The organism is Dorea sp. (assembly GCF_977044405.1).
The window spans coordinates 1-83,818 of the sequence record NZ_CDRRQK010000013.1 but is presented as its reverse complement, the minus strand read 5'-3'; the positions used below and the strand labels follow the sequence as shown (position 1 = coordinate 83,818).

At 41.0% G+C, this 83,818-nt stretch carries 70 protein-coding genes, 2 tRNA genes and 1 pseudogene; 66 read left to right on the top strand and 7 right to left on the bottom strand.

The features are described 5' to 3' along the window. Positions 1-792, bottom strand: a 792-nt coding sequence (locus ACWJAF_RS07720; RefSeq protein WP_448863120.1) for a GntR family transcriptional regulator, incomplete at its 3' end; no start/stop codon positions are given. 173 nt (positions 793-965) lie between these two features. Here ACWJAF_RS07720 and ACWJAF_RS07715 point away from each other — a divergent pair. The 19 genes from ACWJAF_RS07715 to ACWJAF_RS07625 all read left to right on the top strand — a co-directional run bounded on the left by ACWJAF_RS07715 (position 966) and on the right by ACWJAF_RS07625 (position 23,386). Further along, positions 966-1,454: a nucleoside transporter C-terminal domain-containing protein gene (locus ACWJAF_RS07715; protein WP_448863119.1), complete on the top strand. Its 489-nt coding sequence runs from the start codon at positions 966-968 to the stop codon at positions 1,452-1,454. A gap of 158 nt (positions 1,455-1,612) precedes the next feature. After that, on the top strand, positions 1,613-2,617 hold the full coding sequence (locus ACWJAF_RS07710) for a phosphopentomutase (protein ID WP_448863118.1): 1,005 nt from the start codon (positions 1,613-1,615) through the stop codon (positions 2,615-2,617). A gap of 165 nt (positions 2,618-2,782) precedes the next feature. Further along, a complete protein-coding gene (gene deoC, locus ACWJAF_RS07705; protein WP_055182102.1) occupies positions 2,783-3,451 on the top strand; it encodes a deoxyribose-phosphate aldolase in 669 nt (222 codons plus the stop codon). Positions 3,452-3,454: 3 nt separating this feature from the next. Beyond that, positions 3,455-3,967: a DUF1097 domain-containing protein gene (locus ACWJAF_RS07700; RefSeq protein ID WP_448863117.1), complete on the top strand. Its 513-nt coding sequence runs from the start codon at positions 3,455-3,457 to the stop codon at positions 3,965-3,967. A 267-nt stretch (positions 3,968-4,234) separates the two neighbouring features. After that, positions 4,235-5,260 (top strand): LacI family DNA-binding transcriptional regulator, encoded by a 1,026-nt coding sequence (locus ACWJAF_RS07695; protein WP_448863116.1) that lies wholly within the window; start codon positions 4,235-4,237, stop codon positions 5,258-5,260. 648 nt (positions 5,261-5,908) lie between these two features. Then, the gene (locus ACWJAF_RS07690; RefSeq protein ID WP_022415958.1) at positions 5,909-6,913 is read left to right on the top strand and encodes a Gfo/Idh/MocA family protein; all 1,005 of its coding nucleotides are present in this window, start codon (positions 5,909-5,911) and stop codon (positions 6,911-6,913) included. A 195-nt stretch (positions 6,914-7,108) separates the two neighbouring features. Further along, positions 7,109-7,942 carry a sugar phosphate isomerase/epimerase family protein gene (locus ACWJAF_RS07685; protein WP_448863115.1) on the top strand — a complete coding sequence of 278 codons (834 nt, stop codon included), beginning with the start codon at positions 7,109-7,111 and terminating at the stop codon, positions 7,940-7,942. 220 nt (positions 7,943-8,162) lie between these two features. Further along, a complete protein-coding gene (iolE, locus tag ACWJAF_RS07680; protein WP_448863114.1) occupies positions 8,163-9,059 on the top strand; it encodes a myo-inosose-2 dehydratase in 897 nt (298 codons plus the stop codon). Positions 9,060-9,082: 23 nt separating this feature from the next. Beyond that, positions 9,083-10,003, top strand: a complete 921-nt coding sequence (locus ACWJAF_RS07675) for a sugar phosphate isomerase/epimerase family protein (protein ID WP_448863113.1) — start codon at positions 9,083-9,085, stop codon at positions 10,001-10,003. Between the two features lie 42 nt (positions 10,004-10,045). Then, positions 10,046-12,112 (top strand): glycoside-pentoside-hexuronide (GPH):cation symporter, encoded by a 2,067-nt coding sequence (locus tag ACWJAF_RS07670; protein WP_448863112.1) that lies wholly within the window; start codon positions 10,046-10,048, stop codon positions 12,110-12,112. A 466-nt stretch (positions 12,113-12,578) separates the two neighbouring features. After that, positions 12,579-13,613, top strand: a complete 1,035-nt coding sequence (gene iolC / locus ACWJAF_RS07665; RefSeq protein WP_296033736.1) for a 5-dehydro-2-deoxygluconokinase — start codon at positions 12,579-12,581, stop codon at positions 13,611-13,613. A gap of 25 nt (positions 13,614-13,638) precedes the next feature. Next, a complete protein-coding gene (iolD, locus tag ACWJAF_RS07660) occupies positions 13,639-15,570 on the top strand; it encodes a 3D-(3,5/4)-trihydroxycyclohexane-1,2-dione acylhydrolase (decyclizing) (protein ID WP_448863111.1) in 1,932 nt (643 codons plus the stop codon). A gap of 120 nt (positions 15,571-15,690) precedes the next feature. Continuing rightward, positions 15,691-16,476 (top strand): 5-deoxy-glucuronate isomerase, encoded by a 786-nt coding sequence (locus ACWJAF_RS07655; RefSeq protein WP_448863110.1) that lies wholly within the window; start codon positions 15,691-15,693, stop codon positions 16,474-16,476. Positions 16,477-16,609: 133 nt separating this feature from the next. After that, positions 16,610-17,761 carry an iron-containing alcohol dehydrogenase gene (locus ACWJAF_RS07650; protein WP_448863109.1) on the top strand — a complete coding sequence of 384 codons (1,152 nt, stop codon included), beginning with the start codon at positions 16,610-16,612 and terminating at the stop codon, positions 17,759-17,761. 85 nt (positions 17,762-17,846) lie between these two features. Continuing rightward, positions 17,847-18,734: a 4-hydroxy-tetrahydrodipicolinate synthase gene (gene dapA, locus ACWJAF_RS07645; protein ID WP_448863108.1), complete on the top strand. Its 888-nt coding sequence runs from the start codon at positions 17,847-17,849 to the stop codon at positions 18,732-18,734. Between the two features lie 12 nt (positions 18,735-18,746). Further along, positions 18,747-20,054, top strand: a complete 1,308-nt coding sequence (locus tag ACWJAF_RS07640; RefSeq protein WP_448863107.1) for an MFS transporter — start codon at positions 18,747-18,749, stop codon at positions 20,052-20,054. Further along, positions 20,008-20,868: a class II fructose-bisphosphate aldolase gene (locus ACWJAF_RS07635; RefSeq protein WP_448863106.1), complete on the top strand. Its 861-nt coding sequence runs from the start codon at positions 20,008-20,010 to the stop codon at positions 20,866-20,868. The genes ACWJAF_RS07640 and ACWJAF_RS07635 overlap by 47 nt, the downstream gene beginning before the upstream one ends. 492 nt (positions 20,869-21,360) lie before the next feature. Continuing rightward, positions 21,361-21,645: a DUF2325 domain-containing protein gene (locus tag ACWJAF_RS07630; RefSeq protein ID WP_006428500.1), complete on the top strand. Its 285-nt coding sequence runs from the start codon at positions 21,361-21,363 to the stop codon at positions 21,643-21,645. Between the two features lie 265 nt (positions 21,646-21,910). Next, complete coding sequence (locus ACWJAF_RS07625) at positions 21,911-23,386, top strand: sodium-dependent transporter (protein WP_448863105.1); 1,476 nt, start codon at positions 21,911-21,913, stop codon at positions 23,384-23,386. Positions 23,387-23,479: 93 nt separating this feature from the next. Here ACWJAF_RS07625 and ACWJAF_RS07620 read toward each other — a convergent pair whose 3' ends face one another. Beyond that, positions 23,480-24,004: an ECF transporter S component gene (locus ACWJAF_RS07620; RefSeq protein ID WP_296093689.1), complete on the bottom strand. Its 525-nt coding sequence runs from the start codon at positions 24,002-24,004 to the stop codon at positions 23,480-23,482. 117 nt (positions 24,005-24,121) lie between these two features. Here ACWJAF_RS07620 and ACWJAF_RS07615 point away from each other — a divergent pair, with 117 nt between their 5' ends. The 3 genes and pseudogenes from ACWJAF_RS07615 (at position 24,122) to ACWJAF_RS07605 (ending at position 26,827) form a co-directional block, all read left to right on the top strand. Continuing rightward, on the top strand, positions 24,122-24,289 hold the full coding sequence (locus ACWJAF_RS07615; RefSeq protein ID WP_448863104.1) for a hypothetical protein: 168 nt from the start codon (positions 24,122-24,124) through the stop codon (positions 24,287-24,289). Between the two features lie 19 nt (positions 24,290-24,308). Then, a pseudogene (locus ACWJAF_RS07610) lies at positions 24,309-25,286 on the top strand (aldose 1-epimerase family protein). A gap of 143 nt (positions 25,287-25,429) precedes the next feature. After that, positions 25,430-26,827: an alanine/glycine:cation symporter family protein gene (locus ACWJAF_RS07605; RefSeq protein WP_448863103.1), complete on the top strand. Its 1,398-nt coding sequence runs from the start codon at positions 25,430-25,432 to the stop codon at positions 26,825-26,827. 58 nt (positions 26,828-26,885) lie between these two features. Here the strand turns inward: ACWJAF_RS07605 and ACWJAF_RS07600 are convergent, their stop codons facing one another. Further along, positions 26,886-27,782 carry an AraC family transcriptional regulator gene (locus ACWJAF_RS07600; protein WP_448863102.1) on the bottom strand — a complete coding sequence of 299 codons (897 nt, stop codon included), beginning with the start codon at positions 27,780-27,782 and terminating at the stop codon, positions 26,886-26,888. A 167-nt stretch (positions 27,783-27,949) separates the two neighbouring features. Between ACWJAF_RS07600 and ACWJAF_RS07595 the strand changes: the two genes are divergently transcribed. From ACWJAF_RS07595 to ACWJAF_RS07505, 19 genes are all read left to right on the top strand, one after another. Next, entirely contained in the window at positions 27,950-29,119 is a 1,170-nt protein-coding gene (locus tag ACWJAF_RS07595) for a galactokinase (RefSeq protein ID WP_296032217.1), read from the top strand. Between the two features lie 150 nt (positions 29,120-29,269). Then, positions 29,270-30,760 carry a UDP-glucose--hexose-1-phosphate uridylyltransferase gene (gene galT / locus ACWJAF_RS07590; RefSeq protein WP_296032219.1) on the top strand — a complete coding sequence of 497 codons (1,491 nt, stop codon included), beginning with the start codon at positions 29,270-29,272 and terminating at the stop codon, positions 30,758-30,760. Between the two features lie 390 nt (positions 30,761-31,150). After that, complete coding sequence (locus tag ACWJAF_RS07585; protein ID WP_296032220.1) at positions 31,151-31,834, top strand: TIGR00266 family protein; 684 nt, start codon at positions 31,151-31,153, stop codon at positions 31,832-31,834. A gap of 21 nt (positions 31,835-31,855) precedes the next feature. Continuing rightward, on the top strand, positions 31,856-34,414 hold the full coding sequence (locus ACWJAF_RS07580) for a glycoside hydrolase family 3 protein (protein ID WP_448863101.1): 2,559 nt from the start codon (positions 31,856-31,858) through the stop codon (positions 34,412-34,414). A gap of 41 nt (positions 34,415-34,455) precedes the next feature. Continuing rightward, positions 34,456-35,367 (top strand): substrate-binding domain-containing protein, encoded by a 912-nt coding sequence (locus ACWJAF_RS07575; protein WP_448863100.1) that lies wholly within the window; start codon positions 34,456-34,458, stop codon positions 35,365-35,367. Then, positions 35,368-36,690, top strand: a complete 1,323-nt coding sequence (locus ACWJAF_RS07570) for a sensor histidine kinase (protein ID WP_448863099.1) — start codon at positions 35,368-35,370, stop codon at positions 36,688-36,690. Continuing rightward, positions 36,683-37,354 carry a response regulator transcription factor gene (locus tag ACWJAF_RS07565; protein WP_296093672.1) on the top strand — a complete coding sequence of 224 codons (672 nt, stop codon included), beginning with the start codon at positions 36,683-36,685 and terminating at the stop codon, positions 37,352-37,354. Before ACWJAF_RS07570 ends, ACWJAF_RS07565 begins: the two co-directional genes overlap by 8 nt. Positions 37,355-37,357: 3 nt before the next feature. After that, positions 37,358-38,671: an ABC transporter substrate-binding protein gene (locus tag ACWJAF_RS07560; protein ID WP_448863098.1), complete on the top strand. Its 1,314-nt coding sequence runs from the start codon at positions 37,358-37,360 to the stop codon at positions 38,669-38,671. Positions 38,672-38,799: 128 nt separating this feature from the next. Then, a complete protein-coding gene (locus ACWJAF_RS07555) occupies positions 38,800-39,786 on the top strand; it encodes a sugar ABC transporter substrate-binding protein (RefSeq protein WP_296093663.1) in 987 nt (328 codons plus the stop codon). A gap of 97 nt (positions 39,787-39,883) precedes the next feature. After that, positions 39,884-41,368, top strand: coding sequence for a sugar ABC transporter ATP-binding protein (locus tag ACWJAF_RS07550; RefSeq protein ID WP_448863097.1), 1,485 nt, complete (start codon positions 39,884-39,886; stop codon positions 41,366-41,368). Positions 41,369-41,396: 28 nt separating this feature from the next. Then, on the top strand, positions 41,397-42,392 hold the full coding sequence (locus ACWJAF_RS07545; protein ID WP_448863096.1) for an ABC transporter permease: 996 nt from the start codon (positions 41,397-41,399) through the stop codon (positions 42,390-42,392). Between the two features lie 31 nt (positions 42,393-42,423). Then, complete coding sequence (locus tag ACWJAF_RS07540) at positions 42,424-43,305, top strand: class II fructose-bisphosphate aldolase (protein ID WP_448863095.1); 882 nt, start codon at positions 42,424-42,426, stop codon at positions 43,303-43,305. Positions 43,306-43,317: 12 nt separating this feature from the next. Next, a complete protein-coding gene (locus ACWJAF_RS07535; RefSeq protein ID WP_296093651.1) occupies positions 43,318-44,001 on the top strand; it encodes a D-lyxose/D-mannose family sugar isomerase in 684 nt (227 codons plus the stop codon). An 11-nt stretch (positions 44,002-44,012) separates the two neighbouring features. Then, positions 44,013-45,011 carry a carbohydrate kinase family protein gene (locus ACWJAF_RS07530; protein ID WP_296093648.1) on the top strand — a complete coding sequence of 333 codons (999 nt, stop codon included), beginning with the start codon at positions 44,013-44,015 and terminating at the stop codon, positions 45,009-45,011. 186 nt (positions 45,012-45,197) lie between these two features. Beyond that, positions 45,198-46,163 carry an ABC transporter ATP-binding protein gene (locus ACWJAF_RS07525; protein WP_448863094.1) on the top strand — a complete coding sequence of 322 codons (966 nt, stop codon included), beginning with the start codon at positions 45,198-45,200 and terminating at the stop codon, positions 46,161-46,163. After that, the gene (locus tag ACWJAF_RS07520) at positions 46,160-47,026 is read left to right on the top strand and encodes an ABC-2 transporter permease (protein ID WP_448863093.1); all 867 of its coding nucleotides are present in this window, start codon (positions 46,160-46,162) and stop codon (positions 47,024-47,026) included. Before ACWJAF_RS07525 ends, ACWJAF_RS07520 begins: the two co-directional genes overlap by 4 nt. 9 nt (positions 47,027-47,035) lie before the next feature. Next, on the top strand, positions 47,036-48,478 hold the full coding sequence (locus ACWJAF_RS07515) for a Gldg family protein (RefSeq protein ID WP_448863092.1): 1,443 nt from the start codon (positions 47,036-47,038) through the stop codon (positions 48,476-48,478). 14 nt (positions 48,479-48,492) lie between these two features. After that, positions 48,493-49,440 carry a DUF4340 domain-containing protein gene (locus ACWJAF_RS07510; protein WP_448863091.1) on the top strand — a complete coding sequence of 316 codons (948 nt, stop codon included), beginning with the start codon at positions 48,493-48,495 and terminating at the stop codon, positions 49,438-49,440. Positions 49,441-49,728: 288 nt separating this feature from the next. After that, on the top strand, positions 49,729-51,411 hold the full coding sequence (locus tag ACWJAF_RS07505) for a phospho-sugar mutase (protein WP_448863090.1): 1,683 nt from the start codon (positions 49,729-49,731) through the stop codon (positions 51,409-51,411). A 240-nt stretch (positions 51,412-51,651) separates the two neighbouring features. Here the strand turns inward: ACWJAF_RS07505 and ACWJAF_RS07500 are convergent, their stop codons facing one another. Beyond that, positions 51,652-52,962, bottom strand: coding sequence for a chloride channel protein (locus ACWJAF_RS07500; RefSeq protein WP_448863089.1), 1,311 nt, complete (start codon positions 52,960-52,962; stop codon positions 51,652-51,654). Positions 52,963-53,266: 304 nt separating this feature from the next. On the opposite strand from ACWJAF_RS07500, the gene ACWJAF_RS07495 reads away from it, so the two are divergent. The 10 genes from ACWJAF_RS07495 (at position 53,267) to htpG (ending at position 67,124) form a co-directional block, all read left to right on the top strand. Then, positions 53,267-53,464 carry a hypothetical protein gene (locus ACWJAF_RS07495; RefSeq protein WP_448863088.1) on the top strand — a complete coding sequence of 66 codons (198 nt, stop codon included), beginning with the start codon at positions 53,267-53,269 and terminating at the stop codon, positions 53,462-53,464. A 20-nt stretch (positions 53,465-53,484) separates the two neighbouring features. After that, a complete protein-coding gene (locus ACWJAF_RS07490) occupies positions 53,485-54,069 on the top strand; it encodes a chorismate mutase (protein WP_448863087.1) in 585 nt (194 codons plus the stop codon). A gap of 493 nt (positions 54,070-54,562) precedes the next feature. Next, positions 54,563-55,897, top strand: a complete 1,335-nt coding sequence (aspS, locus tag ACWJAF_RS07485; RefSeq protein WP_448863086.1) for an aspartate--tRNA(Asn) ligase — start codon at positions 54,563-54,565, stop codon at positions 55,895-55,897. Positions 55,898-55,923: 26 nt separating this feature from the next. Further along, a complete protein-coding gene (gene gatC, locus ACWJAF_RS07480) occupies positions 55,924-56,217 on the top strand; it encodes an Asp-tRNA(Asn)/Glu-tRNA(Gln) amidotransferase subunit GatC (protein WP_296032232.1) in 294 nt (97 codons plus the stop codon). Positions 56,218-56,231: 14 nt separating this feature from the next. After that, complete coding sequence (gene gatA, locus ACWJAF_RS07475) at positions 56,232-57,701, top strand: Asp-tRNA(Asn)/Glu-tRNA(Gln) amidotransferase subunit GatA (protein ID WP_448863085.1); 1,470 nt, start codon at positions 56,232-56,234, stop codon at positions 57,699-57,701. 2 nt (positions 57,702-57,703) lie between these two features. Continuing rightward, on the top strand, positions 57,704-59,137 hold the full coding sequence (gene gatB, locus ACWJAF_RS07470) for an Asp-tRNA(Asn)/Glu-tRNA(Gln) amidotransferase subunit GatB (protein WP_448863084.1): 1,434 nt from the start codon (positions 57,704-57,706) through the stop codon (positions 59,135-59,137). 213 nt (positions 59,138-59,350) lie between these two features. Next, a complete protein-coding gene (locus ACWJAF_RS07465; protein ID WP_448863083.1) occupies positions 59,351-60,469 on the top strand; it encodes a hypothetical protein in 1,119 nt (372 codons plus the stop codon). A 143-nt stretch (positions 60,470-60,612) separates the two neighbouring features. Beyond that, positions 60,613-61,317, top strand: a complete 705-nt coding sequence (locus tag ACWJAF_RS07460) for an ABC transporter ATP-binding protein (protein WP_296032236.1) — start codon at positions 60,613-60,615, stop codon at positions 61,315-61,317. A 21-nt stretch (positions 61,318-61,338) separates the two neighbouring features. Next, entirely contained in the window at positions 61,339-64,782 is a 3,444-nt protein-coding gene (locus tag ACWJAF_RS07455) for an FtsX-like permease family protein (RefSeq protein ID WP_448863082.1), read from the top strand. 293 nt (positions 64,783-65,075) lie between these two features. Then, positions 65,076-67,124 carry a molecular chaperone HtpG gene (htpG, locus tag ACWJAF_RS07450; RefSeq protein ID WP_296032239.1) on the top strand — a complete coding sequence of 683 codons (2,049 nt, stop codon included), beginning with the start codon at positions 65,076-65,078 and terminating at the stop codon, positions 67,122-67,124. 157 nt (positions 67,125-67,281) lie between these two features. On the opposite strand, the gene ACWJAF_RS07445 is transcribed toward htpG, so the two are convergent. Then, entirely contained in the window at positions 67,282-67,761 is a 480-nt protein-coding gene (locus tag ACWJAF_RS07445; protein ID WP_448863081.1) for a DUF5721 family protein, read from the bottom strand. Between the two features lie 140 nt (positions 67,762-67,901). Between ACWJAF_RS07445 and ACWJAF_RS07440 the strand changes: the two genes are divergently transcribed. The 12 genes from ACWJAF_RS07440 (at position 67,902) to ACWJAF_RS07385 (ending at position 81,129) form a co-directional block, all read left to right on the top strand. Further along, positions 67,902-68,723, top strand: a complete 822-nt coding sequence (locus ACWJAF_RS07440) for a GDSL-type esterase/lipase family protein (RefSeq protein ID WP_448863080.1) — start codon at positions 67,902-67,904, stop codon at positions 68,721-68,723. After that, positions 68,723-69,211 carry a DUF4358 domain-containing protein gene (locus ACWJAF_RS07435; RefSeq protein WP_296032242.1) on the top strand — a complete coding sequence of 163 codons (489 nt, stop codon included), beginning with the start codon at positions 68,723-68,725 and terminating at the stop codon, positions 69,209-69,211. The genes ACWJAF_RS07440 and ACWJAF_RS07435 overlap by 1 nt, the downstream gene beginning before the upstream one ends. A gap of 17 nt (positions 69,212-69,228) precedes the next feature. Beyond that, positions 69,229-70,635: an MBOAT family O-acyltransferase gene (locus ACWJAF_RS07430; protein ID WP_448863079.1), complete on the top strand. Its 1,407-nt coding sequence runs from the start codon at positions 69,229-69,231 to the stop codon at positions 70,633-70,635. Positions 70,636-70,733: 98 nt separating this feature from the next. Further along, positions 70,734-71,873, top strand: coding sequence for a DHHW family protein (locus tag ACWJAF_RS07425; protein ID WP_448863078.1), 1,140 nt, complete (start codon positions 70,734-70,736; stop codon positions 71,871-71,873). After that, positions 71,866-72,612 (top strand): pseudouridine synthase, encoded by a 747-nt coding sequence (locus ACWJAF_RS07420; RefSeq protein ID WP_296032247.1) that lies wholly within the window; start codon positions 71,866-71,868, stop codon positions 72,610-72,612. Before ACWJAF_RS07425 ends, ACWJAF_RS07420 begins: the two co-directional genes overlap by 8 nt. Further along, a complete protein-coding gene (gene ligA / locus ACWJAF_RS07415; protein ID WP_448863121.1) occupies positions 72,584-74,527 on the top strand; it encodes an NAD-dependent DNA ligase LigA in 1,944 nt (647 codons plus the stop codon). The genes ACWJAF_RS07420 and ligA overlap by 29 nt, the downstream gene beginning before the upstream one ends. A gap of 53 nt (positions 74,528-74,580) precedes the next feature. Continuing rightward, complete coding sequence (clpX, locus tag ACWJAF_RS07410) at positions 74,581-76,029, top strand: ATP-dependent Clp protease ATP-binding subunit ClpX (RefSeq protein ID WP_296032248.1); 1,449 nt, start codon at positions 74,581-74,583, stop codon at positions 76,027-76,029. A 65-nt stretch (positions 76,030-76,094) separates the two neighbouring features. Beyond that, positions 76,095-77,453, top strand: coding sequence for a sodium:proton antiporter (locus ACWJAF_RS07405; RefSeq protein ID WP_296093761.1), 1,359 nt, complete (start codon positions 76,095-76,097; stop codon positions 77,451-77,453). A 15-nt stretch (positions 77,454-77,468) separates the two neighbouring features. Further along, positions 77,469-78,473, top strand: coding sequence for a cytidylate kinase-like family protein (locus ACWJAF_RS07400; protein WP_448863077.1), 1,005 nt, complete (start codon positions 77,469-77,471; stop codon positions 78,471-78,473). A 120-nt stretch (positions 78,474-78,593) separates the two neighbouring features. Beyond that, a complete protein-coding gene (locus ACWJAF_RS07395; protein WP_448863076.1) occupies positions 78,594-80,294 on the top strand; it encodes a S8 family peptidase in 1,701 nt (566 codons plus the stop codon). Positions 80,295-80,321: 27 nt separating this feature from the next. Then, on the top strand, positions 80,322-80,612 hold the full coding sequence (locus ACWJAF_RS07390) for a hypothetical protein (protein ID WP_296032252.1): 291 nt from the start codon (positions 80,322-80,324) through the stop codon (positions 80,610-80,612). 1 nt (position 80,613) lies between these two features. Beyond that, positions 80,614-81,129: a signal peptidase II gene (locus ACWJAF_RS07385; protein ID WP_296093760.1), complete on the top strand. Its 516-nt coding sequence runs from the start codon at positions 80,614-80,616 to the stop codon at positions 81,127-81,129. A gap of 204 nt (positions 81,130-81,333) precedes the next feature. On the opposite strand, the gene ACWJAF_RS07380 is transcribed toward ACWJAF_RS07385, so the two are convergent. Together ACWJAF_RS07380 and ACWJAF_RS07375 are read right to left on the bottom strand one after the other, a co-directional pair. Then, positions 81,334-81,404, bottom strand: a tRNA-Gly gene (locus ACWJAF_RS07380). Positions 81,405-81,422: 18 nt separating this feature from the next. Beyond that, positions 81,423-81,497, bottom strand: a tRNA-Pro gene (locus ACWJAF_RS07375). 256 nt (positions 81,498-81,753) lie between these two features. Between ACWJAF_RS07375 and ACWJAF_RS07370 the strand changes: the two genes are divergently transcribed. Genes ACWJAF_RS07370 through ACWJAF_RS07360 form a run of 3 tightly spaced genes read left to right on the top strand, consistent with a single transcriptional unit; the run spans position 81,754 to position 83,816 of the window. Further along, a complete protein-coding gene (locus ACWJAF_RS07370) occupies positions 81,754-82,731 on the top strand; it encodes a C39 family peptidase (RefSeq protein WP_296093758.1) in 978 nt (325 codons plus the stop codon). Further along, a complete protein-coding gene (locus ACWJAF_RS07365; RefSeq protein WP_448863075.1) occupies positions 82,710-82,841 on the top strand; it encodes a hypothetical protein in 132 nt (43 codons plus the stop codon). Before ACWJAF_RS07370 ends, ACWJAF_RS07365 begins: the two co-directional genes overlap by 22 nt. A 21-nt stretch (positions 82,842-82,862) precedes the next feature. Further along, positions 82,863-83,816: an AEC family transporter gene (locus tag ACWJAF_RS07360; RefSeq protein WP_448863074.1), complete on the top strand. Its 954-nt coding sequence runs from the start codon at positions 82,863-82,865 to the stop codon at positions 83,814-83,816. Positions 83,817-83,818 lie beyond the last annotated feature (2 nt).

Genomic DNA, 83,818 nt, shown 5'->3' with positions numbered 1-83,818 from the left:
TAATTCGAATAATTCCGCCGGTATATAATGCTTACTAACCACCAAAATCTCATCATCCTCATCACACACATTTTCCTGCGTAAGTAAAAAAGAATCATGACTGGAAAGCTTATAATTCTTCGCAGAAAAATTACCGGCCGTAGAATATGTAATACTACGGCTGCAGTGGTGGCCAGGCTGATAGCACTCATGTTCTAGAAATTCCAATAAAGCATCCGTACTGTTCAGATCAATATGCAGTCGTCCGACTAACTCAATTGGCATAAAACTCAGGGAATATGCAACGGTATGTCCTTCGTGTTTGTACCAGCGGTCTACAATGACAACGGCGGCGGTATAATGCTCGAAGTTGTCTAGAATAGATTTTGATGGAGGCTCGATCCGAAATTCCAATTCTACGCTGTCGAGTTCCTCCTGGCAGTAGTCGTAGATGGGATGCTGTATTGATACATCAGAATCCGATGGTTCACTGACGGCATCTGTATCTGGATTTGCAGAACCTGAAGAAGTCCCGGATTTTGCGGATTTAGGCCCCTTGGTTCTGGCCGGCTTTGGTGTACGTACGAAATGTCCGACACCTTGTACATCTTTGATCAGTCCGTCTTCTCTTAATAAAGTAAGAGCTTTACGCAGTGTCATACGGCTGACATTCATAGTTGTAGAAAGTGTTGTCTCTGATGGAAGCTGGGAACCAGGTTCGTAGGTTCCGTTTTGGATCAATTCATATAATTCATCATATATTTTTACATGTTTCAATTTCTTTACTTTAGACTTGTCTACTTTGTTTTCCATAAATTCATTTACTCCTGTATACTAAAAATATAGAAATAGAAGGGGAATAAGATTAAAATGGCGTATTTACACTATTCTGTTCCGCTTTCGTTATTCGGCGTGTCAATAAGTATAAAGTGCGCGTATAGTTGAATATTCAAAGGAATTCTTAGCATTCATATGATAACGCCAACGTGATCGACGCGATCGCAGAAGGTGTCGGAACAGGTATGCAGATGGTAATCGCTATTGCTGCATCTCTGGTAGGTATCATCGGTATCGTTGCAGTGATCAACATGATTCTTGGATTTGCCGGAATCAGCCTGGAGCAGATTTTCTCCTATGTATTCGCACCGTTTGGTTTCCTGATGGGACTTGATACCAATCAGGTACTGATGGAAGGCGCATTCCTTGGAAACAAACTGATCGTAAATGAGTTCGTTGCTTTCCAGGATCTGGGAAAAATCTTATCAACATTAGACTACAGAACAGGAATTGTATGCTCAATCTCCCTGTGTGGATTCGCAAACCTTTCAAGCCTTGGTATCTGTGTATCCGGTATTGCAGTACTCTGTCCGGAAAAGAAGAGCACTCTTTCAAGACTGGTATTCAGAGCAATGCTTGGTGGTGTATTTGTAAGTATCTTAAGTGCAATGATCGTAGGACTGATCACTCTGTTCTAATATATAAGATATGAGATCAATTATAAGATTAATGTTAAGGCTGAGATTAAGAATAATTGAAAATGTATAATGAAAGCAGATAGAGAATTCTGGAACAGGAATGCAAATACGTTTCTGTTCCAGATATTTGACATACAAGAATTAAGAAGGTGTATAATATGAACGAAAAGAAATATAAAAGAATATTTACCGTAGTCATAGATTCACTCGGCGCCGGCGAAATGCCGGACGCCGCTTCTTATGGTGATGCAGGGACAGATACCCTGGGACATATTGCGGCAAATGTAGATGAACTTAAGATTCCAAACCTGCAGAAGCTTGGAATGGCGAGTCTGAAAAACCTTTCCGGAATTGAACCAGCAGAAAAGCCACTGGCTTATTATGGAAAATTAAGAGAAGCAAGTAACGGAAAAGACACAATGACCGGACACTGGGAGATGATGGGACTTCATATTACCACTCCGTTCAAGACATTTACAGAGACAGGATTTCCAAAGGAATTGATCGATGAACTGTCTGAGAGAACCGGCCGTACGATCATTGGAAATAAGAGTGCCAGCGGAACTGAGATTCTGGACGAACTGGCAGAAGAAGAAATCGCAACCGGCCATATGATCGTCTACACATCGGCAGACTCTGTACTTCAGATCTGTGGAAATGAAGAGACATTTGGTCTGGATGTCATTTCTGTTGGTAAAATCTTCGATATTTTCGATGGAGAGGGAATTACAGAGTCAAATAAATCCAAGAGTTCCGTACACGGAATGGAGCAGACGATCGAGATCGCAAAGAGAGATTTTGAAGGATTCTGCTTTGTCAATCTGGTAGACTTTGATGCTCTGTGGGGACACAGAAGAGATGTCAAAGGATATGCACAGGAGCTTGAAAAGTTTGATGTCAAACTTGGCGAATTATTAGGTGAACTGAAGGAAGACGACCTTCTGATCATTACCGCTGATCATGGAAATGATCCGACACATACCGGAACCGACCACACAAGAGAAAAGGTGCCGATCCTTGCGTATTCTCCGTCTATGAAAGAAGCAGGAGAACTTGAGGAAGCAGACACATTTGCCATTATCGGAGCAACAATCGCAGACAACTTCGGTGTTGGGATGCCGGAAGGAACGATCGGACATTCGATCCTGGACAAGTTGAACTAAAAAAGTTGAACTAAACAAGCTGAATGAAACAAACGGATCAGACAAACTGAAAATTAATAAACCTATCACAACGAATGAATATTTATGATTACAACCATTGCGGAAATGTATTTTCCGATGGCTGTAGTCATAAAGCAATGTATGAAAAAAGAAAGGCAAGAGATTATGAATACAAGTGAAGTTTTAAAAATTGTTGACCACACATTATTAACACAGACAGCTACATGGGAAGACATCAAGACAATTCTTGATGACGGAATCAAATACGAAACAGCTTCTGCATGCATCCCGGCTGCATACGTAAAACAGGCAGCTGAATATGTAGAGGGAAAACTTCCGATCTGTACAGTTATCGGATTCCCGAACGGATACAGCACAACCGCAACAAAAGTATTCGAGACAAAAGATGCAATCGCTAACGGAGCATCTGAGATTGACATGGTAATTAACATCGGATTCTTAAAAGACGGAAGATACGATGAAGTAGAAGAAGAAATTCGCCAGATCCATGAAGCATGCGATGGAAAGATCTTAAAAGTCATCATCGAGACCTGCCTTCTGACAGAAGAAGAGAAGATCAAAATGTGTGAGATCGTAACAAAAGCCGGAGCAGAATTCATTAAGACTTCTACAGGATTCTCCACAGCCGGAGCAACATTCGAAGATGTAAAACTGATGCATGATCATGTTGGAGAAGGTGTGAAGGTAAAAGCGGCAGGCGGAATCAGCTCATTCGACGACGCTGAGAAATTCATGAGCCTTGGAGCAGACAGACTTGGAACAAGCCGTCTGGTAAAGATCATGAAAAATACAGATAACGGTGCAGGATACTAAGATATGAGTTCTTTGTGTGCATTAGGCATTGTAACAGCAGTCCTCTGTGGTATCTGGTCTTATCTTGCAGGAATCGCCGGACTGATCGGCTGGGCCGGATTTGCAGGATGCACTACCTACTTTGCCTGTGGCAAACATGGCATGAGTGGGGTGAAAAAGACCGTTGTTACAAATCTTGCAGGTGTCGTATGTGGGATGACGATCATTACACTGAGTAAGTTTAGTCCGGTGTTCGGCAACCTTGGAATCTGGTGCGGGATCATTACATTTGTGATGTGCATCATTGCAAAATCCGAGTGGTTTGATTTCTGCCCGGGAACATTCATGGGATGTTTTACAACATTCGCAGCGGATGGGAACTGGAGTGTGCTGGCGATATCGCTGGTGATCGGAGCATTCTTAGGACTTGCCTGTGAGTATGGAGGGAACTGGCTGTATCAGGCAGTGACTGAGAAAAAAGAATGTGATACATATATGGGAGAAAATGTATTGCAGGAGAAGAAAGAGATTGAATAATTTTCATATCCTTGGAAAATCTTGAATTACAAGGTTTTTCAGGGATTTTTCTTTTTAGTAGATATAAATAAAGGAGCCGAAAAATGGAACTATAAATAATATTAATAAAAAAGTAAAAGAAGATATAAACAGGACAAAATAAAATACAACAATCCGAGCCGGAATTCAAAATTATTGTTTTTGAATAAAATTACTTGCTTAATATCCGTCAGATGATATAATGAGAAAAAAGCGTGCACGCAAACGCAAAAAGCGGAGGAACAAGTTATGGGAGTGACATTACAGCAAATTGCCGAAGCTGCCGGAGTGTCCAGAGGAACAGTAGACCGGGCACTGAATGACCGTGGAAGGATCAAACCGGAAGTGGCGGAAAAGATAAAAAAGATAGCAGAAGAGATGGGCTACCAGCCGAACCGTGCAGGAAGGGCACTTGCCATGGCAAAGCAGTACGTGCGGATCGGTGTGATATTACAGTCGGCAGATACGCCATTTATGAAGAAAGTGTTGAACGGAATTGAAGATGCCAAAGTAGAAGTTGAACGTATGGGAATCGAAGTCATGGTGAAAAAACTGAACGGGATTGATTCCGTGAAGGTTATGGACACAATGAAAAAAATGCGTGCGTCCGGATGTAAGGGGATTGCAATGGTTCCGGTAGAAGATGAAGAATTGAAGAAGCTCATTCATGAATTTGTAGAAGAAGGAATACCGGTTGTGACCTTCAACTCTGATTTGGAAGATTCCGACAGACTCTGTTTTGTAGGGCAGAATGCGCTGCAGAGTGGTAAGGTGGCAGCAGGATTGATGGCAGAAATCCTTCCTAAGGGAGCGAAAGTGCAGGTAATCTCGGGATATCCGTCTAATCAGTCGCACAGGAACAGGAGCAAGGGATTCATCAGTGAACTTAATGCAGTCCGGAAGGATGTAGAGGTTCTGGATATCCAGTATGCTTATGATGACAGTAAGATTGCCGGAAAAATCACGGAGGAAATGTTAAAGCTGCATTCAGATCTGCGTGGTGTATATCTGGCAGCTTCTGGTACGGAGGGTGTATGCAAGGTATTGAAGAACAAGAGCCTGGTAGGGAAAGTAAAAGTCATCTCCAATGACCTGACAACCCGGAATGAACAGGAATTAAGGCGTGGACTGATCCAGTTCCTGCTTGGACAGAATGCATATGTACAGGGGTATTCTCCGGTGATGATTTTATTTGACAAATTATTTGACGGAAAAGAGCCGGAAGAAGAGTATCAGTATACAGAGATTGTGATTAAGACAAAATACAATTTGTAAATATAATATGAGCGTAAAAGGATGAAACGTTATACTAAAAATCGCCTTTCCGTGATAATAGAGTTGTTCAGGCACTATTGCGGAAAGGCAATTTTATGACAAATAAGAATAACGATTTAGTTCGCACAAAATGGATGTACGAATAACAATCGTATTCACTTCAAAGTATAAACAAAAACTCATTTATAATCAATTACAAGTTTGATATAAGACAATAAAACCAGACCTGATTGGAGAAAATTAACAAAAATAATGTGCAGAGTGCAGAATCAGACGAAAGCCGGAACAGCACTTTGCACATTTTTCTTGTTTAATCTTTATCAATTTGTGATTCTTCATAAAAATTCTGGCTTTAATTTAGCTATTTTGGATATTGCGTTCACGTGCACGCAATGATAAGATACAGGTACAGACAAGGAAATACAGAAAAGCAAAAGAACAAGAAAAACAAAAGCCGGCAGTAAAAAGGTTCAGTAAAAAGTTTAGGATAAAAGAGAACTACTGGACGAAATAAGAAACAAAAAGTAAGAAGCAAACAAAAACTCAAAACTAAAAAACAAACAAGCAAACAAAAACTCAAAATCAAAAACAACGATCTGAAGTAGAAAGTTCAGAATCACGAAATGAAAAGAAAGGTGGAAAAAAATTATGTTAAACGTAGGAGTAATCGGATGTGGCGGAATGGGAAGAGATCATATCAAGAGAATCACAGAGAGAACACAGGGAGCGCAGGTAGTTGCAGTATCTGATGTATTCGAAGAAGGCGCTAAGAAAGCAGCCGAGATCGCAGGCGGCGCAAAAGTATACACAAACGGCAAAGACCTGATCAATGATCCTGAAGTAGATGCAGTACTGATCGTATCACCTGGATTCGCACATGTAGATGACCTGTTAGAGGCAATCAAAGTTGGAAAAAGAGTCTTCTGTGAGAAACCGCTTTGTACAACAGCCGATGACTGCAAGAAAGTTATGGAAGCTGAAGAAGCAGCAGGAAAACATCTGATCCAGCTGGGATTCATGAGACGTTATCACAAAGGATACAACCAGATCAAAGATGCGATTGCAACAGGAGAATACGGAGAACCGTTGATGATGCACTGCACACACCGTAATCCGGAAGTTGGAACCAACTACAACACACCAATGGCAGTACATGACACAGTCATCCATGAGATCGATCTCTGCCACTGGCTGGTAAATGATGATTATGAAAGCGTACAGGTTATCATGCCAAAGGTTACAAAATATTCTCACTCAGAACTGAAGGATCCACAGATCATGCTGATGCGTACAAAGAGTGGTATCTGCATCGACGTAGAATGCTTCGTAAACTGCAAGTTCGGTTATGATATCAACTGTGAAGTTGTATGCGAAGACGGCGCACTTAAGATGGGAACTCCAATGGCACCTTCTATCAGAAAGAACGCACAGTGCTCTACGGAAATTACAACAGACTGCTTCGTATTATTCAAAGATGCATACGACGCAGAGATCCAGAACTGGGTTGACTGTGCAGAAAAAGGTGTGATTGAAGGACCTACAACATGGGACGGATATCTTGCAGCAGTTACAGCAGATGCGCTGGTAAAAGCTCAGGAGACAGGAAATATCGAAAAAGTTGTAACAGTTGAGAAACCTGAATTCTATAAATAAAATTATAAGAAATATATTTTTTTGAAGAATGCGTACACGTGCACATAAAAAGTCAGGAACATAGACAAATTTATTTAGAAGATAGAGAATAGATGACTGACTACAAAAATATAGGAATCAGATAATAGCATGGATTGCAAAAGCGATACCATGAAAAGAAAATGAAAAGTCGTAAGAGACAGGAGGATATAGAAAATGAAAATCGGATTTAACGAAGCAACAGCTCTGGAATGCAAGGGACAGTCACTGATGGCAGACCTGGAAGCATGTGAAAAATATGGATTTGATTATATCGAGATCCGTTTTGACTGCGTAAAAGATTACCTGAAAGAACATACATTAGAAGAACTCGCTGACTGGTTCAAGAACCATCATCTGAAACCATGGGCTTACAATACACTGATCTTCTTCAACCAGAGAGACGAAGCTGGAGTAAAAGAGATCGACGAAGAGACAGATTTTATCATTAAAGTATGTGAAGCAATCGGAATGAAGATGCTGATCACAGTACCAAGCTTTGATGTAAAGGACAAATCTGTATCAGAGATCAAAGAAGAAGCAGTAGAAAGACTCCGTTATCTTTCAGATAAAGTTGGAAAAGACATCAAGATTTCCCTGGAGTTCTGTGGAGCACCAAACTGTTCAATTAACCAGTTCGGAACAGCATACGATGTTGTAAAGGCTGTTGACAGAGACAATGTCGGAATCACAGTAGATACCTTCCATTTCCATGAGATGTGCTCAAAGTTGGAAGACTTAAAAGCAGCAGATGGCAATAAGATCTTTGCTTATCATCTGAATGACTGTGAAGATCTCCCACTTGGATCATGCGGAGATGACAAGAGACTGTGGCCTGGAGAGGGAGTAGTTGACCATGCAGGAATCGCAGGGGCATTAAAAGAGATCGGATTCGACGGCGTATGCACGATCGAAGAATTCCGTCCGGAATATTATGCAATGTCTCACGATGAGAATGTGAAGAAAGCTGCAGAAGTGACAAGAGATTTTGTAGAAAAATATTTTGCATAATAAGCATAAGATTACATAGTTATATTTCCAATTATGCTGCTGTCCACGTGAATGTGGGAACAGTAGAAATACATATTCACCTTACGGCTGCCGCGTTAAAAAGCGGCAGCCATTGTAAAAAACAGACAAATGTTAAAAAGTTATCAGAAAAAAAGAGCCGGTATAGAAATGTTACTGATGGAACAGTAACGAATAAGATGCCGGAAGGAGGATTTAAGATATGTTAAATAAAGAAAAAGTATCTTTAGGAATTGCACCAATCGGCTGGACCAATGATGATATGCCGGATCTTGGAAAAGAGAATACATTTGAACAGACAGTCAGTGAGATGGCACTTGCAGGATTCACAGGATCAGAAGTAGGAAGCCATTATCCAACAGACCCGGAAGTATTGAAAAAAGCACTGGATCTCAGAGGAATGACCATCTGTAACCAGTGGTTCTCCTCATTCCTGATCAGTCGTCCATATGAAGAGACAGAAGCCGCATTTATCGAACAGTGCGATTTTCTGAAAAAAGTCGGAGCAAAATGCATCGGCGTATCCGAGCAGAGCTACAGCATTCAGGGAAAACTCGACCATCCAATCCAGGAAGGCAAATATGTGATGAACGATGAGGAATGGGACAAGCTTGTGACAGGTCTTAATAAACTTGGACAGATCGCAAAAGACAAAGGAATGGTACTGACATTCCACCATCATATGGGAACCGTGGTTCAGACAGAAGAAGAGATCGACCGCTTTATGGAGTCGGTTGATCCGGATCTGGTATACCTGTTATTCGACAGCGGACACCTCTCATTTGCAGGAATTGATCCTGAAAAAGTGCTGAGAAAATATGTAGACCGTGTGCGCCATGTACATTTGAAAGATCTCAGAAAAGATGTCGTGGAGAAATCAAGAAAAGAAAAATGGAGTTTCTTAAAGGGCGTAAGAGAAGGTACATTTACCGTACCAGGTGACGGGGATGTAGATTTCGGACCAATCTTTCAGATCTTAGAAGAAGCAGATTATGAAGGCTGGGTAGTGGTAGAAGCAGAACAGGATCCGGCAAAAGCCAATCCACTCGAATATGCAATGAAGGCAAGAAAATATATTGCAGAAAAGACCGGTTTGTAAGAAAATGAAAGGAGCAAAACATTATGAAAATAGCATTTGATGTAGATGTACTGGCAAAGCAGTCTATGGATATCAACTGGATGGTTCACCAGGTGGCTGACTGGGGTTATAAATATATCGAACAGTCCCCACATCCAAGAATCAATCCATTTTACAAACATCCACTGTTCTCCAAAGAATGTGAGATGGAATACAGAAAAGCATTGAAAGAGACAGGTGTAGAGATATCGTCATTCATCGTTGTATACCGCTGGTCAGGACCGACAGAAGAACAGCGTCAGTTTGCAGTTGCCAACTGGAAACGGATGATCGAGATTGCAGCAGATATGGGGGTATCGGTCATCAATACAGAATTATCCGGAGATCCGAACCAGCAGGAAATCTGTAATGGCATGTGGTTTAAATCCATGGAAGAACTGCTTCCAATCATTGAGAAGAATAAGATCCGTGTAGAGATCCAGTCTCATCCATATGATTTCTGTGAGCTGAATAACGAGACATGCGATATGGTCAAATCTTTCCGTTCGCCATATCTTGGATACGTATATTCTTCACCACACGGATTCTTCTATGATGAAGGAAAAGGGGATGTCCGCTCGATGTTAAAATATGCAGGCGACGAGCTGACACATGTGTTATTTGCAGATACATACAATCAGACACTGGACTGCCGTTACATTGCCAATCCGCCATGGTTAAATGGAAGAGGAAAAGCAGATGTGACCATACACCAGCATCTCGCTATGGGAGAAGGAGATGTGGATTTTGACGGAATCTTCGAGACTTTAAGAGAAATGGATTTTGCTAACAGACAGTTAAAACCGGATGCACCAAAAGCCGGTGGGGATAACATTGCCTGTGTATCGATGTTCGGATTCCCTGAGAAGATGGACAAACAGGCGCCGGAGGCGAGAGAGCGGATCGAAAGAGAATTATTGGAATAGTTAAGGGGAGCTTTAGCTCCCCTGACAGTTGGAGGATACGATATGAAATCGGTAGCGGAAGTATTGAATTATAAGCAGAAGGGAAAGGACATGGATGAATTCATCGTCGTGCCTTTGTCGGAGAAGCTGGCATACTGCTTCGGAGACCCGGCACTTACGTTGATGTATACCATGACCTCAACGCTTCTGATCTATTTTTACACGAACGTAGTTGGAATATCGGCAGGAGCAGTCGGAATGATCATGCTGATTTCCCGTGTATTCGATGGTTTCTCGGACGTACTTATGGGAACCATCATTGACAGGACACATTCCAAATATGGAAAAGCCAGGATCTGGATCTTAAGATTGGCAGTGCCGTATGCACTTGCCGCAATCGTGTTATTTACGATGCCGGGACTTGGTCCTATCGGAAAAGTGGTCTATGCATTTGTCACTTATAATATTATGAATACGGTAGTCTATACGGCAATCAGCCAGCCGTTCCATGCACTTGGATCACTGATGAGCCGTGACAGAAGACAGAGAGATACCATTTGTAACATCCGTATGGTATTGTCCATTACCGCAAGTATGATCATCACAGCATTTACCCTGCCGCTCATCAACATCGTGGCGGGCATGATCGGAAATACACAGGCTGCATGGATCACAGTGACAGCAGTGTACGCAGTCATTTCCGTATTCGTACTTGTAAATACTTATATGACCTGTACGGAACGTGTACAGACCGCACAGAAAAGTAAAGAAGAAGATGTGCCGTTCTGGACAGCATTAAAAGCAACCGTAACCAACCGGTATTTCCTGATTGCGCTGGGACTGATGTTATTCTACACCGTATATCAGATCATCATTGGAACCGATCTGACGTATTATTGTCAGTACGTATTAGGAAATGTCAATCTTGTGACACCATTATCTGCATCAGAAAAGATCGCGACGATCGTAGGAATCGCCATGATTCCAAAACTTCTTCCGAAATACGGAAAGAGAAAACTCATCTGCGCCGGATGTCTTTTGGGAATTGCCGGACAGCTGATCTTCTTATTAAATGCAACAAGCGTATCCCTTGGAATGCTCACCTGTATCATGAGAGGATTTGGAATTGCTCCATTCTATGGAGTACAGTACTCGCTTCCAAGTGATGCCATCGAATATGGCCAGTGGAAGACTGGATACCGTATCGAAGGACTGATGTTCTCTTCTATGAGTATGGGACAGAAAGCCGGATCCGGATTCACATCCGCTATCATGGGTGCCGTTCTTTCATGGGCAGCATTTGACGGATTAAAAGAAGTACAGCCTGCATCTGCAATCCGTGCGATCAGTGTCTTCTATCTGTATGTACCGATCGCAATCTGGGCAGTTATGTTCTTACTGGCAGCATGCTATAAGCTGGATAAGCAGTATGACCAGATGATGAAAGAGCTGATCGCAAGAGAAGGCGGTGAAGCGGAAGCACCTGCAGAAGAGATCCCGAACATGACAGCAATGAGTGAGAACAAGATCAACATTGCCATCGGACGTCTCTACGGAGCAAGCGGAAGAAAGATCGCCGAAGGTCTTGCCGAAGCGCTAAAATGCCGTGTATACGACAGACAGATCATCTGCCTGCTGGCAGAAAAACTAGGCATGGAATCTCAGGATATGGATAAAGTTGTAAAATATCTGGATTCCTATAATGAAAATGAAGCATTCGCATTTTCCCCATATGCATATCCGGCAGCGGGAGTTGCCGAAGATGTGACCGATATGCGGATGTTCGAAGAACAGACCAAGATCATCCAGGCACTGGCCAAACAGGCACCGGGAGTCTTCCTCGGACGCTGTGCTAACTTCGTACTGGGCGGTCAGCCGCACAGCTACTCCTTCTTCGTATATGCAGATGATACGTACCGCGAAAAAGAAGGAAAAGAATACTACAAGGGTCAGACATTAAATGAATTAAAACTGCGCGACATCCAGAGAAATGAATATTATGAACGTTTCACAGGTATGAAACGTGACGATCCGAAGCATTATGACATGGTTGTCAATGTGTCTAAGACCGGCGTGGACGGAGCTGTGAAGATGATCCTGGATTATGTGGAGCAGAAAGAAAACGAATGATCCACGGGGATCCACGGGGACGTGAAAAATGGCTTTTTTAGTGTCCCTTATGGCTCTTTTGAAAGATATAATTCAAAGAAGTGTTACATTAATTACATTCCTGATAAACAGGATGAGTAATTAATGTAACACTTTTTATATACAAATAAAATCCTTCTGGGACACTAAAAAAGCCACTTTTTCACGTCCCCATGGCACTCCCCCATGGCACTCCCCCAAAACTCCCTTCTGAATTCAAATAATGCGTGCTAAAATGCGTGCAATACAAACTGCGATTGTGCAAAAATAACAATAACACACTACGCAAATTGTGAACAATGTGGGAAATAAAAAATAATCTAAAATCATATTGCACATCCAAAAAGTGTGTGCTAATATACAGTCAACAAATGAAACACGCAAGAAAGCACACAAATAAAACAATAAAGCACGCAAGAGCAAAAAGAAAACCAGGAGGATGTAAATTATGAAATATGTAGAATTTGACCAGACAAGACCAATGGACCTGATACTTCTCGGAAGAGTCGCAATCGACTTCAACCCGGCTTACAACGATCAGGTAAAAGAAGAATTCAAACCATTAAAGGATGTACACACATTTGAAAAATTCGTTGGAGGATCTCCGGCGAACATCGCAGTAGGTGTTACGAGACACGGATTAAAAGCAGGATTCCTCGGAAAAGTATCCGATGATCAGTTCGGTGATTATGTAACAGAATATTTTGACAAACAGGGAATTGACACATCACACATCACAAGATGTACAAACGGCGAGAAGCTTGGACTTACATTTACCGAGATGCTCTCAGAAAAAGAAAGCCACATCCTGATGTACAGAAACTGCATCGCAGACCTTCAGTTACATGTAGATGACATCGATGAAGAATACATCAAACAGTCCAAAGCAATCCTGATCTCAGGAACAGCACTTGCAGAAAGTCCTTCCAGAGAAGCAGCGATCAAAGCAGTGATGCTGGCAAAGAAGAACGATACAAAAGTTATCTTCGACATTGACTACAGAGAGTACAACTGGAAGAACAAAGATGAGATTTCCATTTACTACTCTATCGTAGCAAAGGAAGCAGACATCATCATGGGATCCAGAGAAGAATTCGACCTGACAGAGAAGCTTATCAAAGAAGGAATGACAGATGAAGAAAGCGCAAGCTTATGGCAGGGATACAACGCTAAGATCGTAGTGATCAAGCACGGAATGAAAGGATCTACCGCATATACCTGTGACGGACAGAAGTTCAGCATCAAGCCATTCCCGGTAGAAGCAAGAAAGGGATTCGGCGGAGGAGACGGATATGGTTCCGGATTCTTATATGGATTATATCAGGGATGGGAAGTAATCGACTGCCTGGAATTTGGTTCTGCAGAAGCATCCATGATGGTAAGAAGCAACAACTGTTCTGATTCCCTTCCGGGACCGGACGCAGTACATGCATTTATTAAAGAAGAAAAAGAAAAATTTGGCGAAATGATCGCAAGAGTATAGAAAAAGCAGCAGGAGGAAGAGAACGATGACAAAGACAATCCGTATGACAGTTGCACAGGCAATTGTGAAATTTCTTGATAATCAGTACGTTTCCATGGACGGGGAAGAGACAAAATTCGTAGAAGGATTCTTCACCATCTTCGGACACGGAATTGCAGTAGGACTTGGAGAAGCGCTGGATACCAATCCTGGACAGTTAAGAGTTCTTCAGGGAAGAAACGAACAGGGAATGTGCCACGTGGCAACCGCATTTGCAAAGCAGAGTAACAGAAAGAAAATCATTCCATGTGCCTCATCTGTAGGACCTGGAGCAGCCAATATGGTAACAGCCTGCGCGACAGCAACGGTGAATAACATTCCACTTCTGGTGTTCCCGGCAGATACATTTGCTTCCAGACAGCCGGATCCGGTATTACAGCAGTTAGAGCAGAGCAACAGCCTTGCAACAACAACCAATGATGCATTCAAGCCAGTGTGCAAGTACTGGGACCGCATCACAAGACCAGAGATGATCATGACAGCACTCATCAATGCCATGAGAGTTCTGACAGATCCTGCAGAGACAGGTGCCTGCTGTATCGCTCTTTGCCAGGACGTAGAAGGAGAATCTTATGATTATCCGGAATATTTCTTCCAGAAACGTGTACATAGAATCACAAGACCTGTAGCGGTAGAAGAAGAACTGGAAGATCTTGCAGAGATCATTGCAGAAGCTAAGAAGCCACTCGTGATCGTAGGTGGCGGTGTCCGTTACTCAGAAGCCGGTGAGACCGTAGAAAAGTTCTGCGAAGAATTCAAGATTCCATTTGGCGAAAGCCAGGCAGGAAAGAGTGCCTGCAAGTCCGGTCACCCTTACTGCTTAGGCGGTATCGGAGTAACAGGAACCTATGCTTCCAATATTATCGCTAAGGACGCAGATGTAGTGATTGCAATCGGATCAAGAATGTCAGACTTTACAACAAGTTCCAAGAGACTGTTCAAGAATCCGGATGTAAAATTCGTGACGATTAACAACTGCAGATTCCACGCTTACAAGATGGATGCAGTAAAAGCAGTCGGAGATGCAAAAGTTACAGTAGAAGCACTTGCAGGAAAACTTCGTGCACGTGGCTATGTATCAGCCTACAACGGAGAGATCGAAGAAGCTAAGAAGGTATGGGACGAAGAAATGGTCCGCCTGGCAGGCATTGAATATACAGGAGATGATTTCGAGCCGATCATCAAGGCAAGAGATCCAAGAACGATTCCGGAATTCGTAAAGATGACAAACGGAAAGATCACACAGACAGCAGCACTTGCAGCCATCCGCAGAGTGATCGATGAAGACGCAACGATCATTACAGCCGGCGGTTCCCTTCCAAGCTGTATGCAGAGAATGTGGACAACAGACAAACGCGGCGGCTATCATGCAGAATACGGATATTCCTGCATGGGATATGAAGTAGCAGCTACACTCGGCGTAAAATTCGCAGAACCGGATAATGAAGTATACTGCGTGGTCGGAGATTCCAGCTTCCAGATGTTACACAGCGAGATTATGACGATCATGCAGGAGAGAAAAAAAGTCAATATTCTGGTATTCGATAACTGTGGATTCGGATGTATCAACAACCTGGAAATGAATCATGGTATCGGAAGTATCGCAACAGAGTTCCGTTACACAGACGGCAAGAAGCCTTGTGGGGATCTGATCCCGGTTGACTATGCAAAGATCGGTGAAGGATACGGGCTTAAGACATACACATGTAAGACGATCGCAGAATTAGAGGTAGCACTGGAAGATGCGAAGAAGCAGGAAAAAGCCTGCTTATTCGACTTAAAGGTTATTCCAAAGACCATGACAGACGGATACGAATCATGGTGGAATGTAGGAATTGCAACGACTTCTTCTAAGGAATCTGTAAGAAAAGCTTGCGATGGTGTTCTGGAAGGCAGAAGAGAAGCAAGAGATTACTAAAAATAAGATGGCGGCGGATTGTGAAGCTGAAAATACAGACAATCCGCAGATGCGTTAAATCAGATAGAAAAATGGATATAAACAGATGGGATTCAAGATAGATTTAGGAGGCGTAAGACAGTGAGTAAGGTATTTGGTTATCCAAAATTTGATGAATATGGCGAGATGATTCTTACCACTTATGACAATGATTATAAAGCAATGATGATGGATATCCGTGTATATAGTATGAAAGCAGGATATTCCAGAACATTCAAAAGAGACGGAGAGGAGATTGCAGTTCTTCTTCTTTCAGGAAAAGTAACCTATACATGGGAAGAGAAAAAAGCAACAGTCAGCAGAAAAGATGTATTTACAGAAGGACCATGGGCACTGCATGTAAGCGGCGGCAAAGAGATCACCGTGAAAGCAGAAGAAGAGTCTGAGATTCTGGTACAGTGCACACACAATGACAAGACATTTGCAAGCAAATTATATTCACCGGACGATGCACCTTGGGGATACTCAAGCGTCGGAAAGTTCGGAAATGTGGCAAAGCGCCGTGTAAATACGATCTTCGATCATGACATCTGTCCAGAGTCCAATATGGTACTTGGAGAAGTATTAAATGACAGAGGTAACTGGTCCGGATATCTGCCACACAGACATCCACAGCCGGAGACATATCTGTTCAAGTTTGACAGACCGGAAGGATTCGGAGCAAGCTTCGTTGGAGACCAGGTATTCAAAAGTGTAGATAACAGTTTTTCTGCAATACCTGGTGGAGAGCTTCATCCACAGGCAGTGGCACCTGGATTCCAGATGTACACATGCTGGATGATCCGCCACATCGATGGCAATCCATGGCTTCAGACAGACAGATGTGAAGATGAGAGATATGTGTGGATGCATGATGCACAGTTTTAAATGTCATGCATTGGGAAGAAAGTAAACACAGTAAAAAAATATAAAAATTGACGGCAAAATGTCGGTTGGAAAATAAAAAACAGAGAAAAGAAGATAGCAAAACGCTCATTAGAGAGAAAAGGAGATAATTATTATGGCAAGAGAATTTATCGTACCTGGACAGATGATCTCAGGATCAGGCGCACTTGATATGGCACAGAATACACTTGGAACACTTGGAAAGAAAGCAATGATCGTAACAGATAAAGTAATGATCGACCTTGGAAACTGTGCAAAAGTTGAAAATGCATTAAAAAGCCAGGGCGTAGAATATACAATCTATTCAGATATCGCAGGAGAACCAACAGATGTAATGATCGAAAAAGGACTTGCACAGTACAAAGCAGAAGGATGTGATTTCCTCGTAGCACTTGGCGGAGGAAGCCCAATCGATTCCATGAAAGCAATCGGATCACTTGTAAAAAATGGCGGAAGCATTTCCAATTACATGGGTAAAGTGATTGATGTAGAGATGCCTCCGATGGTAGCTATCCCGACTACAGCAGGAACAGGATCCGAAGCTACACAGTTCACAATCATTACAGATACCAAAAAAGACATTAAGATGCTGCTGAAAGGAAAAGTGCTGATTCCTTCATTAGCTATTATAGATCCCCAATTCACTATGACTGCACCTCCGAAAATCACAGCAGCAACAGGGCTTGATGCATTGTGCCATGCAGTAGAAGCCTATACATCCAGAAAAGCACAGACATTATCGGATACTTTTGCAATGTCAGCTGTAAAAAGAATCTTCAAATTCCTTCCGGTGGCATTCCACGATGGAAAGAATGAAGAAGCAAGAGTACAGATGTCTGTAGCAGCTCTGGAAGCAGGAATTGCATTCAATAACTCATCTGTAACACTGATCCACGGAATGAGCCGTCCGATCGGAGCACTGTTCCATGTAGCACACGGACTTTCTAATGCAATGTTGATGAAAGAGTGCTTAAGCTTCGCATTAGAGGGAGCCTATGACAGATTTGCAGATCTTGGAAGAGCCATTGGTGTAGCAACACCGGAAGATTCCGATCAGGAAGCAAGCGAGAAATTCCTCGATGCAGTTGTAGCACTGACAGAAGAATTAGAGACACCGACACTTGCTGAGTTCGGAATCGACAAAGAAAAATTCTTCGAAGTAATCGAGAAAATGGCATACGACGCAATGGACAGCGGAAGCCCGCAGAATACACAGCGTGAGATCACTCAGGCAGACGTAGAACAGATGTATAAAAATCTGTGGTAAGAAATTAGAAACTTAATGCTAAGTCGGTATTATAATGCCATGCGGATTCCGTGTGGCATTTGTAACAGATAAGAGAGGTAGCAATATGGCAATATTTACAGGTGCAGGAGTGGCAATCGTTACTCCGTTCAAAGAAGATGAATCCGTCGATTATGACAGATTAGATGAATTGATTGATTTTCACTGTGAAAACGGAACAGACAGCATCGTAATCTGCGGAACCTCCGGGGAAGCAGCAACAATGACAGAGCGGGAACACATGGAATGTGTGAAATTCACAGTTGAAAGAACAAAGGGAAGAATCCCGGTTATCGCAGGAACCGGATCAAACTGTACGAAGACTGCAATGGAATTATCCAAAGAGGCAGCAGGGTATGGTGTAGATGGTGTGCTGGTTGTAACACCTTACTATAACAAAGCAACCCAGAAAGGCATGATCGCACATTTTACCCAGGTAGCAGATGCGGCGAAAGTACCGGTTGTACTTTATAACATCCCTGGAAGAACCGGATGTAAGATGGAAGCAGAGACGGTGGCTTATCTGGTGAATCATGTGGATAACATCGTTGCGATCAAAGAAGCAAGCGGAGATTTCTCTAATATTGTGAAGATGATGGACTTGACAGATGGAAAATTGGATCTGTATTCCGGAAATGATGACCAGATTGTACCTTTGATGTCACTTGGAGGAAAAGGAGTGATCTCCGTACTTTCCAATGTAGCACCGAAGGCAGCACACGATATCTGTCAGCTTTATCTGGATGGAAAGGTAAAAGAAAGTCTGGAACTGCAGTTAAAAGCCTTACCGCTGATCCATGCATTATTCTCGGAAGTGAATCCGATTCCAGTAAAGAAAGCGGTAGAATTAATGGGACTTTGCGGAGGAACCGTAAGAGCACCTCTGACAGAGCTTGAGCCGGAGCATACAGAAATCTTAAAAAGCGAGATGCAGAAGTTCGGACTTATTAATTAAGAGGAAAAAATTATGGAGTTAACAGCTACACAGAAAAGACAAAGACTACTGACGATGATATTCGGTGCCGTTGCTATCTTTTTTACCGGTTATCCTCACGTATGGTCAATATATCAGCCATACGTGATGGAACAGGCCGGATGGAGCCAGACAGCAGCATCCATGTGTTTTTACCTGGCACTGAGTACATTCGTATTTGGCAATATAATCGGTGGAAGATTACAGGATAAATATAATCCCAAGATTGTTGTATGGATTGGAGGCGGAATCTTCGCCGCCGGAATCCTGGCATCGGCATTTTTAATCGTACCTTCACCATTCCCGATGTATCTGACCTATGGTGTGATGCAGGGGTTCGGACAGGGACTCATTTATACTGTAATTATTTCGACCGTTCAGAAATGGTTCCCGGGAAGAACGGGATTTGCATCAGGTGTGGTCGTAACGGCAAACGGGCTGTGTGGATTCTTCCTGGCACCGGTCAGCAGAAGAATCCTGCAGGCAGAGGGACCGGGAAAGACATTCCTGATCATCGGCATAGCAATCACGATCTCATGGATCTTATGTGGAATCTTCTTTACCGCTCCGGATAAAGAGTGGAGAAGAAAAGCTGAACAGGCATTAAGAGAGCAAAACGTGGCAAATGGACATACAGAAGCACAGACAGAACAAAAACAGTACACATCCGCAGAGATGATGAAGACAAAGAACTTTTATCTGCTTCTTGCAACGATGCTGTTTGGATTGATTTCATACTTTCTGGTATCACCGGTATCACAGACTTACCAGATTGAACTTGGAATTCCGTCGGCAATTGCAGTCAGCGCTGTTATGATCGGTTCCATTGTAAATGCGGGAACCAGACTGGTACTCCCGACACTTTCCGATAAAGTAGGAAGAGTGGGATGTATTAAGGGCGTGTTGGCAGTATCCGTAGCAGCGATGGCAGTACTTACATTTACCAGATCATACACCGTAACCGCGGCAATCATCCTGATGTATGGATGCTATGGTGGAATCATGGGAAGCTTCCCTTCCTTTACAAGTTCGATCTTTGGAATTGAGCATACCGGAGAAAATTACGGATTCGTAATGCTTGGTATCGTGATCGCAACATGTGGTGCACCGGCGTTATCCGGATTCATTACCGGAAAAGGATACGGTATGCATGTGGTATTCGGAATGGGAATTGCATTTGCGGTAATCGCATTGATCTGTCTGACGATATTAGGACATAACTTGAAACAGGAAGAACATGGAAAGGAGCAGAACAATGGCATTAGTAACGATGAAAGAATTGCTGGAGCGTGCGAAGACTAATCACAGAGGTATCGGCGCATTCAGTGTTGGAAATATGGAGATGGTAAAAGGAGCAATTAAGGCGGCAGAAGAACTGGATACCCCGATTATCTTACAGATTGCAGAAGTAAGACTGAAACACTCTCCGCTTGCATTTATGGGACCGATGATGGTACAGGCTGCAAAAGAGGCAAAAGTGGATGTGGCAGTACATTTAGATCATGGTCTTACCATGGAGACAGTAGAAAAGGCACTGGAACTTGGATTTACCTCAGTCATGTTCGACAGCTCAACATATCCATTTGAAGAAAATATCGAACGTACCGCCAAGGTAGTAGAACTGGCAAAGAAGTACGGGGCAACCGTAGAGGCGGAACTTGGACTGGTAGGCGGAAGTGAAGACGGAAGCGAAGATCACGGAATCCGCTGCACGAATCCAGATGATGCAAAGGTGTTCGTAGAACGCACGGGAATCGATGCACTGGCAGTTGCAATCGGAAATGCACATGGCAATTATCCGGTAGCACCGAAGCTTGCATTTGATGTACTGGAGCAGATCCATGATAAGACAGGAATTCCGTTGGTTCTTCACGGAGGAAGTGGAATTACGGATGCAGATTTCCGCAAGGCAATCGAGCTTGGAATCGTGAAAGTGAATATTGCGACAGCAAGCTTTAACCGTCTGACGAAACATGCAGAAGAGTACCTGAAGTCAGAAGGAGCGCATAACTACTTTGATCTGAATGTGGCTATGGTACAGGGAACGTATGAGAATGTGAGACATCATATTGAAGTGTTTAACTGTGAGATGCCGTTGGATGAAGTAGATGAGTAAGAAAGTATACAATAGGATCTGCCGGCTGCAAAGTATGCAGATGGCAGATCCTTAGTATAGAAAAAGCAACAGTCAATATAGAAAAACCACCCCGGAACTTTGGCGAGCGATGGAGTGGTGTTTTCTTTAACCATATTTTCAAGGTCAACCCCTTGTGGGCGGTTGTTCTTTATATAATTAATATATCATATAGAGTAAGTATATTCAAGAATATTATACGAAAAAGTTATAGGATAAATGGTGGTGTTAATGTTCACACGCCCGGCAAACAGTAACAATGTTATATAAGAAACTTGGATACTGGGAGGCTGATATTGTGTCATGTGTGTTCAATGGAATTGAAGGAGTGCAGCTCGTGTGTCTTGAGAAGAAGTTGAGAAAATAAGAGGGTATATTGAGAAATGTTCTCAATATACCCTCTTCCATTTTTGGGAAATTCGTGTATTATAATAGTTAGACAAAGCTAACCGACATGCATAAAGGAGGCAGAAGATGAGTGTAGTAATTGTAGGCGGACATGACAGAATGGTTCATCAATATAAAAAAATCTGTAAAGAATATAAATGCAAAGCGAAAGTATTCACACAGATGTCAGGTAATTTAAGTGAGAAGATCGGAAGTCCGGATCTGTTGATCTTATTTACCAATACAGTATCTCATAAGATGGTGCACTGTGCAGTAACAGAAGCAGAAAAATGCAATGCACAGATCGTAAGATGCCATACAAGCAGCGGAAATGCTTTAAATGAGATTCTGCAGAATGCCTGTACAGCATAGGAAATACCGGATGAAAGTTATCTCATACCGGATGAAAGCTGTATGAAACTTCATTAGCTGATAATAGTAAAAATCATATAAAACAGAAAGAAAGACCAGGAGATGAGTAGGGTACATTTCCTGGTCTTTTCTTGTGGATACCTCTGTATGTATACTTGATCTATTTTAATCTAAGAATTCCATAATGATAGTCCTTGCGTTCGGTCGACAATATGCGATATAATATACAACGCTTGACTTAAAAAAGTAAGGAGAGGTTTATGGAATGAAGAGAGAGACATTTGGATCAAGACTGGGCTTCATCCTTGTATCCGCAGGATGTGCCGTTGGTATCGGAAATGTGTGGAAATTCCCGTATATGTGTGGACAGTTCGGTGGAGCCGCATTTATTCTGATCTATCTGGTATTCCTTTTGATCATGGGAATCCCGGTTATGGTCTGTGAATTTGGTGTCGGACGTGCCAGCAGACACAGTGTTGCAGCAGCCTATGAGACACTGGAACCGAAGGGAACAAAGTGGCATATTACAAAATGGATTGGTGTCATCGGATGTTATTTCCTGATGATGTTCTATACTACTGTCGGTGGATGGATGCTGTATTATTGTGTCAGAAGTTTCAGAGGCGATTTCGTAGGAGCTGATATGGAGACTGTTTCGGCAGGATTTAGTGATATGCTTGGCAATATGCCGCTTATGACATTCTGGACGATTTTGATTTGTATCATCGGATTCGGTGTATGTGCATTTGGTATCCAGAAAGGTATTGAGAAAGTATCAAAATTCATGATGACAGCGCTTCTGCTGATTATGATCGTACTTGCAATTCATTCGGTGATGTTAAAAGGTGCCGGAGCAGGAATCCGTTTCTATCTGATCCCTGATTTTAAACAGATGGCAGAAATCGGAATTGGAAATGTAATCTTTGGAGCGATGAGCCAGGCATTCTTTACATTATCAATTGGTATCGGAGCTATGTTGATCTTCGGAAGTTATATAGGAAAAGACCAGAGATTATTTGGTGAGGCTGTGAATATCACGGTGCTTGATACAATTGTGGCATTGATGGCCGGATTCATTATCATTCCGGCATGCTTTGCATATGGAATTGAACCGGGAGCTGGCCCGAGTCTTATATTTATCACGATCCCGAATATCTTTGCGCAGGTAGCAGGTGGACGTGTATGGGGAGGATTATTCTTCCTGTTCTTAAGCTTTGCTGCATTTACGACACTGGTAGCGGTATTTGAAAATATTATTTCTTTCGATATGGACTTGTTCAACTGGTCGAGAAAGAAGAGTACACTGGTAAGCCTGATTCTGATCATTATCTTAAGTATGCCTTGTGTCATGGGATTCAATGTATTAGCCGGATTCACACCGCTTGGAGAAGGGTCAACGATCATGGATCTTGAGGACTTCATCGTATCGAATAACCTGCTTCCACTTGGAAGTCTGGGATATGTACTGTTCTGTACGAAGAAGAATGGATGGGGATGGAGTAATTTCCTTCATGAGATCAACCAGGGAGAAGGATGGAAGTTCCCGGCAGGAATTAAGGGATATATGTCTTATGGACTTCCGCTTCTGATCGTTATCATTTATCTCAAGGGATATTATGATAAGTTCCAGCCGATGGGAACGAAGGCGCTGATTGGATGGATGATCGTGGCAATCTTGTTCCTTGCATTTGTAATTGGATGTTCCTGTGGAAAAAGCAACACTGAAAAAGTGGATAAGTAAAGTGAAAAAGTAAAAAGATGTGGAAAAGGATAAATTCTTTCAAAGCTATGGAAAGAATTTATCCTTTTTTGTTATTAAAAAAATCTTATCTAACTATTTTGATTCGTAAGCTGCCTGACGGACATCCGGAATTGCAATCAGTACCGGATATAATACAGCAGAGATTACAAGTCCGCCGATTCCCTGGATGATATTAGCAGGAATACTTGCAGCGGCACCGCTTCCATACAGGAAGAACTCACAGATGAAGTAACCTCCGGCAACGAATACGATATCTGTAACACCGCCGAGAATCACTGCGAGATAACGGTTTTTACCGGAGTGGCTCATTTTCTGATAGATCAGACCAGATACAAGTGCCACCAATCCTTTGATTACGAATGTGATCGGTACATATACGAAGTATCCGCCGATCAGATCGGAAAGTGCAGAACCGATACCTGCTGCCAGAAATCCATATCCAGGACCAAGAACAACACCGGACAGGATCACGATTGCATCACCCGGATGGATATATCCGCCGGTTCCAGGTGTCGGAATACGGATCGACATGGTTGCAACACATGCAAGAGCAGCGAATAACGCTGTCATAACGATTTTCTTTAAATTGGAATTCATAAAGTAACCCCTCTTTCTCTCTTTGTAATTGTCATTACTTTACAATAGCAGTGGCATGAGATAAAGAGCCAGTTATATGAAAATAAGGCAGACCACTTATTAAATACGCTTTATAATATGTCTGAAACTTATTCTGGCAATCGATATGCGAAAGCATTTTCAGACATGTTTTACAGCTGTGGAAAGACAGGAGAGAAGGATTATGATAATGCTTGTCAAAAAATACAAAAAATCATACTATCTGGAATTGCAGGAGAAATAAGAAAAAGCTATAATAAAGTATAAAGTAAACGACAGAATAAAGATGACAGGATGGGGAAAAAGTTGTGAAATAAGAAAGGAAGAAAATATGAAATACGAACTTGAAAATGAACAGTTACACGTAGAATTTCAATCATTTGGAGGGGCGTTAAGTTCAATTAAAGACCAGCAGGGAATCGAATTCTTATGGCAGGGAGATAAGAATTACTGGAGTGGTCAGGCACCAGTACTATTCCCAATCTGCGGAAGTATCCGTGATGATAAAGCAGTAACAAAAGACGGAAAGAATCTTACGATGCCATGACACGGCATCGTAAGAAAACGTGAATTTGAATGTGTAGAACAGACAAAAGATCAGATTACATTTGCAATCAAAAGTAATGAAGAGATGGAAGAAGCATTTCCATATCCTTTTGAGCTTCAGATCCAGTATACATTATGCGGCAGCAGGATCCGTGTGGAATATATTGTAAAAAATACTGGAAATGAGACTATGCCATTCCAGATCGGCGGACATCCGGGATTCAACTGTCCGGTATTTGAAGGGGAGTCTTATGATGATTACTGGATTGAATTTGAAGAAGAAGAGACGATAAGTGTTCCAGAGCCGGTTACGGAGACAGGACTTATTAATCTAGATAACAGAACACCATTATTAAACGGAGAGAGAAGACTTCGGTTAACGCATGAGATGTTCCACAAAGATGCAGTGATCCTGGATCAGTTGAAGTCAAAGAGCTTAAGTCTCTATTCTGAACGGCACGGAAAAGAAATCCGTATGGAATTCGGAGATTTCCCTTATCTGATCCTCTGGTCAAGTGCAAATGATGGCCCATTTATCGCAATCGAGCCATGGAGCGGATTATCAACATGTAATGATGAGAGCGACATTTTTGAAGAAAAACGTGGTGTACATATGGTAGAACCAGGAGAAGAAACGAGATATCATTTTGATGTTATGATTCTGGCAGGTTGTGCAAACGGTAAGAGTGTGGCAACTGATTTCAGACAGGATATATAGATAAAATCTTTCGATACGCCCAAATTTTTTTCCTGTACTTTTGTAAAAAATCATGCTATAATTCAACAGTTAAAAACGTGATTTAGCGTGGTAAAGCGCTGATATGAAAGCGCATAGTTACAAAAGGAAAGGACTAGAAAAAGATGTTGGCTACTATTGAATCAATTAACAGCGTGGTAAATAACTTCATCTGGGGCGTGCCGGCTATGATCTGTATCATAGGAGTGGGATTACTGTTAAGCGTAAGAACAGGGTTCTTACAGATCCGTAAATTCCCATATGCGATGAAGGTAACGATTGGCCGTATGCTTCGGAAAAAAGATGCATCAGACGGAGCACTGACACCATTTCAGGCAGTATGTACAGCACTGGCTGCGACTGTCGGAACCGGTAATATTGCAGGTGTGGCAGGAGCCATTGCCATCGGAGGACCGGGAGCGGTTTTCTGGATGTGGGTATCAGCAATCCTTGGAATGTGTACGAAGTTTTCAGAAGTAACACTGGCAGTACATTTCAGAGAGAAAAATGCAGATGGAGAACTGGTCGGAGGACCGATGTATTACATAAAGAATGGTCTGAAAGAACACTGGAGATGGCTTGCATACCTGTTTGCTGCATTTGGAGTACTGACTGTATTTGGAACAGGTAATGCGACACAGGTGAATACGATCACGACTGCAATTGATTCGGCTTTATATAATTATGGAATCATCAGTGAAAAGAGTGCCGGTATATTGAATCTGGTGATTGGAATTGTTCTTGCAATATTGATTGGAATGATTCTTCTTGGAGGAATTAAAAGAATCGGTCAGGTAACGGAAAAGCTGGTTCCATTTATGGCAGTGATTTATATTATACTTGCGCTTGGAGTAGTTGTTTTAAATTATAAAAATATCCCGGTGGTATTTGCATCGATTTTTAAAGGGGCATTTTCGCCGGCATCAGTAACTGGCGGAGCAGTCGGATCCTTTTTCATGAGTATGAAAAAAGGTGTATCAAGAGGTATCTTTTCCAATGAGGCCGGGCTTGGTACCGGATCCATTGCACATGCATGCGCAGATACAAGAAAACCTGTAAAACAAGGATTCTTTGGTATCTTTGAAGTGTTCGTAGATACAATCGTAATCTGTACGTTGACAGCACTCGTCATTTTATGCAGCGGGGTATCGATTGGATATGGAGATGTGGCCGGCGCAGAACTTACGATTCAGGGATTCACTTCTACATATGGTAACTGGGTATCCATATTTACAGCGGTTGCAATGTGTTGTTTTGCGTTCTCTACGATCATCGGATGGGGACTTTATGGAACACGCTGCATCGAGTTCTTATTTGGAAGTCGTGCGAATAAGCCGTTCATGGTTCTGTATGCGCTTGTAGCAATTGTCGGGGCAACGATGGAACTTGGCCTGATGTGGAATATTGCAGAGACATTCAATGGTCTGATGGTTATCCCGAACCTGATCGCAGTCTTCCTGTTATCAGGAGTAGTGGTAAAACTTGTGAAAGAGTATTTTGCAGGGGAAGGGAAAGATGTGTAAGGAACGGTGAAAATTAGAAGAGCAGAACAATCTTATTTGAAAAATTGTTCTGCTCTTTTTATGCCTGATTTTTCCGGTACTGGCTGGGAGACATCCCCATATACCGCTTAAAAATCTGCCCATAATATGCAGGAGAAGAAAAACCAACCAGACTTGCAATCGTTGTAATATTTTCGCTTTCCAGAAGAAGAGGAAGACTGTTCTGTATCCGGGTGGATAACAGATAATCAAAGATGGTCATCTTCATATATTTTTTGAAAAAACGGCAGCATTCACTTTTACAGAGTCCGGCATGTGACGCGATATCTTCAAGACTTACGTCCTCGGAAGCATGTGCCTGGATATATGACAGGATGTCGCGGAGCCGCTGCAGATGTTTCTGTGGTTGTGGAGTATCCTGGGACAGCTGCACGTAGTATTGATAAAGTCTGTGCCAGATTTCGCAGATTATAATATGAACCCGGAGTTCAAAGTCCGGAGATGTCGGATTTATTTGTGATAGCTTGTATATTTCTTTTATATTTTCTATGATTTCATTCTGCCATGAAATTTCTGGTTTTAATACAAGAGAAGACCAGAAGTCATTGGAAGTGATAAAGTCAACATATTTGGTCTGCAGAATGCTGTTCTCATATCCGTAGATGAATCTGGGGTGAAATGTAATGGAGATGTAATCACAGTCCTGTTCATCGATCATATAGCCGGCATGCAGGGCGTTACTGTTACAGAACATTCCCTGGCCTGCATGGACGAGGTAGTTCTGGTCATTGACGAGATACTCCATCTGTCCGGATACGAACCAGGTAAGTTCAATCTCCGGATGCCAGTGCCACATGAATGCGTGCTGCTCGTAAGACTGGATAGCCTCCGGGCTTATGTTGACCGGGAATTTGTAATCGCCGTGCTGTTTTACTTCTTTTCTATTCTTTTCCGTTTGGATCCGGATGCCAGACATATATCATTCCTCCTGAACAAATAAAAGTACAAAAATCTCAATATTCTTATAAAATATGCCAATATATTTATTGTGAATATCTCAATATCTCATTATGATAATAATAAAGCGATAAGGAAATAAGGTCAATCATAAAATATTCAAAAAATGTAAATTGGAGGCAGAGAATGAAAAAAGAACAGTTAATCGAAAAATTTGAGGAACTTTACGGAGAAGGCGGGGAGATCCGTACATATTTTGCACCGGGACGTGTGAATCTGATTGGGGAACATACCGATTATAATGGTGGACACGTATTCCCATGTGCACTGACAATGGGAACATGGGCAGTCGTAAGAAACAGAGAAGACAGAAAACTTGGATTCTATTCCCTGAACTTTGAAAAACTTGGAATTATAGAAAGCAGCCTGGATGAACTGGTGCCAAGTAAGGAAGCCGGATGGACGAACTATCCAAAGGGAGTAATGTGGGCGTTTGAAAAGAGAGGCTATGAACTGACACATGGACTGGATATCCTGATCTATGGAAATATTCCAAATGGTTCCGGCCTTTCGTCTTCCGCTTCACTGGAAGTACTGACAGGACTGATGTTAAAAGAAACATTTGGATTTGAAGAATTGTCTATGATCGATCTTGCACTGATCGGACAGTATTCAGAGAATAATTTTAACGGATGTAACTGCGGAATCATGGATCAGTTCGCAAGCGCAATGGGTAAGAAAGATCATGCAATCTTCCTGGATACCAATACACTTAAGTACGAATACGCACCAGTCGTTTTAGAGGATGCAAAGATTGTCATCATCAACAGTAAGGTAAAACACAGCCTGGTAGATTCTGCATACAATGACAGAAGAAATGAGTGCGAGACAGCATTAAAGGAACTCCAGAAAGTAACAGATATCCAGACTCTTGGTGATCTGACAGAAGAAGAATTCGAGCAGAATAAAGATGCGATCAAAGATCCGGTAAGACAAAAAAGGGCAAAACATGCGGTATATGAGAATCAGAGAACGATCCGTGCAGTAGAAGCTCTTCGTAATAATGATGTAGAATTATTTGGAAAACTTATGAATGCATCTCATGAATCACTCCGCTATGACTATGAAGTATCTTGTGAGGAAATCGATATTCTTGTTGATCTCGCACAGGCAATGCCGGGAGTTCTGGGATCACGTATCACTGGAGGCGGATTCGGCGGATGTACTGTCAGTATTGTAAAAGATGAGGCAGTCGATGGATTTATCGAGACCATCGGACAGACATATAAGGAAAAAGTAGGACATGAAGCAGAATTCTATGTAGTTGAGATCGGTGACGGAGCAAAGATCGTATAATGTCAGGAGCTAAAAAGCTGTTTGTGTATGCACGATAAAGCATTCATCCTTGGAGTGGAGGAGCTTTGGTGCAATCTATGGCATGAAATGAAAACTATATTTGAACTCAGATATCATATATATAAAGATAGATCAGGAAGGAACTTAAACATGTTGTATGAAAATATCAAGAAACTGGTAGAATACGGAATTCAGACAGGCTTAACACCAGAATGCGAACGAATCTATACGACCAATCTTTTGCTGGAATTATTCCACGAGGATGCATATGAAGAAGTAGAAATTGGCGAAGAACCGGTTGAATTAGAACCAGTTCTGGAAGCATTATTAGACGAAGCGGTAAAAAGAGGAATCATTGAAGACAGTATCGGTTACAGAGATTTATTTGACACAAAGATCATGAACTGTCTGGTTCCAAGACCGGCGCAGGTACAGAAAGAATTTTTTGAAAAATATGAAGAATCACCGGAAGCTGCGACAGAATATTTTTACAAATTAAGTCAGGACAGCAACTATATCCGCAGATACCGTGTAAAAAAAGATATGAAATGGAAAGTAGATTCCCCATATGGAGAGATTGATATTACCATCAATCTGTCCAAACCGGAAAAAGATCCAAAAGCGATTGCAGCAGCAAGAAATGCAAAGAACAATGCTTATCCAAAGTGCCAGCTTTGTATGGAAAATGAAGGATATGCAGGACGTCTGGATCATCCGGCAAGAGAAAACCACAGAATTATCCCGATTGAAATCGCAGGTAGTAAATGGGGATTCCAGTATTCTCCATATGTGTACTACAATGAACACTGTATCGTGTTTAACGGACAGCATATCCCAATGAAGATTGAGAAGAAGGCATTTGAAAAATTATTTGATTTTGTAAAAATGTTCCCACATTATTTTCTGGGGTCCAATGCAGATCTTCCAATCGTGGGAGGTTCAATTTTAAGCCATGATCATTTCCAGGGCGGACATTATACATTTGCCATGGCAAAAGCACCAATCGAGATTCCGGTAGAGATTCCTGGATATGAGGATGTGGAAGCTGGAATTGTAAAATGGCCATTGTCTGTAATCCGTATCCGCCATAAAGATGAAAAACGTCTGATTGAACTGGCAGATCACATTCTCGGATGCTGGAGAGGTTATACCGATGAAGAAGCCTTCATCTATGCAAATACAGACGGGGAACCACACAATACCATTACTCCGATTGCAAGAAAACGTGATGGATTCTTTGAACTGGATCTGACTCTTCGTAATAATATTACAACCGAAGAACATCCACTTGGCGTTTATCATCCACATGCAGAGTACCATCATATCAAAAAGGAAAATATCGGACTGATTGAAGTTATGGGACTGGCAGTGCTTCCATCCAGATTAAAAGAAGAGCTGGAGATTCTTGCGGACTATCTGGTTCAGAAGAAAGATATCAGAAGTAATGAAAAGATTGCAAAACATGCAGACTGGGCAGAGACATTTAGTGGAAAATATGATGAGATTACAGAAGAAAATGTAATGGATATATTGAAAAAAGAAGTCGGTGAAGTATTCGTCCATGTACTTGAGGATGCCGGAGTGTATAAGTGTACAGAAGAAGGACGGGAAGCGTTTTTAAGATTTGTGAAGACCTTATAAGCGATAAATAAAGAATGATTTGTTGAATTTGTTGAGCACGAAAAATTCTAAGCAGAAAATTGCAATGGGATTTTTCGTGCTTTTATCATATCTAGATGTTGGGGCAAAAGGTATTTTGACCCGATACATAGCAGATGATATCAGTAAGGGTGAGTATGACCGGTGGTTATAGGTGAAAGAAAATGCAGATGGGAAGTCTGCTGGTGAAAGATAGAAAATATCAGGTATAGTGAAAATGTAACAAAAATTTATGCAAATATAAAGTGTGGATTGTGAACAGGTATAGCAGATGTTATAATGTATACAGACAGGAATTTTCTAAACTGAAAATTCCGTATTGCGGGAATAAGATTATGAAAAGAAAAATCAAATATCAGGAGGTTTTTGTATATGAGATACGAAATCAAAGGCGAAACATTACCAGTAGTTATCTGCTATTTAGAAGGCGGAGAGAAGATGATCACAGAAGGCGGTGGAATGTCATGGATGTCACCGAATATGAAGATGGAGACGACAACAAACGGCGGAATAGGCAAAGCATTCGGAAGAATGTTCTCGGGAGAGCATATATTCCAGAATATCTATACCGCACAGGGCGGTAATGGAATGATCGCATTCGCATCGTGCTTCCCGGGATCGATCAAAGCATTCGAAATCGGACCTGGGCGTGAGATGGTATTTCAAAAAAGTGCATTTCTTGCAAGTGAAGCCGGTGTGGAACTTTCTGTATTCTTTAATAAGAAGTTCAGTTCGGGATTATTTGGCGGGGAAGGATTTATCATGCAGAAAGTATCCGGAGAAGGAACGGTATTTGCCGAATTTGACGGACATGTAGTAGAGTATGAGCTGAATGCCGGACAGGAGATTGTTATAGATACGGGACATCTGGCAGCGATGGATGCATCCTGCAGGATAGAGATTAAGAGTGTTCCGGGTGTAAAAAATATGCTGTTTGGAGGAGAAGGAATCTTTAATACAGTAGTTCACGGACCAGGACGGGTATGGCTTCAGACGATGCCGATTTCAAATGTTGCAGGAGTCCTTAGTCCGTATATCCCGACATCTGGTAAGTAACACCTGAAAGGACAGGAAAGCATGAGAACAAAAAGTATTCATAAAGCAGCACTGACGGATGCAGTGACACCGCTTGAGGAGTCCGGAAGAAGACTGGCTTATAAGGCAGCCACAGAAGGAATTGTGCTGCTGGAAAATGACGGATGTCTTCCGTTGAAAAATAAAAAAATTGCATTATATGGTGCCGGAGCAAAGAAGACGATCAAAGGCGGGACCGGATCAGGAGAAGTCAATGGACGTCAGTCGGTATCTGTTCTGGAAGGGATGGAACAGGCCGGATGCACTATTACAACGATGCGGTGGATTGAAGATTATGACAGACAGTTTGACGAAGGCGAACAGGAATATTCAGAAGAATTCCGAAAGAAATTGAATCTGAAGAATCTGCCGGATTTTATGAATTTAATGAGCAGCCCTTACAGATATCCTTATGGCCGGGCGATACTGGAATCTGATATAGAAGAATCGGATACAGACACCTGTGTATATGTAATATCGAGACAGGCCGGAGAAGGCGCAGACAGAAAACTGGATGAGAATGAGTACGGTCTGTCGGAGATAGAGCGGACGAATATCATCTTCTGCGCAGAAAGTTATAAGCATCTGATCATCGTGATCAATGTAGGTGGAGTGTTTGATCTGCATTTTCTAAGTGAGATACAGGGAATCGGAGCCGTTGTCTTCATGGGTCAGCTTGGAAGTATGGGTGGTCAGGCTCTTGCAGACGTGCTTATTGGAAGGCAGACACCGTCAGGAAAGCTTACGGATACATGGGCAAAGCATTACCGGGATCTTCCATTTGCAGATGAATACAGTTATCTGAATGGCAATCTGGATGAAGAATATTATAGAGAAGGTATCTATGTCGGATACCGGTATTTTGATACGTTTCATGTAGCACCGAGATATCCGTTCGGATATGGAATGTCATATACGGATTTTACAATACGTCTGGATCAGATGAAGGTGGAAGAGACAGACGTGTATGTATACGCGACAGTGGAGAATACCGGCAGAAGATACAGTGGAAAAGAAGTTGTACAGATCTATGTCAGTTGTCCGGAAGGAGAGCTTGAAAAAGAAGTGCAGAGGCTTACTGCGTTTCAAAAGACGAAAGTATTAGCACCAGGAGAGAAAGATGAACTGATATTAAGCTTTAGTCTTAAAGATCTGACGAGTTACAGGGAAGCTGATGCGGTAACGGTTCTAGAAAAAGGAGAATATGTAGTCCGAATCGGTAATTCCAGTAGGAATACCAGAGTTTGCGGAATCCTGAGAATGGAAGAGGAAGTAATAACCGAAAAACATTCTCATATCTGTAAAGCTCCAGTACGGATAACGGAGATAGAGCAAAATGCAGAAGATATGCTCCATGCGACCTGTGATTGCAGACAGAACTGGGGAAAAGGATGCGGAATCATAATTGAAAATGTAGAGAAGATCCGAAGCATCCGGATTGAAAAAGAGAGGATACCAGTTAGAGAGCATGCATATGGTCCGGTAAAGATATATTCATCCGAAGAGACAGATGCCATAATGGAGAAGCTGACGCTTCGCGATATGGCAGAACTGTCAGTGGGTGGAGGTCTGACCGGAGCAAGGTTCTTTGAAGCACCGGGGGCAGCAGGAGTTACCTGTACAATGCTGGAACAAAAAGGAATTCCAAATGTAGTGATGGCAGACGGGCCGGCAGGACTTCGCCTGAATAAGGTATCATCCGTATCATTTACCGGAAAGGTAAAAGGAACAGAGCCGAATATTTCATTTATGAAATATCTTCCGGAACCGGTCAAAAAAATCATGCTGGGTAATCCGGACAGCCCGAACCTTCTGTATCAGTTCACAACAGCATTCCCAAGCGGCATTTCGCTGGCATCCAGCTGGAATCTGGAGCTTGCGGAAGAAGTGGGAAATGCAGTAGGAAAAGAGATGGAATGTTATGGTGTCACATACTGGCTGGCACCGGGACTTAACATTCACAGGAATCCACTCTGTGGACGAAACTTCGAATATTATTCGGAAGATCCACTGCTTTCCGGAAAATTTGCAGCAGCCGTGACAAAGGGAGTACAGAAGAACCGTGGCTGCTATGTAACATTGAAGCATTTCTGCTGCAACAATCAGGAAGATAACCGCAATAAGATGAACGTCAATGTGAATGAACGTGCACTCAGGGAAATCTATCTGAAAGGCTTTGAAATCGCAGTAAAAGAAGCGAATCCGGGAGCTGTTATGAGTAGTTACAATAAGGTAAACGGGAAATATGTGAATAATAATTACCATTTGCTGACGCAGGTACTTCGTAATGAGTGGGGGTTTGACGGATTCGTGATGACAGACTGGTTCGCAACCGGACGGAAATATGGAGACCCGGCACATGCAATCGCATCCGGCAATGATCTGATCATGCCGGGAAGCCAGGGAACTGTGGATGAGATTGTAAAAGCGGTATCCAAAGGAGTGATTCTGGAGGAGGATGTACGCAGGAGTGCGGCGAATGTGCTCCGCGGGGTGCTTTCAAGCAGGATATATCAGGGATTTGCTAGAATGTATATGAAAAAGAAAAAAGGTGAGAAGTAAAGGTGTGGCTAGATAAGAAAAAATGGATTGCAGCAGCAATTGTGGCATGTATAACACTTTTCATAGCATCAGGGATACGTGAAGAAAAAAATACAAGAAAACAATTAAAATTCGGAGCAACCTATATGACGATGAATAATCCATATTTTGTTAATATGGATGAAAATATTGAAGAATCAGTGCAGGCAAGGGGGGATATCTTGATTACGAGAGATCCCCTGCAGGATCAGAAAAAGCAAAATGAACAGATTGAGGATATGTTAGATGAAGGAATTGATGTACTTTTTTTGCAACCTGTAAATCGAAATAAAGTTCGGCCTGCACTTGAATTATGCAAAAAAAGACATGTTCCAGTATTTGTTATTGATTCTGAAGTAGCAGATAAAGAAGCAGTTGTATCGACTATTGTTTCGGATAATTATGATGCGGGTGTTCAGTGTGCAAAGGATATGATGAAGAAAAAATCGAGTGCAAACATTGTAATTGTAAATCAAAAAGCCTTGAATTCGATTAATGAGAGAGTAAAAGGTTTTAGAGATACGATAAAAGGACATCCAGAATATAAAATAGTGGAAGAAAAAGAAAGTTCTGCAGAGTTTGAAATTGCTATGAAAGTTATGGAGAAGATTATATATGAAAATAAAGATTATGATGTTGTAATGGGAGGAAACGATCCGATTGCTTTGGGGTGTATAGCAGCAATGCAGATGACAGATAAGACTGATCAGGTCATGGTTTATGGAGTCGATGGTTCACCTGATGGAAAAGCAATGATAAAAGCAGGATTTTTAGAAGGAACAGCAGCACAATCACCGATTAAGATAGGTGAAAAGGCAGTTCAGACAGCATATAGTTATTTGGCGGGAGAGACTGTACAAAAGTATATTACAATACCAGTAGAATTGATTACAGCAGATAACTTGAAATTTTATGACATGACGGGATGGCAGTAGATGAAGAAAAACTATAGTTTAATTCTAAGAAAAATTATATTTGTTTTTAATAGTATATCAGTGATAGGAATTGCGATGTTTATTTTGTATACAACGAAAAAAATATGTAATGCATATGTTGCAAGTGATTTCTTAGAGAAAGTAAATGCAATTCCAACAAGTCCTTCTGTGTTGGTGGGAGAAATATTGATACTAATATTGATAATGGGAATTTCTTTTATATGTCGAGAAAAATTTGTGAAAGAAAATACAGGGGTGTACTATTTTACCTTACTTATAGATTTTTGTGCAAGTCTTTTTATTGTATATAGATTGGATTTTAATTATAATGGTATACTTTTATGGGTGTTTGCAAATTTAATTGCACATATTAAGGATATGGGAGGAAAATATGCACTAGCAGTAGTGTCGTTGCTTAGCTATATTGGAACTAATCATGGGATTATTTCAGTAAGTACAAAAATTTTTTCTGTTAGCGATTATATAAAGATATATGATATTGGAGTTCAAAAGGTTTTGTATTGGATATATAATTTGCTTACTTCATTAAATATTATTTTATTTTTTGCTTTTTGTGTGTTTATTATTATTGAACAAAGCGGAACAATTGATGAAGTAAAAAAGTTATATTCAAAGCTATATAAAACGAATGAAGAATTACAGCAAGCAAATGAAAAGTTACAAGAATATGCTGTGATGAAGGAGAAAATGGGTGAAACTAAGGAACGTAACCGATTAGCAAGAGAAATTCATGATACATTGGGTCATACATTAACTGGAATATCGGCAGGCGTAGATGCTTGTATAGCAATGATTGAGATTTCGCCAGAAGCAACGAAAGGACAATTAGAACTTATTTCCAGGGTTACGAGAGATGGAATAAAAGAAGTACGGCGTTCCGTAAGTGAATTAAGACCGGATTCACTTGAAAGATTAAGTTTGGAACCTGCAATTCGCAAAATGGTAAATGAAACCAATTCTATAACAAATACAAAAATACATTTTGAATGTGATGTGGATAAATTAAAATTTGATGAGGATGAAGAAAATGCAATATATCGTGTTATACAGGAAAGCATGACGAATTCAGTACGGCATGGTTATGCAAAAAATATATATATTACTATAAAAAAGAAATATTCGGATATTTGTATTTTAATTAAAGATGATGGTGTTGGCTGCAACGATATGAAGAAAGGATTTGGTACAAGGCATATTGTTGAGCGAATAAAGTTATTGAATGGAATAGTAGAGTTTGACGGAAGTGATGGATTTACAACGAAGGTTGTAATTCCAATAAGATGGGGTGAAGAATATGATTAAAGTACTGATTGCGGATGACCAGGAATTGATAAGACAAAGTTTGTCAATTGTGTTAAATACAAAGGATGGAATAGAAGTAACAGATACTGTTGCAAATGGACAGGAAGTAATTGCAAGTGTACGGAAAAATAGACCGGATGTAATTTTAATGGATATCCGAATGCCCAAAATGGATGGTGTACAATGTACGAAGATAATAAAAGATAATTATTCGGAAATAAAAATTATTATACTTACCACATTTGATGATGATGAGTATGTATATAATGCATTAAAATGGGGAGCAAGTGGATATCTTTTAAAAGGAGTATCGATGGATGGTTTGACGAATGCAATCCGTACTGTTTATAGTGGTCAGGCGATGATAAATCCAGATATTGCGACCAAGGTTGTAAGATTATTTTCTCAGATGGCCAAGGCAGATTACGTTGTGGATGTAGACCAAAAGAGAACAGAAGATTTAACGAAAACAGAATGGAAAATTATCAATGAGGTTGGACGAGGAAGTTCGAATAAAGAGATTGCAGAAAATTTAAAACTTTCAGAAGGAACTGTACGTAATTATTTAAGTGGAATACTAAATAAGCTGGAATTTAGAGATCGAACCCAACTGGCAATATGGGCGGTACAGAATAAAGTGGCAACAAAGATAATGGAGCAATAATAAATGAAAAAGAAAAATATATGTGGATTAGTAGCTTTCTTTTTTGTCGTAATCTTATCGGTATTTGCGTGGAATTATAAACAAAAGAATAAATCAGTTGTTTTGGAATTTGGAATGTTTGCTGAAAGTAATTGGGATGTCGAGAATGCGAATGCATATGTAATAATAGATGATGCAATAAAGCAATTTGAAAAAGAGCATCCGGGTGTTAAAGTTCATTATGAGACTGGAATCCGAAAAAAAGATTATTCAGAATGGCTGGATAGAAAGATATTGGAAGGAAAAACACCAGATGTATTTATGGTATTGTCTGATGATTTTTACAAATATGTATCACTGAATGTTATATCTAATCTGGATAATCAGATTGCTAATGACAGAGACTTTAAAAAGGAGTATTTTTTTGATACAGCATTGGATATTGGTAAATATCATGAAAGTCAGTATGCATTACCGTATGAAGTGGTTCCGACTTTGATGTTTGTGAATAAAACATTGCTGGAACGTGAAGGAATAACAGTTCCAAATGAAAATTGGACATGGAGTACAATGGAACAGATTGTTGATCAAATTACAAAGGATAAAGATGGAGATGGTGTAATTGATCAATTTGGAACATATAATTATACGTGGAAAGAAGCGGCATATTCAAATGGAGCAGAGCTTTTTGACAAAGATGGAAAAAGAGCTTATTTTTCCGGAACAAAAGTAAATGAAGCTGTTAAATTTGTAAAGAGATTAAATGAAATGAATGGGGGACGCGAAGTTACACAAAATGATTTTGATTCAGGAAATGTGGCGTTTATGCCATTGTCGTTTTCTGAATACAGAACATATAAAACGTATCCATATAAAATAAAAAAATATACAAGCTTTCAATGGGATTGCACAACGATGCCGGCAGGACCAGGAGGACATAATACTTCGGAAGTGGATGCACTTATGATGGCTGTAGGAAATAAAAGTAAGCATAAGGAATTGGCATGGGAATTCTTGAAACTATTAACTGCAGATTCTTCAATACAAAGAGAGATATTTGAATATTCACAAGGTGCATCAGTATTAAAATATGTAACTGGATCAAGATATGCAGAGAGTATGATTCGGAAAGATATGGATGTAAATGAGAGGGTTATTGATAACCGATTATTAAGTGATGCAATAGAGAATGGGCGTATAAAGCCAAGATTTTCAAAATATCCAGAAGCAATGGCACTGGCAGAGAATGAAATGGATGATATTTATAAAAATGAAAAGAATATCGACAGCTCACTTAAAGTATTTCAAAGAAGCATTACCAAGTTTTTAAATCAATAAAAAAAGCATTACATTTGTCACATTTTTTGTGAGGAATGTAATGTTTTTTTAGTTACAAAATACAGGTGTACAGAATAATGAAAATTAGTAATATTAAGACAACAAATAACAAGCAAGGAGGAAAAGAAATGAAAAGAAAATTAGTGAGCGTGTTATTAAGTGTTTCGTTAGTTGCGGCAATGGCGATGGGATGCAGTAATGGCGATGGGGACAAGAAAGCTAGTTCAACAAAAACCGAATCAACAACAAACAAAAAGGGAGGTCACAAGTTCGGATATACCTGTATGGATGGAACAAATCCATTCTTCGTAACATTGGAAGATGAAATTAGAAAGAAAGTAGAAGCGAATGGGGATGAGCTTGTATCAGTAGATCCGGCAAACGATGTAAGTCTTCAGGTACAGCAGGTAGAAGATTTGATTTCACAGGGAATTGATGCAATGTTCCTGAATCCAGCAGAAGCTGAAGGAATTCTTCCAGCTTTGGATGCTTTAAAAGAAGCAAACATTCCAATCGTTAACTTTGATACAGAAGTTGCTGATATGTCGTATGTAACAAGTTATGTTGGATCTGATAACTACAATGCAGGTAAAGTTTGTGGAGAAGATTTAGTTAAGAAATGCCCGAAGGGTGGAGACATTATTGTTCTTGATTCACCGACTATGAATTCAATTGTAGATCGTACAAAGGGATTTACAGATGCAATCAAAGGAAAAGGATTTAACATTGTTGCACAGCAGGATGCCAAAGGAAATCTTGAAACGTCAATGGGAATTGCAGAAGATTTATTACAGGCACATGGAGATGTAGTTGCAATCTTTGGTGGAAATGATCCTACAGCACTTGGTGCATTAGCGGCAGCAAATGCAGCAGGAATTAAGGATTGTAAAATTTACGGAGTAGATGGTTCACCGGATGTTAAATCAGAGCTTGCAAAAGGTGATTCTTTAATGGAAGGAACAGGAGCACAGTCTCCGGTAGGTATTGCTGATAAGTCTGTAGAGGTTATGTATAAAATCTTAGATGGCAAGAAAGTGAAAGACAAATATCCAGTAGAAACATTCCTGATTACAGCAGATAATGTTAACGATTATGGTACAGATGGTTGGCAGTAAACGATAGTCATTAACAAAAATATGAAAGGTGTTTTATTCAATGAACTGGATAAAGCACCTTTTTGCAGATAAAAGAAAGGGATAAAAAGGTGATATTTTGAGTGATACAGCATTGTTAGAAATGAAGCATATACATAAAAAATTTCCAGGTGTATATGCATTAAAAGATATCAATTTTGAACTTCGTTCGGGAGAAGTTCACGCACTATTAGGGGAAAATGGAGCTGGGAAATCTACACTTATCAAAGTACTGGGTGGTATTTATACGGCTGATGAAGGTGAAATTATTATAAATGGAAAAAAGGTAAATATTGATGGTGTAAAAGCAGCGCAGATGAATGGTGTAGCAATTATTCATCAAGAGTTAGTCTTGGTTCCCTATATGACGGTTGCTGAGAATATTTTCCTTGGGCGTGAACCTATGAGTTCGGGATTCGTTGATAAGAAAAAGATGAATCAGGATGCTCAGAAATTGCTGGATGATTATCAGATGGGAATAAAGGCAAATCAGTTGATCAAAAAATTGACAATAGCACAGCAGCAAATGGTTGAAATTGTAAAAGCTATTTCATATAATTCTAAAATTCTGGTTATGGATGAGCCTACATCTTCTATTTCAGATAAAGAGGTGGCATTTTTATTTAAGACAATGAGAAGTCTTACTTCAAAGGGAGTAGGAATCATCTACATTTCGCATAAAATGAGTGAATTAGAGGAAATATGCGATCGAGTAACGGTTATGCGAGATGGTGAGTATGTTGGAACGGAAATCGTAAAAAATACTACGAAAGATGCATTGATTGCAATGATGGTTGGTAGAGAACTTACGAATTATTATACTAGGGATTTTGAAGAACACAAAGAAGTCATCATGAAATGTGAAGGAATCTCAGATGGGGAGCTTGCAGAGAATGTAAGTTTTGAACTTAGAAAGGGAGAAATATTAGGATTTGCAGGATTGGTTGGTGCAGGCCGAAGTGAAGTGATGAAAAGTATCTTTGGATTGATGCCAAAAAGTACAGGAGATATTTATCTGGAAGGGAAAAAGGTAACTATTAAATCACCAATTGATGCAATGAAAAATGGTATTGCACTTGTACCTGAAAACCGTAAATTAGAAGGGTTATATCTGGTACAGAGTGTCAGGTTTAATTCAACGATAGAAGTATTGAATGAATTTATCAAAGGTATTTTTGTAGATAATTCGAAAGAGAGAGCGATTACGCAAGAATATATCGATAAGATGGCAACAAAAACACCTTCACAAGAACAAGCTATAGGTAATCTGTCGGGAGGAAATCAGCAGAAAGTATTAATCGGACGTTGGCTTGCAACTCATCCGAGAATTTTGATCCTGGATGAGCCTACAAGAGGTGTAGATGTAGGTGCAAAATCAGAGATTTATGCGATTATGAATCAATTGGCAAAACAGGGAATGTCGATTATTATGATATCTTCTGAGTTACCGGAGATTTTGGGAATGAGTGATCGGATTTATGTAATGGCACATGGAAAAATGAAAGGTTGCATTAGTCATGAAGAAGCAACACAGGAAAGTGTTATGATGATGGCAGCTGAATAAGGCAGACATAATAGGAGGAAGAAATTAAATGAGAGAAAAAACAAAAAAGCCAACTACAACATCTGGAGTTGGAAGTGCAGTAAAAATATATTTTAAAGAAAATTTGGGAATTATTGTAGCCTTCTTGGTATTATGCGTATTCTTGTCAATTTTTCCAAAAACAAGTGGTTCATTTTTTACAAGACAGAATATTTTTAATGTATTAAGACAGATTTCTACAAACTTGTTTCTGGCATGTGGTATGACAATGGTAATTATTCTTGGCGGTATCGATTTGTCTGTTGGATCAATTATCGCATTATCTGGCTGTATCTCAGCTGGTTGTGTAGCAAGATATAACCTTCCATTACCGATTGCATTACTTATGGGACTTTTAGTTGGTCTTTGTGTTGGTATGTTTAATGGTGTGGTAATCAGTAAGACGACAATTCCGGCGTTCATTGTAACATTAGCAACCATGAATATAGCCAAAGGACTTGCCTATGTATACACAGGTGGTTCACCGGTACGAGTAGTAACAAAAGAATGGCAGTTCTTAGGAGCCGGTTATATTGGAATATTTCCAACACCAGTTGTAATCCTGATAATTGTCCTTGTTATTACAGCAATTATTATGAACAGAACAAAAATGGGACGTCACATGTATGCTGTTGGAGGAAACCAACAGGCAGCAGAATTTTCAGGAATTAAAGTTGAAAAGGTTAAATTTTTTGTACATGCTTTTTCAGGATTAATGGCAGGTCTTGCAGGAATTGTTTTAGCTTCTCGTATGTATTCTGGACAGCCTACAGCTGGTGATGGGGCTGAAATGGATGCTATCGCAGCAGTTGTTGTTGGCGGAACGTCAATGGCTGGTGGAAGCGGTAAAATAGGTGGAACTATTATAGGTGGCCTGATTATAGGTGTTTTGAATAACGGACTGAATCTTCTGAATGTTAATTCGTTCTGGCAGTATGTAGTAAAAGGTGTCGTAATTTTGCTGGCTGTATTCCTTGATTATTTCAGAAATAAAGGGAAAAAATAAGATAAATTAAAAAATAGGAAGGAGATAAATTATGTTAGTTTCATTAAAGCCGTTGATGGAAGATGCAATGCGAAAAGGATATGCAGTTGGAGCATTTAATTGTCCGAATATGGAATCAGTAATGGCTATTATACAGGCTGCAGAGGAAACAAATTCACCGGTTATATTAAACTATGCAGAGGTACATAGCAATTTGATATCCATGGAAGATATTGCACCAGTTATGCTTCAGTTTGCCAAAAAAGCTTCTGTTCCAGTTTGTGTACATTTGGATCATGGTGAGTCTATTGAAAGTTGTATTAAAGCAATACAGTTAGGTTTTAGCTCTGTGATGATTGATGCATCAGGTAGTGATTATGAAGAAAATATAAGAACAACTGCAGAAGTAGTGAGATTGGCTCATGCAGTGGATGTTACAGTTGAAGCAGAACTTGGACATATTTTCTCATCTGATAAAGGTTTAGGAGATACAGAAGAAATTGAAACAGCGGACAGCTTTTCAAACTTAGATGATGTGTATACAAGTCCAGATATGGCAAAAGATTTTGTTGAAAAAACCGGAGTAGATGTGTTGGCCATTGCTTTCGGAACAAGTCATGGAATTTATACACAGAAGCCAGTTTTGGATTTGAATCGTATTACGGAAATTAAAAATAAAATTGATATTCCATTCGTAATGCATGGTGGTTCAGGACTTAGTAAAGAGGAGTTTCAGACAGCAGTAAAAAATGGAATACGTAAAATTAATTATTACACGTATATGACATTGGCTGGTGGAAAAGCGGTCAAAGCTGCATTAGATAAAAAAAGCGTAGAAGAAAATATTTTCTATCATGATATTCCGTTAATTGCTATGAAAGCTATGAAAGAAAATGTGAAAGTGGCAATTGAAACATTTGCACTAAAAAATTAGGGAGTGTGAAAGATGAAAAGATCAGAGATTAACAAAGCTTTGAAGGATATGCATGATTTGATCAAAAAATTTCATGTATCACTTCCTCCATTTTGTGAATGGACACCAGAAGAGTGGAAAACAAAAGGAAAAGAATACGATGAAATTAGAGATAATATGCTTGGCTGGGATATAACAGATTTTGGGCTCGGAGATTTTGAACATACAGGATTTTCATTAATTACGTTAAGAAATGGAAATATAAAAAATGATAAGTATGATAAACCATATGCAGAAAAGTTATTGATGCTCCATGAAGGCCAGCATGCGGAAATGCATTATCATGCATACAAAATGGAAGACATTATTAATCGAGGAGGTGGAAACGTATTAATTCGTGTATATAATTCGACGGAAGATGGAAAAATGGCAGATACAGATGTCGTTGTTCATAGTGATGGATGCGTTTATACAGTGAAGGCGGGAACTCAGATAAGACTAACGCCGGGAGAAAGTATAACTGTGACAAGAGGATTGTACCATGACTTTTCTGTAGAAGAAGGAAAAGGATCCGTTCTGCTGGGAGAAGTTTCTATGTGCAATGACGATAATACGGATAATTATTTCTATAATAAAAAAGTAGGACGTTTTCCTGCTATAGATGAAGATGAAGAACCATACCGTTTATTATGTAATGAATATCCAGAGGCTTTGTAGGAGGAAGACCTATGAATAAAGAAGGAATAACGGTTGCAGGAAATCTTATTGCAGATGTAGTATACACAATAGATGTATATCCTCAAAAAGGCAATTTAACGTGGATGGAAAATCCGGTCGCTCATACAGGAGGTATTAATAACTTAATTATTGATCTGGCAAGGCTGGATTCTAAAATACCAATAAAAGTATCGGGAGTTGTGGGCGATGATGACAATGGCCAATTTATAGTAGACTCTTTAAGTGAGTATCCTAATATAAACATTGAAGGGATTGTAAAAAAAGGAAGAACAGCCGTTACATTTGCAATGACAGAAAAAGAAAGCAAACAGAGAACATTCTTTTTTGATCCAGGGACCAGTTTTGAATTCAATGAAAAACAGATAGATTTTAAGAAAATAAAGGCGGATATTTTTCATTTAGAATATTTACTTTTATTAGGAACGCTGGATCAACCGGATGAAGACTATGGAACTAAAGCCGCAAAGGTATTAGCAACTGCACAAAAATATGGAATGGAAACTTCTGTAGATATGGTTTCAGAAGAAGGAAATCGATACCAGGAAGTTGTATGGCCTGCATTGAAGTATACAGATTATTGTGTGGTAAATGAAGTAGAAGGAACCGGTGTGACTGGAATTCAATTATATGATAAGGATGGAATAAAAGAAGAAAATATGAGAAAGGGGTTGGCAAAACTAAAAGAATTGGGAGTAAAAAAGTGGGCTATCATACATTCACCTGCATGTGGATATGGTTTGAATTGTCAGACAGGAGAATTTGTAAAAGTTCCAAGTTTTAAACTTCCAAAAGGATTTATAAAGGGAACGACTGGGGCAGGTGATGCATTTTGCTCGGGCGTTCTATATGCAGCGTATCAAAGAGAAAGTATAGAGAAGGCATTATATTACGGTGCTATTACAGCTGCATGTTCACTTTCTAAAGAAGATAGTACCTCAGGTGTTATGGACTTGAAAGAAATGAAATTATTTATGAAAACAAACGTATAGAAAAGTTGCTAAAGATAGAAAGAATTTTGGAGATTATAAGATTATATTTATAAAATCCGGAATTCTTTCTATTTTTTTGTTTAGCCAATGAACTTTCTTTCACAAAATAAACATATTTTTTCCACATACTTTTCAAAATATTTTCTTATATTGTTACAAGATTGAGTTTAACAGGAGGAAGTAAAGTTGATAGAAGTAAAGAATCTTACCAAACGCTATGGGAACCATCTGGCCGTAGATCACTTAAGCTTTACAGTGGAATCCGGGAAAATATATGGATTCTTAGGACCAAATGGAGCTGGTAAATCTACAACCATGAATATCATGACCGGTTACCTTGGAGCTACTGAGGGACAGGTATTGATTGATGGGCATGACATTTTAAAAGAACCGGAAGAAGCAAAGAAAAATATAGGATATCTGCCGGAAATACCACCTCTTTATATGGAGATGACGGTACGGGAGTATCTGGAATTTTCTGCAGAGTTAAAAGGCATCAAAAAGAAAGACAGAGAACCACAGATTGAAGAAGTCATACGACTGGCGAAACTCCGTGATGTGGAGAACAGACTGATCCAGAACCTGTCAAAAGGATATAAGCAAAGAGTCGGACTTGCACAGGCAGTTCTTGGATTCCCGGAGATCATCATTCTGGATGAGCCGACGGTAGGGCTGGATCCAAAACAGATCATAGAGATCCGTGAACTGATCCGGAAATTATCTAAGAATCATACCGTAATCTTAAGTTCACATATACTGGCAGAAGTAAGAGAAGTATGTGATTATATCATGATCATATCCGGCGGGAAACTGGTAGCCAGTGATACAACAGAGAATCTGGAGACCATGATGAGCGGAAAAGGACAAATCGAGATAGAGGCAAAAGCGTCCAAAGAAGAGATGGATCACATCCTTCATACAATGAATAAAATAAAAGAAGTACGTTACCGCACAAGCGCAAGTGGAGTCACAACAGCGCATATCACCGCAAAGGGCGGAGAGGATATCAGAGAAGAATTGTTCCTTGCATTTTCACATGCAGACATTCCACTTCTTACATTGAATCAGAATAAGACAACACTGGAAGAAATCTTCCTCGAATTAACACAGGGGAATGGAAGCAGGATGATGAAGGAGGAAAAGAAAGCATGATAGCAATCTATAAAAGAGAGTTAAGATCTTATTTTCATTCGATGATAGGATATGTATTTATCGCGTTTCTGGTTGCATATACTGGAATTTATTTTCTGGCATACAACCTGAATTATGGATATCCATATTTTTCATACGTACTTTCCGGAATCATGTTCGTATATCTGGTGGCGATTCCAATTCTGACGATGCGCTGTTTTGCAGAAGATAAAAAGAACAGGACGGATCAGATGTTACTGACGGCGCCGGTAAGTTTGTTTAAAATTGTACTTGGAAAATATCTTGCAATGGTTACGATCATGGCAATCCCATGTCTGATCTACCTGATTTTCCCGCTGATCATCAAAGCACAGGGAACAGCATATATTCTTGTGGATTATCTGGCAATCCTGGTATTTTTCTTACTGGGATGTGTGTATATTGCGATTGGAATGTTTATATCGTCACTGACAGAGAGCGTGATCATTGCAGCAATTGGCACTTTTGGAATCTTACTTCTTACTTATCTATGGAGCGGAATTTTGAATTTTATTCCTTCCGCAGCATGGGCAAATGCAGTAGCAGTTGCGGTGCTTTTGTCACTGGTAGTTCTGGCAGTCTGGAATATGACCAGAAATATAGTGATCAGTGGTGCCCTGGAACTGATCGTGGTAGCAGGAACCATCATTACTTATGTAGCAAAGAAATCGCTGTTTGAAAGTTTGTTATCTACATTTCTTGGCAAACTGGAACTGACGGAAGTATTTTCGAATATTGCAGATAATCATCTTCTGGATGTGAGCGGTATTATTCTGTATCTGTCATTGATCGTATTATTTTTCTTTTTGACGATGCAGATGATTCAGAAGAGACGTTGGAGTTAGGAGGAGCATATGTTAGAGAAAATCAAGAAGTCGTTCCAGAGTGCGGCATCGAAAAACGGAAGCTACAGCGTGGGAATGATCGCCCTTGTTATCTGTATGGTGGTCGTAGTCAACCTGATCGCGGGACAGCTTCCGGAAAATATCAAGAGTATAGATATCAGTGACAATAATATCTACGGTGTATCAAAGACCAGTAAAAAGATTCTGAATAAATTAGATGACAATATTACATTTACGGTATATGCAGAAAAAGATTCTACCGATACACGTATCAAATCATTCATTAAAAAATATACAACTCTTTCCGATAAGATCACTGTAAAATGGGTGGATCCGGTCCTTCATCCGGCTGCACTTACGAAAGCAAATGTAGAAAAGGATACGATTGTAGTATCCTGCAAAACGACAGGAAAGTCCAAGGATATTTCTTTTGATGATATTCTGGTATCGGATTCGTACTCTTATTATACGACAGGAAGCGCTTCGGAATCGGAATTCGATGGCGAAGGTCAGTTCACAAGTGCAATTAACTATGTAACAAGTGAAGAGACAGAGAAGCTTTATTATACAACAGGACATGGGGAAGCATCATTTTCGGATTCTGTAACGAAATTATTTGACAAGAACAGCATGTCAACAGAAGAGATTAACCTGATGATGAAGGGTGAGATTCCGGATGACTGCGATCTGTTATTCTTAAATGCACCGACAACAGATCTCTCAGATGATGAAAAGACCCTGCTTTTGAATTACCTGCAGGCAGGTGGAAAGGTATTTATCGTACTTGGAGAGTCAGAAGATGCAACACCGAATCTGGATGAAGTCTTAAAAGAATATGGTATGCAGAAGACGGACGGATACATTGCTGATATGCAGAGAAGTTATCAGGGCAATTATTATTATATCTTCCCTGAGATCACAGCAACCGGAGATCTGGCAAAAGGGCTGGAATCAGAGATGGTACTGATGATAAATGCACATGGACTTACGACAACAGATCCTGCAAGAGATACCATTACAACAACAGCGTTCATGCAGACATCGGACAATGCATATTCTGTAACAGAAGACAGTCAGGAAGAGGGAACTTATAATCTCGGAGTAGTTGCAACAGAGTCGATATCATCCGATACTTCTGAAGATGCAGATTCATCCAACTCATCAGACAGTGATGCCAAGACCAGTCGTCTGACCGTTATCTCATCAGAAACGATGATTGATTCACAGATTACAGATGCATATTCCACACTTGAGAACCTGGATCTCTTTATGAATGCGGTAACAGCGAACTTTGATAATACGAAAAATGTAGCAATCAAGGCAAAGAGTCTGCAGGTAAGTAATAACACGATGCAGCACGCCGGGCTGATCAGTATCCTGACAATCTTTGGTATTCCGCTTGTGATCCTGATCTATGGATTCATGTGCTGGTGGAAGAGAAGAAAAGCGTAAAGAGGGGGATCGGGATGAAGCAGAAAAAGACGATGATCATCATGGTCATTATACTTGCAGCTCTGCTTGCTATGTATGGAGGCATGAAGGCATGGAACAGTCATAGTGAGAAGCAGAAAAAAGCCAAAGAAAAAGAAGAAACGGTCAGCCTGTTAGACGTAAAAAATCTGAAAGCATTCTCATATGAGAGTGGAGATAGTAAGATGAGTTTTTCAAAAGAAGACGGCGAATGGATCTATGATGCAGATGATGGTGTAAGGCTGAATCAGAGTACGATAAAAAGTACGGCAAAAGAGATCGCAGGACTTACGGCAGTAAGAGAGCTGAAGGATCCGGATGAAAAGAGTGATTACGGACTTGATAAGCCTGATTATACGATTACCTATACGGCAAAAGACGGAAGTGAAGGAACCATCGTGATCGGTGATGCGGCCGGAGACAATTACTATGCAATGACGAAGAATTCAGATTCTGTATACACAATTGCCGGAACGGTGGTATCGGATCTGACATTTGACCTGTCGTCTCTTACGGAAAATGATACGGTGCCATCCATCAGCAGTGGCAATCTTAAAAAAGTAGAAGTTACACAGAATGGAGAGACAACAACCTACAAGAAAAAGAAAGAGCGTTCACAGCTTGCCGGTGGCTGGGGAACAATCTCACTTACCCAGTGTGCAGATTACAATGTAAAAGATCTGGCAAAATACGGACTGGATGAGGCAAACAGAATCACCGTGACCGCAACTTACAAAGACAGTTCGTCCGGAGATAAGAAGACGTGTACGATCTATGTGGGAAGTGAAAATGGTGATAACCGCTATGTACAGCTGAAGGATTCGAACATGGTATATGAAGTTGGAAGTACGATCGTGAAAAACATGATGACGGTTGATAACAGCGACAGCAGTTCAGATACAGAGAGTACAGATAACACAAGTAGTACAGAAAATGCAGAATAGTGCATAGATATAATAGAATTTCAAATAATGCAGAGCAGGCATTTGAAAATAAGGAATGTATTTACAGAAGATTTTCTGGTGCTGCTTAGATGATGAAAAAGGTGGAAGAAACACATAGACATGTGCCTTCCGCCTTTTTTTCTGATTTTAAAGAAAATTGACGAAAAGTTTTCACATAATTTACAGCTCATTTGTTGCCTGAACGTATAAAAAATGGTATATTATTAGTAGGTTTGTTGTGAAAATATACAAAAACCCCCGAAAAGAAATAGGTAGGAGTGATAAAAGATGTATCAGGAAGAATACAAACGCTGGCTTGCAGCAGATCTTGAAGATGCAGATCTGAAGCCGGAATTGTCAAAAATTGAAGGAAATGATGATGAGATCAAGGAACGTTTTGCAGTAGCACTGAAGTTTGGAACAGCCGGACTTCGTGGAGTACTCGGAGCAGGAACGAACCGTATGAATATTTATGTAGTACGTCAGGCTACACAGGGATTAGCTAACTGGGTAAAAACACAGGGCGGAACACAGACAGTAGCAATCAGCTACGACAGCCGCTTAAAGAGTGATGTATTTGCCAAGACAGCAGCAGGTGTACTTGCAGCGAACGGAATCAAAGTAAGAATCTACGATGCACTGATGCCGGTACCTGCACTTTCATTCGCAACACGTTATTATAACTGTAACGCAGGTATTATGGTAACAGCTTCTCATAACCCTGCAAAATATAACGGATACAAAGCATACGGACCAGACGGATGTCAGATGACAGACGACGCAGCAGCAATCGTATACGAAGAGATCCAGAAGACAGACGTACTGACCGGAGCAAAATACATGTCATTTGCAGAAGGTGTAGAAGAAGGACTGATCCGCTTCGTAGGAGATGACTGTAAGAGAGCACTCTACGATGCAATCGAATCCCGTCAGGTTCGTCCGGGACTGTGTAAGACAGCCGGATTAAAACTGGTATACAGCCCGCTGAATGGTTCAGGTCTTGTTCCTGTAACACAGGTATTAAAAGACATCGGAATCACAGATATCACAATCGTACCAGAACAGGAATATCCAAATGGATACTTCACAACATGCAGCTATCCAAATCCAGAGATCTTCGAGGCACTGGAGCTTGGACTTAATCTTGCAAAAGAGACAGATGCAGACCTTATGCTTGCAACTGACCCGGATGCAGACCGTGTTGGTATCGCTATGAAGTGTCCGGACGGATCTTATGAACTGGTAAGTGGTAACGAAGTCGGAGTACTTCTTCTTGACTACATATGTGCAGGACGTATCGAAAAAGGTACCATGCCTGAAAAAGCAGTAGCAGTAAAATCTCTTGTATCTACACCACTTGCAGATGCAGTAGCAGCTCATTACGGAGTAGAACTTAGAAACGTACTGACAGGATTCAAATGGATCGGAGACCAGATCGCACAGTTAGAGGCAGCTGGAGAAGTAGACAGATTCATCTTCGGATTTGAGGAAAGCTACGGATACCTTGCAGGACCATATGTACGTGACAAAGATGCCGTTATCGCATCTATGCTGATCTGTGAGATGGCAGCTTACTACAGAAGCATCGGAAGCTCTCTGAAACAGAGAATGGAAGAAATCTACGCAGAGTACGGACGTTACCTCAACAAGATCGACAGCTTCGAATTCCCTGGACTTAGCGGAATGGACAAGATGTCAGGAATCATGCAGAACTTACGTGAGAATGCACCAGCAGATATTGCCGGTTACAAAGTAACAGAAGTAACAGACTACACAAAGACAGAAGAGACAGGACTTCCGGCAGCAAACGTATTAGTTTACAAACTTGAGAACAACGAGACAGTAATCGTACGTCCTTCAGGAACAGAGCCTAAGATCAAGATCTACTACACAACACTTGGTAAAGATCTTGCTGAGGCACAGGCTGAGAAAGATAAGCTTGCTGAGGCACTGAAGCCGATTATGGCATAGGATTTTTGTGGAAAGACGCAGGAAGTACTTAGGGCATAGAGTTTTGTGGAAAACAAAGAACGTATGTTATAAAAATTGAACATTGGAATAAAAATAAGTGTACAATTCTTCGGTGGAAGAATGTACACTTATTTTTTATACCAAAGTATACAGGAAAAGAAGTCGAAGCTAATGCCTTGTAAAGATTAAAAATGTATCAAAACAGAGAATTAGATTCTTTATGTATTCCAAAGATTGGAATCAGCTATTAGTTCGTTTTGCAGCAATTTTATTCTTCAATCTGTTACGTCTGCTCGGATGTGTAAAAGCAACCCGCTGTGCCGTAAAAATCGAATTATTAAAGTTAAAGATGAACGATACAAAACATACAACCGCAAAGAATGGCAGCATATTATATCCAAAACTTTCCACACCGACTAGGATAGCGGCAAGCAGTGTATTAGATCCGCTGCAGAACACAGAAGCGAATCCAAGCGCAGCACCGAACATCGGGTCAAATCCGAATACAGGACCAAGGACGTATCCTAAGCAGGAACCGATGGAAAACAAAGGTGCAACCTCTCCGCCGATGAATCCGGAAGAAAGTGTCAGAATGGTAAGTGCCATCTTAAGAAGCCAGTCATAGGCATATACATCATCTTTCGTTCCATCAAAGCACAATGCGATCAGATTCGATCCGGTTCCGGAATATCTTCCCTGATGGAAGACCATCATAAGAACAGCAATCAAAGCACCCATGATCACAACTTTCTTCACAGGGGAAGAAAAACGGAATGCAAATTTCAGACGAAGGTATCTGAGAATCAGGGCAAACAGTGATCCGACGATACCAAAGGCAAGTCCCATTGCCGCAAGCTTTAAAAGCAATATAGCATCATAAGTAGATGGATGATAGTTCAGTGTTTCCAGTATATTGATATGGAACTTACGAAGTCCAAGTGCTCTTGATGTGAATGCGGCACTGATGGATGCAACTGTTGCCGGGATCAGTGCATGGTATTCCAGTTTTCCGGCAACCAGTACTTCCAGTGCGAAAAAGATTGCTGCAAGCGGAGTACAGAAAAGACCGGAGAATCCGGCAGCCATACCGGTGATCAGGAACATCTTCCTGCTGTTTTCGATATCGATGGTCTTATCAACCAGACGTCCCACATTATTAGAAACTGCAGCACCAATCTGAACAGCAACACCCTCACGTCCGGCACTTCCTCCGAACAGATGCGTGGTCCAGGTTCCGACGATAGCAAGTGGAACCATGCGGATCGGAAGTTTATTGTTTTTTCCCAGTCCTACATGGAAGACCATCTTCATACCGTTTGCGACGGATTTACCAAACTGGTGATAGATGAACCAGATGAATACTCCGCCAAGTGGCAGAAACCAGATCAGATACCAGAAGTATTTGGTACGGATGGCAGTACAGGCATTGAGTCCCAGACCGAATGCCGCATCGACAATACCGACAAGAACACCGACGGCAACACCTGCGATTGCAAGGATGAAGGTGTCCTTATAGTATTTTGAAATGTGTTTGAACAATGTTTTTATCATAATAATCCCCCAAAGATAGATTCTCTCTTTTTTATTATAACTGGCGGAAGGAGAAAACTGCAAGTAATTATGTATTTTATCTCGACAAGTTATATACTATATGCTACAATTCGGTCAAGCATTATAATTCTATATTTTCATTGGCATATACGCCATATCAAAAACTTATGCATTTCGCATTCTATGAATTTTCAATGCTTGTAACCCAGATATATTTATTCAGGCAGAGAGAATTATGGAATGTATTGCGCTTCAGGCAAATGTGCAGGTAATAAAGGATAATGCTGAAATGGAGGCAGAATTTATGAAAGCAGAGGAAAGAGAACGACAGATTCGTGAAGATGGAAAAAAAGAGGGGATAAAAGAAGGTATGAGGGAACATGAACGATTTATGAATCTTACTCAAAGATTGCTTTCAGACAAACGATATGATGAGTTGCAGCGTGCAACAGAAGATCAAAATTATTGTCAGCAGTTGTATAAAGAGTACAATATATTATAAATTCACAAGAGGAAATAGAAATGGCATTAAAAGAAGTAAGAAAAACAATAGATGAAATAGATACCCAGATGAAACCACTTTTCCTACAGCGCATGGAATGTGGAAAGCACGTTGCAGAAGCAAAGGCACAGACTGGTGGAGATGTATTCGTGCTTGAAAGAGAGCTTGAAATCATCGGAAAAAGAGCCGGAGATGTAAAGCCAGAGATTCAGGAAGAGTACAGGACGTTTTTAAGACATCTGATGAGTCTCTGCAGAAAATACGAATATGAATTATTGCCGGAGATGCAGGAAAAGGTCATAACTGCAGCATTGACAGCAGCAGGACTGACAGCAGAGACAGAACATTCACAGGTAAAGATTGCATTTACCTGCCCAAAAGAGACGAGTAATCTGAATCTCTTCCTGAATATGACAAAGCTAAATGGGATTACGGTTGATGCGCTGAATCTGACGACGGAAGATGGTGTGCAGAAGATTACGATGATCCTGGATGGAAAAGTAACAGAGGCGTCTATGCGTTGTCTGTTATGTCAGATTGGAAAAGAGGCAGATGATTTTCAGATTGTGGAGTTAGTAAATCATACAAGAAAAGTAGGAATATAAAAGCGGGAGCATGTATTTTTTGACAAAATTAAAAATTCCCTCTTGAAATCATAAAAAACATGTGCTAATATTTAAACCAAATTTAGTATAGTAAAGCGATGAAAGAGACTCTGGACTCTGGAACCTGACAGGAATGTGGTGTCACCGACTGAGAGCACCGCTTGGGGAATGAGGACAATAGGGAACACTCTGGAGCAGACCAACTGAACAAGTAAATAAGGTAAGCCGAATAAAAGTAGGTTGGTACGTAGACTGCACGTTACGCACGAAAAGAGGAATCTTAGAAAGCACTATACAGCTTTGAGATTCAATGCGGGTGGTACCGCGGATAGCGAAGATGATATCCGTCCCGGGATACAAGTATGTATTCCAGGACGGATTTTTATGTTTCTAAGTAAAAAAATGAATAAAAATTACATTTTATAATAAATATTTCAGAACATAAAATATTGAAAAACGCTGTTCGTCCCGGGAAGAATAGGAGGATAAGAACATGGAGTATTTAACAGGTGTAAAGCCAAAAGAGACAAAAGAAATCAGCGAATTACTGGAACAGACAGAAGCAGGAGCAAAGGTAAAAGTCAATGGAGCCGTGCATACGATCCGCGACATGGGAACCGTTGCATTTGTAATCTTAAGAAAAAGAGAAGGTCTGCTTCAGTGTGTCTATGAAGAAGGAAGTGCTGATTTTGATCTGAAAGACATCAAAGAGGCAGCAACTCTTGAAGTGGAAGGCGTCTTAGAACAGAATGAAAAAGCACCAAACGGCATTGAAATCCGTATGGAGAGCGTAAAGATCCTAAGCGAGCCGGAAGACGAGATGATGCCGCTTGCAATTTCCAAATGGAAACTGAACACATCTCTGGAAGCAAAACTGAACTATCGCTCTATCTCCCTTAGAAACATCCGGGAGCGTGCCAAATTCAGAATTCAGGAAGGACTTACAAGAGCATTCAGAGATTTCCTTTACAGTCAGGAATTTACAGAGATCCATACACCAAAGATCGGGGCCAAAGGAGCAGAAGGCGGGGCAAATATTTTCAAACTGGAGTATTTCCATAGACCGGCAGTACTGGCGCAGAGCCCTCAGTTTTATAAGCAGATGATGGTTGGTGTATTTGACAGAGTATTTGAGACAGCACCTGTATTCCGTGCAGAAAAACATAACACAAAACGTCATCTGAACGAATATACCAGTCTTGACTTTGAGATGGGATATATTGATGGATTTGAAGATATTATGGCAATGGAGACGGGATTCCTTCAGTATGCGATGGAACTGTTAAAGAAAGATTATGAAAGAGAACTGAAAGTCCTGGGGGTAGAACTTCCGGATGTAAGTCAGATCCCGGCAGTAAAATTTGCAGACATCAAAGAAATCGTTGCTGAAAAATATAACCACAAGATGAGAAATCCATTTGATCTGGAGCCGGAAGAGGAAGTGCTGATCGGACGCTACGCAAAAGAAGAGTGGGGAAGCGATTTTGTATTTGTCACTCACTATCCATCTAAGAAACGTCCGTTCTATGCAATGGATGATCCGGAAGATCCAAGATATACATTAAGTTTTGACTTGTTGTTCAGAGGTCTTGAGATCACAACCGGAGGACAGCGTATCCATGATTATAAGATGCTGACAGAGAAGATCGCAGCAAGGGGAATGACAGAAGAAGGAATGGAACAATATCTTGCTACATTCAAACATGGAATGCCGCCACACGGAGGCCTTGGAATCGGACTGGAACGACTGACCATGCAGTTACTTGGGGAAGACAATGTAAGAGAGACAACATTGTTCCCAAGAGACTTAAGCAGACTGGAACCATAATTATGATATTGAGAGGATGAAAAAAGATGGCAAATAAAATATCAGATGAAACCATAGAATATGTTGGTATCCTTGCAAAACTGGAATTGTCCGGTCAGGAAAAAGAAGATGCCAAGGCAGATATGGAAAAAATGTTAGATTATATAGACACGTTAAATGAATTAGATACAGACGGGATTGAACCTATGTCACATGTATTTCCGGTGAACAATGTATTCCGTGAGGATGTTGTAACGAACGGGGACGGAAGTGCGGATACACTTGCCAATGCACCATTGGAAAAAGACCAGAGTTTCAAAGTACCAAAGACAATCGGATAGGAGGATAAGCGGATATGGATATGACAAGTCTTACAGCAGTAGAGCTTGGAAAAAAGATAAAAGCAAAAGAGATATCTGTAGTGGATGCCGTGAAAGCCTTCATTGCACAGATAGAAAAAGTAGAAAAAGACGTGAACAGCTTTGTAACACTTGATAAAGAAGGCACTTTAAAAAGAGCGGAAGAAGTACAGAAGCTGATTGATGATGGCACGCTGACCGGACCACTTGCCGGTGTGCCGGTAGCGATCAAGGATAACATGTGTACTAAGGGGATGCTTACGACATGCAGTTCTAAGATCCTTGGTAACTTTCATCCGATGTTCACAGCAGAGGCAGTAAAGAATCTGGAAGAAGCAGGCGCTGTGATCATAGGAAAGACGAACATGGACGAGTTTGCTATGGGAAGTACAACAGAGACATCTTATTTTGGACCGACAAAGAACCCATGGAATCTGGAGCATGTTCCGGGTGGTTCTTCCGGTGGATCATGTGCAGCAGTAGCAGCAGAAGAGACACCATACGCACTTGGATCTGATACCGGTGGATCGATTCGGCAGCCAAGTTCATTTTGTGGTGTGGTTGGAATCAAGCCGACTTACGGAACCGTATCTCGTTACGGATTGATTGCATATGGTTCTTCGCTTGATCAGATCGGACCAGTGGCAAAGGATGTTACGGACTGTGCAACGATTCTTGAGACGATTGCATCTTATGATCCAAAAGACAGTACATCTATTAAGCGTGAAAGCTATGATTTTACCAGTGCATTGGTAGATGATGTAAAGGGTATGAGAATCGGTATTCCAAAGGATTATTTTGGAGACGGCCTGGATAAGGAAGTTAAAGAAAATATTTTACAGGCAGTAAAAGTACTGGAAGAAAAAGGTGCAATTGTGGAAGAATTTGATTTAAGTCTTGTAAAATATGCAATTCCTGCATATTATGTCATCGCATCGGCAGAGGCAAGTTCGAACCTGGCACGTTTTGATGGTGTGAAGTATGGTTACCGTACGGAAGAATACGAAGGACTTCACAACATGTATAAGAAATCCCGTTCCGAAGGATTCGGACCAGAGGTAAAACGCAGAATCATGCTTGGTTCGTTCGTACTTAGTTCGGGATATTATGATGCATATTATCTGAAAGCATTGAAGACAAAAGCACTGATCAAGAAAGCATTTGACAAAGCATTTGAAAAATACGATGTGATCGTAGCTCCGGCTGCTCCGACAACAGCGCCAGAGCTTGGAAAGAGCTTAAGTGATCCGATCCAGATGTATCTTGGAGACATTTACACAATCTCTGTAAACCTTGCAGGACTTCCGGGAATTACCATTCCGGTAGGAAAAGACAGCAAAGGACTTCCGGTCGGTATGCAGCTGATCGGTAACTGCTTTGAGGAAAACAAGATCATACAGACAGCTTATACATTTGAGCAGACGAGAACGTATGAAAGACCAGAACTTGCAAAGGGGGACAGATAGTCATGACAAAACAGTATGAAACCGTCATTGGACTTGAGGTCCATGTAGAACTTGCAACAAAGACAAAGATCTTCTGCGGATGCAGTACCGCATTCGGAGGAGCACCAAATACACATACATGTCCGGTATGTACCGGTATGCCAGGTTCACTGCCTGTACTGAACAAGCAGGTTGTAGAATATGCAATGGGAATCGGACTTGCAACACACTGCGATATCACCAGAGTGTGCAAATTCGACCGTAAGAACTACTTCTATCCGGATAACCCGCAGAACTATCAGATCTCACAGCTCTATCAGCCGATCGCAAGAAATGGTTATGTAGAGATTACAGTAGGTGATACGAAGAAAAAGGTGCGTATCCATGAGATGCATATGGAAGAAGATGCCGGAAAACTGGTACATGATGAATGGGATGATACATCGCTTGTAGACTTTAACCGAAGCGGTGTACCGCTTGTAGAGATCGTATCCGAGCCGGATATGCGCTCATCCGAAGAAGTTATCGCATATCTGGAAAAATTAAGAACGATCATCCAGTATCTTGGAGCATCGGATTGTAAACTCCAGGAAGGTTCAATGAGAGCCGATGTCAACTTATCCGTAAGAGAGGTTGGCACACAGGAATTCGGAACCAGAACAGAGATGAAGAACCTGAACTCATTCAAGGCAATCGCAAGAGCTATCGAAGGAGAAAGAGAGCGTCAGATCGAGCTGATCGAAGAAGGTAAGGCTGTCGTTCAGGAGACCAGAAGATGGGATGATAACAAAGAGTCTTCGCATGCGATGCGTTCCAAAGAAGATGCGCAGGATTACAGATATTTCCCGGAACCGGATCTGGTACCGATCGTGATCGATGACGAATGGATCGATAAGATTAAAGCAAAACAGCCGGAATTCCGAGATGAAAAACTGGAACGTTACAAAAAAGAATTCGATATCCCGCAGTATGATGCAGAGATTCTTACAGAATCTAAGCACATGGCGGATATCTTTGAGAAGACAACAGCAATCTGTGGAAAACCTAAGAAAGTATCCAACTGGCTGATGGTAGAGACGATGCGTCTGTTAAAAGAACACGGTATGGAAGCTGAAGATATCAGCTTTTCACCGGAAAACCTGGCCAAATTGATTGAACTTGCTGAGGCTGGAACAGTTAATAGTTCGGTTGCAAAGGAAGTGTTCGAACAGATATTTGAAAAAGACGTAGATCCGGAAAGCTATGTTGAAGAACATGGATTAAAGACCGTGAATGATGAAGGCGCGCTGGAAGAAGTATTAAAAGAAGTAATCGCAAAGAATCCAAAAGCTATCGCTGATTACAAAGGCGGTAAAGAAAAAGCGCTTGGTGCACTGGTTGGACAGACAATGAAGGCCATGAAAGGAAAGGCAAATCCGGGAATGGTAAACCAGAAACTGCGCGAGATGTTGAAATAGACCATGGGGACAGGTACAGTGGCTTTTTATGTGTCCCAGGTGGATGAAAGTTAATAAAACAGCAGAAAAGCTGTCAGTGACAGCTCTTGAAAAGTGAAATGGGAGATTGATGAAAATCAGTCTCCTGTTTTTTTATATTCTGCTTTCTTGGAAAGTTGTCTCATGATAATATATAATTATAGAAAATGTAAGAAAGCACCGGAGGTAAGAGATATGTTTGGAAAAAAATGCAGCTTATGCGGTGGAAAGTTAAATAGTGATATGATCTGTACAGAGTGCGGATTAGACAATACCAAATCAGACAAAAATTACAGAATCAACCAGAGCGATTGTGATCATATGCCCCTGACACATGTACATGATAAAGATAACGGGAAAAATAGCATGCATGTGCCAAAAAGAAAGACGGAAAGCAATAAAAAAAGCAAAGAACGGAAGAAAATGCCAGACGACATATTTGGAGAAAACAGACCGGAAATAGATAGTTCTGCAAAATGGGGCTATCGTATGAATGGACAGGGAAGTAAAAAGAAATTTGGACAACCAGATCCGGAGAGCAGAAAAAAGAAAGGTCTGGGAATTGTAATTGGTGTAGTTATAGCAGCGGGAGTTATAAGTACATTATATGGTACATATAAAAATGAAATAAAATATATGGCGAATTATATGCTAAAAGATGCAAGATTTGAAACTCCGGAAGATCCGGCAATCAGGTATTTGTACGCAGCCCGTGAGATTCCTGAAGAAGGAGAAAATGCAGATTATGAACTTGGAACCGGACATTATATAGTAGGATTTGAAATACCGGAAGGAGTCTATACCATCACACCTGAAAGTGAAACGGATTCGCTGGATGTAGATGATTCAGAGAATCAGATATACATATATGAAGAAAACGGTGAAAAGATGAAGGATATCCGTCTCTATAAAGGTGCGGTACTTACATTAGAGTGTGAAAAAAAGATGAGATTACACACAGAAAATGCACAGGAAACAGAATCTGTAGGAATGAATGCACAGACGAATCCGCTTACGGAGACGATTACAGCGAAAGGAGAAAAGACGCTGACAGCAGGAGAGGATTTTGCACCGGGCATCTATGACATGAGCCTTGTATCAGGAGGAGATGTAAATGTTGACATTTATGATGAAGATGGGGATGAAGAAGATTACCATTGCCTGACGTCGGACGGATTATATGGAGAGACCTTCCATTACCTGGTATTACCAAAAGATGCAACAATTGAACTGGAAGAAGATACCAAAATAAAACTTGTGCCAACAGAAAAAATAGAGTCGACCGACTATCAGGGGTTTTTTGAAAAATTCTAAAGTGTGTCTGAAAAATGCTTTTTGCAAGAGATATATCACAATTTGTGGGGATGCTTTTAAATGAAGGCAAAATATTCTGTAAAGTAGAGAATGCAGAACGCAGGAATGATTTTTCAGACAGACACTGGAAGAAGGGAGTATGCATGAGTGAATTTGTGACCTTAAAAGACGTAAAAAAAATATATAAGATGGGCGAAGTAGAAATCATGGCAGCAGCCGGGATCGACTTTGAGATTAAGAAGGGTGAATTTGCAGTTGTAGTCGGACCAAGCGGGGCCGGAAAGACAACCGTACTGAATATCCTTGGCGGGATGGACACTGCATCGGAAGGACAGGTTCTGGTAGACGGGCAGGATATCGCAGGATATCCGGCAAAGCAGCTGACGGCTTACAGACGGGATGATATCGGATTTGTCTTCCAGTTCTATAACCTGATCCCGAATCTGACGGCACTGGAAAATGTAGAGCTGGCACTTCAGATATGTAAGAACCCCATGGATGCAAAAGAGGTTTTGGAAAATGTAGGACTTGGAGAAAGGCTTGATAACTTCCCGGCGCAGTTATCGGGAGGAGAACAGCAGAGAGTGTCGATTGCAAGAGCACTTGCGAAGAATCCGAAGCTGTTATTATGTGATGAACCAACAGGAGCACTTGATTATAATACAGGAAAGTCCATCTTAAAACTACTGCAGGATACATGCCGGAACAGTGGAATGACAGTCATCCTGATCACGCACAATTCGGCAATTGCGCCGATGGCAGACCGGGTAATAAAGATTAAGAACGGACGTGTGGATCAGATCATAGAGAATGCAGATCCGGTACCAGTAGAAACAATCGAATGGTAAATAATGGAGGTGACAGGAGACATGGCAAAGAAGATAACACGTAAGAATTTTTATATGGAAATCCGAAGAAGCAGGGGGCGTTTCCTGTCTATTCTCTTTATCGTAGCACTTGGCGTTGCATTCTTTTCCGGAATCCGTGCATCCGAACCTTCGATGAGGATTACAGGAGATGCATATTTTGATGAGTCGGACCTGATGGATATCAAGGCGGTCAGCACACTTGGAATCACGAAAGAAGATGTCCGGGAGGTTGGAAAAGTAAAAGGAGTCGGGAAAGCAGAAGGTGCCTACAGTGCCGATTTCCTGAATATAAAGAATAAAAAGCAATATGTACTTCATGTGATGTCGGCAATGGACGACATGAATAAGATTACGGTAAGCGAAGGACGTATGCCCCAAAAAGCGGGGGAATGTCTGGTAGATGACCAGATGAATTATGAGGTTGGAGAGACGATTAAGTTAAAGTCTGGCACAGACGATCCGGTAACAGATACATTGAAGACAGATGAACTGAAAGTTGTAGGAAAAGGAAATTCTCCGTGTTATATTTCCCTTAGCAGAGGAAGCACGACGATTGGAACCGGCACGATCAATGGATTCGTAGTAGTACAGGAAAAGACATTTGATCTGGATGTGTATACGGAAATGTATGTGCAGGTGGAAGGTGCAAAAGACCTGACTGCTTATACAGGCGCATACAAAAAGAAAGTAAAGACCGTCAAAAAGCAGATCGAAGCAATCACAGAAGAAAGAGGCAGAATACGAAAAGAAAATCTGGAAACAGAGGCAGAAGAAAAGATTGCAAAAGCACAGAAAGATCTGGACGATGGGAAAGCAGAGTCACAGCAGAAACTTGACGATGCAAACAGGCAGATCACAGACGGTGAGACGCAGCTTAATGAGGCAAAAGAAAAGATAGCCAGTGGAAAGTCTCAGATTGCATCGGCAAGACAGACCTTAGATCAGAAACAAAAGGAACTGGACCAGGCAAAGCAGACATACGAATCCGGATTAAAACAACTGGAACAGGGAAAAAAGCAGTATGAGCAGGGAAAAGCAGCCTACGATGCACAAAGTGCCGGAGCAAAGGCACAGATTCAGTCCGGAGAACAGGGACTGGCTGTGTATCGGGCTGAACTGGATAAAGGCTGGGCCGGATATCAGGAGCTTCTGAATACAATCGAAGCATTGAAGGCACAGGCAGCAGGCGCAGCCGGACAAATCGATGCACAGATTACTGAAGAAAAAGAAGAATCTGAAGCAGGCGCTGCGACAGATCAGATACAAGATGAAGAACAACAGCCAGGACAGAATGATAATGGCGGAACGGATGCCGGAAGTGGAAACGACCAAAATCAGGAGTTGTTACGAAGAATTCAGGCATTAGAACAACAGGCACAGGAAACAAAACAGACGCTGGAGGCGCAGGAGCAGGAATACCAGACGAAGAAGGCAGAACTAGAAACTGCAAAACAAAAGCTTACAAGCGGAAAAGCTGAACTTGATCAGGCAAAAGCAAAGTTAGATGCCAGTGAAGCACAGCTTGCAAAAGCAAAAGCGCAGATAACATCCGGTCAGAAACAGCTAGACGCCGGAAAAGCCGAACTGCAGACACAGGAACAGGCATTGCAAACAGGCGAAGCGGAAATTGCCGAGAACGAAGCAAAACTTGCAGATGCCAGAAAAGAATACGAGGACGGGAAGAAGACATCCGAAGAAGAAATCGCAAAAGGCGAGAAAAAACTTGCAGATGCCAGAAAGCAAATCCAGAAGATAAAGAATCCAAAATGGTATGTATATAATAGAAGCACTCTGGTCGAATATGATGGATTTGGAGAAAATGCGAACCGTATGCGGGCAATTGGAAAGGTATTCCCGGTAATGTTCTTCCTGGTTGCGGCGCTTATTAGTCTGACCGGCATGACACGTATGGTAGAAGAACAGAGAATCGAGATCGGTACGATGAAAGCACTGGGCTACGGTAACTTTTCCATTGCGTCAAAATATCTCGGCTATGCACTTCTTGCAACGGCGGGAGGCAGCGTCATCGGAGTGCTGGTTGGAGAGAAGGTTCTTCCCTTTATTATAATCTATGCCTATGAGATCATGTACCCACACATTCCAAAGATCTATGTGCCATATCATATGAGTTACGCAGTGATGGCATCAGCGGCTTCAATCGTATGTACGATGGGAGCAACACTTGCATCATGCTATAAAGAACTGGCAGCGGAACCGGCAGTGCTCATGCGTCCGCCTGCACCGAAAAAAGGAAGACGCGTATTCTTAGAACGGATCGGGTTCATCTGGAAACGGATGAATTTTACATGGAAATCAACCATCCGGAATCTGATGCGCTATAAAAAACGTTTTTTCATGACCATATTCGGAATCGGCGGCTGTATGGCACTTATGTTAGTCGGATATGGAGTGAAAGATTCCGTATATGAAATCGCAGATATCCAATACGATGAGATCCAACTGTATGACGGACACATTTTTTATAAAGATGGCGTGACAAAGACCGATAAGAAAGAATTGAAAGATTATCTGAAAAAAGATCAGGATATTCAGACATTCATGGATGCGGACATGCGCAGTGTGACAGCGTCTAAGGGAAGCAAAAAGAGAAGCGTATATCAGTGTGTTCTGGGAAATTCTAAAGATGCCGGTAAATATGTTGATTTTCATGACCGGAAGACGAAGGAATCATATAAGCTTACAGATAACGGAGTGATCGTAAGCGAAAAGACGGCAAAGCTTCTGAATGTAAAAGAAGGAGATACCATCCAGGTAAAAGCGGGAAATGAAAAAAGCGGAACGGTAAAAATTGCACATATCTGTGAGAATTATATGGGACATTACATATATTACACACCGGAATATTATAAGAAAGTATATGGAAAAGATGCAGACTACAACTGTATCATGTTCCGCACAAAAACAGGATATTCGGATGAACAGGTAAAAAAAGCAGGAGAAAAGATATTGGCGCAGGATCAGGTCTTAACGATTTCTTATCTGCATGATATCAAAGACCAGCTGGATGATATGCTGGCCAGTCTGAATCTGGTGATCATTGTTCTGATCGTTTCGGCCGGAATGCTGGCATTTGTTGTCCTTTATAACCTGAACAGCATCAACATTACGGAGCGGCAAAGAGAGCTTGCGACACTGAAAGTACTCGGTTTCTACGATATGGAAGTGGCAGAGTATGTATTTCGTGAAAATGTTCTGCTGACCCTGATCGGAGCGGTTGTGGGAATTGTATTTGGAAAGATACTGCATCAGTTTGTTATTCAGACGGTGGAAGTAGATGCTGCAATGTTCGGGCGGAATATCAATCTGCCAAGCTTTATCTACAGCTTTTTATTTACGATAGGCTTCTCGCTATTCGTAAACTGGGTGATGTATTTTAAATTAAAAAAGATCGATATGGTAGAATCGCTTAAGAGTATTGAATAATCAGACTGCAGTATATATGTAAATATCTAATCTGAAGGATAGTTGGAAAAAATGAATATAGGCTGAAGGATAAAAATTAATAATTGTTTTATAAACTTCACAGAATTATTAGCACTCTTTTTTAAAGAGTGCTAATTTTCTATTGACTTTTAAAATTTACAGTATTATCATATCTGTTAGAAAAATGAAATGCCAGATGTCAGGAAACTGTCCGCGATACAATAATCCGGGGACAGCACATATACCGGACATCATATGAATAATAAATTTAGAAGAAATAGGAGTGATTTACAATGGCAGCAAAGAAAGGTAGTTTGTCAATCAGCAGTGAAAACATTTTCCCAATTATTAAAAAATGGGTATATTCCGATCACGATATTTTCGCACGTGAATTAGTATCTAATGGATGCGATGCAATCACAAAGTTAAAGAAACTGGATATGATGGGGGAATATCAGTTACCGGATGATTACAAACCGGCAATCAAAGTAGAAGTAAATCCAGAAGAGAAAACTCTGAAATTCACAGATAACGGTCTTGGTATGACAGCCGATGAAGTAGAAGAATACATTACACAGATCGCATTTTCCGGAGCTACACAGTTCCTTGAAAAATATAAAGATAAAACAACAGAAGACGATATGATCGGACACTTTGGTCTTGGATTCTACTCAGCATTTATGGTAGCAGATGAAGTGCATATCGATACACTGTCTTACAAAGAAGGTGCAAAACCGGTACACTGGGTAAGCAATGGCGGAACAGAGTACGAGATGGAAGACGGCGACAAACAGGAAGTCGGATCTACTATGACTCTGTATCTTAATGAAGACAGCCTTGAGTTCGCTAACGAATACAGAATGAGAGAAGTACTTCAGAAATACTGTTCATTCATGCCAGTTGAGATCTTCCTTTCAAAGGCAAATGCAGAACCAGAATATGAAACTATCGATGAGGCAGACTTAAAAGATGATGATGAAGTCATCGAGCATATTCACGAAGATGCCAAGATGGAAGAAAAAGAAAATGAAAACGGCGAGAAAGAAATGGTGGAAGTAGAACCGGCCAAAGAAAAAGTAAAGATTAAAAAACGTCCGGTTTCATTAAGTGACATCCATCCACTGTGGACAAAACATCCAAATGAATGCAGCGATGAGGATTATCAGGAGTTCTACCGTAAAGTATTCATGGATTACAAAGAGCCACTGTTCTGGATCCACCTGAACATGGATTATCCATTTAACTTAAAGGGAATCCTGTACTTCCCAAGAATCAATACAGAGTATGATTCTATCGAAGGAACAATTAAGTTATATAATAACCAGGTATTTATCGCTGACAATATCAAAGAAGTTATCCCAGAGTATCTGATGGTATTAAAGGGAGTCATTGATTGTCCGGACCTGCCGCTTAATGTATCGCGTAGTGCACTGCAGAATGACGGATTTGTAAATAAAATTTCTGAATACATTTCTAAGAAAGTTGCAGATAAGCTTTCCGGAATGTGCAAGACAAAGAGAGAAGATTATGAAAAATACTGGGATAACATCAGTCCGTTTATCAAGTTTGGCTGCTTAAAAGATGAAAAATTCTGTGACAAGATGAAAGATGCAGTTCTGTTCAAGAACCTGGATCACAAATATCTGACACTGAAAGACTGTATCGAAGCAAATGGCGGAAAGGTAGAAGAACCAGAGGCTAAGACAGAGGAAGATAAAGCAGACGATCAGAATAAAGAAGATAAGACAATTATCTACTATGTAACAGATGAGATTCAGCAGAGCCAGTACATCAACATGTTCAAGAATCAGGGAATGGATGCTGTAATCCTGGGACATAATATTGATTCACCATTTATTACACAGTTAGAGCAGCGCAATCAGAACATCAAGTTCCAGAGAATCGATGCAGATGTAACAGAAGGTGCGAAAGAAGAAGTTGCTGAAGATGAAAAAGAAGCATTCCAGAAGACTTCTGACAGTCTGGTAGAGATTTTCCGCAAAGAACTTGGTAATGAAAATCTGGATGTTAAGATTGAAAAATTAAAAGATGAAAAAGTTGCTTCTATGATGACACTGTCAGAAGAGAACCGCCGTATGCAGGAAATGATGAAGATGTATGGTATGAGCGGAATGGATATGGGTACGACAAGTACGTTGATTCTGAATGCTAATCATCCGCTGGTTCAGTATGTGGTTGAGCATAAGGATAGTGAGAATACAAGTATTATCTGCAAGCAGTTATATGATCTGGCTATGCTGGCGCATAAGCCGCTTAGTCCGGAGGAGATGACAGCATTTGTGCAGAGAAGTAATGAAATAATGATGTTGCTTACGAAGTAGGTTTTTTGTGGAAGCGTAGGAGCGCGGGAGGTGTTCGCAGGCGGACGCCTGAGGCGCGGTATCCACGTTGCTCTGCGACCGTTTCGCCGGCAAACTGTAGAAGTGAAAACGCCGTGTGGCTATGGAAATGGACATAGCCGTGCGGTGTTTTTGTTTTTTAGTAGTCGCCTTCGATTTGGTTGGTTTTAAGGATGGTTTTGGCTTCCTGGTCCCAGGATTGTTCCAGGGTTTTGTCGAGGGTGAAGGTGGTAAGTGCGGTGCCGGTGGTGCAGTGCAGGGTGGTGCCGTCATAGTGGAAGTTGAGGTAGAGTCCCTGGATGTTTTCCGTGCGGTAGGCGGTAAGGCCGTGGCGGGTCAGAAAATCCGGGTATTGATCAGCCGGGAGGGCCAGTATGATCTTGAAGTTTAACGGGGTGCGTTTGCCGCGGATGATCTGGAAACAAAAGTCGCGGGCTTTTTCCCAGCGGGCGTAGGTCGCTTCTGGTTTTTCGTCGAAGAAGTCTTCTTGCAGGTAGCCGTCGAGCCTGAATTTCCCCCAGGTTGTGAATTCTGCTTCGATGAAGGAGAACTGGTCGAATGTTTCTTTTAATAACAGGTGTGACATACAGTTTTTGGCTGATAATGAATATATGGTCATAAGGAAACCTCCTAAATTTTCTATGGATTCTATCATAACATAGAATGAGTGAATAATTGACATTTAAAAAGAAAAACAGTACAATTATTTAGATATACGTATGTAACCAAAGAAAGAAGCGAAAAAAGGAGATCATTTTCGTGGACAGACAAGAACTAGAGATGAAAGATAGAGAATATGAAAGAAAAGAGCTGAAACCGTATGAAAAAGATCATATGGTTCGGACTTTTCTGCTTCTGGTGGCGATTGTGACTGTGATTGTTGCAATTGCTGTCACTATGAAGCTTACGAATCCGGATCTTGATACGAAGAAAGGGACCGGGATTCTGAAAACTATGGATGAGACAGATGTTGCATCCGTGGATAAAAGCATACAAAAGCTTGAAAAAGAAGAACGTCTGGCAGCACAGGCGGCAGATAAAATAAAACCAAGTGTAAAGTTCAAAGATGCACTGGTGATGGGAGATTCCATCACACAGGGACTCTATGAATATGGAGTGTTAAATGCGGCAAATGTACAGGCAGACCGTGGAACTGGTGTGACAGATAACAGCAATAAAAAGTTAAGGGCACATATCGATAAAGCAAAGAAGATGAAGCCGTCTACCATATTTTTATGTTATGGTATGAATGACTTAGAGGCGCAGAATGGAGATGCACAGGGATTTGTAAAAGCATATAAGCCTGTGATCGAAGAACTGAAAAAAGCACTTCCGGATACGGATATCTATGTAAACAGTGTTCTGCCGACTTCGCAGGCAGCAGTTAAGAATAAGCCGGTATATAGAAAAGTCCCAGAGTTTAACAAGGCGTTGAAAGCATTGTGCAAGCAGGAAAAAGTAGGATTTATTGATAATACGGACCTTGTAGAACAGCAGTTTTATGCAAGTGACGGCGTTCATATGTCACCATCCTATTATAAGAAATGGGTCTATAATATGGCAGAGGAAGCAGGATTATAATGAAAAATGGAAAGATAGATCTTATTAATATTTTGAAATATCTGATGGTACTGGTACTGGTCATGTATGTAGTATTTCTGATTTCAAGAGAAGGCAGCAGCGATGTGCCGGTAGATACCATTGAAAAGAATATTACAAAAGTTATGAAGACGAAAGGCATGTCCAAAGGAAGTGCACAGGATCTGAAAAAATACTACGGATTAAATGCCAATGATTATGATGGCGTAATGCTGTATATTCCAAATGATGTCATGAGTGTTAATGAAGTGCTGGTTGTAAAAGTAAAAGACGAAAGCCAGATAGAAGATATCGAAAAAGCAGTCCAGACACGTCTGGATACGCAAAAGAAGAGCTTTGAAGGATATGGGGTAGAACAGACAAAACTACTTCGTTCAGCAGTTGTGGAATCCAAAGGTTCCTATACAATCCTTGTGGTTTCAAAAGATGCGGACAAGATTGATGAGGCATTTAGAAAAAGTATTCGATAATTAAAGGAATTAGAGAAATGTTATTTAGCAGTATTGTATTCTTATTTACGTTTTTGCCAGTTGTGCTGATATTATATTATGTTTTGCCGGCGGCATGTAGAAATCCAGTGTTGTTACTGGCAAGCCTTGTGTTTTATGCGTGGGGAGAGCCGGTATACATTTTCCTGATGATATTGTCTATATTATTTAACTATATCAGCGGACTGGACATTGCAAGAAATCTGGAAAACAAAAAAAAGGCGAAGAGGAGCCTTGTATTTAATATTATTGTTAATATTGCGATTCTTGGATTCTTCAAGTATGAAGGATTCGTGCTGGATACGATCAACCACGTATTTCCGGTGCATATCAAATATCATGCACTGGCACTGCCGATCGGAATATCGTTCTATACCTTCCAGATCATGTCTTATATCATAGATGTGTATCGTGGAAAAGTGAAGGTACAGAAGAATCTGCTTAATTTTGCATTATATGTAACGATGTTCCCACAATTGATCGCAGGCCCGATCGTACAGTATGCAGATATTGATGAACAGCTTACACACAGACGGCATTCCATTGGAAAATTCGGTGACGGATGCATGTTCTTTATAAGAGGACTTGCGAAAAAAGTACTTTTAGCTAATACATCTGGCATGATATTTACAGAAGTAACCGGACTTTCAAAAGGAAATGTATCCGTACTGACGGCGTGGCTTGGGGCATTTGCCTATATGTTCCAGATTTATTTTGACTTTAGTGGATATTCGGATATGGCGATCGGACTTGGAAAAATGTTCGGATTTGAGCTGTGTGTGAACTTTAATTATCCGTATGTGTCAAAAAGCATTACAGAATTCTGGAGAAGATGGCACATTTCCCTTAGCAGCTGGTTCAGGGATTATGTATATATTCCGCTTGGTGGAAACCGGGTATCGGCAGCAAGACACATTTTCAATCTGCTGGTAGTGTGGTTACTGACCGGACTCTGGCACGGAGCTGCATGGAATTTTGTGGTGTGGGGATTATATTATGGTGTCATACTGATTATTGAAAAATATCTGCTGGCACCGGTTCTGGAAAAAATTCCGGGAATATTTAGTCATATTTACAGTATATTTTTGATTGTGATTGGATGGGTATTGTTCTTCAGTTCATCACTTGGACAGGCTCTTGAATATATGAAAGTAATGTTTGGTGTGGGAGCACATGGCATTGTGGATCAGGAAAGTCTGTATCTGCTTACAACCAATCTGGTATTGTGGCTGATGCTGGCGATTGGTTCAACAAGATATGTGCATGTCAGATATGAGCACCGGATGAGGTCCAGAAGATGGAATACAACGATGATAAATGGGGTTGTATACGTGATTTTATTTGTGGTCAGCATCGCATATCTGGTGACGGAAACGTATAATCCGTTCTTGTATTTCAGATTTTAGAGGCCACGATGGAAGAGCTAAGGAATGAGAGAATAAGAAATAATCTCTCAAGGGAAGAGAGATTACGAAGAAAGAGAAAGAGAGAGAGAAGAAGACAATTGCAAAGAAATAAATTTATAGCGCTGGTATTTCTGTTAATGCTTGGAATCATCTGTGTTGTGAATGTGGCAACTGGCGACAGAAAGTTCTCTGAAAAAGAAAACCGGGCATTGGAACAACGGCCACAACTGACACTTTCGGGAATTGAAAGTGGAAGATGGATGGAACAGTATGAATCATATGTGTCAGATCAGTTCACGGGAAGAGATTTCTGGGTATCGTTAAAGAGTAATCTGGACCTTCTTTCCGGAAAATGTAAGTCCAATGGCGTATTCAAAGGAAAAGACCATTATCTGCTGGAGGACATTGCAACACCGGATGAAACACAGATGAATGCGAATCTGACAGCAATGAAAGAATTTCAGCAAACGTATAAGGATATTCCGATGTACATGATGCTGGTGCCGGATGCAGCGAATATCCAGGCAGACAAACTTCCGAAACATGCAGTGACAGAAGATCAGAACCAGCAGTTTACACAGATTAAAGATACACTTGGTGATTCTTTTCAGTGGATCAATGTGACAGATGCTTTGAACAAGCATAAGTCGGAAGATTTGTATTACCGTACCGATCATCACTGGACGACACTGGGTGCTTATTATGGATATCAGGAACTGGCAGCTTCCATGAAGCTTGATACAGGTAAGCAGCAGGAATTAAAGCCTTATGCAGTAACGACGGAATTCAATGGAACACTTTCGTCCACCAGCGGCTATGAGACCAGCTACGAAGAGCCGATTTATATCTATGCACCGGATGATCTTGAAAAGGCAACACAAGTAGTGGTAAATAATGTAAATGAAAAGAAAAAGACAGGAACACTTTATGATACATCAAAATTAAAAGGCAAAGATAAATATGCTCTGTTCCTGGGTGGCAATTATCCGATGTTAGATATCAGGACGACGGCTGATTCTACGGACAGACTTCTGATCTTTAAGGATTCGTATGCGAACAGCCTGATTCCGTTCCTGACGGATTATTACAGGGAGATCATAGTGATCGATCCAAGATATTATTATGATAATATTAAGGATGTTATGGAAGAGAATAAGATTACAAGTGTACTTTTCCTGTATAATGGTAATACTTTTGTAAAAGATAACAGCATCAGTGGAGTGTTACAGAATGATTAGACTGAATAAATATCTAAGTGATGCCGGCGTATGTTCAAGAAGAGAAGCAGACCGGCTGATTGAAAAAGGAATGGTAACCGTGGACGGACAGCCTGCGGTTCCCGGAATGAAAGTAGATGACGGACAAGAAGTCCGTGTAGGGAAAAAAACTATAAAAAGTAAGACAAAGAAAACGGTCCTGGCGGTTTACAAACCTGCTGGGATTGTTTGCACAGAAGATAAAAGAGAGAAAAAGAATATTATCCGTTATCTAAATTATCCGGTCCGCATCACCTATGCAGGCAGGCTTGATAAAGATTCGGAAGGTCTTCTGATCATGACCAATGACGGGGATCTGATCAACGGTATGATGCGTGCAAGATTCGCTCATGAGAAAGAATATAAAGTAACCGTACAAAAAGAAATCACTCCGGAATTTATCGAAAAGATGAGCAGAGGAGTACATATCAAAGATAAAGAGAAGAACCTGGATGCGGTAACAAGACCGTGTACAGTAAAGAAAATTGGAAAATATACATTTTCCATTATACTGACACAGGGACTGAACAGGCAGATCCGGAGGATGTGTGAAGCACTTGGATATAAAGTGACGAATCTGAAGCGCATCCGGATCATGAACATAGAACTTGGGAATCTAAAACCTGGACAGGTAAGAGAATTAACAGAACAGGAGTTAAAGGAATTATATGGGACAGTCAAAGAACGAGAGAATGCAGGAACTGGTAGACATCTTAAATAAAGCCTCCAGGGCATACTACCAGGAAGCGCAGGAAATCATGAGCAACTATGAATATGATCAGATGTACGATGAACTTCAGAGCCTGGAAAAAGAACTGGGAATCACATTGTCCAACAGCCCGACTGTAAATGTAGGATACGAAGTAGTCAGCGAACTTCCAAAAGAAAGACATGAAAGCCCAATGCTTTCCCTTGACAAGACCAAGGAAGTGGAAGAACTTAAGAATTTCGTGGGTGACCAGAAAGCGCTGATGTCATGGAAGATGGATGGACTTACGATTGTACTGACTTACCGTGATGGAAAGCTTTATAAGGCCGTTACACGGGGAAATGGAGAAGTTGGAGAAGTCGTAACCAATAATGCGAAAGTATTTAAGAATGTGCCGGTTCAGATTGCATACACCGGGGAACTGATCCTGCGTGGAGAAGCGGTTATCGGCTATCATGATTTTGAGAAGATCAATGAAGAGATCGAAGACGTAGATGCCAAATATAAGAACCCGAGAAACTTATGCAGCGGTTCGGTCAGACAGTTGAATAACCAGATTACGGCAAAGAGAAATGTCATGTTCTATGCATTTACACTGGTGCAGGCAGACGGTGTGGATTTTATGAATTCCAGGGCCTGCCAGATGGAATGGCTGAGATCACAGGGATTTACAACGGTGGAATATCATATGGTAACGAGAGATACGGTAGAAGCAGAGGTTGCTAAATTTTCGTCTAAGATTAGTGAAAATGATTTTCCGTCAGATGGACTTGTGCTAACATATGATGATATAGCGTACGGACGTTCACTTGGAAGAACGGCAAAATTCCCGAGAGATTCCTTTGCATTCAAATGGCAGGATGAGATTAAGGAGACAACACTTCTTGAGATTGAGTGGAGTCCGTCAAGAACAGGGCTGATCAATCCAGTTGCAATATTTGAGCCGGTAGAACTGGAAGGAACGACGGTCAGCCGTGCAAGTGTCCATAATATCAGTATTATGGAAGAACTGGAACTGGGAGTCGGAGATAAGATTGAAGTATATAAGGCGAATATGATCATTCCGCAGATTGCAAAGAACCTGACCAGAAGCGGAGTAAGAGATATACCGCAGCATTGTCCGGTCTGTCATGGAGAGACAAAAGTCAGCCAGGTCGGGAATGCAAAAGCATTATACTGTATGAATCCGGAGTGTCAGGCAAAGCATGTGAAGTCCTTTGCACTCTTTGTAAGCAGAGATGCATTGAACATAGAAGGATTGTCAGAAGCGACACTGGAAAAATTCATTTCCAGAGGATATATCCATACATTTGCAGATATCTTCCATCTGGACCGGTATAAAGATGAGATCCAGGACATGGAAGGATTTGGCGAAAAATCTTATAAAAAACTGATGGATAGTGTGGAAAAGGCAAGAACTACAACGCTTCCAAGAGTCGTCTATTCTCTTGGAATTGCAGGAATTGGTCTTGCCAATGCAAAAGTTATTTGCAGAGAGCTTGGATATGATGTAGAATCTCTACTGAAAGCATCAGAAGAAGAGTTAAATGAGATCCAGGGAGTCGGGGAAGTTCTAGCAAAGGCATTCGTCGGATACTTCGCAGATGAGAAGCATGTGGAGAATTTCAGACGTCTGCTTGACGAACTGACCATTCCAAAAGAAGAGATGACAAAGACACAGATCTTTGCAGGTGTGAACTTTGTAATTACCGGAAGCGTGACACATTTTGCCAACAGAGGAGAGGTCAAAGAGCTAATTGAAAGCCTTGGCGGAAAAGTTACAGGATCGGTAACATCCAAGACAAACTATCTGATCAATAACGATGTGACAAGCACATCATCTAAGAATAAAAAGGCAAATGAGCTGGGAATACCGATTATATCAGAAGAGACATTTCTGGAGCTGGTGAACCAGGAGGATGCATAAGACATACAAGAAAAAGAGTGAAATATACGACAGAACAGTAGAAGGAGAGAATAATGACAAACCAGGATGATAACAATCAGGAGATTGAAAAAGTAGAAGATGTAGAAGTAGAGACAACAACACATACATCTGATACGAATAATAAAAAACAAAATGATGATGACGGATACGAAAAAGTCTGCTTTATCTGCAGACGTCCGGAGAGTGTTGCCGGTAAGATGATCGAGCTTCCGAACCGTATCTGTGTATGCAATGACTGTATGCAAAAGAGCTTTGATGCTATGTCAAACGGACCAATCGACTACAGCCAGCTTATGAATATTCCGGGAGTACAGGTGTTCAATATGGCTGACATGGAACAGAGCATTCCAAAACAGCAGAAGATCAAAAAGAAAAAAGAAGGCGAAGAATATAAGCCATTAGTAGATATCAAGAACCTTCCGGCGCCACATAAGATCAAGGCCAAATTAGACGAGTATGTAGTCGGACAGGAATATGCGAAGAAAGTAATGTCCGTAGCGGTATATAATCACTATAAACGTGTCGCTACCGATTCGATGGATGATATCGAGATCGAAAAATCCAATATGCTGATGATCGGACCTACAGGTTCCGGTAAGACATATCTGGTTAAGACGCTTGCAAGAATCCTTGATGTACCGCTTGCAATCACGGATGCGACCTCTCTTACAGAGGCCGGATATATCGGAGATGATATCGAAAGCGTAGTATCAAAGCTTCTGGCGGCAGCAGATAACGATGTAGAAAAGGCAGAACAGGGAATCATCTTCATCGATGAGATTGATAAGATTGCTAAGAAGAAGAACTCAAGCCAGAGAGATGTAAGCGGGGAATCCGTACAGCAGGGAATGTTAAAACTTCTGGAAGGAAGCGACGTAGAAGTGCCTGTCGGAGCAACAAGCAAGAATGCCATGGTACCACTTACAACTGTCAATACAAGAAATATCCTGTTCATCTGCGGAGGTGCATTCCCGGATCTGGAAGGAATCATCAAAGAGCGTCTGACAAAGCAGGCAGCAATTGGTTTTGGAGCAGATCTGAGAGATAAATATAATAATGACAAAGAAATCCTTAAGAAAGTAACAACCGAGGATCTGCGGGCATTTGGTATGATACCGGAGTTTTTAGGGCGTCTGCCGATCGTATTTACCTTACAGGGAATGAATGAGGACATGCTGGTAGAAATCTTAAAAGAGCCTAAGAATGCAATCCTGAAGCAGTACCAGAAGCTTCTGGCACTGGATGAAGTAAAACTGGAATTTGACGAAGGCGCACTGCATGCGATTGCAAAGAGGGCAATGAAAAAAGATACAGGAGCAAGAGCACTTCGTGCGATTATCGAGGACTTTATGCTGGATATCATGTACGAGATCCCAAAAGATGACAATATCGGAGAGGTTGTAATCACAAAAGAATATATCGAAGGAACCGGTGGACCGGTAATTATGTTGAGAGGTCAGGAAGTACCAAGACTTCAATAATACATTTTACATATAGTTTTATAACTTAACATTTTTACTTGGAGAAGAATGGAGGAAAGATAGCGATGGGGGAAATATCAGCTATTCCAATCTGGCTCTGCATACCATTTGCAGGGCTGTTGCTGAGTATTGCCGTAATGCCGCTGATCAAGCCTGAATGGTGGGAAAAACACCAGCCGCTTGCAGTTACAGTATGGTCAATACTGTTTATCATTCCATTTACGGCGAAATATGGAATGTTTTCGATGGCAGAGACCGTCCTCGAATGTGTGGTAAATGATTATCTGACATTTATCGTCCTGTTATTTGGATTATTCTGTGTAGCAGGTAACATTACGATTGAGGGGGAATTTGCCGGATCACCGAGAATCAATACAGCATTGTTTGTCATGGGAACACTGCTTTCAAGTGTGATCGGTACAACGGGGTCCAGTATGCTTCTGGTCCGTCCTTTTATCAAGATGAATTCATGGAGAAAGAGAAAGAGTCATATTATGATCTTCTTTATTTTCCTGATTTCGAACATGGGAGGATGTCTGACACCAATTGGAGATCCGCCGCTTCTGATGGGATTTATGCGTGGAGTACCATTTTTCTGGAGTATGAAATTATTCCGTATTCTGCTCTTTAATATGGTGATTCTACTGGTAGTATTTTATTTCCTGGACAGAAGAGCTTACAGAAAAGATATTGCAGAAGGAAGAAAACCGGATATCAGAGAACCGGGAACACATTTTAAGATCGTAGGACTGCATAACTTAATCTATGTAGCAATGATCGTTGGTGCGGTTATCTTAAGCGGAACACTTCCGAACATGGCAGCATTCCAGAATGCAGATGGAACAGTAAAAGGAATCCATATTCTTGGAGAGGTAACACTTGGATTCCCGTCTGTTATTGAGATTGTGATCATACTTCTGGCAGCACTGTTATCATTTAAAACAACAAAGGAAGAAGTACGTATCCGTAACCACTTTACCTGGGGAGCTATCCAGGAAGTTGCAGTTCTTTTTATCGGAATCTTTATTACGATGCAGCCTGCACTTATGATTCTGAAGGCAAATGGAGCAGAACTTGGAATCAATAAGCCATTTGAGATGTTCTGGGCAACCGGAGCACTTTCAAGCTTTCTTGATAATACACCGACCTATCTGGTATTCCTTACAACGGCCGGAGCACTTGGCTTTAAGAGCGGTGTTGCGACAACACTTGGTACGGTTCCGGTTAAGATGCTGGAAGCAATCTCGTGTGGAGCTGTGTTCATGGGAGCCAATACATATATTGGAAATGCACCGAACTTCATGGTAAAATCCATGTCTGACGAAAACGGTGTGCGTATGCCGTCGTTCTTTGGATATATGGCATGGTCACTGACATTCCTGATACCGGTATTTATTATCGATATGCTGGTATTCTTTTTATAGAGGGAGGTGCGGAACATGCAGGAAAGTAAGAACAAATATTATGACATTGCAGAACAGATCTATGATCTGGATGGAGAAGTCTATGAATGTGTAGGATCTTCTCTTGGACGTACCTTTACAGGGGATAAGCGTAGTTGTGTGGAGAGTCTTGTTAATTTGATGAGAACGAAACCACAGGGACATCTTCTTAGAAGTGAGCTGGCGTTGATCAGTAATATGGCACGTACTATCCGTAAGGATGAAGACCGTTCCAGACTGATGAAAAGATATGATGATATATTAAAAGAAATCGCTGCACTGCCAACAGGCTTTGGTAAGGTTGAAATTCTTGATGAAAACAGGGCAAAATTAAATACAGCAAACTTGCGTCAGAAGTTTTCAAAAGACGATCATCTGATCATATGTATCGGACGAACACATGGAAGTGCGGGAAATGACATCGGGTTTGCGCTGGCAGATGCACTTCGTATTAATTACTACGATGCAGAGATTTTTAATGAAGTACTCAGACGTCTGGATGCAGAAAAGGATTCTGTAGTAGATGTGGCAGATCTTGGAACCAATCAGATTGAGAACAAATACCAGGGATCAGGAAGAACTCTTAAAGAGCGTCTGAAAGATTTTGACCGCTATCATGGACTGACAAAAGAAGATGCAATCTTCTTTAATCAGAGCGACCTGATCTGTAAGATGGCAAGAGAAGAAGACTTTATTGTAATGGGAAGATGTGCAGATGTGATACTGGCCAATAACCATATCCCACACATCAGTATCTTCATTACAGCACCATTTGAACAGCGTGTACACCGTGTCATGGAGGTCAATGATCTGGATCATAAAAAGGCAGTACGCCTGCTTAAGAAAATTGACAGGCAGCATGCAAAATATTATAACTATTATACAGGACAAAAATGGGGCGATGCCATGAACTATGATATCTGCTTCAACAGTGCAAGCTATGGTATCGAAGAGTCTGTTGATATTATCGAACGTATGCTGAATCATCCGGCGAACGGTTAGAAGCTTTATACGTTCGGAAGAAGCTGTTGGTGACAGATTCTGTAAATAGTAAAAAAGATTAATGAAATATAAGGGACCTTTCATATACATGAATAAATGTATTTGAAAGGTCTTTTTTCTATGGCTGATAATTGCAGGGAAAAAATATTGTCGCAGGATTACTGGGATTTTATCATCCCATTATATAGAGACGAGGAACTTCAGGAAGTAGATTCTGAAAATGTGTGTATACAGGAGATGGATTTTGGATATAAAAGTGTGTCTGTCAACCGTAGTATACTGGCAGATCTATCCATCCGGCAGTATTGGTACAGTGCGATTCCAAAATGTTATGCGCTTTTAGACCTGCAGCCTCTGGATGTGGCAGGCATCATTACACTTCAGAATTATCCGACACTTCAACTAATGGGAGAAGGTATTATGATAGGATTCCTGGATACGGGAATAGATTATCAGAACAAAGTCTTCCGAAATCTGGACGGGACGACAAGGATCGCAGGGATCTGGGATCAGACAATTCAGGAAGGAGCATCACCGGAAGGCCTGGAATACGGAACAGAATATACAGAAGATATGCTTAATCGGGCACTTAAGGAAGAAGAACCTTTAAAGAGTGTTCCTACAAAAGATGAGGATGGACATGGAACCTATGTGGCAAGTGTGGCTGCAGGAGGTGCAGATTATAATAACAGATTTACCGGGGCGGCACCCGAAGCTGCCATTGCCATGGTAAAGCTAAAACCGGCGAAGGCTTACCTGAAAGAATTCTTTGCGATAAAAGAAGAGGCGGTGTGTTATCAGGAAAATGATATTATGCTTGGCCTTAAGTATCTGAACGGACTGGCAAGAAAGAAGAAGATGCCGCTTGTACTCTGTGTAGCGCTTGGAACCAGTTTTGGAGGACATAACGGAGAATCGATGCTTGCAAATATACTGGATATCTATTCGACGGTGAGAAACCGGTGTGTAGTCGCAGGAACTGGGAATGAAGCGGCGCAGAGACATCACTATTTTCACCGTTTTACGGAGAATGAAAACAGCAGGAATGTAGAGATACGTGTAGGAAGTGGTGTGCGTGCATTTGTAACGGAATTATGGAGCAGGCTTCCGGATATTGTTACAGTATCCGTGGTATCACCGTCTGGAGAGCGGACAGGGATGATCCCGCTCCGGCTTGGATATCTGTTCGAATTCCGGTTTGCATTTGAACGGACGGTAATTACAGTGGAATACAGGCTTTTGCAGGAGAATAATGATGCCCAGCTGGTGTTCTTAAGATTCCGGGATACAGTGCCCGGAATCTGGCGGATAGAGGTATCACCGGCATTGCAGGAGCAGGGGGAATTTCATATGTGGCTTCCGATGGAAGAGTTCCTGGAAGGGGAGGTATATTTTCTGGAATCCAATCCAGATACGACATTGACGGAGCCGGCCGGAGGAAGGAATCTTATGTCTGTGGCATATTATAACAGTCAGGAGAATGGAGTTGATATTCACTCGGGCAGGGGGTATACTAGAGATGGAATGATCAAACCGGATTATGCGGCACCGGGAGTGGCGGTTACAGGTGCAGTACCTGGCGGGGGCTTTCGTAACCGTAGTGGTTCCAGTGCTGGAACAGCAATCGCAGCAGGCGGATGTGCCTTACTCATGAGATGGATCAGCGACCAGCCGGGAGCAAGAGGAGCAAGTGCAAGCCAGGTCAGAAACATTATCGTAATGGGGACAGGAACACTTCCGAATGAAGAGTATCCGACGACAGAATGGGGATATGGTACGATGAATCTATATCGTTCGTTAGATATCCTGCGGCAATTGTAAATCGAAAAGATAAAGGAGAGAATAGCAATGGCAGATTTTTTTGAAGAATTAGGAAAAAGAGTTTCAGATGTTGCAAGCGACATTACAAAAAAGACAGGAGACACATTAGAAATCCAGAAGATTAAAAGCAATGTCCGTTCCTTAAAAAGAGCAAATGAAAGAGACCTTGCAGATATCGGACGTATGGTATATGAAAAATTCCAGAGTGGTGAAGTATCGGATATGGATTATGTAACACTCTGTGAGGAGATTGAAAAAAGAGACGAAGAGATTGAAAAACAGGAAGAAGAGATCGTAAAGATCCAGGGAGAAATCTAGAATGCAGACACGCATGCTTGGTGCAATCGGAACACTGTTTGGCGTAGATATGGCTGTAAAACAGTATATTGAAGAGAATATCGAAGATACCGATGAAAAAAGCTTCTGTGGAAGCAGGATTGTAATCCGGAAAATCTATAATAAGGGATTTGCACTTAGCTCAATGGAAGATGAACCGGAGAAAGTAAAACAGGTATCGATATGGACGACAATCGCAATCTTCATTATGACGGCTCTTGAATCGTTCCGGGATGGGCATAGATTCCGGAAACTTGCGCTGGTATTATTAAGCGCCGGTGCGGCAAGCAATACGTATGACAGGGTGGTCAGAGGAAAGGTCATCGACTATATTGGCTACAGGTCACCGGAAAGAGCAAAGAGCCAGAGTGATTCCGGAAGCAGAAGAATGATTCAAAAAGGGAAAGACTTTCTGGAAAATATTACTGCAAATCTGGCTGATATCTATATATTTCTGGGTGCGATGATTATCTGGATCAGAAAGCTGTTCAGAAAATAGAGGGGATTTTTTCAGTGAAAGACGACCTGAATTTGGAATGAACTAACAATTAGAAAAACAAAATAATAAAAAACCTGCGCAATAGAGTGTAATGAAAAGCATTGCTTTATTTATTAGACTCTATTGCGCAGGTTTTTTGTAGCATAGTATGCAAGAGAAACTGCCGGCGGCAACTTCTCTGTAGATAAAAAAGGGTATGAAAAAAGCGGGTGATGGGAATCGAACCCACGTATCCAGCTTGGAAGGCTGGTGTTCTACCATTGAACTACACCCGCATGTTTTATAAAATTGAATCGGGGTGACAGGATTCGAACCTGCGACCTCCTGGTCCCAAACCAGGCGCTCTAGCCAAGCTGAGCCACACCCCGTTCTGTTGTGTTTTTTTGTCTCTCGTGAAGACAAGAGTTATAATATCACGGTTATAGATAAAATGCAAGCATAAATTGAAAAAAATTATAAAAAAATTTCGAACGATCTGGAAAAATGGAAAAACGACAACAAAAGACGCAAATTTAGGAAAAAGTTAAGTTGTAAGGATAAGAATGCTGTTGTATAATGAAAAACGATGCTAAGGTTCACAGGTAGTGCATGTGAACCTTAGCAAACCGATGTAAAAGAGAATAAATGTTGTATGTAAATGTTATAGAAGAACCTTCAGAAGAGGATCAGAAAGGAAAATCAGATCAAGAGATGAAAGAGACCAATATAACAGATGAAGCAGAAAAAGATAAGATAGCGACGCATGTAAAAGCACATGCGAAAAAAGCACGAAAAAAACAACTCATCAAGCATGTAACAGTAGTTGTTATACTGGCAGCAGTCATTACTGCTGCTTTTACTGGTTATTATATGCATCAGGAACAGATTAATGCAAAAAAAAGTGCAGAAGCACAAAAAGAAGAGCAGCTAAAAGAAACCGAAGTAAGTAAGATGACTCCGGAGACAGAAGCGCAGAAAATTGCCAGAATCAAAAAGAAAGCACAGAAGCATGGCTATCCGAAGGGTGTGATAGAGCTGCTGGATAAGAATGCAGAGACGGTTGACTTTGTGGCAGACTATGAGCAGAAGAAAGACAATCCTGTTGCAGACACAATTGGCGTTGATCTGTCGCAAGGCGGTATCCCGGAATTATTACAATGGGACGAAAGATGGGGCTATGCACCATATGGATCAAGTATGGTAGCTGTCAGTGGATGCGGCCCGACCTGTATGGCGATGGTAGCAGCAGGTCTTAATCAGGACGAGACGATCACACCGGCAAAAGTAGCAGCATATGGAACCCAGCACGGATACGTAGATGCGAATAATGACACATACTGGAAGTTTATGAATGAGGCAGGGGCGAACTGGAACTTAAAGAGCCAGTCATGCCTGTTGAATGAAGAACAGTTAAGCAAGGAGCTTTCACAGGGACATCCGGTTATCTGCAGTATGGGACCTGGGGACTTTACGAAAGAAGGTCACTTTATCGTAATGACAGGATATGAGAATGGCAATATAAAGATCAATGATCCATTTAGTATCAAAAATACCAATGCAACCTGGACTTATGCACAGATTAAGGATCAGGTGAAAGCAATGTGGGTATTTACAAAAAAATAGATGAAAAAAGCGAAGATGCGATTTTTGAAAAATGTAGAATGTCATATAGAGATGAAAACGAAGATATGGATAAAAAAAACAAAAGTCATATAGAGAAAATATATATTTAGGATGAGAGAAGTTGAGTAGATTTGGACAATATTATTGTATCATTTAACGTAATTGCACCGGTATTCTTTCTGATGGTGCTTGGATATCTGTTGGTCAATTATACATCGCTGGCAGACAGACAGCTCACTAAACAGGCGAATGCAATCGTATTCAAGATATTTCTGCCATGTATGTTATTTTATAATGTATATCAGAGTGATATAGGGGCAGAGATACAAAGCAGGATCAAATTGTGTATATGGGCAGCAGGCGGATTGATTATTTTATTCATACTGCTGTGCCTGATTGTTCCGAAAGTAGTAAAGCAGGAAAATCAGCAGGGAGTCGTGATCCAGGGGATTTTTCGCAGTAATTACGTAATCTTTGGAGTGGCGGTTGTACAGAATATGTATGGCTCTAAAAGCACCACAACAGCAGCTATTTTAAGTGCGATTCTGGTACCAATGTATAATTTCCTTGCAGTAGTTGCACTTTCTATATTCGGCGAAAAGAGGGAGACGGACTGGAAGAAGATTATTATGGATATTATAAAGAATCCACTGATTCTTTCTTCCATGCTTGGAGTCGTGTTCTCACTTCTTGGAATCAGGCTTCCGACGGCTGTGGATACAACGGTACAGGACCTGGCGAAATTATCAACGCCGATTGCGTTCATGATTCTGGGCGGGGACCTGGATTTTTCTAAGGTAAAAGGCAATATGAAGCTGTCATCGGTTGTATTGACGATTAAGCTGGTTATCCTGCCGCTAATCATGATACCGATGGTCGTAATGATGGGATACAAAGATGCGGATCTCTTATCAGCACTTCTGGCATATCAGACACCGGTCGCAGTATCCAGCTATATCATGGCACAGCAGGCAGGGGCGGATGGACAGCTTGCCGGGCAGCTGGTGGTATTTTCTTCGGTACTTTCGATCTTTACGTTGTTTGTGACGATATTTATACTTCGGATGATGGGGATGCTGGCGTAAGG

Bases quoted from the DNA above. Each gene is read 5' to 3' on its own strand.
- ACWJAF_RS07710 (WP_448863118.1), top strand. From the start codon at position 1,613: ATGAACGAAAAGAAATATAAAAGAATATTTACCGTAGTCATAGATTCA.
- deoC (WP_055182102.1), top strand. From the start codon at position 2,783: ATGAATACAAGTGAAGTTTTAAAAATTGTTGACCACACATTATTAACA.
- ACWJAF_RS07700 (WP_448863117.1), top strand. From the start codon at position 3,455: ATGAGTTCTTTGTGTGCATTAGGCATTGTAACAGCAGTCCTCTGTGGT.
- ACWJAF_RS07695 (WP_448863116.1), top strand. From the start codon at position 4,235: ATGGGAGTGACATTACAGCAAATTGCCGAAGCTGCCGGAGTGTCCAGA.
- ACWJAF_RS07690 (WP_022415958.1), top strand. From the start codon at position 5,909: ATGTTAAACGTAGGAGTAATCGGATGTGGCGGAATGGGAAGAGATCAT.
- ACWJAF_RS07685 (WP_448863115.1), top strand. From the start codon at position 7,109: ATGAAAATCGGATTTAACGAAGCAACAGCTCTGGAATGCAAGGGACAG.
- iolE (WP_448863114.1), top strand. From the start codon at position 8,163: ATGTTAAATAAAGAAAAAGTATCTTTAGGAATTGCACCAATCGGCTGG.
- ACWJAF_RS07675 (WP_448863113.1), top strand. From the start codon at position 9,083: ATGAAAATAGCATTTGATGTAGATGTACTGGCAAAGCAGTCTATGGAT.
- ACWJAF_RS07670 (WP_448863112.1), top strand. From the start codon at position 10,046: ATGAAATCGGTAGCGGAAGTATTGAATTATAAGCAGAAGGGAAAGGAC.
- iolC (WP_296033736.1), top strand. From the start codon at position 12,579: ATGAAATATGTAGAATTTGACCAGACAAGACCAATGGACCTGATACTT.
- iolD (WP_448863111.1), top strand. From the start codon at position 13,639: ATGACAAAGACAATCCGTATGACAGTTGCACAGGCAATTGTGAAATTT.
- ACWJAF_RS07650 (WP_448863109.1), top strand. From the start codon at position 16,610: ATGGCAAGAGAATTTATCGTACCTGGACAGATGATCTCAGGATCAGGC.
- dapA (WP_448863108.1), top strand. From the start codon at position 17,847: ATGGCAATATTTACAGGTGCAGGAGTGGCAATCGTTACTCCGTTCAAA.
- ACWJAF_RS07640 (WP_448863107.1), top strand. From the start codon at position 18,747: ATGGAGTTAACAGCTACACAGAAAAGACAAAGACTACTGACGATGATA.
- ACWJAF_RS07635 (WP_448863106.1), top strand. From the start codon at position 20,008: ATGGCATTAGTAACGATGAAAGAATTGCTGGAGCGTGCGAAGACTAAT.
- ACWJAF_RS07630 (WP_006428500.1), top strand. From the start codon at position 21,361: ATGAGTGTAGTAATTGTAGGCGGACATGACAGAATGGTTCATCAATAT.
- ACWJAF_RS07625 (WP_448863105.1), top strand. From the start codon at position 21,911: ATGAAGAGAGAGACATTTGGATCAAGACTGGGCTTCATCCTTGTATCC.
- ACWJAF_RS07620 (WP_296093689.1), bottom strand. From the start codon at position 24,004: ATGAATTCCAATTTAAAGAAAATCGTTATGACAGCGTTATTCGCTGCT.
- ACWJAF_RS07615 (WP_448863104.1), top strand. From the start codon at position 24,122: ATGTCTGAAACTTATTCTGGCAATCGATATGCGAAAGCATTTTCAGAC.
- ACWJAF_RS07605 (WP_448863103.1), top strand. From the start codon at position 25,430: ATGTTGGCTACTATTGAATCAATTAACAGCGTGGTAAATAACTTCATC.
- ACWJAF_RS07600 (WP_448863102.1), bottom strand. From the start codon at position 27,782: ATGTCTGGCATCCGGATCCAAACGGAAAAGAATAGAAAAGAAGTAAAA.
- ACWJAF_RS07595 (WP_296032217.1), top strand. From the start codon at position 27,950: ATGAAAAAAGAACAGTTAATCGAAAAATTTGAGGAACTTTACGGAGAA.
- galT (WP_296032219.1), top strand. From the start codon at position 29,270: ATGTTGTATGAAAATATCAAGAAACTGGTAGAATACGGAATTCAGACA.
- ACWJAF_RS07585 (WP_296032220.1), top strand. From the start codon at position 31,151: ATGAGATACGAAATCAAAGGCGAAACATTACCAGTAGTTATCTGCTAT.
- ACWJAF_RS07580 (WP_448863101.1), top strand. From the start codon at position 31,856: ATGAGAACAAAAAGTATTCATAAAGCAGCACTGACGGATGCAGTGACA.
- ACWJAF_RS07570 (WP_448863099.1), top strand. From the start codon at position 35,368: ATGAAGAAAAACTATAGTTTAATTCTAAGAAAAATTATATTTGTTTTT.
- ACWJAF_RS07565 (WP_296093672.1), top strand. From the start codon at position 36,683: ATGATTAAAGTACTGATTGCGGATGACCAGGAATTGATAAGACAAAGT.
- ACWJAF_RS07560 (WP_448863098.1), top strand. From the start codon at position 37,358: ATGAAAAAGAAAAATATATGTGGATTAGTAGCTTTCTTTTTTGTCGTA.
- ACWJAF_RS07555 (WP_296093663.1), top strand. From the start codon at position 38,800: ATGAAAAGAAAATTAGTGAGCGTGTTATTAAGTGTTTCGTTAGTTGCG.
- ACWJAF_RS07545 (WP_448863096.1), top strand. From the start codon at position 41,397: ATGAGAGAAAAAACAAAAAAGCCAACTACAACATCTGGAGTTGGAAGT.
- ACWJAF_RS07540 (WP_448863095.1), top strand. From the start codon at position 42,424: ATGTTAGTTTCATTAAAGCCGTTGATGGAAGATGCAATGCGAAAAGGA.
- ACWJAF_RS07535 (WP_296093651.1), top strand. From the start codon at position 43,318: ATGAAAAGATCAGAGATTAACAAAGCTTTGAAGGATATGCATGATTTG.
- ACWJAF_RS07530 (WP_296093648.1), top strand. From the start codon at position 44,013: ATGAATAAAGAAGGAATAACGGTTGCAGGAAATCTTATTGCAGATGTA.
- ACWJAF_RS07520 (WP_448863093.1), top strand. From the start codon at position 46,160: ATGATAGCAATCTATAAAAGAGAGTTAAGATCTTATTTTCATTCGATG.
- ACWJAF_RS07515 (WP_448863092.1), top strand. From the start codon at position 47,036: ATGTTAGAGAAAATCAAGAAGTCGTTCCAGAGTGCGGCATCGAAAAAC.
- ACWJAF_RS07510 (WP_448863091.1), top strand. From the start codon at position 48,493: ATGAAGCAGAAAAAGACGATGATCATCATGGTCATTATACTTGCAGCT.
- ACWJAF_RS07505 (WP_448863090.1), top strand. From the start codon at position 49,729: ATGTATCAGGAAGAATACAAACGCTGGCTTGCAGCAGATCTTGAAGAT.
- ACWJAF_RS07500 (WP_448863089.1), bottom strand. From the start codon at position 52,962: ATGATAAAAACATTGTTCAAACACATTTCAAAATACTATAAGGACACC.
- ACWJAF_RS07495 (WP_448863088.1), top strand. From the start codon at position 53,267: ATGAAAGCAGAGGAAAGAGAACGACAGATTCGTGAAGATGGAAAAAAA.
- ACWJAF_RS07490 (WP_448863087.1), top strand. From the start codon at position 53,485: ATGGCATTAAAAGAAGTAAGAAAAACAATAGATGAAATAGATACCCAG.
- aspS (WP_448863086.1), top strand. From the start codon at position 54,563: ATGGAGTATTTAACAGGTGTAAAGCCAAAAGAGACAAAAGAAATCAGC.
- gatC (WP_296032232.1), top strand. From the start codon at position 55,924: ATGGCAAATAAAATATCAGATGAAACCATAGAATATGTTGGTATCCTT.
- gatA (WP_448863085.1), top strand. From the start codon at position 56,232: ATGGATATGACAAGTCTTACAGCAGTAGAGCTTGGAAAAAAGATAAAA.
- gatB (WP_448863084.1), top strand. From the start codon at position 57,704: ATGACAAAACAGTATGAAACCGTCATTGGACTTGAGGTCCATGTAGAA.
- ACWJAF_RS07465 (WP_448863083.1), top strand. From the start codon at position 59,351: ATGTTTGGAAAAAAATGCAGCTTATGCGGTGGAAAGTTAAATAGTGAT.
- ACWJAF_RS07460 (WP_296032236.1), top strand. From the start codon at position 60,613: ATGAGTGAATTTGTGACCTTAAAAGACGTAAAAAAAATATATAAGATG.
- ACWJAF_RS07455 (WP_448863082.1), top strand. From the start codon at position 61,339: ATGGCAAAGAAGATAACACGTAAGAATTTTTATATGGAAATCCGAAGA.
- htpG (WP_296032239.1), top strand. From the start codon at position 65,076: ATGGCAGCAAAGAAAGGTAGTTTGTCAATCAGCAGTGAAAACATTTTC.
- ACWJAF_RS07445 (WP_448863081.1), bottom strand. From the start codon at position 67,761: ATGACCATATATTCATTATCAGCCAAAAACTGTATGTCACACCTGTTA.
- ACWJAF_RS07435 (WP_296032242.1), top strand. From the start codon at position 68,723: ATGAAAAATGGAAAGATAGATCTTATTAATATTTTGAAATATCTGATG.
- ACWJAF_RS07430 (WP_448863079.1), top strand. From the start codon at position 69,229: ATGTTATTTAGCAGTATTGTATTCTTATTTACGTTTTTGCCAGTTGTG.
- ACWJAF_RS07420 (WP_296032247.1), top strand. From the start codon at position 71,866: ATGATTAGACTGAATAAATATCTAAGTGATGCCGGCGTATGTTCAAGA.
- ligA (WP_448863121.1), top strand. From the start codon at position 72,584: ATGCAGGAACTGGTAGACATCTTAAATAAAGCCTCCAGGGCATACTAC.
- clpX (WP_296032248.1), top strand. From the start codon at position 74,581: ATGACAAACCAGGATGATAACAATCAGGAGATTGAAAAAGTAGAAGAT.
- ACWJAF_RS07405 (WP_296093761.1), top strand. From the start codon at position 76,095: ATGGGGGAAATATCAGCTATTCCAATCTGGCTCTGCATACCATTTGCA.
- ACWJAF_RS07400 (WP_448863077.1), top strand. From the start codon at position 77,469: ATGCAGGAAAGTAAGAACAAATATTATGACATTGCAGAACAGATCTAT.
- ACWJAF_RS07395 (WP_448863076.1), top strand. From the start codon at position 78,594: ATGGCTGATAATTGCAGGGAAAAAATATTGTCGCAGGATTACTGGGAT.
- ACWJAF_RS07390 (WP_296032252.1), top strand. From the start codon at position 80,322: ATGGCAGATTTTTTTGAAGAATTAGGAAAAAGAGTTTCAGATGTTGCA.
- ACWJAF_RS07385 (WP_296093760.1), top strand. From the start codon at position 80,614: ATGCAGACACGCATGCTTGGTGCAATCGGAACACTGTTTGGCGTAGAT.
- ACWJAF_RS07370 (WP_296093758.1), top strand. From the start codon at position 81,754: ATGTTGTATGTAAATGTTATAGAAGAACCTTCAGAAGAGGATCAGAAA.